The organism is Clostridium sp. CTA-1 (assembly GCF_054768215.1).
Window position 1 is genome coordinate 173,015 of sequence record NZ_BAAAAP010000004.1, and the last position, 81,362, is coordinate 254,376.

59 protein-coding genes are annotated in these 81,362 nt (G+C 27.5%); 46 read left to right on the forward strand and 13 right to left on the reverse strand.

Going from position 1 to position 81,362, the window contains the following annotated elements:
• Positions 1-48 precede the first annotated feature (48 nt).
• Positions 49-336, forward strand: a complete 288-nt coding sequence (locus ACYUEW_RS04740) for a DUF2325 domain-containing protein (protein ID WP_003487510.1) — start codon at positions 49-51, stop codon at positions 334-336.
• Positions 337-394: 58 nt separating this feature from the next.
• Positions 395-988: a DUF3793 family protein gene (locus tag ACYUEW_RS04745; protein WP_003487504.1), complete on the forward strand. Its 594-nt coding sequence runs from the start codon at positions 395-397 to the stop codon at positions 986-988.
• 199 nt (positions 989-1,187) lie between these two features.
• Here the strand turns inward: ACYUEW_RS04745 and ACYUEW_RS04750 are convergent, their stop codons facing one another.
• Positions 1,188-1,667: a DUF3189 family protein gene (locus ACYUEW_RS04750; RefSeq protein ID WP_187116469.1), complete on the reverse strand. Its 480-nt coding sequence runs from the start codon at positions 1,665-1,667 to the stop codon at positions 1,188-1,190.
• Between the two features lie 351 nt (positions 1,668-2,018).
• Positions 2,019-3,029, reverse strand: coding sequence for a PLL family lectin (locus tag ACYUEW_RS04755; protein ID WP_043031100.1), 1,011 nt, complete (start codon positions 3,027-3,029; stop codon positions 2,019-2,021).
• Positions 3,030-3,152: 123 nt separating this feature from the next.
• On the opposite strand from ACYUEW_RS04755, the gene ACYUEW_RS04760 reads away from it, so the two are divergent.
• The 9 genes from ACYUEW_RS04760 to ACYUEW_RS04800 all read left to right on the forward strand — a co-directional run bounded on the left by ACYUEW_RS04760 (position 3,153) and on the right by ACYUEW_RS04800 (position 14,706).
• On the forward strand, positions 3,153-3,680 hold the full coding sequence (locus ACYUEW_RS04760; RefSeq protein WP_043031102.1) for a phosphatase PAP2 family protein: 528 nt from the start codon (positions 3,153-3,155) through the stop codon (positions 3,678-3,680).
• 349 nt (positions 3,681-4,029) lie between these two features.
• On the forward strand, positions 4,030-6,126 hold the full coding sequence (locus ACYUEW_RS04765) for an efflux RND transporter permease subunit (RefSeq protein ID WP_460276312.1): 2,097 nt from the start codon (positions 4,030-4,032) through the stop codon (positions 6,124-6,126).
• Positions 6,127-6,157: 31 nt separating this feature from the next.
• Positions 6,158-8,455: a hypothetical protein gene (locus ACYUEW_RS04770; protein ID WP_460276313.1), complete on the forward strand. Its 2,298-nt coding sequence runs from the start codon at positions 6,158-6,160 to the stop codon at positions 8,453-8,455.
• 373 nt (positions 8,456-8,828) lie between these two features.
• Complete coding sequence (locus ACYUEW_RS04775; RefSeq protein ID WP_265204172.1) at positions 8,829-9,638, forward strand: polysaccharide deacetylase family protein; 810 nt, start codon at positions 8,829-8,831, stop codon at positions 9,636-9,638.
• A 107-nt stretch (positions 9,639-9,745) separates the two neighbouring features.
• Positions 9,746-10,432: a response regulator transcription factor gene (locus ACYUEW_RS04780; RefSeq protein ID WP_003487489.1), complete on the forward strand. Its 687-nt coding sequence runs from the start codon at positions 9,746-9,748 to the stop codon at positions 10,430-10,432.
• Between the two features lie 9 nt (positions 10,433-10,441).
• Positions 10,442-11,836, forward strand: a complete 1,395-nt coding sequence (locus ACYUEW_RS04785) for a sensor histidine kinase (protein ID WP_003487487.1) — start codon at positions 10,442-10,444, stop codon at positions 11,834-11,836.
• Between the two features lie 66 nt (positions 11,837-11,902).
• A complete protein-coding gene (locus ACYUEW_RS04790; RefSeq protein ID WP_163200634.1) occupies positions 11,903-13,396 on the forward strand; it encodes a hypothetical protein in 1,494 nt (497 codons plus the stop codon).
• Positions 13,397-13,439: 43 nt separating this feature from the next.
• Positions 13,440-14,006 carry a tRNA 5-(aminomethyl)-2-thiouridylate-methyltransferase MnmM gene (gene mnmM, locus ACYUEW_RS04795; protein WP_043031106.1) on the forward strand — a complete coding sequence of 189 codons (567 nt, stop codon included), beginning with the start codon at positions 13,440-13,442 and terminating at the stop codon, positions 14,004-14,006.
• A gap of 25 nt (positions 14,007-14,031) precedes the next feature.
• Positions 14,032-14,706: a TVP38/TMEM64 family protein gene (locus tag ACYUEW_RS04800; RefSeq protein WP_003487482.1), complete on the forward strand. Its 675-nt coding sequence runs from the start codon at positions 14,032-14,034 to the stop codon at positions 14,704-14,706.
• A gap of 421 nt (positions 14,707-15,127) precedes the next feature.
• Here ACYUEW_RS04800 and ACYUEW_RS04805 read toward each other — a convergent pair whose 3' ends face one another.
• The gene (locus ACYUEW_RS04805) at positions 15,128-17,806 is read right to left on the reverse strand and encodes an EAL domain-containing protein (RefSeq protein ID WP_460276314.1); all 2,679 of its coding nucleotides are present in this window, start codon (positions 17,804-17,806) and stop codon (positions 15,128-15,130) included.
• A gap of 203 nt (positions 17,807-18,009) precedes the next feature.
• The gene (locus tag ACYUEW_RS04810; RefSeq protein ID WP_003487474.1) at positions 18,010-19,197 is read right to left on the reverse strand and encodes an amidase domain-containing protein; all 1,188 of its coding nucleotides are present in this window, start codon (positions 19,195-19,197) and stop codon (positions 18,010-18,012) included.
• Positions 19,198-19,580: 383 nt separating this feature from the next.
• Here ACYUEW_RS04810 and ACYUEW_RS04815 point away from each other — a divergent pair, with 383 nt between their 5' ends.
• The 3 genes from ACYUEW_RS04815 to ACYUEW_RS04825 all read left to right on the forward strand — a co-directional run bounded on the left by ACYUEW_RS04815 (position 19,581) and on the right by ACYUEW_RS04825 (position 23,351).
• Complete coding sequence (locus ACYUEW_RS04815; RefSeq protein WP_042385806.1) at positions 19,581-20,921, forward strand: MATE family efflux transporter; 1,341 nt, start codon at positions 19,581-19,583, stop codon at positions 20,919-20,921.
• Between the two features lie 287 nt (positions 20,922-21,208).
• Positions 21,209-21,775, forward strand: coding sequence for an HD domain-containing protein (locus ACYUEW_RS04820; protein ID WP_045516469.1), 567 nt, complete (start codon positions 21,209-21,211; stop codon positions 21,773-21,775).
• 310 nt (positions 21,776-22,085) lie between these two features.
• Positions 22,086-23,351, forward strand: coding sequence for a cation:proton antiporter (locus tag ACYUEW_RS04825; protein WP_460276315.1), 1,266 nt, complete (start codon positions 22,086-22,088; stop codon positions 23,349-23,351).
• A gap of 99 nt (positions 23,352-23,450) precedes the next feature.
• Here the strand turns inward: ACYUEW_RS04825 and ACYUEW_RS04830 are convergent, their stop codons facing one another.
• A complete protein-coding gene (locus ACYUEW_RS04830; RefSeq protein ID WP_003487467.1) occupies positions 23,451-24,773 on the reverse strand; it encodes an aminotransferase class V-fold PLP-dependent enzyme in 1,323 nt (440 codons plus the stop codon).
• A 308-nt stretch (positions 24,774-25,081) separates the two neighbouring features.
• On the opposite strand from ACYUEW_RS04830, the gene ACYUEW_RS04835 reads away from it, so the two are divergent.
• The 12 genes from ACYUEW_RS04835 (at position 25,082) to ACYUEW_RS04890 (ending at position 38,653) form a co-directional block, all read left to right on the forward strand.
• Complete coding sequence (locus ACYUEW_RS04835) at positions 25,082-26,092, forward strand: YeiH family protein (protein ID WP_163201201.1); 1,011 nt, start codon at positions 25,082-25,084, stop codon at positions 26,090-26,092.
• A 129-nt stretch (positions 26,093-26,221) separates the two neighbouring features.
• Positions 26,222-26,896 carry a phosphatase PAP2 family protein gene (locus ACYUEW_RS04840; protein ID WP_460276316.1) on the forward strand — a complete coding sequence of 225 codons (675 nt, stop codon included), beginning with the start codon at positions 26,222-26,224 and terminating at the stop codon, positions 26,894-26,896.
• Positions 26,842-27,540 (forward strand): response regulator transcription factor, encoded by a 699-nt coding sequence (locus ACYUEW_RS04845; RefSeq protein WP_003487459.1) that lies wholly within the window; start codon positions 26,842-26,844, stop codon positions 27,538-27,540. Before ACYUEW_RS04840 ends, ACYUEW_RS04845 begins: the two co-directional genes overlap by 55 nt.
• A complete protein-coding gene (locus tag ACYUEW_RS04850) occupies positions 27,530-29,044 on the forward strand; it encodes a sensor histidine kinase (protein WP_003487456.1) in 1,515 nt (504 codons plus the stop codon). The genes ACYUEW_RS04845 and ACYUEW_RS04850 overlap by 11 nt, the downstream gene beginning before the upstream one ends.
• A gap of 258 nt (positions 29,045-29,302) precedes the next feature.
• The gene (locus ACYUEW_RS04855) at positions 29,303-30,718 is read left to right on the forward strand and encodes a sodium:solute symporter family transporter (protein WP_163201199.1); all 1,416 of its coding nucleotides are present in this window, start codon (positions 29,303-29,305) and stop codon (positions 30,716-30,718) included.
• A 1,398-nt stretch (positions 30,719-32,116) separates the two neighbouring features.
• Positions 32,117-33,436, forward strand: a complete 1,320-nt coding sequence (rsxC, locus tag ACYUEW_RS04860; protein ID WP_042385803.1) for an electron transport complex subunit RsxC — start codon at positions 32,117-32,119, stop codon at positions 33,434-33,436.
• Between the two features lie 22 nt (positions 33,437-33,458).
• A complete protein-coding gene (locus ACYUEW_RS04865) occupies positions 33,459-34,391 on the forward strand; it encodes an RnfABCDGE type electron transport complex subunit D (RefSeq protein WP_163201198.1) in 933 nt (310 codons plus the stop codon).
• Positions 34,391-35,062: an RnfABCDGE type electron transport complex subunit G gene (locus ACYUEW_RS04870; protein WP_163201197.1), complete on the forward strand. Its 672-nt coding sequence runs from the start codon at positions 34,391-34,393 to the stop codon at positions 35,060-35,062. Before ACYUEW_RS04865 ends, ACYUEW_RS04870 begins: the two co-directional genes overlap by 1 nt.
• 13 nt (positions 35,063-35,075) lie before the next feature.
• The gene (rsxE, locus tag ACYUEW_RS04875) at positions 35,076-35,675 is read left to right on the forward strand and encodes an electron transport complex subunit RsxE (RefSeq protein WP_076039959.1); all 600 of its coding nucleotides are present in this window, start codon (positions 35,076-35,078) and stop codon (positions 35,673-35,675) included.
• Between the two features lie 54 nt (positions 35,676-35,729).
• Positions 35,730-36,308: an electron transport complex subunit RsxA gene (gene rsxA / locus ACYUEW_RS04880; protein WP_045898838.1), complete on the forward strand. Its 579-nt coding sequence runs from the start codon at positions 35,730-35,732 to the stop codon at positions 36,306-36,308.
• Between the two features lie 13 nt (positions 36,309-36,321).
• On the forward strand, positions 36,322-37,155 hold the full coding sequence (rnfB, locus tag ACYUEW_RS04885; RefSeq protein ID WP_043031115.1) for an RnfABCDGE type electron transport complex subunit B: 834 nt from the start codon (positions 36,322-36,324) through the stop codon (positions 37,153-37,155).
• Positions 37,156-37,564: 409 nt separating this feature from the next.
• Entirely contained in the window at positions 37,565-38,653 is a 1,089-nt protein-coding gene (locus ACYUEW_RS04890; protein WP_460276317.1) for a cell wall-binding repeat-containing protein, read from the forward strand.
• Positions 38,654-38,741: 88 nt separating this feature from the next.
• On the opposite strand, the gene ACYUEW_RS04895 is transcribed toward ACYUEW_RS04890, so the two are convergent.
• The 3 genes from ACYUEW_RS04895 to ACYUEW_RS04905 all read right to left on the reverse strand — a co-directional run bounded on the left by ACYUEW_RS04895 (position 38,742) and on the right by ACYUEW_RS04905 (position 40,836).
• Entirely contained in the window at positions 38,742-39,278 is a 537-nt protein-coding gene (locus ACYUEW_RS04895; protein ID WP_030033227.1) for a Gx transporter family protein, read from the reverse strand.
• Between the two features lie 17 nt (positions 39,279-39,295).
• On the reverse strand, positions 39,296-39,688 hold the full coding sequence (locus tag ACYUEW_RS04900; RefSeq protein WP_434303424.1) for a NusG domain II-containing protein: 393 nt from the start codon (positions 39,686-39,688) through the stop codon (positions 39,296-39,298).
• 113 nt (positions 39,689-39,801) lie between these two features.
• Positions 39,802-40,836 carry an FAD:protein FMN transferase gene (locus tag ACYUEW_RS04905; protein ID WP_460276319.1) on the reverse strand — a complete coding sequence of 345 codons (1,035 nt, stop codon included), beginning with the start codon at positions 40,834-40,836 and terminating at the stop codon, positions 39,802-39,804.
• A 662-nt stretch (positions 40,837-41,498) separates the two neighbouring features.
• Between ACYUEW_RS04905 and ACYUEW_RS04910 the strand changes: the two genes are divergently transcribed.
• From ACYUEW_RS04910 to ACYUEW_RS04925, 4 genes are all read left to right on the forward strand, one after another.
• Positions 41,499-45,221 carry a cell wall-binding repeat-containing protein gene (locus ACYUEW_RS04910; RefSeq protein ID WP_460276320.1) on the forward strand — a complete coding sequence of 1,241 codons (3,723 nt, stop codon included), beginning with the start codon at positions 41,499-41,501 and terminating at the stop codon, positions 45,219-45,221.
• A 497-nt stretch (positions 45,222-45,718) separates the two neighbouring features.
• Positions 45,719-47,776, forward strand: coding sequence for a cell wall-binding repeat-containing protein (locus tag ACYUEW_RS04915; protein ID WP_460276321.1), 2,058 nt, complete (start codon positions 45,719-45,721; stop codon positions 47,774-47,776).
• Positions 47,777-48,426: 650 nt separating this feature from the next.
• On the forward strand, positions 48,427-54,153 hold the full coding sequence (locus ACYUEW_RS04920; protein ID WP_460276322.1) for a leucine-rich repeat protein: 5,727 nt from the start codon (positions 48,427-48,429) through the stop codon (positions 54,151-54,153).
• A 283-nt stretch (positions 54,154-54,436) separates the two neighbouring features.
• Complete coding sequence (locus ACYUEW_RS04925; RefSeq protein WP_460276323.1) at positions 54,437-56,719, forward strand: Ig-like domain-containing domain; 2,283 nt, start codon at positions 54,437-54,439, stop codon at positions 56,717-56,719.
• Positions 56,720-56,795: 76 nt separating this feature from the next.
• On the opposite strand, the gene ACYUEW_RS04930 is transcribed toward ACYUEW_RS04925, so the two are convergent.
• Complete coding sequence (locus ACYUEW_RS04930; protein ID WP_043031129.1) at positions 56,796-57,227, reverse strand: hypothetical protein; 432 nt, start codon at positions 57,225-57,227, stop codon at positions 56,796-56,798.
• 316 nt (positions 57,228-57,543) lie between these two features.
• Here ACYUEW_RS04930 and ACYUEW_RS04935 point away from each other — a divergent pair, with 316 nt between their 5' ends.
• Positions 57,544-60,327 carry a cell wall-binding repeat-containing protein gene (locus ACYUEW_RS04935; RefSeq protein ID WP_460276324.1) on the forward strand — a complete coding sequence of 928 codons (2,784 nt, stop codon included), beginning with the start codon at positions 57,544-57,546 and terminating at the stop codon, positions 60,325-60,327.
• Between the two features lie 59 nt (positions 60,328-60,386).
• Here ACYUEW_RS04935 and ACYUEW_RS04940 read toward each other — a convergent pair whose 3' ends face one another.
• Positions 60,387-61,376 (reverse strand): acyltransferase, encoded by a 990-nt coding sequence (locus ACYUEW_RS04940; protein ID WP_460276325.1) that lies wholly within the window; start codon positions 61,374-61,376, stop codon positions 60,387-60,389.
• 385 nt (positions 61,377-61,761) lie between these two features.
• On the opposite strand from ACYUEW_RS04940, the gene ACYUEW_RS04945 reads away from it, so the two are divergent.
• From ACYUEW_RS04945 to ACYUEW_RS04980, 8 genes are all read left to right on the forward strand, one after another.
• Complete coding sequence (locus tag ACYUEW_RS04945; protein WP_460276326.1) at positions 61,762-63,273, forward strand: DUF5050 domain-containing protein; 1,512 nt, start codon at positions 61,762-61,764, stop codon at positions 63,271-63,273.
• Positions 63,274-63,689: 416 nt separating this feature from the next.
• A complete protein-coding gene (locus tag ACYUEW_RS04950) occupies positions 63,690-64,601 on the forward strand; it encodes a phosphate ABC transporter substrate-binding protein (protein ID WP_460276327.1) in 912 nt (303 codons plus the stop codon).
• Positions 64,602-64,834: 233 nt separating this feature from the next.
• Complete coding sequence (gene pstC / locus ACYUEW_RS04955) at positions 64,835-65,707, forward strand: phosphate ABC transporter permease subunit PstC (RefSeq protein WP_043031133.1); 873 nt, start codon at positions 64,835-64,837, stop codon at positions 65,705-65,707.
• A 35-nt stretch (positions 65,708-65,742) separates the two neighbouring features.
• On the forward strand, positions 65,743-66,573 hold the full coding sequence (gene pstA, locus ACYUEW_RS04960) for a phosphate ABC transporter permease PstA (RefSeq protein ID WP_045516285.1): 831 nt from the start codon (positions 65,743-65,745) through the stop codon (positions 66,571-66,573).
• A gap of 1 nt (position 66,574) precedes the next feature.
• Positions 66,575-67,321 (forward strand): phosphate ABC transporter ATP-binding protein, encoded by a 747-nt coding sequence (locus tag ACYUEW_RS04965; RefSeq protein ID WP_043031135.1) that lies wholly within the window; start codon positions 66,575-66,577, stop codon positions 67,319-67,321.
• A gap of 192 nt (positions 67,322-67,513) precedes the next feature.
• Complete coding sequence (locus ACYUEW_RS04970) at positions 67,514-67,984, forward strand: HAD family hydrolase (protein WP_163201203.1); 471 nt, start codon at positions 67,514-67,516, stop codon at positions 67,982-67,984.
• Positions 67,985-68,580: 596 nt separating this feature from the next.
• A complete protein-coding gene (locus ACYUEW_RS04975; protein ID WP_003487406.1) occupies positions 68,581-70,032 on the forward strand; it encodes an APC family permease in 1,452 nt (483 codons plus the stop codon).
• Positions 70,033-70,498: 466 nt separating this feature from the next.
• Positions 70,499-71,974, forward strand: coding sequence for an APC family permease (locus ACYUEW_RS04980; RefSeq protein WP_003487405.1), 1,476 nt, complete (start codon positions 70,499-70,501; stop codon positions 71,972-71,974).
• 23 nt (positions 71,975-71,997) lie between these two features.
• Here the strand turns inward: ACYUEW_RS04980 and ACYUEW_RS04985 are convergent, their stop codons facing one another.
• Positions 71,998-72,525, reverse strand: a complete 528-nt coding sequence (locus tag ACYUEW_RS04985; RefSeq protein ID WP_003487403.1) for a YhcN/YlaJ family sporulation lipoprotein — start codon at positions 72,523-72,525, stop codon at positions 71,998-72,000.
• A gap of 187 nt (positions 72,526-72,712) precedes the next feature.
• Here ACYUEW_RS04985 and ACYUEW_RS04990 point away from each other — a divergent pair, with 187 nt between their 5' ends.
• The 5 genes from ACYUEW_RS04990 (at position 72,713) to ACYUEW_RS05010 (ending at position 76,021) form a co-directional block, all read left to right on the forward strand.
• Positions 72,713-73,537 (forward strand): SLAP domain-containing protein, encoded by an 825-nt coding sequence (locus ACYUEW_RS04990; protein ID WP_003487402.1) that lies wholly within the window; start codon positions 72,713-72,715, stop codon positions 73,535-73,537.
• Positions 73,538-73,613: 76 nt separating this feature from the next.
• A complete protein-coding gene (locus ACYUEW_RS04995) occupies positions 73,614-74,309 on the forward strand; it encodes a M48 family metallopeptidase (protein ID WP_460276328.1) in 696 nt (231 codons plus the stop codon).
• Between the two features lie 86 nt (positions 74,310-74,395).
• Positions 74,396-74,734, forward strand: coding sequence for a single-stranded DNA-binding protein (locus tag ACYUEW_RS05000; protein ID WP_163201332.1), 339 nt, complete (start codon positions 74,396-74,398; stop codon positions 74,732-74,734).
• 237 nt (positions 74,735-74,971) lie between these two features.
• Positions 74,972-75,523: a manganese efflux pump gene (locus tag ACYUEW_RS05005; RefSeq protein WP_163201333.1), complete on the forward strand. Its 552-nt coding sequence runs from the start codon at positions 74,972-74,974 to the stop codon at positions 75,521-75,523.
• A gap of 63 nt (positions 75,524-75,586) precedes the next feature.
• Entirely contained in the window at positions 75,587-76,021 is a 435-nt protein-coding gene (locus ACYUEW_RS05010) for a Fur family transcriptional regulator (RefSeq protein ID WP_003487392.1), read from the forward strand.
• Here ACYUEW_RS05010 and ACYUEW_RS05015 read toward each other — a convergent pair.
• Complete coding sequence (locus ACYUEW_RS05015) at positions 76,018-76,365, reverse strand: hypothetical protein (protein WP_042385790.1); 348 nt, start codon at positions 76,363-76,365, stop codon at positions 76,018-76,020. The genes ACYUEW_RS05010 and ACYUEW_RS05015 overlap by 4 nt on opposite strands.
• Before the next feature lie 252 nt (positions 76,366-76,617).
• On the opposite strand from ACYUEW_RS05015, the gene ACYUEW_RS05020 reads away from it, so the two are divergent.
• Together ACYUEW_RS05020 and ACYUEW_RS05025 are read left to right on the forward strand one after the other, a co-directional pair.
• Positions 76,618-77,676, forward strand: a complete 1,059-nt coding sequence (locus ACYUEW_RS05020; protein WP_003487388.1) for an HD-GYP domain-containing protein — start codon at positions 76,618-76,620, stop codon at positions 77,674-77,676.
• A 136-nt stretch (positions 77,677-77,812) separates the two neighbouring features.
• Positions 77,813-78,847 (forward strand): rhomboid family intramembrane serine protease, encoded by a 1,035-nt coding sequence (locus ACYUEW_RS05025; RefSeq protein WP_163201334.1) that lies wholly within the window; start codon positions 77,813-77,815, stop codon positions 78,845-78,847.
• 367 nt (positions 78,848-79,214) lie between these two features.
• Here the strand turns inward: ACYUEW_RS05025 and ACYUEW_RS05030 are convergent, their stop codons facing one another.
• Positions 79,215-81,269 carry a methyl-accepting chemotaxis protein gene (locus ACYUEW_RS05030; protein WP_460276329.1) on the reverse strand — a complete coding sequence of 685 codons (2,055 nt, stop codon included), beginning with the start codon at positions 81,267-81,269 and terminating at the stop codon, positions 79,215-79,217.
• Between the last annotated feature and the right edge of the window lie 93 nt (positions 81,270-81,362).

The window sequence follows — 81,362 nt, forward strand, 5'->3', positions numbered from 1 at the left end:
TGAAAGATATAATATAAATTAAAAATAGATAGTTTAGGGGTGTTATTCATGAGTGTTTTCGTTGTGGGAGGAGATAAGATTCAAACCATAAAAGAAAACTTAAAAGAAATGGGATTTAATAAAATAAGTCATGTTACAGGTAGAAGGACTAGACATAGAAAAATACAGGTACCTACCAATACAGATTTAGTTTTAGTATTAACAGATTATGTTGGGCATACTGTGGTAGAATCTATAAAAGAACAAAGTAAATCTCAAAACACTAGGATAGTTTATTCTAGAAGAGCTTGGACTAGCATTGAGAAAACATTAAAGGATACCATAGGGGAAAATTAATGTTAAGGGTGTTATTAAATTAACGTGAAAGGAAGTAATACACTAAAAGGAGTTAAATATGAGTAGAAATTTAGTGACAAAGTATATGAATGTTATAAATGCCATGGAAAATAAAAAATATTTATATTCCTTGCTTTTGTATTTAATTGCTCCAACCTTAGATGGAGTAAAACCATCCACTATTGTTACTTTAAGCACAAGCGGTAAAAATTTAGATTTATTATGGAGTAAATATAAAAAAGAATTTTTAGAAATTTACAAAATTAATTATATAGAATTGAAAAAAACAGATAAATGCACAACTATTTTGTTTTATCATAAAGAAGCCTTAAATAAGGTACTATACAATAAATACAACTTAGAATTTTTAAAAGAGATAGGATATAGAGATTTTTCTAATGAAGAGTCATTTTTATTAAAATTAAAAAGTAGGTTTAAAGATACTTGTCCTCATGAAATAGGTATTTTTTTAGGTATACCTTTAGAGGAAGTAAAATCTTTTATACAAGATCCTAAGAGAGAATGTATATATTGTGGTTATTGGAAAGTTTATAACGATATACAAAAGGCTAAAAAACAATTTACCACTTATGATATAAGCAGGACTAATATGATTTTAGAAGTATTAGAAAAAGAACAAGTTTACGATTAATATTAAAATATATTTTTAGCTATAAATATGATAGATGAAGAAAAGTAAAAGATATAGAAATAGATTTACATAAGATATCTGATAAATTAGGTATATCAAGTAGGTAGATTATTTGGATTAAGTTAAAACATAAAAGAGAAAGTAAAAATTAATTTCATATAAAAAGCATTATTAAAATACAAATTGGTGTCTCAAAGTTTTACATTGGGACACCAATTTGTATTTTCTTTTTTACTTTTTCAACTAAATTAACGATTTCCTTATAGGATTTTAATGTACCATAAGTTACAATAGGTCTTCCTATAGGCACGATACCTAATTTTCTAGATGTAAAACCACCAATTTTCATCCATGTATTTACAAAAGGTTGAGAACTAACCAATATTAAATCATCGTCAAATCCTTTGATTTCTGTATACATGTCTCTAAGAGCTGGTATTACTATATTAGGTTTATATTGTACACTTATAGTATATACTTTATGACCAAATTCATCTACTCCTATAAATTTAAGATGACCTACATCTTTTTTTGTAATCTTATCAAAGGTGGGTAGTTTTAGTAAATCCTCTTTGGTAGGAGTCGTATTTGATGGTAAATTTTTAACATGTATATTAGCTGCTACACAGCTAGAGTGAGAACCTCCCACATCATGATATATAACCATAATAATGTTCACCTACTTTTATAATAATAAGAATTTTATTGCTATGATATATGTTATTTTTACCTCTTTAACATAATATATGTATTAAATAATAATAAACAGTAGAAAAAATATAATTAATTTTGATATAGCAAGATAATAAATAAGCTTTATAAACATATGAATAAGCTTTAGTAGTTCTAAACTTAACCTAATTAAAAATTCACCTAATTTCTCATAGGGGATAAGAAATTAGGTGTGAACTTAAGAAAGATGAATCAAATGGGTAAAAAATTTTTAATTCAGTCAATTTTAGAACTTTTTAATAAAAATAAATTAGTTTATGGGGTGTATTTTTGTTGTAGATATTAAATCAAATATAATTTAAGAGTATATTCTCTCTATAACATTTTCTCTAGGACCTTTTGCAAATATATTTATGGTAGATGAATCTTTAGAAACAGAAACTGGCTCAGATGTTAAATTACCATTGAGATCACTCCAATCACTCCAACGAGATCCATCCCAGTATTTATATATAAGTCTATTATTTCTTCCACGAGCAAAAACATCAATCCTATTTTGTCCTCTAGAGGAAGCACAAGGGGCAGAAGTTAAGAATCCACCTAAGTCTTCCCACTGACTCCAGCTAGTTCCGTTCCACCATTTATGAATTAGGGTGTTGTTCCTACTACGGGCGAATACGTCAATTCTATTAGGTCCCCAAGAAACTGCACCTGGACCTGAAGTAAGATTTCCCCCTAGAGCTTGCCACTGACTCCAACTAGAGCCATCCCACCATTTATGGTGTAGTTGGTTATCGGTACCTCTAACAAAGCAATCTAATCTGTTAGAAGCCCAGGAACAAATAGTAGGAGCTGATGTAAGATTTCCACCGAGATTTTCAAAGCCACTCCAACTAGAGCCATTCCACCATTTATGATACATAGCATTATCAGTACCACGACATACTACATCAATTCTGTTAAAACCCCAAGATACAGCTTTAGGAGAAGAGGTTAAAATTCCTCCAAGATTTTCCCAATAATTCCATCTACCATTATCGAACCAATTATGAATTAATTCTCCATTTCTTCCTCTAGCAAATAAGTCTATTCTATTAGCAGCCCAAGAAGAAGCCCCTAAACCAGAAGTAATATTACCACCTAGATTATTCCAAGGGCCCCAAGCTCTAAGAAGACCTTCATACTCAGTTCCTTCTATATTTCTATTTTTCATGTTTTCTTCTGAATTTTCAAAGTTACAATATTCTCCTCTAAAGTTTTCACAGTTGTTCTCAGAATTATTATAAGAACTTAAAAAATATGGACATACAAAATTTTCATTTGCATCATAAGTATTAGAATAATTTGGATTACCAAAGAATGGGTACATAAAGAACTCCTTTTAAAATTGCTCAATTTATAATATTCTATAATAAAAAATATGTTACAATAGTATTTTAAAATATAATTATGATAAGTTGGATTGAAATAAAAAATTAACGGAGGATAAGAGATGAATTTTATACAAAATGTGGACATATACTTATTAGACTTTATTCATAGGAATATAGCAAATGATTTTTTAGATAAAATAATGATATTTATAACATCTATAGGGAATTTGGGATTAATTTGGATAGCAATATCTTTATTATTGTTAATAAGCAAGAAATATAGAAAAGTAGGAATGCTATGTATAGCTTCATTAGTACTAAGTTCATTAATAGGTGAGGTGGTACTTAAAAATTTAGTACAAAGGGGACGACCTTTTACGGCTATAGAAGGAATAAATCTATTGGTTAAAGCACCTAAAAGTTTTTCTTTCCCATCAGGACATACAGTATCATCCTTTGCCGTAGCTATAGTTATAGGAAAAAAAATAAAAAAATTTAAATTACCCATATATATATTAGCTTTTTCTATAGCTTTTTCAAGATTATATTTATATGTTCATTATCCATCAGATGTATTAGTAGGAGCTTTAATCGGCATAATCAGTGCTAATATAATACTTTATATTTATAATAAACGAAATTCTTAATTTCAGTTGAAGTATTAAATATAGTGATTAGATAAAAAGTCTTAAAATTATATATTCAAATATAAAAAATGAGATGTCTCAAATAGATTTAATTTTGAGACATCTTTTTTATATATATTTTTATATTTTAAATTGTAAAAGTAAATAAATAGGCTATATTCTGTTAAAAAAAACTTAAAAAATTTTTAATATAAATAACAAAAAATAGTATTGACTTTAAGTCATTTTAGTATATAATTGGTATTGTGATAAATGACTTAAAGTCATTATGCTCTGATAATTATAAATGAAATGAGAGCAAAGTATACAGAAATCATAAATTTTAAATTTATATAGGGAGATGATTCCAGTGAAAAAATTTGGGAAATTTATTACAGAAAAGAGGGTGCTAGTTCTTATAGTAGCAATAGCTTTGTTAATACCATCTTTTTATGGAATGGCAAAGACAAAGATAAACTATGATATACTATCTTATCTTCCAGAGCAATTAGATACGGTAAAGGGGCAAAAGGTATTAGATAAAACTTTTTCTAGTGCTGCTACTTCTATGGTGGTAATTGATAATATGGAAGCCAAAGACATAGTGAAGATTAAAGATAAAATAGCTAAAGTTGATGGTGTAGAAAAAGTACTTTGGGTAGATGATTTAATGGACACATCTATACCAAAAGAAATATTGCCAGATAAAATAAAAGATTCTTTCTATAATAAGGATTCTACACTAATGATCATAAAGTTTAAGGAATCACCGGCATCAGAAACAACACAAGAAGCTATAGCAAACGTAAGAACACATTTAAATAAGCAATGCTTTTTGAGCGGAATGTCAGCAATAATAAAAGATACTAAAGATTTATCAGACAAAGAAACACCTTTTTATGTATTGACAGCAGTAGCTTTATCAGTAGTAGTTTTAATGCTTACTATGGAATCCACATTGGTACCATTTATATTCCTTATATCCATAGGTTTTGCAGTAGCTTACAATATGGGAACTAATGTGTTATTAGGAGAAATATCCTATATAACTAAAGCCTTAGCAGCAGTGCTCCAATTAGGGGTTACCATGGATTACTCAATATTTTTACTTCATAGGTATGAAGAAGAAAAAGAAAAATTTGAAAATAGAAATGAAGCTATGGCAGAGGCAGTGAGCAATACTATTACAGCTATAGGGGGTAGTTCTCTTACAACCATAGCAGGGTTCTTAGCATTATGTGCAATGAACTTAACTTTAGGAAAAGACATAGGACTTGTAATGGCAAAGGGAGTAGTTTTAGGCGTTATATCTACAGTAACAATACTTCCAGCTTTTATATTATACTTTGATAAAGCCATTCATAAATATACTCATAAAACTATATTGCCAGAGTTTAATAAGACTGCAGGATTAGTAACTAAAAAATACAAATTGTTTATAATTATATTTTTAATAGCATTCCTGCCTGCAGTGTATGGAGAAAAAAATGCTAAGGTTTATTATAATTTAGATGAAACTTTACCTAAAGATATGCAATCTATTGTAGCCTTAAATAAACTAAAAGATAATTATAATATGACAACAACTCATTTTATAATAGTAAGAGATAAAGTAAAACCTTATGAAATAAAAGAAATGGTAGAAAAAATAGAAAAGGTAGATGGTATAGGTAAAGTACTATCCTATGATAAAATAATAGGTTCAGCTGTACCAGAAAGTTTCTTACCACAGGAAGTAAAAGATACCTTTAAAAAAGGTGGTTACAATTTAATAATAGCGAATTCAGAATATAAAGCAGCTAGAGATGAAGAAAACGCACAAATAACAGAGATAAATAAAATAGTAAAAAATTATGATAAAGAAGCAATGATAGCAGGGGAAGGACCTTTAACAAAAGACTTAATAGAAATTGCAGATAAAGATTTTAAAAATGTAAGTTATGTTTCTATATTAGCTATATTTGCAATAATATTCTTTGTGTTTAAGTCAGTATCAATTCCAGTGATATTAGTATCAGCTATTCAATTAGCTATATTTATAAATATGGGTATACCATTTTACACAGGAACGGAGATACCATTTGTAGCTTCTATAGTAATAGGTACTATACAGTTGGGGGCTACTGTAGACTATGCTATATTAATGACAAATAGGTTTAAAGAAGAATTGGGATATGGTCATGATAAATTTGAGGCTATGAAAATATCTATACAAGGTTCAGCAAAATCTATAATAACAAGCTCTTTAACATTCTTTAGTGCAACTGCAGGGGTTGCTATTGTTTCTAAAATGGAGTTAATTGATAGCTTATGTATATTAATGGCTCGTGGAGCTATCATAAGTATGTTTGTAACAGTATTTATATTACCATCCATATTGATAGTAGCAGAGCCTATAATAGCTAAGACAACAAAGGGATGGAGAAAAAGTAATACATCAAAAGAAGCAAATAAAATGTCAGCTTAGAAGATAAATAAAATTTGAGGAGATGGTTAGGATGAATTATAAATGTATGTCTAAGAAAGTTGCAAGTTTAGTAATAATAGGTTCAATGCTTAGTTCAAATGTAGTATATGCTGCAGATACTATTAAAAAGGATGAATCAGTTTATGTTACATTAAATCAAAACGGAGTAATAAAAGAGAAGATAGTTAGTGATTGGTTACATTCAGAAAACGCAGGAATAAGTATAAAAGATAAATCAGAACTAACAGGAATAAAAAATATAAAAGGAAATGAAAAGCCTGAAATTTCAGGAGATAAAGTAACTTGGAAATCAGATAAAAAGGACATATTCTATCAAGGAAAAACAGATAAAAAGCTGCCTATAGAAACAGACATAGTTTATAAATTAGATGGAAAAGAAATAAAACCACAAGAATTAGCAGGAAAATCAGGAAAAGTAACTATCAATATAAAAATTAAAAACACAGATGCTCATAAAGTAACTGTAAATGGAAAGGAAAGAACTATATATACACCTTTTGCAGTAGCTTCAGTAGTAAATCTTCCAATAGATAAATTTACAAATGTAGAAGTAAGTGAAGGAGAAATAATATCCGACGGAAATAATCAAGCTATAACATTTGTAACTGTACCAGGATTAAAAGAAAGCTTAAATGTGGATGAAAATATACTTGATATAGATTTAAAAGATGAAATAGAAATAACAGCGGATGCAAAAGATTTTGAATTAGCACCTATAATGATGACAGCTACAACAAAAGTACCAGAAATGGACAAAATAGAAAAATCAGATAAAATAGATGAACTACAAAATGGTATAAATGATATAAAAGATGCCACATCAAAATTAGAAGATGGATCCTCTAAATTAGCAGACGGAGCTTCTAAATTAGCAAATGGTAATAGTGAATTAGCTGGTAAAACAGGACAATTAGCATCAGGTGCATCACAGTTATATAGTGGTATTGGACAGTTATCAGGAAATATGAATAAATTTGGTGGCGCTATAGAACAAATGGAAGCAAAAACAGGAGATTTAGCAGCAGGAATAAAACAATACACAGGAGGGGTAAATACATCTAAAAATGGTGCAGTAAAATTAAATGATGGAATATCAAAATTAGGTAAAGAGACTGAGAAAATGAAGGAATTACCAAAAGCAACAAATCAGATTCAAGATGGTTCTATAAAATTAGAAGTTGGAGCAAAAAATATAAATGAGAATACAGCAAAAATAAGTGATGGATTGGGAGAGTTAGTTAAAAATACAGAAAATATAAAAGCAGGAACCCAACAAATTGCAGGTGGAATGGAACAAGCAGCAGGAGCTGCAGCTAGTATTAAAGCTGCTAAACAGCAGGAGATTAATGGAATAAATAATAATTTAAATAATATGAGAAATCTAAGAGCGGTAGCAAATCAGATAGAAGATGAAAGTGTAAGAACATCAGTACTTCAAAAAATTGATGCAGAGATAGCTTCATTAGAAGTAATGCAAGGAAGTAGTCAACAAATTATTGGAGGATTATCAAATTTAGAAGGTAAACTTGGAGAGGCAAAACAAGGTGCACAAAATTTAGATACAGGCATAAGTCAAGTGCAACAAGGACAAAAGAATTTATACGAAGGTTCACAAAAACTTTATAAGGGTACTAATGATTTAGTAAGTGGAACATCAGGCTTAAGCCAAGGTGCAAAAGAGCTTAACAAAAATGTAGAACAATCAACTCCTAAATTAGGAGAAGCAATAGGTCAATTAAATGAAGGAAGTGAAAAATTAAAAGTAGGATTATCTGCCTTAGATTCAAAATCCAATGTATTAGTAGATGGATCCAATAAGCTAAATGGTGGTTTATCAGCAGCAAAAGGAGCAACATCACAATTAAGTGCAGGAGCAAGTAAATTAACTGGGGGAGCAGGAAAATTAAATGGTGGCTTATCGTTAGCAAAAGGTGCTACTTCAAAACTAAGTGACGGTGCAAATAACATTGCTAAAGGAAATAAAGAGTTAAGTGTTAACATGACAAAGTTTAATAATGAAGGCGTAAAGAAAATAGATGATAAATTGGGTACAAAGATAACAGATGTAAAAGAAATATTAGATGTAAAAGATGAAATAGTTAACCTATCTAAGAATTATGGAACTTTCACAGGCTTAGGGGATGACATGGAAGGTAATGTTAAATTCATAATGAGAACAGATGAAATAAAGAAACCAAAAGAAGAAGAACCTAAGAAGGAAGAGAAAGCATCAACACAAGATAAAACATCTGCTCAAGAACAAGAAAAAGGCGGAATAGGTAACTGGATAAAAAATTTATTTAGTTAATTTTCATAATAGAGAAAGGCAGTTCTTAATTATTAAGAACTGCCTTTTTATGTTCATTATTAAATAAGTTCTTCATATATTATTAAAGATGATATGAAAAAGATTTATAGTAAATCTATAATAAATATTAAATAAAATTCATTTAGTATTAATTTAATGTAAGGAAGGTGATAAAATTGTTTCAAGTTGTATAGATAAAGCTATTTAAATATAACTATTAGTTATATTAAATGTTATGTGGTAAATAAGACTAAAAATAATTACAATATAATTATAATAGCTATTATTTATAAATATATTTTAATAAGTTTGTAACCCAAAATTCTATTTAAATTAGTATTATTATAAATGAAAGTTTTTGGAGGCTGTTAATATGGATAAAAAAAATAAAATTTTATTAATAACAATATGTGCTTTGTTTTTTATAGCAGGTTTTTTCGTCACCAAAAACATAGTAGATAAAAATAATGAAAAACAAGTTATGAAAAAAGAAATGGTTAACGATAGTAAAATGGTAATTAAACAAATGGATGATAAGGTAGTGTTTAGTGAATATGTAAAGGACAAATATGATGCTAAGCAAGTATTTAAGAAAGACGGTAAGAAAATAGCCTTTTTAACCTTTGATGATGGACCAAGCTATCTAAGTAATGATATATTAGATATATTAAAAAAATACAACATAAAGGCTACTTTTTTTGTAGTGGGAAACTTAGCAAGGGAGAATAAAAGTATAATAGAGAGACAAATTAAAGAGGGGCATTCCATAGGCAATCATACTTATACTCATAATTATAAAAATATTTATTCTAGCGTAGATGTTTTTGTAAATGAAGTAGATAAAACTCAAAATGTTATAAAATCTATAGTAGGATCTAACTATGATATAAAACTAGTAAGGTTTCCTGGAGGATCTTTTGGAGATAGATTAAATCCTTATAAAGAGGCTATAAAAAAGAAGGGGTATTATAACATGGATTGGAATGCTTTAAATGGAGATGCAGAAGGAAATAATATACCAAAAGAGAAATTAATACAAAATGTAAAAAGTACTATTGAAGGAAAAAATCATGTAGTTGTGCTAATGCATGATTGTGCAGCGAAAAAAACTACTGTAGAGGCATTGCCAGATATAATAGAGTATTTAATATCACAGGGCTACGAATTCAAAGCCTTAAAATAGTATATATATAAAATATCTTAAATTTATAGTTAAAAGTTGTAAAGAAAGCAAAAATTACAATATACTAAAGATATAAAAATAAGATACTAAAAACTGAGGTGGAATATATGGATAAAATATTAATAGTAGAAGATGAACCTTCTATAAGAGGCTTTGTAAAAGTAAATTTGAAGATGAATAATTTTGATGTAATAGAAGCAGAAACAGGAGAAGAGGGGGTAGAAAAAGCAAGAGAACATAAACCAGAGGTAGTTATATTAGATATTATGTTACCAGGGATGGATGGATTAGAAGTGTGTAAAATTCTAAGACAGGAGTTCACTAATATGGGAATAATAATGCTTACCGCTAAAAGCCAAGATACAGATAAAGTTTTAGGATTAGAATATGGGGCAGATGATTATATAATAAAACCCTTTAATCCTTTAGAACTTACTCTAAGAATAAAAGCTATATTAAGAAGGGTTAATGCAGTAAAGGAAAATGATGATAATATAATAACTGGAGGGCCATTTAAAATAGATCTTTATTCAAAAAAAATCTATAAAGATGAAGAAGAAATAGACATAACCCCAACAGAATATTTACTTATGAAAATATTTATTGAAAATCCGGGGAAAGCTTTTAATAGAGATGAGTTATTGGATTTAGTTTGGGGCTATGATTTTATGGGAGATTCTAAAATTGTAGATGTAAATATAAGAAGATTAAGATCAAAAATAGAAGAAACACCATCTGAGCCTAAATTTATAAATACTGTATGGGGAACAGGTTATAGATGGCAAAACACTTAAGGAGTTATTATGAGTAAAATAAGTGTAAAAAGAAGGTTAATGGTAAATTTCATATTAATTATAATAATAAGTGTTTTTATACTAGAATTTTTATTAATTCTTTTTACAAGACATTATTATTATAATAATTTAGAGGATGCTATTTCTAATCAAATAAAAACTTCTGCAGAATTTTATAACAAATATTTTTCAAATTCACCCTTAGAAGATAATGTATTAGATAATGTAGATGTATTTTGGAGACAGACCTCTGCTCAGGTACAAATAATAGATACAAAGGGTAAAGTCTTAATGGATTCTATAGGAGTATCAAATAAAGACCAGATAAAGACTTCAGATGTTCAAAAGGCATTAAAAGGAGAAAAAGGAGTATGGTTAGGCAAAGTTGACTATGATACTTCTGGTGTAATGGCAGTAACCTATCCATTAAAATCAGACAATCAAATAGTTGGAGTATTAAGATTTATAACTTCATTAAGATATGTAAATAGTGATATAGCAAGGATATCTTTAGGCTTTTTACTTATTGGGTTAGTAGTAATTTTAATATCTGGCTTAGTTAGTCTATTTTTAGCTAATAGTATAACAGAACCTATAAAAGAATTAACTTACGTAGCAAATAAGATGGCCTCTGGTAATTTTAAAGTTAAAAGTGAAAAAATGTTTGATGATGAGTTTGGAGAACTATCAGATACATTAAATTATATGGCAGATGAGATAGTAAAAAAAGATCAGCTAAAAAATGAATTTATATCTTCTGTATCCCATGAACTAAGAACTCCTTTGACCTCCATAAAGGGATGGTCAATAACATTAAACTCTAATGAAGTAGATAAAGAAGTTTTAAAAGATGGATTAAAAATAATAGAAGATGAGAGCGAAAGACTAAGCGGAATGGTAGAAGAATTATTAGATTTTTCAAAGTTCGTATCAGGAAAGATGAATTTAAATAAAGAAGAAATAAATATATGTGAAATAATAGATACAGTAAGAAAGCAATTAGAACCCTATGCTTATAGAAATAGAATAAATTTTAAAGCAACCTGTATAAATAAACTGCCTAATATATATGGTGATAAAAATAGAATAAAACAAGTTTTAATAAATTTATTGGATAATGCTTTTAAATTTACTCCAGAAGGAGGACTAGTAGAGTTAAATATTAAGTATGAAGAAGAATATATAACAATTTTTGTGAAAGATACAGGGGTAGGGATAAGCAAGGAAGATTTACCGAGGGTTAAAGAAAAGTTTTATAAAGGTAACAGTGGTAAATCAAAAAATGGCATAGGGTTATCCATATGTGATGAAATAGTAAAGCTTCACAATGGAGTATTACATATAGAAAGCGAAGAGAACAAAGGCACTACTATATCGGTAAAATTACCAGTAATAAAACTATAATACAAATTTATTTTATAGTTAAATATAATTAATATTAATTTAGTATATATAACTAGGAGAATTCATATGAGAAAAAGTAAAATTCTATTAATATTTATGATTTTTATTTATTCATTAACCATAACTGCCTGTGTGAATTTAGGTAATAATAAAAATAATATAGTAGCTCCTAATAACAACTCCTGTCCAATACAAGGAACTTGGAAAATTGATTTTAGCAATTTAGACAAAGATAGTAAATTAAGGCTAAAACTAAAAGATAAGGATGTTATTATAAATTCTGAATATATAATATTAGGAAATGAAGTATGTAAATTACCTGAATTTAAGGTTAAAACCGTAAAAACAGAAGAGTATTTTCTATATAAATTAAAACTCAAGCCTAATAGATTAAATATAAATAAAAAAGAAATAGAAGTTATTTCAACTTCCTGGGACAATAATCCTTTCTATGATTTTATAAAAATAGATGAAAAGAAATTATTAGTATGTGTGGATAATCAATTATTAATCTTAACAAAAAAATCTAATAATTCATATATTGAACCTAAATATAATATAAAAGAAAAAAATTCCTCACAGGATATAGTAATGCCCAAGAGATATACATTATTAAGGACCGGTATATTGATAGGATTAAAAAGTTCAAAAGAGGACTATGTAGATGAGTATAAAAATGAAAAAAAATACAGAACTATTTTTATTTCTTCCCGAAATAGAAATTTAAAGAATGTGATAGAAACGGAGAATTTATTTGTGCCTAGGAAAAATGGATTTTGTGAAATTGGAGTTAATAGAATAAATAATTTAAATAATATACAAGATACTATATTTGTAAATCCATTATATAATAACTATCCAATAAAAAATAATTTTATACTAGAACAGGATATTAAAAATAGAAATATATATAGGGATATATTATTTGTAAGTAATGATTACATATCTATAGAATATAATAATATTCATAAAAATCAGCCTACTGAGTTATATAAAGTTAAAATGTTACCTATTGACAATATAAATGCAATGGCAGGGGTAAATATAGGTGATATAATAGAGAAGGATAGTGAAAAAATATTAGCATCATCTTTAGAAAGTTGCATTAAATCTAAGGATAAAGATATATTAAATAAAGTAGAAAAAAGCTGTAGAAATGATAGTTTTTTTCTTAGTAGAAGAAATGGACATTGGATACTTAAAGGTAGATTAAATGGAATAGTTAATAAAGAGGAATATATAGACTTTAATATCAATACTGAGATACCTAAAAAAATATTAAATTATGACGATTTACATTTATCTTGGAATAGTATTAAAAGTAAAGTTCCTAATGCCTTAGATGCCTATACTTCTCCTAATAAAGATTTAGCTATAATAACTACAGAAAAAGAGTTATATGTATATACTATGGAGGATGGAAAACTATCTAATAAGCCTGTTTATCAAATGGAGCTAGATAAAGAAACTGTAGTTATGGCAGAGTGGGCTACGGCAGATTACGTCAAAAAATGGACAGATACTATTTTAAAAAATAAAAACACACACATAATAAAATAATAGAAATATAGATGGGTTAACTATAAAAAGGGAATGGTAGAAAATGTCAAAAGAAAAGTTTAATAACGCAGTTAGTATAGCAAAATATATATGTGAAAATACATTAGAATTTGGTGATATAGCTGTAGATTGTACTTTAGGTAAAGGACATGATACTATATTATTAGCAAATTTAGTGGGAAATGAAGGAAAAGTAATTTCCTTTGATATTCAAAAAGAAGCTATAGACAAAACAAAAGAAAAATTAAAAGATATTGATTATAAAAATATAACTCTTATAAATGATGGACATGAGAATTTAGACAGGTATATACAAGAAAAGGTAAAACTATTTATTTTTAATTTAGGATATTTACCAGGAAAAGATCATAATATAACAACTAAAGCAGAAACTACTCTAAAAGCACTAAAAAAAGCTTTAAAGCTATTAGATGATAATGGTATAGTTTTATTGGTAATATATTATGGTCATGAAAATGGAAAAGAAGAAAAAGCTGTTTTGGAGAAATTTACAAGTGCACTAGATCAAAAGGTTTATAATGTTATGAAAAATTCATTTATAAACCAAGCTAATGATCCACCATTTTTAATTTGTATAGAAAAAAGGTAGAATGTGTTGAGGAGAATGTTAACTTATGAAAAATAAAAAAGATTTATTCAAAATAATTGGTTTAAGTTTAATTGTTATTATTGTAGCTGTGTTTTTAGCAAAACATGGACATACAATTAGAAGAATGAATATAAGACGTACAGTAAAATATATTCAAAGTTGTGGAAAGTTTTCATCTATATGTTTTTTATTAGTGTATGCTTTAAAACCCTTAGTTCTTATTATTCCAGCTTCTATGTTGTCCCTTGTAGGTGGAATCTTATTTGGACCTGTAAAGGGATTTATATTAAATATGTTAGGCTTTTTCTTATCTGGAAGCTTGGCCTTTTGGTTAAGCAGGCTTCTAGGCAAATCCTTTGTGGATAAGATTTTAAGGGGAAAAGCTGTAGAGTTAGATAATAATATAGAAAAAGAAGGGTTTAAGATTATATTTCTTTTGAGGTTTCCACCAATATTCCCCTATGATCCTTTAAGTTATGCCTCAGGACTTACAAAAATGAAATATAAGCATTTTGTTTTAGGATCTTTATTAGGAGTTATACCAGAAACATTATGTTATTCTTATATGGGGAAAAATGTTATGAATCCGTTAACTTCAAAATTTATAGTTCCTGTACTTTTAGTTATACTAACTACAATTATAGGAATTTATGTCTATAAGAAAAGCAAGATTAATGTTGTAAAAAATGAAAAATTATAGTTTCAAAACAAAATAGATTTAGTCTTAATACCGCAAGAGTATGTCTCAAAATAGCCTTAATTTTAAAACTGTAAATATAAATAATACATTCATAAAGCAATTCATTTTACTAAGTAGTTCTAAATTCGACTTCATTAAAAATTTTTTACCCAGTAAAAGAGGCAACCTCCTCTGGATTCGCTGCTGGCTCCTCACGTCCTGTGAGGAATTACAAAAATTTTTAATTCCGTCAAATTAAGAACTACTAAAGTTCATTCATATGTTTATTACATGTATTATTTATATTTACTATATTAAAATTAAGGCTATTCTTATTTTGAGACACTCTCTTTATATTTGCTAAATTAAAATTAAATCTATCTTGAAACAGCTTTTTAGTCTAAATGATTAAAAATTTCCAGAAAAAATTTCAATTGTAAAATTATCTAATAAATTTACTTTCAAAGTTTTTTATAGGTAATGGTTCAGAGATATAAAAACCTTGAATAGAATCGCAATCTAGTTCTTGAAGAATTTCTAGCTGATCAATTATCTCAACGCCTTCTGCAATAATATTTATATCTAAACTTTTAGACATAAGTATTATAGATTTTACTATTTGTAAACTTTTATTATCTTTGTGAATATTTTTTATAATACTTTTATCTATTTTAATATTATCTATAGGTAATTTGGTAACATAACTTAAGGATGAATAACCAGTACCAAAATCATCTAGAGATATTTTTATTCCATGTTTTTTTAATGCTTCTAAAGTTCTAATACTTAGATCCACATCTTCCATAGCTTCATCCTCTGTTATTTCTAGACATAAGTAGCTAGGTGGTAGTTTAGTAGTTTTAAGTATATTTAAAACATTATCTACAAAATTTTTATCCTTCATTTGTTTAAAAGATATATTTGCAGATACATACAAGGCATTATTATTTTGTCTTTCCCATAAATGACACTGAGAACAAGCTTTATTTAATACCCAATTATCTATATTAGCTATTTCACCAATGTTTTTAGCTAATGGAATAAATTGATTAGGGCTTATAATTTTATTATCAAATTTCCATCTAACTAAAGACTCTACTGCTATAATTTTGGATGTCTTTAAGTGGTAAATAGGTTGAAAATACACTAATAATTCATTTTTTTCTAAAGCTCGCCTTAATCTATTTTCTAGAATTAAATCATCTAGGGCTCTTTCATTCATGCTTCTAGAATATACTTCATATTTATATCCACCATTTTTTTTTGCTGCATACATTGCAGCATCTGCATTTTTCATTAGTGTAGAAGTGTCTTTACCATCTTCTGGATAGACACTTATGCCGATGCTAGCACCAATAAATAAATCATCTTCCTTATATTTTATTGGATGATTTAAAGTGGTACATATTTTACCGGCTAGTTTTTCAGCATCACTTATAGAATTTATAATTTGTACAATTATAAATTCATCTCCACCAAGTCTACCAATTTTATGATTAGGACCTATCAACATTTTGAATCTAGCAGAAACTTTTTCTAAAACGTAATCCCCAACATCATGACCTAAAGTATCATTTATAGACTTGAAGTGGTCTAAATCTATAAATAAAACAGCAAATCTTTTATTCCTATAGTTCTTTATAGTTTTATTTATAGTTTCTATAATTTTTTTTCTATTTGAAAGACCAGTAAGAGAATCATAATAAGCTAGTCCTAAAATTTTCTCTTTATCTTTTTTATTTTCAGTTATATCTGTTAAAAGTAGGGCGAAATAATCTAACTCCATACTATAAACCACTGCGGAAAACCATTTTCTTAATTCTTCTATATAAATTTCTTCTAAAGTTTCTTTACCACCTACAGAAGAGATCTTTTTTATGGATTTTGTTAAAATTGGATTTTCATTTAAGATAGAGGGAATAAATGAAGATATATGTTCTCCAATTATATTTTCCTTATCTGTATTCAATAATTGGCTAAAATAGTTGTTTATTTCTACTACTTTAAAATCTATAATATTAGAATCTTTATTTTTTACTATTTTGTTATAGGAGAAGTTAGTTATAACACTAGAAAAAAGATAGTTATATTTTTTTTGGTTTTCTATAATTTCTTCTTTTGATGTTTCTAACATATCAAACATATTGTTAAAGTTTTTATTTAAACTTGTTATTTCATCATTTCCTGTAGTATCTAAACGTACAGATAAATCTGCTGTTTTAGCTACATAATTTAAAGTTTTTTCTATAGTATGAATTCTTTTAAGTACTAATTCATTTAAAATTTTTATAAGAAGTATACTCATAAAAATACCTAAAATAAATATAACAAATAGAAAAAATTTGATATTTTCTTTCGCAGCAAAGTAGATATATCTAGTTATATTTAGTTTTAACATAAAGGAATTATTATTAAATATATCTTTTATTAATCCATAGCTTTCAATTAAATTATCATTACCTTCAACTATAGATATATCATTTTTTTTATATATAACATTATACAAATTTTTGTAATCTATAATTTCAAAATTAGTAGTATTACCATGATATTTATTAATATTTTCTTTGGTTAAAAATTTAATAAATATCATGGCACCGTTAGGGGTTTTAGAATTTAAAGTATCTGTAATAGGTGCAGCGGTCATCAATAGCAATGAATCATCAAGTTTTGTTAGGCCTTTAAGAGGATGAGTACTTTTAATATTAGAAATAGCAATGGAAGAAAGATAATTTATATTTTTTTTACTTAATTTTTTATTTTTATTATAATATTGCTGAAATACTATATCATTATCTTTATTTACAAATAATATTAAATCAATATTAAAATTTTTAAAAATGCTACTTTCTTTTAAAATAGTTTCTATATAATTATTATTTTTATCATTTATAAATTTATAAGTATCATCCCATATAGCATAATCTTTATTTAAATCATAAGTACTTTCAATATCTTTATTTATTAATTTTAATAATTGCTCAGTTTTAGATACATTATATTTAATTTCTATGTTATTAAATTTTTTTATTATATAAGTTTCTGAAAAAATACTAGTAATAATTATGGATAATAAAAAAATCAACAATATTATATTTAGGGATTTTTTATATAATTTCATTATGATCACGACCTCTATATAATTAAATAATCTTATAGGAATTATTAAAAAATAATATATATTTATTATAATATATATTAACTTATAATAGATACATATATATTACAATAGATAAAATTTTAAAATAAAAAAATAAAGTTGCCCATAAAAATTTATTAGTGGCAACTTTGTATTAAAATATTATTTGAAATTTATTATAATATTTATTTTATATGAATCAAGTGAAAAAATATATTTTTATCTCCCCAACCTAAATCCCAAGGAACCCTATATCTATCAGTAGTATGGGAATTTACTAAAGGATATCCATGGGAATCCCAGCCAGTAACTATTGCAAAATGATCTATATTACTTCCTAGGGCGTAACAAATCATATCACCTAGTTCTAATTTTTCTATAATACCGCAGCTATAATTATCAGTAGGTTTTATTAAATCTTCAAAGGAACCTTTCTTTATTAAATTTCCTTTTCCGCTATATATAAGGTAATTTCTAAAAGCATCTGCATTCACCCAAGCTTTACTTCCCTCACCTCCACCATATTTATGATACCTACAATACCAGGTTCCATCGAAAGGTAGGCCACCAGCTTCTTTATCGCCTAAAACTTGAGAAACATAATTTGTACAATCTCCTCCAGCACCAGTGAAATTTTTATATTTTTTATTATGTTTTAGATCATTTCCGCTAGCCCAAGGAATACCGCAATATTTATCTGCATACTCTATAGCTTTTATTCTATTATATTTACCTTCATAATTAGGTTCATAATTTTTAGAGCATGAGTTAATATTATATTTTGGAGGAGAAGTTTGTTTATCTAAATTATCTGTATCAGCCGAATAAGATTTAAGAGCATCTTCAAAACAATCAGTATACCAGTCTGTAAATATAATCCACCCATCATCTTTTTTTACTAAATCTACAGTATGTTGTATGGAAACACCAAAAGAATTTTTAGTAGGTGTTTCATCAGATTTATACTCATAATCAAATTTATACACTTCATCTAAAGATACCCTCACACCTTTTTTAGTTGGCGATATTTTTTTAAATTTTAAAGAAGAAGCTACATTAGTAAATTTAATTCCTCTATTATAAGACCAATCATTTAAATATTTAATTCTTTTAATTTCATGTGCTAAAGACCATTCACCGTATTTATGAGAAGTATCAAAATAATCCTCTAAAGATTTTAAATCTAAAGAAGTAAAAGATTCACATCTTTTTTTATATATTTCTTCTAAGTTATTTTTAACTAAATCTTTATCTAAAGAATTTTCTTCTTGTAAAGAAGTATAGACATAGGTTTTGTTATTATTATATAAAAAAAGATATGTAATAGATATACATAAAATTATAATTAAAATTAACTTCTTCTGCTTATTCATTTTATTTTTGTCCTCCTAGAAATTTTATTATAAATAAAGTTCTTGAAGTTGATAAAAAGGGAATAAAATATTTAAAAATGAAATTATTCATAACCCAATATAAATATGAATATATAAAGTAATAGAGTTTAATGCTTTAAGTTAGCATATTTTATAGTTTAGTATTTCCCCAAAATTTAAATAAAAATTCTATATAAAATTTGTTAAATGAATTTTAAGGTATAAACAGAGTTCTTAGATTTAGAGGAAGTTTTTTACTTCCACTAAAGCTTAGAAATCGTTATCCAGGGACGTAACCGCTCTTTGAACCAACTTTGAATAAGATGGGAGTATTAGAGCGGATAGTCATCGGATAAATATAATTAATTTTTATGAGGGATGATATGACAAAAAAATATACGATGAAAGAAATTCTAGACACTTCTATTCCGATCATAGCAGAAATGACATTATATAATCTAATGATAGTATTTGATATGATGATGATAGGAAATTATGGTGGTAATAAATGTTTAACTGCAGTAGGATTAAGCAATGGAGTTATTTTTACTCTTTGTGATGTGTTTATTTCCGTAGGTCTTGCAGTTTCTCTAACTTCACTAATAGCTAGAAGTATAGGAAGTAGACATTATAAAAATGCACAACAATACTCTATATGTGGTTTATTTTTAGGAGTTATAATTTCATTTTTAATAAGTTATCTTATGTTTTATAAAAGTGAAAAAATCTTATATATGGCAGGTGCAAGAGGAGATATACTTAAAATAGCTAATGTTTTTAATAAGACAATGGCTATTTCAATTTTTTTTAAAATGAATACGGAAATTATAAATTCTATACTAAGAGGATATAAGAATACAAGAATACCTTTTTTTACAGCAGTAATAGTAAGTAGCTGTAAAATTATATTGGATTTTATTTTTATATTTGGTATAGGAAAAAAAGGATTAGGTGTATTTGGAGCAGCATTAGCTTCCATATTATCTCAAATAATGGGTTTTATATTTTCATTTATATACATGTTAGATAAATTAAAATCTCATGGCAATATAAATTTGTTTAAATTGTTTAAAATAGATAAGATAAAAGACATTTTAAATATGTATATACCAGCATCTTTAGAAGAAGCTACATTTAGTATAAGTAGATTATTGTGCGCTTTTATGATAATAAAAATTGGGAGTATTTCCTTTTCCGCTAATGAAATAGCAAATACCATAGAAACAGTTTCCATAATACCTAGTGCTGCTTTGGGAGTTTCTGCTACTACATTGGTTGGAATAAAAATAGGAGAAAAAGATTATAAAGGTGCAAAAGAATATGCAAATAAATCTGTTTGGTTTGCGGTTAGTATATCTTTAATATTTTCTTTATTATTTATTTTTATGCCTAATTTGTTAGTAGGATTTTTTGTGGGTAATAAAGAAAGAAAAGTTGTAAAATTAGCAACTTTATGTTTGTTAGTTGGAGCTATAGAACAACCATTTATAGCTGCATCTACCGTTGTTGAAGATATTTTAAAAGGTATGGGAGATGCCAAAACACCCTTTATTGTAACTTTAATTTCTAGTTGGTGTATAAGAGTGCCATTGTTTTATTATTATATATATAAATTAAAATATTCTGTAGTATATGTTTGGTGGATAACGGCTTTTCAGTGGTTTATAGATTTTCTACTTATGAAAATAATTTTGAGCAAAAAATTTAAGCAATACCAACCATGATTTTTTTGAGAGAAGTAAATTAAATAAAGATACCTCAAAATAAAATAGATTTAATTTTAATTTCCCCAATTAAGACCTACTAAAGCTTATTCATATGTTTAATGCATGTATTTTTTATATTTGCTATATTAAAACTAAATCTATTTTGAGAGATACTGAAAAAAGTTTAAATATATACTGAAAATTATACGAATAAATTTCTGAATTTATAGAATATACTTGAAATTATAAATTGTTATTATATAATAAAATTTAAAGCAAAAAATTTTATAAGGGGGCTATTACATATGTTTAGTAGAGAAAAAGCAGAAGAACTATTATTAAATAACTTAAAAGCAGAACACTTGATAAAGCACTCCTATGCTGTAGAAGCAGTAATGAGAGGGCTAGCAGAAAAGTTAGATCCAGAAAATATAGATAAATGGGGTATAACAGGACTTTTACATGATTTAGATGCGGATATAGTAGATTATGTACAAAATCCTCATCTTCATGGACCAAAAACTGTTGAAATACTTAAGGCTGAAGGTTTTGGAGATGAAGATATGTATAATGCTATATGTGCTCATAATCAAGAATCAGGAGCAGAAATAAAATCAAAAATGGATCAGGCTATATATGCGGCAGATCCTATAACAGGATTTATAACAGCTATAACATTAGTATATCCAGATAAAAAAATTTCTAGCGTAAAGGTTAAATCTATAACAAAAAGAATGAAAGAAAAAAGATTTGCCGCAGGAGCAAATAGAGAAGCTATGAAGTCTATAGAAAAGCTTGGAATAGAATTTCCACAATTCGCAGAATTGTCGCTTAATTCCATGGAAGAAATTTCAGAAGTGCTTGGATTATAAGATTTGTAAGAAATATTCAATTGAAGTTAAAGGTAACAAAAATTATATTAATTTGATTAAAAACTATTTAATATATAGTATTTATAACTAAATAAGAACAAAAAGGAAACCCTAACATATAATAAAAGGGTTTCCTTTAGTTTTTATAGTTAAACATATAATATGTAATTTTACTCTACATAAATGTTAAAAAAGTGACAAAAAATTGAAATAATTAACAAAAAACTTTTGAAAAGTATATTGTAATTTAAATATAAAGGTGATATAACATATACAGTAATATAAAAAATTGCTTGGAGATGATTTTGAAATGGAAACAAATGTAATTTTATCGGCTAATAATATATTAAAGTTAATTGCATTGGTTATTTTAGCTGGTGTAGTATTTGGGAAAATAAGTAGAAAAGTTAATTTGCCAGATGTAGTTTTATTTATTTTAGCAGGGGTTATACTAGGACCAGAAGTATTGAATCTTATAAATATAGATTCTTACCCTGTAGGAAATCAACTGATATTAACTTTTGGAGCGGCATATATTCTTTATGATGGTGGTAGAGAAATAGATTTGAAAGTTTTTAATGAAGTAAAAATATCTGTATTACTTTTGTCAACCTTAGGAGTTTTTATATCTACAGGTATTACAGGATTTTTTGTTTATAAAATATTTCATATAGATTTTATATATGCATTATTATTAGGTGCAATAGTATCATCTACAGACCCATCAGTTTTAGTACCTTTATTTAAAAATATGAATGTAAGTAATAAATTAAAGCAAACCATAATATCCGAATCAGCATTTAATGATGCTGCAGCGGCAATAGTAACCTTTGCTATTTTAGGGGTTATAGCAGGTGGAGAGTTTTCATTAGGTAAGAGTACTTTTGAATTATTAAAGTCATCTTTAGGAGGAATTTTAATAGGTGGTATTTTTGGTTATATGTCTACCAAATTAATAGCAGGAGAAAAGTATGCATTTTTAAAGGAATTTCCTTCAGAAGTATCAATAGTAGCAGTAATAGGGACTTATTTAATTGCAGATAAATTAGGTGTTAGTGGGTTTATGGCAGTATTCATAATAGGTATGGTATGTGGAAATAAGAAAAGAATTAATTGCTGTATACCAGATGAATATAATCAAACTCATCTTAGATTTAAAGAGGTCTTAACTATAATATTAAGAATGATGATATTTGTCTTACTAGGAAGTCATATAGACTTCGGAGTATTATCTCAGTATTTTACAAAGGATCTGTTAGTAGTAGCATTATTAATATTTGTTTCAAGACCAGTATCAGCATTTTTATCAGTTATATTTGATAGAAAGGCAAAATGGAATATAAAAGAGATAATTTATCTTATGTGGGTTAGGGAAACAGGCGTTATACCAGCAGCTTTAGTAGGCATGCTCTTAACAATGCATATAAAGAATTCAGATATAATAGCATCAGTCACATTTACAACTATAATAATAACATTAACATTTCAAGCAAGTACATCTAAATCTTTGGCTAGATTATTAAAATTAGATGTAGGTGAAAGCAAAAAAGAAATAGCAGTGGATAGTGTCATATAATATATTTATAAATATAAAGTTTTTAAAATTTAAAAGTAAAATGTATGAAATAACACCTATAAGTTATGGGGAATAATATAAACTTATAGGTGTTATATCTTAACTATATTTTTTAAAATATTTATTTTTGTTTTGAACTATTTTATTAAGAGCCATAACTAGAAAGTCTATTTCGTAAATGTCATTATACATACCAAAACTCAATCTAACCATACCTGGTCTTTTATTCATAGGAGCATTTGCATATGACCCTATCTCCTCTTTTGGAATGTTTAATATTTTTTGAACATAGGGTTGAGCGCAAAAACAGCCATTTCTTACAGCTATACCAAACTCTTTAGAAAGTATTTCTGCAGTCATGCTATGGTGCATACCATTTATATTAAAGGGTATTATAGCAACTCTAGGGCAATTTACATCTGTGCATGAGTAAATCTTAACATCTGGTATTTGTGCAATATTTTTAAAAGCATATTTGAAAATATTTTGTTCATAAATCTCAATATTTTTCATTCCTATGCTTGTTATGGCATTTATAGATGCAACAAGAGCTACAACACCCATGACATTTGGGGTACCTGCTTCATCCTTTTCAGGAGGATCTGCCCATAAAACATAGTCTTTAGTTACTACATTTACAGTACCGCCACCTTTATAGTCTGGAGCGCCTTCCTCAAAAGTTTCTTTAGGTCCTATCAAAACACCTACACCAAAAGGTGCATACATTTTATGAGCAGAAAAAGTTAAATAATCAATGTGTTCTAAACTATTATAGGGTTTCATACTAATTTTACAATGTGGTACAAGCTGTGCTCCATCTACTAAAATTTTGCATCCATATTCATGAACTAATTTTGCTATATCATAAATAGGATTTATATATCCTGTTACATTAGATGCACCAGTAATAGTAACTAATTTAACTTTATCACCATATTTTATTAGTTTGTTTTTTAAATCTTCCATTACTAATCTTCCAAATTCATCTACCTCTATATAATCTATCTTATATTTATTTCTCCAAGGTAAGTCATTAGAATGATGTTCCATAGAAGTAGTTAAAATTATAGAATCATCATCATAGGAACAAAGTCTATAAGAAAGTTTATTAATAGCTTCTGTAGTATTTTTTACATATATAACAGTATCTTTGTCTAAATCAGCTTCCACAAATTTCCCAACAGTTTCTCTAGAATCTTCATATATTTTAGAAGATAATTGAGATTTATATCCAGTACCTCTGTGAATGGAGGAATACCAAGGAGAAAAATTAACAATAGCATTCATTACAGAAACTAAAGGTGGTGTAGTAGCTGCATTATCAAAATTTATACAAGGAGATAGTTGTCCATTATATAGAGGTACTTTAGTGTCACTACCAACAACTAAATATCTATAAGGAGATCTTTTGTTAAAATACATATAATCACCTCTATTCCCCTACTATATAATATTAAGAACATAAAAAAATGTAACTTAAATTTAAAAAATATTATGGTATTATTTTTGTAGATATCTATTTTCTCTAAAAGCATTTCTTGTTTTAATATCTTTAAGAGATGTTTTTATAAAAATAGAGTTTATAATAAGTAAATACTTATTATAATTATAAAATAATAATATTTAACTTTTAACTATAAAGAATATAAAATAATAAAGGGAAAGAAAAGTAATAATATCAGTTTATATTTAAAATTAAAAATCACAAGATAAAATGGGAGATGGAAAAAATGAAAAAACTAAAAACTATATTACCAGGGATTTTGCTATCGTTCTCTATAGCTCTATTAGCAACTTGGCTTGGAAACTTAATGCCAGTAATAGGTGGAGCAGTCTTTGGCATAATAATAGGCATAATGATAAACAATATTATAGGTAAACCTAAAAATACTATAGAAGGAGTGGGATTTACATCAAAAAAAGTATTACAATGGGCTATCATAGTTTTAGGGGCAGGATTAAGTTTATCACAGGTTAGGAAAACAGGGTTAGAATCCTTAGAAGTGACTATATTTACAATAGCCACAGCCTTTATAACTGCTTATGTAGTTGGTAAGTTTTTTAAAATACCAGACAAGCTAAAAACTTTAATAGGAGTAGGTACAGCTATATGTGGAGGTTCTGCTATTGCAGCTATATCTCCTATAATAGAAGCAGATGAAGTGGAGATAGCTTACTCTATATCCACTATATTTTTATTTAACATAATAGCTGTTTTAATATTTCCACCCTTAGGTCATCTATTAGGATTTTCAGATAAAGCCTTTGGATTATGGGCAGGAACAGCTATAAATGATACCTCCTCTGTAGTAGCTGCAGGATATGCTTTTAGCAATAAGGCAGGAGAATATGCAACTATAGTTAAATTAACAAGAGCTACTCTAATAATACCAATATCATTAATATTTGCATTTATAACAGCCTATAAAAAGAAAAAAGAAGCTAAAATGGGAACGGGAGAAGTAAATTATTCCTTTAAAAAAATATTTCCATGGTTTATATTATGGTTTTTAGTAGCATCCCTATTAAATACTATGGGATTATTTAAAGGAAATACAATTCATTATATAAATGAGTTAGGAAAATTTTTAATAGTAATGGCACTATCAGCTATAGGGCTAAGTTCAAACTTTAAAGAAATGACTAAGGCAGGATTTAAACCAATACTTTTAGGCGTTATAGTATGGTTTAATGTAGCAGTAGTAAGTATAATAATACAATTTATAACAGGACAAATTTAAGGAAAGTGCGTAGCACTTTCCTTATTTATATTAAGAAAGTATTAAGGATTAAGAAAAGTTTTTATTAAGATATTTTAAGTACAATTACTATATAAGATAAAAATGAAAAAGGTTATGGGGGAAGTTAAGTTGATACACAAAATTAAAGAAAATATTGTACCATTAAGCTTAATGTTAATAATACCAATAGTAAATGTTTTTTATGGTATTTTAAATAACTCAAATAGGGGAGTATACACTCTAGTTACGGACTTGGATAAATCTATGCCTTTTATACCTGCATTTTCTGTTCCTTATATGGTTTGGTATCCCTTTATAATTATATCTTTAATATATATGTGTTTTAAAAATAGAGAATTATATTATAAATCTTTATCAAGTATAATAATAAGTTTAATTGTAAGCTATATTATATTTTTCTTTTTTCAAACCACAGTACCAAGACCAGAAGTAATAGGTAATGATACCTTTAGTGGTATTGTTAAATTTATATATAGTACGGATAAAGCTTATAATTGTTTTCCAAGTATTCATGTTATAACTACTTATATTATTATGAGATATATGTTAAATAATGAAGTAGAAAATAATAGAATAACTAATATTATTGTTATAATATTGGGGATACTTATTATATTATCTACTGAATTTATAAAACAACATGTTTTATTCGATATAATATTTGCTATAATCTTAGGTGAAGGAATTTATAATATGATAAATTATTATGGTTTGGAGATGATTAAGAAATGTCAGCAGAAAAAATACTCATTGTTGATGATGAAAAAGAAATCAGAGATTTAATAGATATATACTTAACCAATGAAGGTTATACAACTTTAAAAGCATCTAATGGGATAGAAGCTTTAGAACTTTTAAAGACTAATAATGTTCATCTTATAATATTAGATATAATGATGCCTAAGATGGATGGAATAGAAGCTTGTATGAAAATAAGAGAAGAAAAAAGTATGCCTATAATAATGCTTTCAGCTAAAAGTGAAGATATGGATAAAATAATAGGATTGACGACAGGTGCAGATGATTATATAACAAAGCCTTTTAATCCTTTAGAGCTTTTAGCTAGAGTTAAATCTCAGTTAAGAAGATATATAAAGCTTAATAATTCAAATGGAAATGAAAATGAAGATATTGTTACTATAGAAGATATAACTATAAATGTAGCAACCCATGAAGTTAGGATTGGAGATCAGCTAGTTAAACTTACACCAAGAGAATTTGATATTTTGGAGCTACTGGCTAGAAATAGAGGGGTAGTGTTTAGTATAGAAAAAATATATGAATTAGTATGGAAAGAGGAATTTTTAGATTCAAATAATACAGTAATGGTTCATATAAGAAAATTAAGGGAAAAAATAGAACAAAACCCTAGAAATCCAAGATATATAAAAACAGTTTGGGGAGTTGGATACAAGGTTGAAAAATAGAATAAAGAGATTATTTAATAAGATAATAAAACCTTTTAAATATGTATATAAATTAATATCCTATAAAGTAAAAAAAAGCATAAGACTAGAACTTATATTTACTTTTGCATTATGTTTTTTAATGGCTATTATGACATATATTATAGCTAATAGTTATCTAACTAAAGCTAGTAGGTATTCAGAGATAGATTATGAAAAAGGAATAAATGAAATTTATAATAATTCTTTATCTATATCAAATGAAATTAATAGCCAAAAATTAAAAATAGAAGATGAAAAGACTATACAAGATATTATAGATAGGCATTGGAGCATAGATAAGAACAATAAAATATTTATAGCTAATACTGAAGGGAAAATTCTTTTTAAGGTAGGAAATGTAGAAGCCGAAAAGGTTGATATATTTGAAATTATAAAAAATAATATACAACTTCAAAATGCAGGGAATTATCAATATGATTATGATATAGGAAGAAAAGAATTTGTAAGTATTAATCCATTGATTTTTGAAAATGAAAAGGCTTATATAATAGTTCAAGGTATACCAAGAGCAGAGACTGTATATTATACCAAGGATAAATCTGTAAGTGCGTTTTTGTTAGCTGTTATAGTATTTATATTTGGATTTCTATTTATAACAAAAAAGAAAATGAATTATATAGAACAAATATCAAATGGACTTTTACAAATATCAAAAGGAAACTTAGATTATAGAGTAAAAAGAGTAGGAAACGATGAGCTAGCATTATTAGCAGATAATATAAATTATATGGCAAAAGAGTTGAGTGATAAAATGGAAAAAGAAAGAAAGATAGAAAAAGCCAAAAATGACTTAATAACAAATGTTTCCCATGATTTAAGAACACCCCTTACATCTATAATGGGTTATTTAGGATTAATAAAAGAAAAGAAATTTAAAAGTGAAAAAGAGTTGATGGAATATGCAAATGTGGCTTATAACAAATCGGAAAAACTAAAAAATTTAATACAGGATTTATTTTCTTATACTAAATATACAAATGACAGAGTAACCTTAAACAAACAAAGGATTATTTTAGGAGAATTATTAGATCAATTAATAGAAGAATTAGTACCTATATGTGAAGAAAATAAAGTAAGTATAAATAAATATGCCTGGGATTCTGAAATAGTATCAGAAATAGATGCGGACAAAATGGTAAGAGTTTTTGAAAATCTAATAATGAATGCTATAAGGTATAGTATAAAACCAGGAGAAATAAAAATTAATTTGTATAAGGAAAGAGTATTTTCTATGGTATCCATATCAAATAAAAGTGAAGAAATATCAAAAGAAGACCTAAAAAAATTATTTGATAGATTTTATAGGTTAGATAAATCAAGAACTGCATCAACTGGTGGAAGTGGTTTAGGGTTAGCTATAGCCAAGAGTATAGTAGAAATGCATAAAGGCAGTATTTGGGCGGAATACCAAAAGGGATATATAACTTTTTATATAAAATTAATTATGGTAGAGGATGAATAAAATTTATTAAAACCTGATGCAATTGCATCAGGTTTTAAATTATAATATAATGAAAAATATTATGTATTAAATAAATATTGTAATATAAAATATAACTTTAATAGAATATAAGAGATTAAAAGGATATGGAATTAAATCTTGTAAACTATTATGAAGATTTAATAAAATATATTAGTTTAAAAAAATCATAAAAAGAAAAAAGAAACAACATAGAAAGGAGAGGTTGTGGTTTGTTATGATTTCCATAACTAGTTGATTGTGAACGGATATTTAATATTTATAATAATATATGCCATAATACTTATATTAGCAGGATTTTTTGTCAAAAAATATGTGAAAGGTGCTGCAGATTTTTTTGTAGCAGGAAGAAAACTTAATTCTAAATTATTATTTACTACACTAATAGCAGCAAATATAGGGGCAGGGTCCACTGTTGGGATAACCGGTATTGCATATAAATATGGAGTATCTTCTTATTGGTGGATATTTATGTCTGCTATAGGAACAGCTGTATTAGCTTTTTTGGTAGGACCTAAAATATGGGAAAAATCTATGAAATACAATTTGTATACCTTAGGAGATTATTTAGATATAAGATATTCTAAATATTTCAAAGGAGCTATATCTATAATGATGACCATAGGTACGTTAGCATTATTTGCAGGTCAACTTATGGGAATTGCATGGATATTAAATGTAACTTCAGGAATTGATAAAAATATAGGAATTTTAATTGGAGCAGTAGTTGTGGTTCTTTATTTTTCATCCGGTGGGCTTTTATCTTCAGCTATAGTAAACGTATTAGAATTAGTAATAATAATACTAGGGTTTATAATTGCAGTACCTTATTGTATAAAGAGTGTAAATGGATTTACTGGATTACATACAGCCATACTAAATAATTTATCAGCAAATGAAAGTGTAAATTATTTTAGTTTAAAAGGTATAGGTATAAGTACCATAGTAGGATGGTTTTTAATGCTTACACCATCATTTTTTATATCACCAGGATTAATAGGGAAAGTTTACGGAGCAAAAGACATGAAAACCATAAAAAAAGGAGCAGGAATATGTGCAGTAGTTCAAGGATTATTTGCATTTTTACCTACTATATTAGGAATGTGTGCCTTTGCAGTGTTTCCTAATCTTAATCAACAGGAACTAGCATTACCTATGGTTATGAAAAACCTAATGCCTTTTTCAGTATCTGCTTTAGCATTAGCCGCTATATTTGCAGCGGAAGTTAGTACAGCAGATGCGGTTTTATATATGCTAACAACCACCTTTACAGAAGATATATATAAAACTTTTATAAATCCTAAAATAGAAGATAAAAAGCTATTAAAGGCAGGGAGAATAGTTACAGTCATAGGCGGAGCATTGGGAGTAGCTATGGCCTTTATATTACCTAATATAATAACAGCATTGTCTATATTTTATACACTAATGTCAGTTTCTTTAACAGTACCACTATTATTTGGACTATTTTCAGAAAAACCAAATACTAAAATAGCTTTTATATCATCTATTATAGGAATAATAGTAACATTGTATTTACAATTCCAAAACAATGACAAAGGTATATGGATATTAAATGCACAATCTACAGGCATATTGTGTTCTTTGATTGTAATGATAATTTTCCTAGCAATAAAAAAGGAAATTAGGACTTAACAGCTTTTAAAGAGTTAGAATTAAAACAAGAAATATTTTTGTTCAATAGATAGCTATAAAAATAAAGAATACTAATATTTGTGTCCTAATATTTAAGCTAACGCTCTAATGCCACATCCTGTGGCAACAGAGCTAAGCAAACGTCCTGGTTACTTTACGCTTAAATATTAGCTCGCAAATAAAGTATTCTCATTATTTTTCTAGATATCTATTTTCTCTAAAAATATTTCTTGTTTTAATGCCTTTAAAAGCTGTTATAATAATTTCCAACTGAAAGGAAAATCTGCAATAGGTAAAAAATAAATTAGAATCTCTTAGCGAATTGAGTTGTCGATCTCGCCACATATCCTTTTTTAATAGGTTGAAGCTAGTGTTAAGTCTTTTTTTAAACTAAGAGTAGTATAACTCCATTTTAAGTAATGGGTAAGACAAATTTTTATTCAAATGAATAAAAATTATTTTATGCATAACTATGTTAAAAATATAACAATAAAATCGAAAATTCTTATTATAACTTAAAAAGTTAATGTATGAAGCATATATAAAAATTTCCATAAAGCTATTATATACAAATATAAGTAACATATATTTATATTATGAAATTCATTAAAAATCAATATTATTAATAGAAACAATACTTAAAACATATAATTAAAATAAAGCACATAATAAAAGCATTCAGTTAATATTTTGACTATACTTTTAAAAATTTGTATATCTTCATATTTTAAAATGCATTTTTAATTTTACTAGTTATTTTTAAAGCATAGATGGCATAGTATTTTTTCTTAAGTTATAATGTTGGTAAATGAAGAAAATGCAAGATTTGTTTTTAAAACTTACAATTGTATATTGTAGCAAAAAAAGAACAAGAAAAAATTACAAAAAAACTGTAATTTTTAGACATATAAGTATATAAAATGATATAAAGTATGTTATAAATTAAACTTAGTATTACTCTTGTAAATCGATTACAAAAAACTTATAATGTGTATGAGTATAATTTTATTTTAATTTAATTTAAAATGTAAAATTTTGTAATGATAGCTAGTAAAATTACACTTGCAGATATGGACAAATTCCTATAAAATAATTAGTGTGTTCTTAAAATAAAATTAATATATTAAAAATTTCTTAATAATTACTACTTACTATTTAAAAAATAAGATAAAAATTATAGGGAATTTTTTTGCGCTTTATTTTGGCACAGTTGTTGCTTACAATTATTATGTACTATGTAGTAGTTTTAACTTTATGAAGTTGTTTATTATTTTATTTTAATCTTTATTCTTAATTAATAATAATAAATTTACTGTTTTTATTCAATTCATATTTTAGGTAATAATATTGTGTGTTTCATGATTTTTACCATGTATGCATAAAGATAGGAGGATTAGTATGGAACTATTAACTTTTAAAAAAGGTGTACATCCACCACATGGAAAATACCTTACAGAGAAAAAGCCTATAGAAGAATATTTACCAAAAGGCGATTTAGTTTTTCCTATGTCTCAACATATAGGGGCACCTTGTAATCCTGTAGTTAAAAAGGGTGACAGAGTATTAGTAGGTCAAGTTATAGGAGAAGCTACAGGCTTTGTATCAGCGCCTATACACAGCAGTGTTTCAGGTACTGTAAAAAATCTTGCTCCAGTATTAACTGCAGCAGGAACAAAGGTAATGGCAGTTATTGTAGAAAATGATGGACAATATGAAGAAATTGAAATGCCAAAGCCAAAAGACTACAACGAAATGACAAAAGAAGAAATAATGAAATTAATCCAACAAGCAGGTATTGTTGGTATGGGTGGAGCCTGTTTTCCAACTCATGTAAAACTTTCACCACCACCAGACAAAAAAATAGACTCAATCATAGTAAATGCAGCGGAATGTGAGCCATATTTAACTTGTGACCACAGACTTATGCTAGAAGAGTCAGATAAAATAGTAGAAGGTTTAAAAATAATATTAAAAATATTCCCAGAAGCTAAAGGTTATATAGGAATAGAAAATAATAAACCAGATGCTATAGAAGCTATGAAAAAAGCATCACAAGGAATAGCAAATATAGAAGTTAAAGCTCTTAAAACTAAATACCCACAAGGAGCAGAAAAACAATTAATATATGCTATAAAAGGAAGAGAAGTTCAATCAGGAAAACTTCCAGCAGATGCAGGATGTGTTGTTCAAAACACTGCAACAGTTAGAGAAATATATAATGCAGTAGTTTTGGGAAGACCATTAATAGAAAGAATTATAACAGTTACAGGTGAAGCTGTTAAAGAACCTAAAAATATAAGAATGAAACTTGGAACAAACCTTAGAGAATTAGTAGAATTCTGTGGAGGATATAAAGAAGATCCAGTTAAAGTTATATCCGGTGGTCCAATGATGGGTATGACAATACCAACATTAGATATACCAACAGTAAAAGGTTCTTCAGGCTTATTAAGCTTAACTGGTGCTCAAGCGGTATTACCACAAGCATCAAGCTGTATTAGATGTGGAAGATGTGTAGAGGCATGTCCAATGAACTTGATACCATCTACATTAGATTCTTTATCTAACAGAAGTGAATTAGGTGGCTTTGAAGAATTACACGGTTTAGATTGTATAGAATGTGGATGCTGTACTTTTGTATGTCCAGCTAAACGTCATTTAATCCAATCTATAAGAACAGCTAAACGTACAGTTATAGCTTCAAAAAGAAAAAAATAATTTAAGTAAGGAGTGACTTTGGATGTCTGAATCAATGTATACATTATCTTCATCTCCACATATTCGTTCAAAAGACTCTGTTCAATCAATAATGAGAGATGTTGTAATAGCTTTACTTCCAGCAACTGTTGCAGGAATATATTTTTTTAAATTACAAGCACTTTTAGTTATACTAACAGCAGTTATTTCCTGTGTAGCAGCAGAATACATTTGGGAAAAAGCTACAGGAAGAGATATAAGTATAGGAGATCTAAGTGCAGTAGTAACAGGAATGTTACTTGCATTTAACGTACCACCAACACTTCCATTATGGATGGTAGTTATAGGAAGCTTTTTCTCCATAATAGTTGTTAAACAATTCTTTGGAGGAATTGGACAAAACATAGTAAACCCAGCTTTAGCAGGAAGAGCATTCTTACTTGCATCTTGGCCAGTAGCTATGACTACTTGGACTGTTGATGGAGTTACTACAGCTACACCACTTGCTATTTTAAAGGGCGCACCAGGAGAATTACCAAACTTAGCATCAGCTTTTGTAGGACACATAGGAGGATGTATTGGTGAAACATCAGCTTTAGCATTACTTATAGGATTTGCTTATCTTTTATATAGAAGAATAATAACTTGGCATATACCTGTTACTTATGTAGGAACTGTATTTGTACTTACAACAATAATAGGTAGACATGGAGCTATGTCTGGAAATGCAATATATGAAATATTTGTAGGTGGATTAATGTTAGGTGCTATATTCATGGCAACTGATTATACAACTTCACCAATGACTAAAAAAGGACAGGTTATCTTCGCAATAGGATGTGGTGTTATAACAACAGTTATACGTATATTCGGAGGATATCCAGAAGGAGTTTCTTACTCAATAATATTAATGAATTTATTTGTACCTCTAATAGATAAATTTGTAGCTCCAAGAGTATTTGGGGAGGTGAAATAATGGAAAAGAATGAAACACTAAAATTAGGATTAAAGCTTTTTATAATAACAGCAATAGCTGGTCTTATATTAGGAGGAGCTTTTGCAATAACTAAAAAACCAATAGCAGATCAAGTAGAAAAAACAAATACTGAAGCTATGAAAGAAATCCTTCCAAAAGCAGACAAATTTGAAAAAATGGAAGGAAAAGCTAAAAATGCTGTAACAGAAGTTAATGAAGGAAAAACAGGTAGTGATGTAGCAGGATATGCTATTAAAGTTTTAACAAAAGGTTACGGTGGACAAATAGAAATGATGGTAGGAGTTTCTAAAGAAGGAAAAGTAGAAGGAATAAAAATTCTTTCCCATTCAGAAACACCAGGACTTGGAGCAAACGCACCACAACCAAAATTTTCAGGACAATTTAAAGGAAAACCAATTGAAAAAGATTTAGAAGTTGTTAAAACAGCACCAGGAAAAGACAATGAAATAGAAGCAATGACAGGGGCAACCATAACATCAAAGGCAGTTACAACAGGTGTTAATGATGCTGTTAAATTTTATAAAGATGAATTATTAAAAACCCCTTCTAACAACAAAAAAGTAGATGGTAAATCCGGAGCTACAACAAGCTTTAATACAGAGGACACAAAAGAGAATAAGTATGTTGTAAATTATGAAAGAATGAATTAAAGGGGGATAAATAATGAGCGTTTTAGGTGAAAGATTAAAAAATGGAATTATAGACGAAAATGTTACCTTCGTTCAAGTTTTAGCAATGTGTCCTACTTTGGCGGTAACATCAAGTGCTCAAAATGGTATAGGTATGGGACTTGCATCCACAGTAGTTCTTATGGGTTCAAACTTAGTTATATCATTACTTAGAAAAGCAATACCAGATAAAATTCGTATACCATCATTTATAGTAGTAATAGCAGGATTTGTTACATTACTTCAATTTTTAATGCAAGGTTTTGTACCCGCATTATATCAATCACTAGGTATATTTATACCACTTATAGTTGTTAACTGTGTTATCCTAGGAAGAGCGGAAGCCTATGCATCAAAAAATGGTCCAGTATCTTCAATATTTGATGGATTAGGCCAAGGATTAGGATTTACAATATCATTAACAGTAATAGGAATGATAAGAGAACTATTAGGAGCAGGACAATTATTTGGACATCAAATAATGCCATCTTCATTCCAACCAGCTTTAATAATGATACTTGCGCCAGGAGCATTCTTTACATTAGGAATATTAATGGCAATAATAAATAGCAGAAAATTAAAAAAAGCTAAATAACCAAGAGAAGGAATTTTAAATATCCTTATTTAAGAAAGAAGGGTGAAAAAAAGTATGAAAATATTTGCTTTGATTATATCAGCGTTATTTGTTAATAACTTCGTTTTAGCAAGATTTTTAGGAATATGTTCTTTCCTTGGTGTTTCAAAGAAAGTTGAAACTGCTACAGGAATGGGACTTGCAGTTACATTCGTTATGGCATTAGCATCACTTATATCTTATATAGTATACAATGCTATACTTGTACCACTTAACATAACTTACCTATATACTATAGCTTTTATATTAGTTATAGCAGCACTAGTTCAATTTGTTGAAATGGTTATTAAAAAGAAAAGTCCTAGTTTATACAAAGCTCTAGGAATATTCTTACCACTTATAACTACAAACTGTGCTATATTAGGTGTGGTTATTATAAACATGAATGATAAACTTAATTTAATAGAATCACTAATATTTGGAACTTTCTCAGGAGTAGGATATATGCTTGCAATAGTTCTTTTAGCAGGTTTAAGAGAAAGAATGGAAGCATGCGATAAAATGCCTAAAGCAATGGAAGGTCTTCCAATATCATTAATAACAGCAGGACTTATGGCAATCGCATTTTTGGGGTTCCAAGGACTACTACATTAGGAGGTGTAGATAGATGAATGAATTACTATTTCCTATATTAAGCTTAGGTGCACTAGGTCTTGTATTCGGTGTTCTTTTAGGATATGCATCTAAAAAATTCGCCGTAGAAGTAGACCCTAAGGTACCATTAATAAGAGATTCTTTACCAGGAGCTAACTGTGGTGGTTGTGGATATGCAGGATGTGACGCTTATGCACAAGCAGTAGCAGAAGGTGCAGCAGCACCAAACTGCTGTACAGTAGGTGGAGCCGCTGTATCAGCAAAAGTAGCAGAAATAATGGGAGTTTCTGTAGATGAATCAGAACCATTAAAAGCATACGTAAAATGTAACGGAACTTGTGATAAAGCTAAACAAAGAGGAGAGTACTACGGAACAATGGATTGTCAACAAGCATCAGTAGTTCCAGGTGGTGCATCAAAATCTTGTCAATATGGATGTCTAGGTTTAGGAAGCTGTGCAAAAGCCTGTGCATTTGATGCTATCCATGTAACAGAAGGTGGAATAGCAGAAGTAGATCCAGAAAAATGTGTAGGTTGTGGAGCCTGTGTAAAAGCTTGTCCAAGAGCAGTAATAGATCTAAAACCATTATCAGCTGTAATTAGAGTAGCATGTAACTCTAAAGATACATTAAAAGCTGTTAAAGATATTTGCCAAGTTGGATGTATGACATGTAAACTATGTGAAAGAACTTGTCCAGTGAAGGCTATAACAATGGAAAACAATCTACCAGTAGTAGATAAAGAAAAATGTGTAAAATGTATGGCATGTGTTAAAAAATGTCCTACAAATGCATTAATAGCTTATGGAAAAGACATAGTGGTAAAAGAAGAAAAACCAGCAAACTAGGGACAGAGTACAGAGTACAGAGAAAAAAGAGTTAAGTAAATAAATTTACTTAACTCTTTTTTACTTGATAAACAATGTGCAATTATCAATGCTTATTGTTTATTTAGAATTGATCATTGATAATTGTACATTGTTCATCGTAAATGGTTTTAAATTACCTAGCGTTTTACTAACATATTTAGTTCCAGGTTTACAAAATATGCTGTCAATATATTATAAATTACAAAAATAGTAAATATACATATATTATAAATTTAATATATAGAAAATTTATATTAAGTAAGAGATATTTAAAAATAAACTCTAAAAAACAAAAGATTTTGTACGAATATTATATAGAATGTACAAATGTGAATTGGTTTAGTATATAATTAAAAATATAGAAAATTATATAAATGGAGGGAAACTAATGTTAAAGAAGAATAAAAAAATTCTTTCAGTTATAACTGCTACTTTCATAATGGTAATAGGAATTTCTTTTACTAATGTACAAGCAGCTTCTATAAAAAGAATGAATGGAAGTAATAGAATAGATACGGCTAACAAAACAGCAAAAGAAATATTCCAAAAATCAGAATCCGTTATTTTAGTAAATGGTACAGGCTATGCAGATGCAGTAAGTTCAGCACCACTTTCAAGATTATTAAATGCTCCAATACTTTTAACTGAAAATAAAGGAGCATTAGAGTCAGAGGTGTTAAAAACTATAAGTGACTTACAAAATGTTAAAAAAATATATATAGTTGGTGGTACTGGCGTTGTATCTACAACTATGGAAAGTTCATTAAAAAGTAAGGGGTTCCAAGTTACACGTTACGATGGACAAAAATATGGTGACAAAACAAGATATGGAACTAATGCCAGAGTGGCAGAAGAAATATTAAGATTAAGTCCTAAATCAAAGACAGGTATTTTGGTAAATGGACAAGATGGATATGCAGATGCATTATCTGTAGCTTCGGTAGCAGCTACTAATGGTTATCCAGTATTATTTGGAAATACTAAAAGTGTACCAAATGTAGTAAAAAGTAATATAATATCAAAAAACAAATTACAGATTCTTGCAGTAGGTGGTAGTGGTGTGTTACCTTCCTCTGTGGTTAGTTCTGTAAATGGTACAAAGATAACTTCAGATGCTCAATCTAAAAACAGATTTCAAACTAATCTAGCAGTGCTAGAATATTTTAAAGGTAAAGGTGGATTAGACTTTAGCCATGTATATATAGCAGCAGGAGGACAAGGCGGAAAAGCTGGACAAGGTCAATTTGCAGATGCTCTAGTAGCTTCAGCAGCAGCAGCTAAAACAGGCGCACCATTAGTTCTGAGTGGATTAGGAGCAGGTACAGCAGAAATAGCTAATGCAGAAAAATTTGTTGAAACTAATATAGAGGACGAGGGTAACTTAGTTATTGTTGGTGGAAAAGCTTCAGTATCAGAGTCAGTGGAACAAAAATTAGATGAAAAAGTAGGAGATTTTAGAATATTAGATATATTTTAAGAAAGAGTATAGAGTATATAAAAAAGAGCTAAGTAAATAAATTTACTTAGCTCTTTTATTTAATGATCAATTAATAATTATTAATTGATCATTTTTCATTGTTCTTTAGTTCATTAAATAGTTTTACATTGCCTAAGTTTTTATTAAGATATTTAGTGCATAGGCCTATAAAATAGCCTGTTATTATACCGGAAATCATAAGTACCGGTAAATACACATATATTCTAAAATCTTTTACCACAAAGGCTGCTATAAAGAGTTGACCTATATTGTGAAATATAGCACCGCAAATACTTATGGAACTTAAACTTAAGTTTTCTTTAAATTTATAATAAAGCATAATCATAATAATGTTACTTAAAAAACCACCAGCCAAGCTAAACATAAAAGAAGACATATTTCCTGCAAACATAGAGCCTAAAAGGGTTCTTAGAAACATAACCAATAGGGCTTCATACCCACCTAGCATAATTAAGGTAACTAGTGAAATAACATTAGCAAGACCTAGTTTAATACCAGGAAAAAGTACAGGTATTTGAGCCTCTATTATGTATATAATTAATGCTATACCTACCATCAAACTTAAAAAAATCATTTTTCTAGTATTATAATTTTTATTTTTCATATAGATTACTCCTAAATTTAATAAGAAACTTCGTCTACTTCTTTATCACTTTTTTCAATAGTAATTATAAGTTTATGAGGAAGACAAGCAGCTGTTTCTCCAGGTTTTTTTAATACACCTGATTTTATACAAACCTTATCAGGACAATCCGCATCTATAAATCTAATAGAGCCTTTATCTATCTCTATAATATTATAACCCTTATGATCTTTATCATTATAATTAATTTTCAATTCTTTTTTTTCTTTCACCTTAGATAAATCAACTTTTTCTATAATTTTACCATTCTGTTTTATTACAGCTACAGCATTTTCAGATTTTACAAAGAATTTGAAGAAAATAATACTTATTACGCTTAAAGCTAATAGAATAGAAACTATATATATTACAATTTTATCACCTTTTTTCATTAGATCACCACCTATTATCTTATAACAAAATAAAAATTTATTAAATTTAAAAATTAATTTTTTATATTTTAATATATTCTTATTAAAATATAAAAATAAACTATTTAAAAGAATTATTTATTTTGTAGTTTAAAATCTGTATTTGTTAGTTTAAATGTATCTTTAAGCCCAGAGGTTATATAGACTTTTTTGTCATTAGTTACAAATACGGCTTCTACATCCTTTAGGCTTTCTATTAATTTTTTACCTTCATCTAGGCCTAAAGTATAGACACTAGTGGATAACGCATCACCATCTATAGATTTATTTGATATTATAGAAACACTAATAAGACCCTTTTCTGCAGGATAGCCTGTTTTAATATCAAATATATGATGATATCTTTTCCCATTTCTTTCGAAAAATCTTTCATAATTTCCAGAGGTAACTACAGACTTGTCAGAAACAGATACTATACCTAAATAATCTCCACGAGGTTCCAAAGGATTTTGAACACCTATTTTCCAAGGAGTTTTGTCAGGTTTATTTCCTAAAACATATACATTTCCCCCAAGATTTAAAAAAGCAGAACTAACATTATAGTTTAAAAGAACTTTTTTTAGTTCATCTGCGGTATATCCTTTAGCGATAGCCCCTAAATCTATAGCCTGACCTTTCCTTTTAAGCATAATAGTAGATTCTTTTTCATTTATAACAACATCTTTATAATTTATAAGTTTTAAAGCATTGCTTATCTCATCCTTAGATGGAATTCTTGCTTTGTCTGTTCCAATACCCCAAAGAGATACTAATGGCTCTACAGTTATGTCAAAGGAACCTTTAGTTTTTTCACTATATATTAATGAAGCTTTTACTACATCAAAAGTATTTTTACTTACTTTAACAGGAGCTATTCCCGCATTTTTATTGATTTTATTAATTTCACTAGTAGATATATTGAGAGACATTTTATTTTCTATATCAGAAATTTTATCCACAGAAGCCTGTACTGCCTTATCAGCATTTTTCCCATAGGCTTTAATATTTATTATAGTTCCCATAAGATAAGTTTCTCTAGATACAGGTTCCTCTGATTTGGAATCACAACCTACAAAAACTAAAGGCAAACAAATACATAGAAGAAGTATAGTAACATATTTAATTTTCACAATAAATTCAACTCCAATCCTTAGTCTTCAACAATAGTTTATAATCAATTTTAAATTAATTATAAATAAGAGTTTTAATAAACTCTATATTTAATTATATATTGTATGTGATCATTATAAAAGCATTGTAGGAAAAATAACATTAAATCCTAGACTTTTAATAGTATATTATAAAAATTTAATAAAATCACTACCAAAAAGGAGGACTTTACCATTAAATATAGAATAATGTAATTAAAATATAATATGGGTATGCATACAATTATTATGAAAATACTTAAAGAAAATAAAAAAATGAAAATACGACAAGAGAAAAATGTCGAAAGATATACAAAAATGGAATAATTTAATGATAAATGTAAAAATATATTATAATATGTAATATTAAATCATATTATGTAAAAAATATTATTTAATGAAATAAATATTACTTATAGAAAATGTTACAAGCCTGTGTTATAATTAAAAATGACTTAAAAAATCCTGTTTAGGAAAATAAACTAAAGATAACATATGTTATGTAAAAATTAACTAAATAACACTATTTAAGAAAAATATATATATTAAGGAAAAGTTAGCATACTATTTAAAGCAAAATGCAACAATAGTAATGTTATTTATTTTATTAATTAATGTTTACACATTTAAGGAGGTATAAGCACATGAATAAGAAAGGTACAAGAGCACTAGCAAGTGCTACAGTTGTTGGACTAGTTTTAGCAACTGTTACAACAGGAAATGTTAAAGCAGCACCAGGAGATGTTAATAAGGTACAAGGAAATGACAGATATGAAACAGCTGCAAACGTAGCAAAAACTAATTGGAAAGATGGAGCTGAAAATGTAATAATAGCTTCAGGAAATGGTTATGCAGATTCATTAAGTGCATCTGTATTAGCTAAAAAATTAAATGCACCAATAATATTAACTACAGCAGGAGAATTAAATTCAAATGCTAAAAGTGCATTAGAAACATTAAAACCAAAAAATGTTTATGTTATAGGTGGAAACGCATCTGTAGCACAATCAGTAAGAGATGGACTTAAAAAACAATATACAGTAACTGAATTAGGCGGACAAACTAGATTTGAAACTAACATAGCTGTAGCTAATCACTTAGTAGACAAGTTAGGTGTAAGCGCTAGCAATGTTATGGTTGTTAATGGAAAAGATGGTTTCTCAGATGCTTTATCAGCAGCACCAGTAGCAGCAGCTAAAGAACAAGTTCTATTAATAGTAGGAAAAGATGCTTCTACAGCAGATTTAGCAGCTAACTTTGTAAAAAAACACAATTCAAAAGTAACTGTAATAGGAACAGAAGGAGTTGTTCCAACAGCAGTTTACAATAAATTAGGAGCAAGTGAAAGAGTTAATGGTGGTGCAGATAGATTTGACACTAACCTTAAAATAATGGAACACTTCAAATTAAATGCTGATAACATATATGTAGCTAACGCAACTGATGGACAAAAAGGTTATGCAGATGCTTTAGTAGCTTCAGCATTAGCAGGAAAAAATGGTGCACCATTAGTTCTAATTGATACTAAAGATGCTCAAGGAACTAAGAATGCAATAAAATATATACAAGATAACAAAACTGACAAAACAGAAGTTTCTACAGTAGGTGGAAAAGGTGTTATGCCAGATGAAATAGTTAATGAAATAGAAAATGCTGTTAACCCAGAATTATCAGCAGCAGAAAAAGCTGTTAAAGCTTATGAAGATGCAAAAATAGGAACATCTGAAGAAATAACAGCTGCAAAAGCTTTAAAAGCAGACGCTGTTAAAGCTGTAAATAATGTTAAAGATGCAACTAAAAAATCAGCTTTCGAAGCTAGAATAGCTGCTAAAGACAAAGCAATAACAGACGCTGAAGCTAAGTTAGAAGTTAAAGTTGAATCAGCAACTGCTATTAATGCTAAAGAAATTAAAGTAGTATTTAATAGAGAAGTAAATAAAGATTCAGCTGAAAATGAATCAAATTATAATTTATACCAAAAAGTTGGAAATGCAGACGGAGTAGATTTCAATAAAGCATTTACAGCAAAATTACAAGATGATAACAAGTCTGTAGTTTTAAGAATAAATGATATTAATACTACATTTGTAACAGGTACAAAATACAAAGCAAATGTTAAAAATATAGTTGACACTAATTACAAAAAAATGAAGGATTACGAAGGCGATTTTGTAATGTTCCAAGACAATGAAGATCCTAAAGTATTAAAAACAGAATACACAGGAGCATCAGATGTCAAACTTACTTTCAATGAACCAATAAAAGGCAATGCATCAGATTTAACTGTTAAAATAGATGGAAAACAAATAGATTCTGCTAACATAGACGTATCAAAAATGCCTGGACAATCAAAAAGCGAACCTGGAAACTATGAAGTTAAACTTACTAATTTAGATAATGATGCTAAAAAAGTAGGAAAACATCAAGTTGTAATATACAATGCTAAAGATTTTGCAGACAATAAAGTTGATGTAATTAACTGTGAATATACAGCAACAGAAAATAATTCAACACCAGTAGTTGAAAAACTAGAAGTTAAAAATGATAGACCAAATACATTTAGAATTAAGTTAAACACTACAGTTCAAACTTTGTCAAAGAAGAATGTAGAAATAAAGAAGAGTGGATATAAATTACCAGAAGCTAAATATACAGTAACTCCAGTAGATGATGAAGATTATACTTATGAAGTAACAATAGCTCCGGATACAATAGGTGAAACAAATCCTCTATTTGAAGAAGGAGAAGATAGTGTAACATTAAATGTTACAGTTAAAGACTTCATGGGCGAAAATGGAGTAGCAGGAAAAGAATATAGTTCTACTGTTAAATTAAACAAAGATTTTGGACCAACTGTATTAGCAGAATCATCTAACACAGTAGTGGATGGAGATACTTTATCAATAGTATTTGATAAGGAATTAAGTTTTGCAACAACAGATTATTCAAAAATAATTGTAACTGATGAAGATGGTGTAAAACTAGATGTTAAAAGTGTAAATATAGATGGAGTAGATGCTAAAAAATTATTAATTAAAATGAAAGATTCATTAGATGCTGGAACTTATAAAATAGAATTTAAAAAAGGTGCAGTTAAGAGTGTAGGAACTGAAAAAGAAAACAAAGAATTGACTACTAAAGTTATTTATGATGGATCAAGTAATGAAGTTGTAACAGTAAATTCAAGCAATGTAAGTGTTGCAAAACCTGATAAAAATGAAATTACTATAACTTATCCTGAAAAGATGGATGGAAATGCATTAAACCCATCTAATTACTTTATAGACGGAAAATCTTTAACTGAAAAATATGGAAGCGACAATAAAGATCTTACATTAAGATTTGAAGACAGTGACAAAAAAATAGTTTTAATCGAACTTCCAAAAGGAAAGATTGAGCATAATGGGTTATGTAAATTTGAATTAAGTAATCAAATAAAAACTGATGGTGGCAAAGTAGTAGCTAATAATGCTAGTGAAAAGAAAAATGTAATTATGGATTTAACTTTAAAAGATGATAAAGCGCCAGCAATAGATGATGTAGAATTTGTTAAAGCTAATAGCAATGATACAAAGACTAATGTAATAAAAGTTACATTTGATGAAGATTTAAAAGAAGATATTAAAAAGGCAGAAGAAAAAGGTATAGGTAATGACTTTGAAATAAGATCTAATGGATCATATATGAAAGTTAAATCTGTAAGTATAGGTAAATTTACAGACAATAAAGATGAAGCAGTTATAGTATTAGATAAAGAGATTAATATAGATGTTACAAATACTACAATAAGATTAACAGATAACGAAGATTATCAAACAGCAGATAATTATAATGAAGATGGAATAAATATAGCTGATTTAGAAGGAAATGAAGCTGATGCAACAAAAGCTCAAACTATAACTAAATCAGAAAAAGATTCAACAATATTTGATAATATAAAGAAGGCAGATCAAGGCGTAGCAGATAAAGCAGCGGCAGATCCAGTAAAAGCAGAAATAGCTGCATTACCAGCTAAAGCTGATGTGAAATTAGAAAATAAAAAAGCAATAACAGATGCAAGAGCACACTATGAAGCATTAACAACTGCCCAAAAAACATTAGTAGGAGATATAGCAAAATTAACAGACGCTGAAAATGCTATAAAAGATCTTGAAGCAGCAGATAAAGCAGCAGCAGATAAAGCAGCAGCAGATCCAGTAAAAGCAGAAATAGCTGCATTACCAGCTAAAGCTGATGTAAAATTAGAAAATAAAACAGCAATAGAAACTGCAAGAGCACACTATGATGCGTTAACAACTGACCAAAAAGCATTAGTAGGAGATACAACAAAATTAACAGAAGCAGAAGCAGCTTTAGCAAGTCTTTAAGCAAGATTCTATGCTTTAAATTTACTACTACGTTCATAAAAACTCCCGAGGTTTGTGAACAAAATGCAGATAGAAATTTTTAAAATATAGAGAAGGGTAGAGTATTCTATCCTTCTAGTATTTAAGATATATGATGAACGGATACATTTTAAAAACAAAGCATATCAAATTCTCATAAACTTCATAAAATGGTCAGATCATATCACTGACTGAAAAGATAAAATAGTCATATCAAAAGACTATTGAATGGATTATTCTATTCAATAGTCTTTTTTATCTTTGTTTGTATTTTATTATAAGAATGTTAGCCATGTACTTCTAGGCTAATAATTAAATAATAGAATTTAAGTAGAGATAGAGTTATGTATAAAAAACAGAATGACTTCCATAATTGTTTTATTTACACTTTATTCACAATACTTGGGTAAATTTTTATCCATGATTATGGTAATATAGTATGGTAAACCATTATATGAAATATTTAGGGGGTATACAATATGGTAAAATCTAAAGAAAAAAGCAAAGTATTTTTTACCTTATTAGCCATTACTTTAATTTTTATTGTTAATTCTAATAAGGTAAAAGCTGATGATGAGATTAATTTTAAAAGGTTATGTGGTAAAGGACGATATGAAACCTCAGCTTCTATATGTAGTGGTGGATGGGAAACATCAGAGTATGTTGTTCTAGCAAGTGGAGAGGGATTTGCAGATGCTTTAAGTGCAGCTCCATTAGCTAAAAAATATAATGCACCTATAATTTTAACAGCCAAAAATAAATTGAATGATAATGCTAAAGCTCAGTTAGAAAAATTGGAAACTAAAAAGGTAATAATAGTTGGAGGCCCTGGTTCAATTTCAGAAGATATAGTAACAGAATTAAAAAATCTAGGAATAAAGGTTAATAGAATATATGGTGAAGACAGATATAAAACTAGTTTAAAAATTGCAAAAGAAATAGGAGTAAAAAACGGAGTAGTAGTTACAAATGGATTAGGCTTTGCTGATGCATTGGCTATGGCACCTATAGCAGCTACTAAACAAATGCCTATTTTGTTAACACCTAGTGACAAATTAACAAATGATACAATGGAGTTTTTAAAGAAAAATTCTTATGATAAAAGCTATGTTTTAGGAGGACCTGCTACAGTTAGTGATTATATAAAAAGCTCATTAAAAAATCCAACTAGATTAAGTGGAATGGACAGATTTCAAACTAATATAGCTATATTGGATCATTTTAGAGGCGAGATAAACTTAGATGAAGTATATATTACATCAGGAGATGGATATGCAGATGCTTTATCTGGTTCAGTATTAGCTAGTAAAAATAAATCTCCAATAATATTAATAAATGATGATTTAAACAGAAGTACAAAATCTTTTGTAAGTACTAATAAATCTAATTTTAAAAATGTAACAATATTTGGAGGAGAAGCAGTAGTAAAGGAATCTACTCTAAGTAATTTGTTTGGAGCATTTAAGCCTGGTGAAACAAGATCAGATACTAAAGAAGTTGTTGCAGAAAGATTGGATAGATCCTATCTTAAAGATTACCATATTGATTTACCAGAAGAGGGTAAGCTAGATATAGAGTATGATTTTAACAACTTTACTCGTTTTGATTTAATTGTTTTAGATGAAAAGAATAATGAAATCATAAAAAAATCTTATAATTATTTGAAGAAAAATAAGAGTGTTCATGATAATTATAATGATATAAGATTGCCTAAAGGAAAATATATAGTTAGGGTACATGCATTTAATATGAACGGAACTTACACAATCAAAGCAAAATATACTCAAGAGGGAGAAGGCTTTGAAAAGGAATTTAATAATGATCTAAAAACTGCAAATGCTATAGAACCTAATAAAAGTATTGTAGGAAGTATTCATAGTTATAATGATGTAGATTATTATAAATTCACATTAAATGAAAAAGGAAATTTAAAAATAAATTTAAAACATAATCAATATGGTAGATATGGATTTAAGGTTAGTTTATTAGATGAAAATAATAAATCAATATCAGAATTTATTAGTAGAGGAGAAGATATAAATTCTTATAGTAATAAATTAAGACTTCCTAAGGGAACTTATTTTGTAAAAATAGAGTGTGAAAAATGGAATGATGAACCTTTACAGTATGAGCTAAATTTAGTTTATAATGTTGAAGGTGAAAATTATGAGTCAGAGCCAAATGATTATATACAAGATGCTAATTATATAAAGTGCAATAAAGAGTATATAGGAAATATACAATCAAGAGATGATAGAGATTATTATAAAATAAATTTAAATTCAGATTCAAAAATAACAATCAACTTTAAACACGATGAAAGCTATGGAAAGTGGACTATTTATTTATGCGATAAGGACAATAATCCAATACAGAGATTTAAGTCTTATGGCTTTGAGATTAATAAGGATTTTGATCCAGTAGAATTAAAATCAGGAGAGTATTATGTGTCAGTAGAAGGAAGAGATGATTTAGATTATACTATAAATGTAAAACGAGAAGCACCAGATAAACCTGCTGATGAAAATAAAGAGTAAACAGAAAATAAAGCATGTAAAAAGACTATTAAATGGAATAATCCATTTAATAGTCTTTTATGTTCATGTAATGAACATTTATTATAGATAATAAGGTAACAAATATAAATCTTTATTGTTTTACAAAAACTACATTAATAGCTTTGACTAAAGCTTCTACTTTATCTCCTTCTTTAAATCCCGCATCTTCTAAACTTTCTTTTGTCATTACAGACGTAACTACAGGTGAAGTAGTTCATCCATCAACAGTCATTTTAATTTGTGCCATAACATTGTCAGCTTTTATTTCATCTACTTTTCCTATAATTTTATTTCTTACTCCAGCTTCCATTATTAAACCTCCTAAAGTTATATCTCTCTATTATTGTTTATTATAGTTAAATATAAATACATAAGTTTTATTTATAGGTATGATTAAATTTAGTTATAAACTTAAGTTTAAGAAGATAAATAGCTATTACCATTTCTTATAGTTAACTGTTAATATATAACAAAATAAAATAAATTGCAAACGTAGTAAATATTACAATATATGCTATAATTAGACATGAATTGAGAATATTTTTCCAATAAAATTAACATGTGCATCTCATTAAAAAAGAGATAACGACATGTTAGTTATTTTTGTATATTTTAAAGGGGGTAAAATAATGAATAAGAAAGGAACAAGAATGTTAGCTAGCGCTACAGCCCTAGGTATAGTGCTGACAATGCTTCCATCAGGAAATGTTAAGGCAGCACCAGGGGATGTTAATAAGGTGCCAGGAAAGGATAGGTATGAAACAGCTGCCAATGTAGCAACAGCTAACTGGAAAGAGGGGGCTGAAAATGTAATAATAGCCTCAGGAGAGGGGTATGCGGATTCATTAAGTGCATCAGTTTTAGCTAAGAAATTAAATGCACCAATAATATTAACAAAATCAGGAGAATTACATAAAAGTGCTAAGGAAACCTTAAAAACTTTAAAAGCAAAAAATCTTTATGTTATAGGTGGGAATGCATCTGTATCACAATCCATAAGAGATGATCTAAAAAAAGAAGGTTATGCCTTAACTGAGCTAGGAGGAAAAAATAGATTTGAAACAAACCTAGCTATAGCGAATTATTTAGTAGAAGAGCATAATGTCAAAGCTGATGAAATATTAGTTGTAAATGGTAAAGATGGTTTCTCAGATGCCTTATCAGCAGCACCCGTGGCAGCAGCTAAAGGGCAAATCTTATTAATAGTAGGGAAAGATCCATCTACAGCGGATTTAGCATCTAAATTTATACAAAAACATAATTCAAAGGTAACTGCAATAGGAACAGAAGGAGTGATTCCAAAGGCAGTTTATGATAAATTAGGAGCAAAAGAAAGAGTTACAGGTGGAGCCAACAGATTTGAAACAAATCTTAATATAATGAAATATTTTAAATTAAATACAGATAAACTATATGTAGCTAATGCTACAGGAGATGGTTATGCAGATGCTTTAGTGGCTTCAGCATTAGCAGGGAGAACTGCTTCTCAATTAATCTTAACTCATACTAAAGATTCACAAGAAACTAAGAATGCAATAGATCATATAAAATCTATTAAAAATGACAAAACAGAGGTTGGATTAGTAGGGGGAGATTCTGTTATACCCCAAGAAGTAGTAAATAAAATTAAGGAAGTTGTTAAAGAAGAAAACATAAAAAACCCAGAAAAACCTTCAAGACCATCAAAGCCATCAAAACCAACTGAGCCTGAAAAAAATAAATTTGAGATAATTTGGTCTTTTGCAGATGTAGATGAAGACTTAGATGTTAACACAACAAATGGAAAAGATGATGCACAACGTGATTACGTATACATTAAGTTTAATAAGCCAATATCAGTATCTGGTGAGGCTAATAACGTCTTAAATACTTCAAATTATAAATTAAATAAAATGTCTCTTCCAAAAGGAACAGAAATTAAACCTAATATAAAAGGACTTGATGATGCTGATAAAGTAACAGATTCTATTACAATAGTATTACCAAATGAATATTTAAATGGTAAAAATGAACCACATATAATAACTATTTCAAGCTATTTAGAAAGCTCAACTACTGGGGAGGTACTAACAAATGGTGGGGATAAAATTCTTACCTGGTCAGCGGATGGTAAAGAAATATTTAATGCTTTATTGGTAGCAGAAAAGCAAATTTATTTGGCAGAAGTAACAGCTAAGAAGGATTTAGCATTAAAAGATAATTTAATTAATGCAGAAAAAGCATTAGAAACAGCAAAAGCATCAATAAATTCTTTGAATAATAAAACATCAGGAAAATCCGCTTTAGAAGAAAGGGTTAGCGATGTTGAAAAGACTGTAAAGGATGCAAGAATAAAGTTTGATGAAAAAACAGATTTTGAATTTTCTAATGGTAAGATTACTAAATATATAGGAAATGAAACAGATATAGTTATTCCAGAGACAATTAGGGGAGAAAAAGTTACTGCCATTGAAGATAGTGCCTTTAAAAATAAAAACCTAACATCTGTGAAAATACCAAAAACTGTAGAAAGTATAGGAATGCAAGCATTTGCTAAGAATAATTTAACATCAATTGAATTACCTGAATCCTTAAAAGATATGGGGAATATAGCTTTTATGGATAATAAGCTAGCATCAGTAAAGATTCCTAAAAACTTAATTAATATACCTACAGGAGCTTTTTCTCAAAATCAAATAACTTCTGTATTAATTCCAGAGGGAGTTACAACAATAGGAAGAGCTGCATTTATGGATAATAGTCTAGAAACTATAATTATTCCATCAACTGTAGAAAGTATTGGAGGCACTGCTTTTAGTAGTAATAAATTAAAATCTGTAACCATTCCATCTAGTGTAAAAAATATTGGAAAAGATGCTTTTGCTAAAAATGAAAATGTTAATTTAACTTATTCTAAATTAGTAGAGGCTATTGAATATGGAGAAAAAATAAAAACAGAGGGTAAATCAGAAGAAAAGATAAAATTATTAAAAGAAGCTATTGAAGCAGGAAATAATTTAGATAAAAAACCTAATGCTACTTTGGATGAGGTAAATGAATCAATTCAAAAAATTGATAATGCTATAGAAACTTTAGTTGGTATAGAGAATTTTGAATTCTCAGATGGTAGAATTACTAAATATATTGGAGCTGAAATAGATATAACTATTCCACGTACAATTAAAGGAGAAAAGGTTACTACTATTGGAAATGGAGCTTTTGCAAATAAAAAATTAACATTTGTAAATATACCACAAACTGTAGAAAGTATAGAAATGAAAGCATTCGCCATGAATAATTTAACATCCATTGAGCTACCAGAATCTTTAAAAAACATGGGAAATATAGCTTTTATGGGTAATAAGCTAACATCAGTAAAGATTCCTAAAGGTTTAACTATTATACCATCATCAGCTTTTTTTAAAAATGAAATAAGCTCTGTGGTAATATCAGAGGGAGTTACAGAAATAGCATTATCTGCGTTTGCACAGAATAAATTGGAATCTGTAGTTATTCCATCAACTGTAGAATTTATCAGGAATAAGGCATTTAGTGGCAATCAATTAAAAATAGTAAATATTCCATCAAATGTGAAAGATATTGGAATAGATGCCTTTGCTAACAATAAAAACATTAAATTAATTTATTCTAAGCTAATAGAAACCATTAAAAGAGCAGAAAGTATAAAAACAGAGGGTAAAGAAGCAGATAAAGTAAAGGTATTAAAAGAAGCTATTGAAGAGGGAAATAAATTAAATGACAAACCTAATGCTACTTTAGAGGAAGTAAATAAAGTGGTGGAAAGTATTAATAATGCCATAGGAACTTTAAATAAAGAAAGTTCTAATACTACTATAAAACAAATAAAACCATTAGGAATAAAAAATATAGATGTGGATTTTGGAACTACTGAGGCTAATGTAAAAGCAAAACTACCTAAGAAGATTACAATAGTGGATTCTAAAGATAAAGAACATAATATAGATATAAACTGGTCAATTCTACAATATAATGGAAACATTGCAGCAGATTATACTGCTACAGGAATTTTTAAATTACCAGAAGGAGTACTTCAATCAAATCCAGAAACTGATTTAAAAGTAACTTTAAAAGTGACAGTAGCGCCTAAAGGTGTAGAGAATAAAGAATGGGAAGTAAAGGACTTTACTTTTAAGGGGACAGCTATAACTGGCTTTGCTGAAAGCGGAAAAGAAAAATTTAAAAAAAATAAGAATTTGATCTTACCTAAGACAAACCAGTTTGGAGAAAAAATAAATGAAATAGCAGATGAAGCCTTTTGTAGTGAATTTGAAATAAAAGGCGATTCTAATGAAAGTTTTAAAGATAAAGATAAAGCTAAACAAGATCCTAAAATAGGAATAAATTCTGTTATTATACCAGATACTGTTAAAATAATAGGAAAAGAAGCCTTTCGTAATAATTGCCTAACAGATATTGATATTCCTGAAAGTGTAACTACCATAAAAGGTTTAGCTTTTAATAATAATAAATTAAAAACTTTGACTATACCAGATAGTGTTACAGAATTAGGAAATGGAGCATTTACTCTAAATGATATAGCAGATTTAAAACTTTCTAAGGAGTTAAAAACAATACCAGTAGCTTTTGGTTATAATAATTTAGTTAGTGTAACTATACCAGAAGGAGTTACTAGAATAGAGGATATGGCTTTTAGTGATAATAAATTAGCTCAAGTAACATTGCCGAATACTTTAAAGTATTTATCTGGATTTAACAATAATAATTTAAAATCAATAAATATTCCTACAAGTGTTACGGAGTTAGGTAAAAAAGCATTTGCAAGAAATAAGATATCATCAGTAAAAATACCTGGTAATGTTAAGAAAATAGGAGTAAGTGCATTTCAAAATACATGGCATGATACTTTCTTGACTTCTATTACTATTGAAGATGGGGTTGAAAAGATAGATGAATATGCCTTTTCACTAAATCATTTAAAGGATGTAAATATTCCAAAGAGCGTTAAAGAGCTAGCACCAAACGCTTTCCATAAAAATTTAGGGTATGATGGTGTAGTTCATTTATTTACAGATAATTATAATAATCCAAATAATTTGAAAGAATCTAAGTATCAAGTAATTGATCCAGCAAAACTAACTATTAAGTATGTATTTGAAAATAAGGTTTTAAAAGAAGAAGATATATGGAAGATTGGAAAAAAAGAAGGGGAAGAAAAATATCTTCATATAGGTGATAAAGCTGTAGAAATAACTCCTAAATATGAAGATAATGAATATGAATTAGAAAATACAGATGCAAGAAAAGTTGATTTAAATCATAAGGAAAATGAGCTTAGTGGTGAATGTAAGAAAAAAGATTCAGTAGACAAGATAATGATTAAATCAATAGGTGAGGTAGCACCAGTAGTAGTGGACTTTGGAACAGAACAAAATGTAGCAATGGATAAATTATCTAAAAGTACTTATATAGTTGATTCAAATGGTGAAAATCATGAAGTGAAATTAAATTGGACAATTAAAAGTTATAATGGAAATGTGTCAGGAGAATATAATGCTATAGGAACATTTAAACTTCCACAGGGTATATCTCAATCAGAACCAGAAATAACATTAGAAGTTCAAGGAAAAATAATAGTAAAAGAAGATTTCGAGAATATACAAGATAGTAAATGGGAAGTAGAAGACTTTAATTTTGAAGGAACAACTTTAGCTGGTTTCTCTGACAAAGGAGAAGAAAAATTAAAAACTAATAAGGATTTGATTTTACCTAAGGTAAATGATAAAGGCGAAGCTATAACTAAGGTTAAAAATTATGCATTTGCCAAGAATGGATTAACTAGCTTAGCAATTCCTAAAGGTTTAAACGGATTAGTAATTGGTACAAATGCTTTTGAAGAAAATCAAATAAATACATTATATATTTCAGAAGGAGTAAAGGAAATTGATGCTTATGCTTTTTCTAAAAATAAATTAAAGTATGTAGATTTTCCAGGAACTTTAAAGAAAATAGGAAATCATGCTTTTGCAGATAATCAATTAGTATCAGCTATTTTTTCAGAAGAAACTAATATGATAGCCATAGATCGTTTTTCTTTTGCAAATAATAAAATAACATCTATAACCTTATTAAATGATGTAACAAAGGTGAATGGAGAGGCATTTAAGGATAATAAGTCATATAATAGTGATGGTAAAGTTCATATTTTCACAAAAAGCTTTGACCCTAATAATTCCAATCAATGGTTTCCAGATTCACAATATCATAAAGTAATCGTTATAGGTGTAGAATCTATAAAAGAAATACAACCAATAGAAGTAAATTTAGGTACACAAAAAAATAATATAAAGGTATCAGCCATGAAATTTAGCAAATAATAGAATATAAAGAGAATCATCAGAAATGACGATTCTCTTTATATTTTAGTTTGACAAAAATTATAAAACAATCATATTACCAGGGAAATATAATAGTTTTTTAGCATATATGCTAGATTTATGTTATATAAAATAATAATAAAATTTATGAAAATATATTGTAAAATTAATAAATAACTATTAAATTTACAAATAAAATAGTAGAATTATTTTAAGACACAAAAATATTTAAAATTCAACTAAATAATAGAAAGTTTTTAAAACGTTTAACAGGGGGGAGAAAATGAAAAAAATAGTTACATACTTTTTCTTGACATTATGTTTTATGGTTATTTTGTGTAATTTTAATGATAACATAAAGGCCCAATCAGATTATAAAACATTAAAAGAGTATAATAATGTAGCGATTACAAAGAACTGGAGTATAAAATTTAATAGAGAAATTTATACGGATTCAGTGAAAGAGAATAGTATAATTGTACAGGATTCTAAAGGAAATAAAGTTTCTACCAAATTAGAAATAGCACAGGATAAAAAATCAATTATTGTAAAGGCACCTGTAGGTGGATACAAGTATAGTGAATCCTATATCTTACAAGTGAATCCTCAGATTAAATCCCAAAAAGGTGAAGAAATGAAAAATGGTTATATGATAAAATTTACTACTGCATCACAATCTACAAAAACAGATTTTACTAAGAAAGGTATATTCACAAATTTTGGGGCTATAGAACAGGGATTTCAGATCAATAAAGGCATTATGTATCATAATAAAAAAAATGAACCAGTTTTATATGGTGGAACTATTGTAATGGGTGGAGGAAGTTGTAATTTTTTTGCTTTTAATACTATTACAAAAGAGTTAGAAAAAATGATTTCTATTCCTAATTCTGAAGGAATAATATCTATGGTGTCAGATGGAGATTTTGTTTATTTTGGAACTTATAATAGCGCAACCTTATATAGATATAATATAAAAACTGAAACATTAGATAAACTTACAGATGTAAAAAGTGATAACTATATTTGGGATATCAAAGCTTATGGAAATAGGATTTACCTTTCAACTTCTCCTAGAAGTCGTATTTATAAGTATTATATAAAAGAAAATAAATTAGAGGATTTAGGTTCCTTTTCCAATGAGCAATATGGAAAATCTATCGAATATTATAATGGTAAAGTATATGCAGGTATTGGTTCAAAAGCAGGCCTAATCCAGTATGACGAAAAAACAAAAGCAAAGAACAATATATTGCCATCTAAATATAGTGGACAATTTGTAAATTATCTAAAGGTTGAGGATTCTAAACTATTTGTAGTATTATATCCTTCATTTACAGTTCTTTCATATGATCTTAAAACTAATAAATTTACAGAAAGAATGAATACAATAAGTAATAAGTATTATGATTATTATCCAGAATTTAATGATAACTTTATAACATTTAAGGGACCAGATGGGTATATATTTCATTATGATAAAGTTAATGATAAATTAATGTGTTTACAATATAATGGTGGAGGTATAACTTCTTCTGGTGTAGTAAATAACAGCTATATAGCAAGTATAAATCAAGATGGATACTATATAGAAAATGAATTAAATGGGGCAAATCCTAAAAAAATTCATTTATCATCTAAGAGGTTAAAAGGTACAGCGGCAAAACCAGTATATATGTATCCGTATAATGATAAGATATATTTTGGTGGAAAAATGCTTTCTGTTTATGATGTTAATAGTAAAACCTCTATATTTAAAGAAGTACGAGGTGAAGTTAAATCTATAAGTATTTTGAATGATTCATTATATACAGGAAATTATGCTGATGCTAAATTGTGGAGATATGATAAATCTGCTATAGATGATCCAGATTCAGTGAATTTTACTGATGAAAATTACTTTTTAAAACAAATACCAACAGGATATAATCAAAATAGACCATCTAAAATGATATCAAACCCTAAGTTAGGTACAGTGACAGTGTTATCTGAACCGTCACCAGGAAATTATGGTGGTACAGTTACTACGTATAATAAAAATAATGGAGAATTTTATATAAGAAACAATGTGGTTCCTAATCAGTATATTCATAGCATGGCTTATGATACAAACAAACCTAGTGTTGCTTATTTAGGAAGTTCTTCCATTTATAATTATGGTTCACAAACGCTAAATGAAAATGCTCATTTGGTAAAGTATGATGTAATAACTCAAAGTAAGCTATTTGATATAATTCCTGAAGCAGGTAGTAAAAGAGTTGCTTCTGTAGCCTATTTAGATGATAAAGTTTATTGTGTAACAAATAATGGAACTTTAATAAGTATGGATGCTAATACTGGTAAAGTTTTAAAAAAGGTCACTAATTTTTGGTATAGAGAAATATGTGCTTCTGTGGATGGAAACTTATACGGATTAACTAATAGAGGTTTTTGGAAGATAGATAGAAATACATTGAATGCTATAGTTCTCAAAAATAATTTGACAGATCCAACTAGATTGAACGAGGATCCTATAACAGGAAAAATATATTTTTATGATAATTTAACTCTTTGGTCCTATCAATAAAGTTATTAAAAAATAAATATACCGTTGAATAAGATAATTTATTCAACGGTATATTTGTTTATAGTTTTTATGATAATTAATTTTTAATTACCCATTTATTATTTTCTTTTACTACCATCCAATAATTTGCGTCTTTCTTTTCATTATCATCATTAACATTTTTTAAGTAGTATACTTTATATAAATCTTTGTCTTTTTCTTCTGATTTCATATGCTTCATTATTCCTTTTATAGAACTACCATCATATTTAAACATATCTTTACTTTTATTAGAATTTCTATAAGCTTCAAATTGTTCTTTAGTGATAACTTTATTAGGATTTGCAAATAATTCTTTGTATTCTTCATAGGTTCCTTCTTTAAAGTTTTGTATTTTTACTATTTTATATATTGGCTCTAAAGGTGTATTTACAAAGCTTTGTTTCTTTTGATAATAAGTATAAGATAATATTCCTACCAATATTACAATTATCCCTAAGATAATAAATTTACTCTTTCCTTTATTCATGCTATTTCCTCCATCTAGTTTAATTAATATTAATTACATAATATATTATATAGGTTTTTAAAATAAATATAAAGGAATATAATGAAATTCATACATTTTTAAGAATTTATTAGGTAAATAGAATTTATAATGGCTTTGCTATAAGAATATGGTTTGGAAAAAATATATATAAATTGCATTTATACATATTTTATAATAAATTTTCAATATAATAACAAGTGAGAATATGATATAATTAATAATAAATTCACAAAATGTTAACTTATGGATGTCATTTTATAAATTTTTGTAGTTAACTATACGGGGAGGGCTATATATGAAAAAATTTAAAAGAGCTTTAGCTAGTTCAACCATTCTAGCTTTAGTTTTGCAAACTAATATTGTTGGTGGTAATGTAAAAGCTTATGATGGACAAGTAAAGAGATTTGAGGGAAATAATAGATATGAAACGGCTGCTAAGTTAGCTACTTTTAATTGGACAAAGTCTGATAATATTGTACTTGTATCTGGTGAAGGATATGCAGATGCTTTAAGTGCTTCTGTGCTTGCTAAAAGATTAAATGCACCAATAATTTTAACTAACCCTAATAATTTAAATGATAATGCAAGACAAACTATAGGAAAATTAAAAGCTAAAAATATTTATGTTATAGGTGGAGAGGCATCCATATCTTCTAAAATAAGAAATGGCCTTAAAGATAATTATAAATTAATAGAATTAAAAGGTAGGGATAGATTTGAAACTAATTTAAATGTAGCTGAAGAGATGGTCAAATTAGGAGTAGATACTAGCGAGGTTATGGTAGTAAACGGGAAAGATGGTTTTTCTGATGCTTTATCAGCAGCTCCAATTGCAGCAGCTAATGGACAAATACTTTTGATAGTATCTAAAGATAATGGGAAAACTGCTACAGAATTTATACAAAAGCATAATTCAAAAGCTACAGTAATAGGAACTAGGAATGTTGTATCTGATAAAATTTACAATAGTCTTGGAGCTAGTAGAAGAGTTGATGGTGGTGCAAATAGATTTGAAACAAACTTAAAAATATTAAAAGAATTTAATGTTAAATCTGATACACATTTATACATAGCCAATTCTACAGGGAAAGGCTATGCAGACGCTTTAGTAGCCTCTGTGCTAGCAGGAAAATTTAATGCACCATTAATTTTAACTGATACTAAAGATTCAAAGGATACAGAAAAGGCTTTAAAATATATAAAAGATAATATTAAAGGAACAACAGAAATAAATGCAGTTGGGGGAAAATCTGTTATACCAGAAAGTGTAACAGAGAATATAAATAAATATATAGAGAAAAAGCCGGATTCAAAACCGGATGTTGAACCAAAACCAGAAAATAAAGCTCCTATAGCAACGGGAACTTTAAATAAGAGCTCATACAATATAAATAAAGATAAATCAGAGATTACGATTAATCTTAAGGATTTAAATAATGATGGCTATCAATCTGATGCGGCCTTTGTAGATCCTGATGGAGATGAGTTAACTTATACTACAATAGTGGATGGAGAAAATAAAGATAAAATAGGTGTGACTGTTAAGGATAGTAATATAACTATAAAGACAAAGGAACAATTCAAAGGTCAAGTTAAAATAACTATTGTTGCTAGTGATGGTGAAAAATCTGTATCTGATTTCTTTAAAGTAAATGTAGACAATATAGATAATAAAGAAGAAACTAAAATAATTGATGCTAATTTAGTTCAAAAAGAGAAAGCTAAATTGATCTTAGGAGATTTAAATAATGTAATAGGAGATTTAGATTTACCTATCAAGGCAGAAAATGGGGTAGAGATAGCCTGGAAATCTACTAATGTAAATATAGTGAATAACACAGGTAAGGTTACAAGACCAAAGGCAACAGAAGGCGATGCTGTAATAACTTTAACAGCTACTTTGTCAAAGGGTGAAGCTAAGGACACAAAGGACTTTGTTGTAACTGTTAAAGCTAAAAAATTCACAGATGAAGAACTTGTGGATATTTCACTAAAAGATTTAAAATTAGAAGGTAATCTTAATTCTGTAGTTGATAATATAAAATTACCTACAAGAGATGAGAAAAATAAGGTAGATATAGAATGGAGATCAAGTAATAATGATATTCTTTCAAATACAGGTATAGCTAAAAGAACAAATAAAGATGAAAATATAACTTTAACGGCTGTAGTAAAGAGAGGAACTGTAAAAAAGAATAAAGAATTTAATATAAAAGTTAAAGCTTTAGAAAAGCTAGTAGCTAATAATACACAGGAATTTTGTGACATAATAAGAGATGTTTTAGAAAGAGTCGAACCTAGTGTATCTATAAAGTTACAAGGAGATTATGAAGAATTAAGAGTAATAGAATCATTAATGTTTTTATACTCAATGCCTTCAAGATATCCAGAAGTTGATTATGGATGTCCTGAAATTAAGACTAAACTTAAAGATAATCAAGGTGGCTCTGACATTTTTGAAGGAGAGGTAGATGTTAGTATTACTTATAAATTAGATAAAGTTACTATAGATATGGAAAAAGCAGCAGTTAAAGCTAAGGTACAAGAAATTATAAACAATGTTATAAAGGAAGGTATGTCTGATGTAGAAAAAGAATTAGTTTTACATGATTATATAGTTAAAAATACAGAATATAACATGTATAATCACAATAATAAAATTATTTTACCAGATGATTGTAATGCTTATGGTGTTTTAGTAAAAGGGATTGGTACTTCTGAAGGTTATTCAAAGGCTATGTATGAATTGCTAAAAGCAGCAGGAATAGAATGCAAATATGTTACAGGAATTTCTGTACATGATTCTGTAGGTGGAGATGGACATTCTTGGAATATAGTTAAATTAGAAGATGAATGGTACAATTTAGATGTTACATGGGATGAACCTATTTTTAATAAAAATGGATCTAATAATTCATTAGATGAAGTTAACCATACTTATTTTAATATTCCTGATAGCACTTTTAATCTAGATCATAAAAGAGGAATGTATGAAAATGATGAATATGCAAAATGTACAGCTACAAAATATTCATATGAAAATATAGATACAAGTCAATTTGTAAGTTACAGAAAATAAAATACTTGTAAACAAGGCAACTTTAATAGGCAGATACAATTTTTGTATCTGCCTTTGTTTTATAATAATTTTTTAAATTTATTTATTAATATTGATATTAGTAAACCTCCAATAAAACAAATAGAAAAACTAATTATAAAGAACTTGTAGCTTCCTATTATATATTTATTTTGTGTATAATATTTTTTCAGCCAATAAAGTAGTAATGGATGAGATAAATATACTGTGTAGGAATGCTTTGATATGACATAAAGTATTTTTTGTGAAGTTGTGTTATTAATAGAAAAACTCATTATGTATAGTATAAAGAATATGCTAAACAACATAACAGATGGTCTTATAAAGGTTGTCCCATAATCTAAGTTGCTATTTATTTTTAAACATGAATATGTATCTTTTAATAATATATATGTAGTTATTAATAGTAGAATTAATAGTTTATTTTTATGTTTTTTTATAAAAATATGTATTTTATTATAATTAGTACAAAGATAAACTCCTAGTACAAAATAGAATATCCAATTAATTGTACTTTCTCTAGTTAGTTTTTCACTAACGTTTTTAGGTATATTAGGATACCTAAGCAATATATATATTCCCATATTGAGAAAAAAGGTAATAAATAATGCGAATTTAGTTTTAAAAAATTTATAAAATATAGGAAATATTAAATATAATATAATTATTATAGGAACAAAATAAAAGTGATAGTATAGCGTTCCATCAAAGATACTATGTATTTTATCATTATAAGTTAAGTTTGGATTTTCTATTAAAAAAATATATATAATGCACCAAACTAAATAATCTGGTATTATTTTTTTTAGTCTATGGATTAGGTAATATAGATATTTACTTTCTTTTTTATAGCTTAAGGCTAGGCCAAACCCAGATAAAAATATAAAAGCAGGTACTGAAAATCTTGTTAACTGGTTTAAAACAAGAGAAAAATTATAAGTTAAACTTTTATTATTGCTATTATATAATATAGTGCCTGTTATATGAATCAATATAACTGCTATGGTAGATAAAGCTCTTAATAAATCCATAGCTACAATTCTTTTGCTTTTTATTTTTATTACCTCCTTCAATATAAACAGAGTTCTTAGCTTCAGAGGGAGTTTTTACTCCCACTAAAGATTAGAAATCGTTATCCAGGGACGGTACCCGCTCTTTACTTTCACTTTTAAAAAGATGAGAGTATTAGAGCGGGTAGTCATCGGATAAATTTTCAAATATTATTATATCAAAAATAAAAAATATTTACTAATATACTATATTAAAAAAAATAAAAAATAGTCGATAATTAACATATAAAATAAGAAGTTATTTAAATAAAAATATATTTTATTGTAAATTTAATAAAAGTTAAATAAAAGATTACTATACAAAATCTAAAATTTAGGTTTTATATAATTAAGTGAGGGTAGGTTTATGAAAAAAACAAGACAAATTTTATATTTAATTATTCTTATATTTTCCCTAAATGTTAGCAATGTTTTAGCAGCGGATAATATAAAGAAATATCCAGCACCGGATCTGGAAAAACGTTCCTATTCTACAACGGTAACATATAATAAGTATCTTTATGATAGTATATTAAATGGGCTTGTAAACTTAAAAGATAAGGTTGATACATCTACTTATTCCAAAAATGCTGATGAAGTTTTTAAGGTTTTAGAAAAAGTTTTAGATGATCATCCAGAAATATTTTATTTTGATTATGAGAAATGTTCCTTTTGGAGTAATGGTATACTAGAATTAGGATATAGAGAGAGTAAAGAAACAATAAATACTATGAAACAAGAATTAAATAGTAAAGTACAATCTATAACAAATAATGTGGTAACCGCAGATATGTCTGAACTTGAAAAAGAAATGGCTATTCATGATTATATAGTTTTAAATACTAAATATGATGAAGAGGCTTTAAATGGGAATATTAGCTCAGAGTTAATTTTTACTTCCTATGGATGCCTTGTAAATAACTTCGCTGTATGTGATGGTTATGCCAAAGCTATGCAGCTCCTATTAAATAAAGTAGGGGTTTATACTATAAGGGTAACCGGAAATGGTAATGGTGTTAGTCATGCTTGGAATATAGTAAGAATAAATGGTAAAAACTATCAAGTAGATGCTACTTGGAATGATCCGGTGCCAGATAGCGGCTATGTTCGTTATAAATATTTTAATATGTCAGATGAAGATATTGCAAAGGATCATTACTGGGTGAAAGCTGATTTCCCTGCTTGTAATGACAATTCTTTTAAGTATTTACACAAAGCAGACTATGTAGTTAAAGATTTAGATTATATTTATTATAGTAACAATGAAGATGATTATAATCTTTATAAGATGAAGATAGATGGAAGTAATAATCAAATGCTTACAGAGGATAGAGCTGTAAATTTAGTTTACTACAATGATTATATATATTTTAGTAATTATTCAGATGGAGGAACTTTATATAAAGTAAAAAATGATGGTACAAAATTAGAACAAATTTTGGACAACCATGTAGAAAATTTACATTATTCAAATGGGTACTTAACATATCATAATGAGGATCTTTCTAAAGATGATAAGATGAAATTAGAACAAGTAACCTATGAAGTAGAAGATAAAGAAAAGTTTAATCAAGTTTTCTCTTCCTATAAAGACTGGGGACAAGCTAAAGAAGTTCCACAAAATAAGATTTGGAAGATTAGTTTTAATAGAGCTGTAAATCCAGAGAATTTAAAAGATCAAGTTTATGTAATGGATAGTTCCTTTAATAAAGTAACAGATATAGATGTAAATGTTAATGAGGGTAAAAACATAGTAATAGCTAAAAAAACTTTATATAAAAGAGGTGGATTGTATTATTTAGTTGTTAGTAAACCTATTAAAGATATTAAAGGACAGGAAATAAAAGAACCAGTTGTAATGAGATTTAAGGTGTATTAAATTTAAATCGTTAATATTTAAATATTTTAAATAAAACAATATAGATATAGAATTTATAGTTTATAAGACTATTTATTCTATATCTTTTTATTTAGATAAATTTTTTAGGTAAGTTTATATTATCAAAGCCTTTTAAAATATATTCAAGTTAAAATTTTATTTGAACTTTTTTATTTATTCTATCAGTGAGTTTTTTATTTTAAAATTATTTGTAAAATAAAATATATGTTTATCAAGTAAATACATAAAGAACATATAAATAAAACAAATAGATACAGCAATTAGTATAAATAAAATTTATGTGGTATTTTGTAATAATATAACTAATGTTGTAAATATTATGATAAAATACTATGTGAGACATTAGGCTTAACATATATTGACTTAATAGTTACTATTATAAGGGAGGAATATTTATGAAAAAAAAGCTAGGTGTAATGTTAAGTGTGTTATTAACATCTGCATTACTTTTTACTGCCTGTGGAAGTAAACAGACTTCTAATAGTGATGAAGGATCTTCAAAAAAAGAATCAGGCAAAATAATGTGTATAGGTTCTTCAACTTTAGCTCCAGTAGTTTCTAAAGCAGGAGATACCTTAAAATCTAAGCATGGTACATGGGAAAAAATGAATGATAAACTTCCAGATGAAAATATAGAGTTAGCAGTATCTTCAGGAGGTTCTGGAGCAGGAGTAAAGGCTGCTTTAGAAAAAACAGCTAATTTTGGTTTAATATCTAGAGAAGTTAGTAAAGATGAAAAAGCTAAAATGAAAGAATACAATGAAATAAAACTAGGATATGATGCATTAACCCTTTCAGTTAATCCACAGAATCCAATATTAAAAAATAAAAAAGGTCTTACTTCAGGAGAAATTCAAAGAATATTCTCAGGTGAAGCTAAAACTTGGAAGGATGTAGATCCTTCACTTCCAGCTAATAAAATAGTACTTGTAGTTAGAGATGCAGGCGGTGGAGCTGCAAAAGTATTCCAAAAGGCTGTTATGGGAGATAAAAAAGTAAGCAAAGATGCTGTACAAGCACCATCTATGGGAGCGTTAACTCAAAAGGTTATAGAAAATAAAGATGCTATAGGATATGCTTCAGTAGGTCTTGTAGATCAAAATAAGGGTAAGTTAACACCAATGGAAGTTGATAATATAGCCCCAACAAAAGAAAATATAGCTAGTGGAAAATATAAGATAGCTAGACCACTTTTACTTATAAAAGATGGTAAACTTACAGGAGTAGAACAAACTTTTGTAGATTTCTTAAAATCTGAGGAAGGTTTAAAAATAATTGATGAATCAGGTTTTGTTTCTATAAAATAAATTAAAAATTAATTGTGAATTTAATAAAAAATACAATTAAATTAGGCATTTTTAGGAGTTCTTATTTATTTTACGTATGTTAAGTATATAAGTTATTTTAAACTTATGATTAATGTATATACTTTAAAATAGATTAGGACTTCTTATCCTATTTAAATAATTTCTATGTATGGTCTGTATATAAAAAAGGAAATACAATAGGCTTATTTTATGCCATAGGATATATTGAGGAGGTGAAAATTTTGTATAAATTTTGGGATAGACTTTTTTATTACATAATAAAATTTTTTACATTTCTATCTATAGTAATTTTATCTTTGATACTTATATTCATATTGAAAGAAAGCTTAAATATATTCCAAAATGTATCCTTTATGGATTTTATAACTAAAAGTGTATGGGAACCCTCAGGAGAGACGCCTAATTTATCTATACTAAGCTTTATAGTATCTACCATATATGTGACTTTTTTAGCAGTAATAATAGCTCTACCTATAGCAATAGGTACTTCTATATTTTTAGCTAATATAGCTTCAAAAAGGTTAAGAAATATATTAAAACCTATAATAGATATGTTGTCAGGAATTCCATCTGTAATATATGGCTTTATTGGACTTTCTGTAGTTGTAAAATTTTTTGAGAGAAGATTAGGTGTCTCATCCGGAGAATGTATTTTAAGTGCAGCCATAGTTTTAGCCATTATGATACTTCCCTTTATAATATCTAATTGTACTGATACTATGATAAAAGTTTATGATAAATATTTTATTTATTCCAAATCTCTAGGCATATCAAAATGGTATATGATGAATAATTTAATAATTCCAGCATCTAAAAAGGCAATATTAGCTTCTATAATTTTAGCAGTAGGGAGAGGCATGGGTGAGACTATGGCAGTTATGATGGTTATAGGTAATAGTCCATTAATGCCAAAACTATTCGGTAAAGGAGAAACTATACCTTCCTTAATAGCCTTAGAAATGGGTTCAGCTCAGGTAGATAGTATGCATTATAATGGACTTTTTGCATCAGGATTGATACTTATGATAATGCTCTTTATTATAAATTCTATATTTTATATGCTAAAGAAAAATATACAACAATAATTTTATTTGAAAATTTTGTAGAAAAGGTGACTTGTATGAAAAAATCCTTAAAAGATATTTTATTGTTACTTTGGTACTTTTTAAGCACTTTTTTAGTAGTATTTATAGTTTTTTTTATAATAGCTTATGTGATTAAAAATGGTATACATACTATAAACAAAGATTTCTTATTAAATAACCCAAAGGGTATGCCTCTCGGGAAAGAAGGAGGAATATTTCCAGCTATAGTAGGAAGTCTATTACTTATGTTTATAAGCTCTATAACCGCATCAATACTAGGTATAGCTACGGCGGTTTATCTTACTTTATACAATAAAAATAAAAAAATAGACGGCATAATACATATAATAATACATTCCATATCCGGGATTCCATCCATAGTTTTAGGCTTGTTTGGATATTCATTTTTGGTATTCTTTTTAGATTTAGGAGTATCTCTTTTAGCAGGAGCTATAACTTTGTCTATAATGATTTTCCCATATATAGAAGTGGTTACGGAAAAGGCTATAGAGGAAGTAGATAAAAAATTAATAGTATCCTCTTATTCTTTAGGTATAGATAAGACCTATACTTTTTTTAGGATAATATTACCTCAGTGCATAGAAGAGATAGTATCTGGAATAATGTTATCTGGTGGATTTGCTATGGGGGCAACAGCACCTATTATGTTAACCTCCGCTGTAATTTCAGCACCAACACCGGATTCTATAATGTCACCAGTTATGGCATTATCTTATCATCTTTATATACTAATAAGTCAAGGTATATCCATGGAAAATGCCTATGGAACAGCTTTTGTTTTAATGAGCATATTAATAATTTTAAATTTTTTATCTATGCTAATTGTAAGAAGAAGGAGGGTGTAAATTGAATATAGTAGAGACAAATAATTTAAATGTGTATTTAGACAAAAATCATATATTAAAAAATTTGAATTTAAATATAGAAAAAAATAAGGTAACGGCTATAATAGGCCCTTCTGGTTGTGGTAAGTCTACATTGCTTAAGACTTTAAATGGCATAATAAAAGAAGCGATAAATTTTAAAATAGAAGGTGAGATTTACTTTAATGGAAAGGACACAGAAAGTATTCCTTTAGAGCTTTTAAGGAGAAAAATTGGTTGTGTATTTCAAAGTCCAGCGCCCTTCCCTTTTTCTATATACAAAAATTTTAATTATGTTTTAAAGTATTATGGAATAAAAGATAAATCTGAAGTAAAAAAGACAATAGAAGAAAAATTAAAATTAGTGGGTTTATATGATGAAGTACGGGATAATTTAAATATGTCTGCTTTAAAATTATCAGGAGGACAACAACAAAGATTATGTATAGGAAGGGCTTTACTTCCAGAACCAGAAATACTTTTAATGGACGAGCCTTGTTCTGCCCTAGATATAAAAAATACGGCTATAATAGAAAAACTTTTATTAGAACTAAAGAAAAAATATACTATATTAATAGTTACTCATAATTTAGCCCAGGCCAAGAGGATTTCGGATAATACCATTTTTATGTTAAATGGAGAAGTAATAGAAAGTGGGGAAACAGAGAAAGTATTTAACAGTCCTATAAATGAGGAAACCAAAAACTATATAAGTGGAATTTATGGATAATCTATAATATAAGAAAATATCACGTAAATATTGGAATTATTTAATAATACAAGTATTCATTTAGTATTAAATAAATATAAAGCTTATGTAAAGTTTAAATGTTTATTTACACAATTTAATTTCAAATTATACAATTATAAATACAGTATCTTGTGGTACAGTACATTAGATATGAAAGAAAGTAGGTATAGAATGATTTTTGTAGAAATTCCAGGTAGAGATAACCTTAATATTAAAAATATTGTTTTTGATTATAATGGAACAGTAGCAGCGGATGGAATTATGGTCTCTCAAACAAAAGAAAACTTAAAAAAAATAAGTGAAAAATTAAAGGTATACATAATAACTGCAGATACTTATGGAAATGTGAAAAAGCAATGTGAAGGTTTACCAGTAAGTGTAGAAACTTTTCCTAAAGGTAATGCTACTTTTCATAAAAAATCCTTTGTAGAAAAATTAGGATCAGAGGAAACTATGGTAATAGGTAATGGGATGAATGATATAGAAATGTTTAAGGCAGCTATTCTTTCTATAGCTGTAATAGGTGAGGAAGGCTGTGCAGGAAAACTAATAGCTCAATCAGACATAGTTGTTAGAAGTATAGAAAAAGTGTTTTCTATGATTGAAAATACCAATAGAATAGTAGCTACTCTTAGGGATTGACAGTAAAGTTAAAACAATTCTCATAAAATATAGGAATAAATTTTTATAAAGGCCATTTAGAAATAAAAGAGAGTGTTGTTATATTAAAATTAAATATTTTTTATTAATTGAGAAATAAAAATAAGCTAATAAAAGCTATGAAATTAATGGGGAAAAACCTAAATTTCATAGCTCTTATTTATTTAAAATTAAATTTATAGATTGTAAAATTCTATAAATTAGATTTCAAAGGCTATTTTTATTATTAGGCAATAAGGTTTTTTAGTATAAACAGAGGTTTATTAAGAAATTTATTTATAAGTTTAAGAAAATATGTATATATATTCAGAAATGGATAAATGAATAAATTTTTATAACCTAGGAACTAGTAAAATTTAAGCAAATTTATTAACAAAAGTAAAGTTTTTATAGTTTAAAATAACTTAAATATTAAATATTGGAAAATTTGTTGACAGTTTACTATTGAAAACATTATAATGAAGTAACAACATCACTAATGGTTAAGTTGCAAGTTGTAACTTATACCTTATAATATTGTTAAATAATCTTATTATTAAAATATTAAAAAATTAACTATAAATTAAAGGGGGATCATTATGTCTAGGGAAAATGACGTCAGTAGCAGTGATCAAAATTTTGAAAGGGTTCTATCGAAAAAGGATATTATGGCCTTAGCCTTTGGAGCTATGATTGGCTGGGGTTGGGTTGTATTAACAGGTGAATGGATACAGAAAGCAGGAAGCATGGGCGCTATATTGGCCTTTGTAATAGGCGGAATCGTAGTATTATTTGTAGGGCTAACCTATGCAGAACTTACATCAGCTATGCCAAAGTGTGGGGGAGATTTGGTATTTAGTTATAGAGCATTAGGCAAAAAAGCAGCTTTTATATGTACTTGGGGAATGATTTTAGGATATATTTCCGTTGTAGCCTTTGAAGCGGTTGCATTCCCTTCAGTATTAGAAAATTTATTTTCTGTTTCTTATTTGAAAGGTTATATGTATACAATCGCAGGGTATGATATTTATGCTTCTTGGGCATTAATAGGTTCTATAAGTGCCATAATAATAACAATAGTAAATTATTTTGGAGCAAAACCAGCAGCTTTTATGCAAAGTGTAGTAACACTTATGATTGCTTGTGTAGGAATTGCATTGTTCACAGGAAGCTTATTTAATGGAAGTATACAAAATATGTCACCTGCATTTGTTACAGGAGGTTCAGGAAAGGGCATTTTAGCAGTAGCTATAATGACTCCTTTTATGTATGTAGGCTTTGACGTAATACCACAGGCAGCAGAAGAAATAAATGTACCTTTTAAAAAAATAGGGAAAATAATAATTTTATCAGTAATCATGGCAGTGGTTTGGTATGCTATGATAATTTATAGTACATCAGTAGCATTAAATTCTAATGAAATAAATAGTTCAAGCCTAGTAGCTGCAGATGCCATGAAAAAGATGTTCGGAAATAGTGTGGTAGCATCAAAAATATTGATACTAGCTGGTATAGGAGGTATTTTAACTAGTTGGAATTCCTTCTTTATGGGAGGAAGTAGAGCAATATATTCTATGGCAGAAGCTGGAATGTTACCAAAATTTTTAGCTAAAATACATCCTAAATATAAAACACCGACTAACGCTGTAATATTAATAGGATTAGTATCAAGTATTGCACCATTGTTTGGAGAGAAGATGCTAGTATGGCTTAGCAATGCAGGCGGATTTGGTATATTAATATCCTATTTACTTGTATCTATATCTTTCTTAGTATTAAGAAAAAAGGAACCTAATATGGAAAGACCTTATAAAGTAAAACATCCTAAATTTGTAGGAACTATGGCTATAGTTTTATGTGTAGGAATGCTTTTAATGTTTATGCCAGGTTTACCATCAGGACTTAGTTGGCCCTATGAATGGGGAATAATATTAACATGGTTTTTACTTGGAGGTATATTCTATTTAGTTGCAAGTAAAAAAGCTGCAAATGAATCTAAGCATACTAAATATAAAGAGGATTATTATACCAATAAAAAAGTTAGTGTATAGTTAATTTATAAATATTATAACTAAAACAAATAAAAATAAATTTAATATATATTTTTATGATTATGTGTGAAAATAATTTTATATTAAAAATAAATTGTAGTTTTTATTTTAAAATTTAAATAGGCTGTCTTAGAATAGATTTAATTTTAATATTTCGGATGTTAAAATTAAATCTATTCTATTTTTATAAAATTTATAAATACTTATAAAATTTCATGAATATTCAAAATATTATTGACAAATTTGGAAAACTCATATTATAATAAAGTAACAACTTATGTAAATGATATGAGTTGGTGGAACTAATGCCTAAAGTTAATTTTTTATTTAAATATGAAACAGATTATGTAAGCAAAAATTATTTTGGGGTAATAATTTTATATAAATTATGTAATCTGTATTTTTTATAATAATTTAAGAACATATTTAAATAAAAAATTACAGAGGTAAAATAGGGGGTTGCGTTATGTCTAAGGAAAGTGCCGTCAGTGGCAGTAGTAATGAAAATTTTCAAAGAGTCCTATCGAAAAAGGATATTATTGCATTAGCCTTTGGAGCTATGATTGGTTGGGGTTGGGTTGTTTTAACTGGTGAATGGATAGGAAAAGCTGGTAGTATAGGAGCTATATTAGCTTTTGCTATGGGTGGAGTAATGATACTTTTCGTAGGGCTTACCTATGCAGAACTCACAGCTGCTATGCCTAAATGTGGAGGAGAGCATGTTTTTAGTTATAGAGCATTAGGAAGAAACCCATCTTTTATATGTACTTGGGCCATAGTTCTAGGTTATGTTTCAGTAGTTGCCTTTGAGGCAGTAGCATTTCCAACAGTGTTAGAATATCTTTTCTCATCTTCTTATTTAAAAGGGTATATGTATACCGTTGCAGGTTATGATGTATATGCTTCTTGGGTAATAATCGGTTCTATAAGTTCAATAATTATAACAATAATAAATTATTTTGGAGTAAAACCAGCAGCAGTTATGCAAGGTATAGTAACACTTATGATCGCTTGTGTAGGAATTTCTTTATTCGCTGGAAGTATGTTTAATGGAAATATACAAAATATTCAACCTAGCTTCGTAAATGGAGGAAAAGGTATCTTATCTGTAGCAGTAATGACCCCTTTTATGTATGTGGGATTTGATGTATTACCACAAGCTGCAGAAGAGATAAATGTACCTTTTAAAAAAATAGGCAAAATAATAGTTTTATCAGTAATAATGGCAATAGTTTGGTATGCAATGATAATTTATAGTACATCTAGAGCTTTAAATGCCAGTGAAGTAGCTGCATCAAATTTAGTAGCTGCAGATGCTATGCAAAAGGTTTTCGGCAATAGTCCATTGGCATCAAAAGTATTGATATTAGCAGGAATAGGTGGTATTTTAACTAGTTGGAATTCTTTCTTTATGGGAGGAAGTAGAGCAATATATTCTATGGCAGAATCTGATATGCTTCCGCACTTTTTAGCTAAACTTCATCCGAAATACAAAACTCCTACAAATGCTATAATATTAATAGGTGTTATATCAACCTTTGCACCTTTACTTGGAAGAAATATGTTAGTATGGCTTAGTAATTCAGGAGGGTTTACTATAGTAATATCATATTTAACAGTAGCTATATCATTCTTAGTTTTAAGAAAAAAAGAACCAGATATGCCTAGACCATATAAAGTAAAGGGAGCTAAATTTGTAGGTACTATGGCTGTTGTTTTATCTTTAGGTATGCTTTTGATGTATCTTCCAGGATTTCCATCAGGACTTATATGGCCTTATGAATGGGGAATAATTATAACATGGTTTGCACTAGGTGGCCTAGCATATGCTTTTGCAACTTATAAGACTAGAGGAAAGGTAAGAATAGATCCAAGTATAGATCCGATAGAAGAGGTAAAAGAAATTATAGTTGAAGAAAAAACAAATAAAAACGCAATATAAGGAAAGTGCTAGGCACTTTCCTATTATTGTGGAATTATTCTATTGAATAATTCTTTAAATTCAGTACCAAATTCTTGAATGCCTCTTCCTTCTTTAATACCATCTGCTATTTTAGTTATTCTATCATATACGTCTGCATCTGCAGATACAGCTACAGTATCTATTTCTTTATCTGTTTTTTTAACAGTATCCTCTACTTGTTTCTTTAAGTCACTTGTCATTTTTCCTTCAGCAGAATTAGGGATGGTAACTCCTACTAGAGCTCTTCTTTCAGATATAACTACTCTAGCTTTTTCTATACCTTTTATCTTAACTAATTCATCTGCTATTTTTTGGGATCTTTTAGATAAATCCCCATTCATCGCTGTTGTATTCTCTTTTGCTTTTTCCTCTGCACTTTTAGTCGTATTCTCTGCTTTTTCCGTTACATTTTTAGTAGCATTGTTTGCTGGAGGATTTTTTGCGCTTTTGTTTGTGCAACCAGTGCCTAAAAGTAAAGATAAACTTAATAGACCAGTGGTAAATAACAATTTTTTATTATTCTTTATCATTTTTATCACCTCAATCTATAGTTTATACAGTTTATAAATTTTTATTTAAGAAATTTAATTTTATTTAAAAATAGAAAATATATAATTTTAATTAAATATATAATTTTACTTCAAATTAAGTTTGATTTAGAAATTTGTACATATTATAATATAATTTGTAACATAAATTATATTTGGAGGAATTTAGATGAAGCAGCAAAAAGAAGTTAATAGAGAAGAAGCTTTAGATATAAAGTTATCATTATTAGAAAAAGATCAAGAAGTAATGTCAAAGGTACAAAAAGAAATACTTGAGGAGGAGCTAGATGAATTAGTTCCTATAAAAGAGGGAGAAATTAATGTAGCGGGCATATATGCATATGACCTTGGAGATAAGTACGAAGTTAAGGCTTATTTAAGAAATGGTATAAAAAAAGAAATAAATTTTGAAAAAATTCCTTTTAAAATAATAAATTCTAAGGGAGATGTTTTAGCATCCCAAATTTTTGATTTGGAACCAATGGGAAATATAGCATCTTATTGTGCTAGACCTTGGATTTTATATTTTGATAAAGAAAATGTATTTGTAGATAAAATACCCGCGGATGATTGGAAATTAGTTTTTGATAATTCTTTAAGGGCTGTTAGAAATTTAACAGTGGATATTGAGAATTTACCAGAGGGAATTGATGCTGAAAGCAGAAAAGTTTATACAGACTTTTTAGAAGATCTTCCAGATTTAAAAGAAGGAGAAGTAAGTTTTTCAAAATTTAGTATAGGTATAAATGAAGAGGGGTATTTATTGGTTACTATAGTTGTTAGAAATGGTTGCAATAAAGGAATAAATATAGAAGAATTACCTATGACCATCAAAGATGAACAAGGAAATTTTGTTGCTTCAGAAGTATTTAAACTAGAAGATTTAAAGGTTAGTCCAATGAAGGCTAAAGTATGTAACTTTGCTTTTCCATTACAAATTAAAGAAAAAGCAGTAATATCTCTAGATTCATGGAAAATAGAATATAATATTTAACATAGGCAAAAAGGTGTCTCAAAATAAAATCTATTTTCAGGCACTTTTTTTGTTTAAGATAAAAGAAGGATATAAAATGAAAGATATAATTTTAATGGGAGAAAGGTTTCAATATATTTTAAAAATAAAAAAAAGGAAAACTATTTCTATAAAAATTAGCAAAGAATTTGTTATAGAAGTTACAGCACCTTTAGGGACCAATGAATTCACTATAGAGCAGGTTCTTAAAAAAGAGGAAAAATGGATTATAAAAAAAATAAAAAAGCTTAAAGAGGTAGAAAATTTTCATGGATATTATTATCTAGGTCAATTGTATTATTTAGAAATTAAAGAGGTAAAGTCTTTATATTTTAAATTAGAAGTAAATAATAATAAATTTATTATTTATATAAATTCTGGTATTTTAAAAGATAAAAGAGAAGTGATAATAAAAGATAATTTAGAAAAWTTTTATAAGGAGCAGGCTATAAATGTATTAAAAGAAAGAACAGATTATTATTCTAATATATTAAAAGTTGCACCTAAAAATATAGTAATAAAAAATCAAAAAACTTTATGGGGAAGCTGTTCTTCTAAAGGAAATATAAATTACAATTATAAAATAGTTATGGCTCCTTTAGAAATTTTGGATTATATAGTAGTTCATGAACTTTGCCATTTAGTACATATGAATCACTCTAAAGATTTTTGGTATTTAGTTGAAAGTGTAATCCCAGACTGGAAAAAAAGAAGAAATTGGCTTAAAGAAAATGGATACAAACTAAAAATTTAATAGCTTTAATAGTTGTCTCTGATTATTATCTCTAACAATGGATATAAATATAAATAGTAAAAAACAGTTATTGTGGAGGTAGTAGTATGAATAGAGTTATGCTCATAGGCAGATTAACTAAAGATGCAGAACTTAAGTATATAGAGGATAGAGATGTTTCTTTATTAAGATTTGTAATAGCTGTAAATAGATATTACAACAAAGAAAGTTCTAAAACTGATTATATACCTATCGTTGTATGGGGAAGACATGCAGAAGCTATACATAAGTATATGGAAAAAGGTAAACTAATTAGTGTTGTAGGAAGAATACAAGCTAGAAATTATGAAGATAAAAATGGTAATAAAAAGTATGGAATAGAAATAGTTTCTAATGAAATAAAATTTTTAGATCCTAAAAAAATAGATAAGGTTGTTAGCAATTAAGTAATTAATCTTTAAAAATAATAGATTAAGTCCTAATAAAAATCTGTGTGTATCCCTCTATAAATATTTTAAATAATATATTTTTAAATTTTCTTAAGAGTTTATTTTATAGATATAGAATTAATTTATAAAAAATTAAGTTGTTTATTAAATAACTTTGCTCGTTATAAAAGTAGTATTTTATATATATAAATAATTAAGAATGTATTTATTATTTAATATTAATAGGGGGATATGATGGAAGTACAAGAGCTTTTTTTATTAGGGTTAGCACTTTCTTTAGATGCTTTTGGAGTAATACTGTGTATAGGTATAAATAAGAGTATTACTTTAAAATCAATTATGATTTTTGTCTTTTCCTTTGGATTTTTTCAGTTTTTTCTTTCTTTCTTAGGCGGTTATATGGGAGTTATTTTTAATAAATATATATTTCCCATGCCAACTATTGTAGGTGGATTAATAATAATAATAGTAGGAATACTAATGATACTAGAGGGTTTTAAACAAAAAGAAGAAAGTATATTTTTAAATAAAAGCATGTACTTTATATTAGGTATTTCGGTTAGTATAGATGCTTTAATTATAGGTTTTACAACTTTAACTTATATTAGTAATTTATTTTATTTATTTGTGAGTTCTTTGTTTATAGGATTAATTGCTGCAATAATCTGTAGTTTAGGAGTTATTTTATCTAAATATATTAAAAAAATATCTATAATCTCAAGTTATGCAGATTATATAGGAGGAATAATATTAATATTATTTGGCTTGAAAATCTTATTTTTTTAAAATTATCAATAAGTATTGAGTTATGTTTACTAATTATTGTATTATTATCATAAGGTGATAATTATGATAGAAGAGGAATTATTGAAGAAAAGTAATTTAAAGATAACAAAAGGTAGGATAAATATTTTAAGTATACTTATAGAAGCAACTTATTCTTTAGATGTGGAGAGTATATTCAAAAAATTAAAAGAAAAAAATATAAATTTAGATTTATCTACTATATATAGAACACTAGAAGTTTTTGAAAATAAGGATTTAATAGAAAAATTTGATTTAGGAAATTCAAAATATAATTTTAGATTTAAAAGAAAAAAGCATACTCACACTATACAGTGCAAAGTATGTCATAAAGAGGTACAGATAGAATGTCCTTTATTTCATCTTGATGAAATAGTAAATAAAGAAACTGGTTTTTCTAATATTGATCATCATTTAAAAATAGAAGGTGTATGTGAAAACTGTATAAAGCATAATTTTATAAAAGAAAAAAATGATTAAGGCATATTTGGAGTTATTTCTTTTGAATATTTATGATTTTCATATATTTTTTTTACTTTCCATGCTCCATTTTTGCTCTTAGTAAGAAATAAATTGTAGGATATACTTTTATGTGGAGAGCTATTACTAGTTCCATAGACTTTTACAACAGCTACATTACCGTCAGAAAAAGTTAGGTTAAGGCTGTTAATAGAATGCATTTTATATTTATTAAATAAACCATGGGTCATATGTTGTTCAACTACATAATTTAAGTCTTTATTTTTGTAAATTTTAAATTTATAGCTTAGGGGTAGAAACAATAAAAACAAAATACATATTATTAAGATTAATTTTTTTTTCAAAACAGACCTCCCTATATAGATGTGATAATATAATTTTACCTTAACTTGAAATAAAAGTAAATAAATACATATATTTAAATTGTATCTTAAGCATTGTTTAAAGTTATACGAATATATTAGAGTATTTATTTTTAATATATAAGCTAATTTTATTATGAAAGGATTTTATAATCTACAAGTAAAAAGTATAAATAACAATGTTTTCTAATTATATTTATTTTTAGGCGGATTAATATAGGTTATGAGGTGTTTATGATAATGCGACTTGAATTTATTAATAGAGTTAAAGAAAATGATGTTTTAGGAAGAAATATTTTTTCCGAAGATGGACAAGTTTTACTTAAATCTGGTATTAAGTTAACAGGAAATTACATAAAAAAATTAAGAAATCTAGGTGTTTTTTACATTTATATAAGGGATGAAAGATTAGAAGATGTAGTAATAGATGATCCTAAATTAATGGAACTTAAGCAAACTACTATGAAATCTATGACTGATCTTATGAAAAACATACATGATTTTAATGGTAAAAGCTTAAAGAAATCCTTTAATCAAGTGGAAGAAATGATAGATTATATAATAGATATGGGGGATGTAAATAGAAGTCTTTATGATATTAAAACCTATGATAATTATACATATATACATAGCTTAGATACTTGTATAATGACTACATTTATAGGCCTATCTAGTGGATTAAATGAAAAGGAATTAAAGGATGTAGGTATAGGGGCAATACTTCACGATATAGGAAAAACTCGAATATCTAATAAAATAATAAATAAAGAAGGTCCATTAACAGATGATGAATTTATGGAAATAAAAAAACACCCTATTTATGGTAGCGAAATACTAAAAAAAGATTTTACAATGTCTGATACAATTATAAAAATAGTAGAACAACATCATGAAAGAATAGACGGTAAAGGATACCCCTATGGACTCAAAAGAAAGGATATTTCTAAATATGCAAAGTTAGTTTCTATATGTGATGTATATGATGCAATAAGTAATGATAGATGTTATAGAAAAAAATTTACTCCAAATGATGCCTATGAGCTTATATTATCTGGTTCAGGAACTATGTTTGATGAAGATTTGGTTAAATCTTTTAAAAATACCTTTGCAATATATCCTTTAGGTTGTAGGATTAAATTATCAAATGGAGAAGAAGGATATGTAATAAATCAAAATAAAGGTTTCCCAGATAGACCTATAATTAGAATTTTTAAAGATAACAATATGAAACTTTTTTATCAAATAAATCTGCTTAAAAATCCTAGTTTAGTTATAAAATCCATAGTTATGTAAAGGTTGTTAATGTGAGTATAAGCACAACATATAGTTTTAAATTATATGTTGTGCTTATATGTATAATAATATATATTGGGTAGTATAAAGGAATATTTTTTTAATGGTGTCTAAAAATATTATTTTTATTTAGGAAGTGATTGATATAGATAATTTTATAAAAGACATTATAGAAAAACTTATGAGTATAAACAATTATAATGTTATGGAGATAAATACAAATGTGGGACTAGAGAGTAATTGGATAGCTGTTAAAGAGAAAGATGATTTTTATGATGTATTAATTTTTTCTAGTAACTTTGCAATAAAAAATTTAAATAAGGAATATATAAAAGAGTATATTCAGTCTTTGCTTATGGACAAAAGGATAAATTTAAACATAGCTATATTGACAGATGAGGAAATAGATAATTCTTTAATTAATTTTTTAGATAGTAATTTAATTAAAGATATGTCTTTTATATTAGATTACAATAATAGAAATATAGTATATGCTGGAGAAGGGACTAGAAGCATTGTAGAAGATATAGTAAGTGTTCCAAGACAAAGAGAAAATATTTATTATAATGAAAATAATATGAATAGCCATGAGAAGTCAACTATTACTAAAATAATAATAGGCATAAATATTTTTATGTACTTAATAACAGCCTTTTTATCAGGAAGTATATTTACCAGTGATATTAGAGTGTTAATATTTTTAGGGGCAAAAGTAAACTCTTTTATAAATAATGGCGAGTATTATAGGTTAATAACAGCAATGTTTTTACATGGAGGATTAATTCATTTAGCATTAAATATGTATGCATTGAATTCTATAGGACCTTTGGTAGAAATATATTTTGGCAAAGTAAAATATTTAATTATTTATTTTATATCTGGAATATTAAGTTCTTATTTTAGTTATTTATTTTCATCCTCAGTTTCTATAGGAGCCTCAGGAGCTATATTTGGCACATTAGGAGCTACTTTTATAATAGCTTATAAAAATAGGAAAAGAGGGGGAAAAGAATTCTTAAATAATATAATATCAGTTATAGTTATTAACTTAATATTAGGATTTTCTATCCCCAATGTGGATAACTTTGGACATATCGGTGGATTAATTGGAGGAGTAATTGTAACACTTCTTTTAATGAACAGAGCGCAGGGGAGAGAGGATAGAGGATAGGATAGAGGAGAGAGTACAGAGTATATAGTGTAAAATTTATAGAATATAAGGTATAGGTGGTACAGGATACAAAGTATAAAGTAGAGAGTACAAAATATATAGAGAAAAAAAGTATAAAATATAGATAAGAGTAGGAAGTAAAAAAAGAACAGAGAATAGATAAAAATGTTTTGTTTAAAAATCTTTTTATCTACTCTCTGTTCTTTCTAATCTGTTATCTAGGATACTGTCTCAACATAGATTTAATTTTAATGTAGCCAAGTTTAGAACTTCTTAGCCAAATAAAGTGGCTTATGAATGTACTTTTTATATTGGCGGTGTTAAGATTAAATCTATTTATATTCTTTTATTTTGATACAACTTCTTATTAAATTTTAAATATATTTATATCTTTTTCAAGTTTTAAAGACATTTGAGAAAGATTAGTTGCAACTTCAGCTACTTCTTTCATTATAGCTGTTTGCTCTTCAGCAGAAGCTGCAACATTTTGTGTATTACTACTGGACTCTTTTATTATTGAGTCTATTTTTTCTAAAGAGTTTACAACAGTTTCTGTGCTAGCAGTTATTTCTTCTACTACTGCAGATACATCTTGCATTTCTCTAGAGACCTTATCAATACTAGATAATATATTTTCAAAAGAATTTTTAGTATTTTGTACTATTACTATACCCTCATTAACATTATCAGTTTCAACTTTCATAGAGTTAACTACTTTTGCAATATCATTTTGAACTTCTTTTATAATATTTCCAATACTTCCAGCTGAGGCAGAAGATTCTTCAGCTAATTTTCTTACCTCTTCAGCTACCACAGCAAAACCTTTCCCAGCTTCTCCTGCACGGGCTGCCTCTATAGCTGCATTTAGCGCTAATAAATTTGTTTGCTCTGCAATAGATGTTATTAGGGAAACTATATTGTCTATATTATTTGATTTTTCTTCTAGTGTATTTACAATATTTGCAGAGTCTGTTACGCTTTCTTCTATATCTTTCATTTTATTTATAGCTGTAGACACTGTTATATTACCTTCTTCAGCTTTTTTATAAGTGGCCATAGAGTAATTAGTAACGGATTGAACATTGTTAGATATTTGTTCCATGCCTCTATATATTTCTTCTAAATTTTTAACGGAATCCTGAGAAGTTTTTGACTGAGTTTCACTTCCGGTTGCTATATCAGATATAGATTGTGCTATTTGATCTGAAGCACTTTGAGTTTGCTCAGCACTAGCAGACAATTCTTCGGATATAGATACTATATCTTTAAGGCTTATATTAAAATTATTTATTATATTATTTAGGGTGTTTTTCATACTATTTAAATTTTTTCCCATGGCTCCTAATTCATCTTTGCTATCTATGGATAATGATTTAGTTAAATCTCCATTAGAAATAGTTTCTGAAAATATATTAACTCTGTTTATATTTTTAGTTAAGTAATTGCTAAACCATAAGATAAATATAATTATTAAAGCTAAAGCAATTAATATAAACATTATGCTTTTTATTAAAAGTTGTTTTAAAGGGGCAGTAACTTCTGATTGATCTATGGATAAAGCTATAATCCAACCGGTTTCAGGTATAGAGTCATAATAAGCTAATTTTTTTACATCTCCTTCTTTATATGTACCTGTTCCCTTTTTATTAGATAACATTTCTTTTCCCAAAGTTGATAAACTATTTTCAGTTTCTTTTGTAATATTCATCTTTATAATCTTACTTTTGTTAGGATTAGTTATATAATTACCGTCTTTATCTAATAATATAGCCTTACCTGTTTTACCAAACTTCACATTAGCTATCATTCTTTGTAGACGATCTAAGTTTATATCAGCAGTAGCCACTCCAAGAAGATTACCGCTTTTATCCCTAAATGCAGCAGAAGTTGATACCATAGTTATATTACTAAGCTCATCTAAATAAGGTTTTGACCAAACACATGAAGCAGTAGAAGATTTAGCTGATTTATACCAATCATAATTCATATAATTATAAGATTCGGTGCTATACTTATCGGTGTAAACTACTTTATTACCGTCTTTAAAACAATAAGGACCAAAAAACTTTTCTTTGGCATTAAATTTGTAAGGTTCGAACCATATACCTGTTCCAAAAGTCTCATCATTAGTTTTTATAAAATTTCCAACTATATTTTTATAAGTATCTTTAGGCATAATATCCTTTGAAGATTCTACAGTTTTAGAAAGAGTTTCAGCTATTTTTTTATGAGTTAATAGTGATTTTTCTATATTTTCACTTATAGCTTTAGTCTGGAATTTCATCTTATCTTCTATTTCATTGGAAATTATGTTTTTAGAATTACTATAACTTAAAATGGATAAAAAGACCATAGATAATATAGTTAGTGGTAGAATAGTACATAAAATTAAAGTTTTAATACTTTTAAAATTAAATTTCATTTCAAATCTCCTTGTGTAAAAATTATATTGTAATAAGGATAATAATTATTATAAATAGTTAATTATTATTATATATGGTTAATTATACTATAG

Coding starts and splice junctions, on each gene's coding strand:
- rsxA (WP_045898838.1), top strand. CDS start 35,730: ATGAAAATATTTGCTTTGATTATATCAGCGTTATTTGTTAATAACTTC.
- ACYUEW_RS04770 (WP_460276313.1), top strand. CDS start 6,158: ATGAATTATAAATGTATGTCTAAGAAAGTTGCAAGTTTAGTAATAATA.
- ACYUEW_RS04760 (WP_043031102.1), top strand. CDS start 3,153: ATGAATTTTATACAAAATGTGGACATATACTTATTAGACTTTATTCAT.
- ACYUEW_RS05020 (WP_003487388.1), top strand. CDS start 76,618: ATGATAATGCGACTTGAATTTATTAATAGAGTTAAAGAAAATGATGTT.
- ACYUEW_RS05030 (WP_460276329.1), bottom strand. CDS start 81,269: ATGAAATTTAATTTTAAAAGTATTAAAACTTTAATTTTATGTACTATT.
- ACYUEW_RS04745 (WP_003487504.1), top strand. CDS start 395: ATGAGTAGAAATTTAGTGACAAAGTATATGAATGTTATAAATGCCATG.
- mnmM (WP_043031106.1), top strand. CDS start 13,440: ATGTCAAAAGAAAAGTTTAATAACGCAGTTAGTATAGCAAAATATATA.
- ACYUEW_RS04935 (WP_460276324.1), top strand. CDS start 57,544: ATGAAAAAATTTAAAAGAGCTTTAGCTAGTTCAACCATTCTAGCTTTA.
- ACYUEW_RS04895 (WP_030033227.1), bottom strand. CDS start 39,278: ATGAAAAATAAAAATTATAATACTAGAAAAATGATTTTTTTAAGTTTG.
- ACYUEW_RS04810 (WP_003487474.1), bottom strand. CDS start 19,197: ATGAATAAGCAGAAGAAGTTAATTTTAATTATAATTTTATGTATATCT.
- ACYUEW_RS04900 (WP_434303424.1), bottom strand. CDS start 39,688: ATGAAAAAAGGTGATAAAATTGTAATATATATAGTTTCTATTCTATTA.
- ACYUEW_RS05000 (WP_163201332.1), top strand. CDS start 74,396: ATGAATAGAGTTATGCTCATAGGCAGATTAACTAAAGATGCAGAACTT.
- ACYUEW_RS04800 (WP_003487482.1), top strand. CDS start 14,032: ATGAAAAATAAAAAAGATTTATTCAAAATAATTGGTTTAAGTTTAATT.
- ACYUEW_RS04755 (WP_043031100.1), bottom strand. CDS start 3,029: ATGTACCCATTCTTTGGTAATCCAAATTATTCTAATACTTATGATGCA.
- ACYUEW_RS04925 (WP_460276323.1), top strand. CDS start 54,437: ATGAAAAAAATAGTTACATACTTTTTCTTGACATTATGTTTTATGGTT.
- ACYUEW_RS04890 (WP_460276317.1), top strand. CDS start 37,565: ATGTTAAAGAAGAATAAAAAAATTCTTTCAGTTATAACTGCTACTTTC.
- ACYUEW_RS04910 (WP_460276320.1), top strand. CDS start 41,499: ATGAATAAGAAAGGTACAAGAGCACTAGCAAGTGCTACAGTTGTTGGA.
- ACYUEW_RS04805 (WP_460276314.1), bottom strand. CDS start 17,806: ATGAAATTATATAAAAAATCCCTAAATATAATATTGTTGATTTTTTTA.
- ACYUEW_RS04775 (WP_265204172.1), top strand. CDS start 8,829: ATGGATAAAAAAAATAAAATTTTATTAATAACAATATGTGCTTTGTTT.
- rsxE (WP_076039959.1), top strand. CDS start 35,076: ATGAGCGTTTTAGGTGAAAGATTAAAAAATGGAATTATAGACGAAAAT.
- ACYUEW_RS04920 (WP_460276322.1), top strand. CDS start 48,427: ATGAATAAGAAAGGAACAAGAATGTTAGCTAGCGCTACAGCCCTAGGT.
- ACYUEW_RS04780 (WP_003487489.1), top strand. CDS start 9,746: ATGGATAAAATATTAATAGTAGAAGATGAACCTTCTATAAGAGGCTTT.
- ACYUEW_RS04835 (WP_163201201.1), top strand. CDS start 25,082: ATGAAAAAACTAAAAACTATATTACCAGGGATTTTGCTATCGTTCTCT.
- ACYUEW_RS04865 (WP_163201198.1), top strand. CDS start 33,459: ATGTCTGAATCAATGTATACATTATCTTCATCTCCACATATTCGTTCA.
- ACYUEW_RS04820 (WP_045516469.1), top strand. CDS start 21,209: ATGTTTAGTAGAGAAAAAGCAGAAGAACTATTATTAAATAACTTAAAA.
- pstA (WP_045516285.1), top strand. CDS start 65,743: ATGAAAAAATCCTTAAAAGATATTTTATTGTTACTTTGGTACTTTTTA.
- ACYUEW_RS04980 (WP_003487405.1), top strand. CDS start 70,499: ATGTCTAAGGAAAGTGCCGTCAGTGGCAGTAGTAATGAAAATTTTCAA.
- ACYUEW_RS04915 (WP_460276321.1), top strand. CDS start 45,719: ATGGTAAAATCTAAAGAAAAAAGCAAAGTATTTTTTACCTTATTAGCC.
- ACYUEW_RS04950 (WP_460276327.1), top strand. CDS start 63,690: ATGAAAAAAAAGCTAGGTGTAATGTTAAGTGTGTTATTAACATCTGCA.
- ACYUEW_RS04785 (WP_003487487.1), top strand. CDS start 10,442: ATGAGTAAAATAAGTGTAAAAAGAAGGTTAATGGTAAATTTCATATTA.
- ACYUEW_RS04990 (WP_003487402.1), top strand. CDS start 72,713: ATGAAGCAGCAAAAAGAAGTTAATAGAGAAGAAGCTTTAGATATAAAG.
- ACYUEW_RS04975 (WP_003487406.1), top strand. CDS start 68,581: ATGTCTAGGGAAAATGACGTCAGTAGCAGTGATCAAAATTTTGAAAGG.
- ACYUEW_RS04740 (WP_003487510.1), top strand. CDS start 49: ATGAGTGTTTTCGTTGTGGGAGGAGATAAGATTCAAACCATAAAAGAA.
- ACYUEW_RS04940 (WP_460276325.1), bottom strand. CDS start 61,376: ATGGATTTATTAAGAGCTTTATCTACCATAGCAGTTATATTGATTCAT.
- ACYUEW_RS04985 (WP_003487403.1), bottom strand. CDS start 72,525: ATGATAAAGAATAATAAAAAATTGTTATTTACCACTGGTCTATTAAGT.
- ACYUEW_RS04945 (WP_460276326.1), top strand. CDS start 61,762: ATGAAAAAAACAAGACAAATTTTATATTTAATTATTCTTATATTTTCC.
- ACYUEW_RS04930 (WP_043031129.1), bottom strand. CDS start 57,227: ATGAATAAAGGAAAGAGTAAATTTATTATCTTAGGGATAATTGTAATA.
- rsxC (WP_042385803.1), top strand. CDS start 32,117: ATGGAACTATTAACTTTTAAAAAAGGTGTACATCCACCACATGGAAAA.
- ACYUEW_RS04790 (WP_163200634.1), top strand. CDS start 11,903: ATGAGAAAAAGTAAAATTCTATTAATATTTATGATTTTTATTTATTCA.
- ACYUEW_RS05010 (WP_003487392.1), top strand. CDS start 75,587: ATGATAGAAGAGGAATTATTGAAGAAAAGTAATTTAAAGATAACAAAA.
- ACYUEW_RS04830 (WP_003487467.1), bottom strand. CDS start 24,773: ATGTATTTTAACAAAAGATCTCCTTATAGATATTTAGTTGTTGGTAGT.
- ACYUEW_RS04815 (WP_042385806.1), top strand. CDS start 19,581: ATGACAAAAAAATATACGATGAAAGAAATTCTAGACACTTCTATTCCG.
- ACYUEW_RS04845 (WP_003487459.1), top strand. CDS start 26,842: ATGTCAGCAGAAAAAATACTCATTGTTGATGATGAAAAAGAAATCAGA.
- rnfB (WP_043031115.1), top strand. CDS start 36,322: ATGAATGAATTACTATTTCCTATATTAAGCTTAGGTGCACTAGGTCTT.
- ACYUEW_RS04870 (WP_163201197.1), top strand. CDS start 34,391: ATGGAAAAGAATGAAACACTAAAATTAGGATTAAAGCTTTTTATAATA.
- ACYUEW_RS04825 (WP_460276315.1), top strand. CDS start 22,086: ATGGAAACAAATGTAATTTTATCGGCTAATAATATATTAAAGTTAATT.
- ACYUEW_RS05005 (WP_163201333.1), top strand. CDS start 74,972: ATGGAAGTACAAGAGCTTTTTTTATTAGGGTTAGCACTTTCTTTAGAT.
- ACYUEW_RS04970 (WP_163201203.1), top strand. CDS start 67,514: ATGATTTTTGTAGAAATTCCAGGTAGAGATAACCTTAATATTAAAAAT.